This is a genomic window from Jezberella sp. (assembly GCF_964834465.1).
On sequence record NZ_CBAZRM010000011.1, the window covers coordinates 1 to 114,083 of the forward strand.

The window sequence follows — 114,083 nt, forward strand, 5'->3', positions numbered from 1 at the left end:
TGACGCTCTGACCGGCATTGTCAATGTGCTGGCGTCTGAATAGCGCGGCTTTTGCACGACCTGCCCACTGAGTTTGTCTCAGAAAACAGCGGCAGGCAATGGCCGCATAGCTCTACCTCTGGCCTCAGTTAAAAAGGGGAGGATTACCCGCGGCAGGCGACTTTCCCGATTGAAAAAACTGAAGCAGCCGAATTTCGCCTTTACCTATTCAGGCAAGTGGTTCAACTCATAGCTGGTGCTACGGCCGCCAGCACTGGCTTTGCGTAAGACGCCGCGTGCAAGCAGATCTGTAATGTCGCGCAATGCGGTGTCGGGTGAGCATTTAGCAATGGCCGCCCACTTGCTACTGGTGAGCTTGCCTTCGAAGTCATCAAGCAATCGGTTGAGCAACTTCACTTGTCGCTCATTTAGTGGCGATGTGGCCCAGCGTTGCCAGAAGCGCGTCTTTGCCAGCACTGCATCCACCGTGAGGTGCGCCTGGCTGACCGCACGATGCAGTGTATCGAGGAACCACGCCAGCCACTGCGTCACGTCGAGGGAGTCCTTTTGAGTACGCTCAAGGATGTCGTAGTAAGCCTTGCGTTCGCGCTGAATCTGTGCCGACAGGCTGTAAAAGCGTTGGGACCTGCCATCGGCGCGAGCGAGGAATAAATCACTCAAGGCTCTCGCGATACGGCCATTGCCATCATCAAATGGATGTAAGGTCACAAACCAAAGGTGCGCCAGTCCGGCTTTGATCAACGGTGGCTCGCCAGATGGACCGTTGGCCCATTTCAGAAAACCTTCGGTTTCTGCTTCAAGTTTATCGGCTGGTGGCGCCTCAAAGTGAACCCACTGGCGGCCGATGGGACCCGAGACCACTTGCATGGGGCCGGTCGCATCATCGCGCCATGCGCCAACGTTAATTGTGGTTATGCCGGCGTAGCCGGTCGGGAAGAGTGCTGCATGCCACCCAAATAAACGTTCCCGAGTGACGGGGTACTGGCAGTTGGCTGTTGCATCGAGCACCATTTCAACGACGCCCTCAACATTGCGATCGACTGGAGCCAGTGCGCCGATGTCGACGCCGAGGCGACGGGCAATGGATGATCGAACGGACTCCACGTTCAGGTGCTCGCCCTCGATCTCACTGGTCTTCATGACGTCCTCGGTCAAGGCCGAAAGATTAGCCTGATCACGCAAGGCCATGCCAACGTCAGCCAACCGTCCCATGAGCAAGCCTTGGGCACGACTGACGTCAGCCAGAGGCTGTGCCAAGGTCGCCAGGTTGTAGCGCCAGTTCGGCCAGTCAGGGGCTTGCCAGATGTAGAGGTAATCTCCGCTTTTCATGCGGGGATTATGAGACTTATTCGCCGCAAACGCAAGTCAATCGCCGCAATATGTGCGGCGTTTAAGGCAACTAATCTCCGCACACCAAGCTTGCGGAAGCGGGTTTGAGTTCGCCAACGGGAATTGAATCATGCGCTGTTTGATAACCATATTTGTGCGCGCCGGTTGAATGCGGACCAGGTGGTTAATATTCAACCGGCGCGAACAGGCTTAGGCTTTATTGGTGCCAAATTCGTTGATTTTCGACACTATCATCTTGTTTCCCTTCTGCACTTGCAACTGCGCCAAGACCAACGCTTTTAATTGCTCTGCCGCCGGGGTCAAGCTGCGACCGCGGTAGGTCACGAGATGCAGATGCCGCCACATGCTTGCTTTCAATGGAATATGAACGATGTCATTGTCCGCAATTGCCTGTAAAGCCAGTTCTGGCAGCAGCGCTACACCAACGTCCGCGGTGAGTAAAGGTTTAATGAGATGGACGACAGAGACTTCGTAGGATGGTCTGCGGCAAATTTCGGGCAACCGTTGATCGCGTTCGATGACCTGTCTTAGCCCATTATTCTTGGTCAGCCCGATAAATACATGTTTTTCTAACTTCTTAAGAGAAATAGGCTCAAGCGACAAGGCTAGGGGATGACGCCGGTTGCAGGCGATACTCACTCTGTCAGAAAGAATTCGGGTGGAATCCAGCTTGGGATGTTGAACAGGAAGCGTTGTTACCCCAAAGTCAGCGTCGCCATTCAGCACATCTTCAATGACAGTAGTTGTCCCTGCCTCAGCTAGCCTCACCCTTATTGCAGGATGGGTTGCCGACAGTTGGGTAACGACGGGGATGAGCACGTATGACAAAAAGGAGGCAGCACCTGATACAGCCACTGAGCCCGCCTGAAGATTGACTTGCTCATCAATGGCCGCAATTGCACGTTCAAGATCCTCAATTAGCCGCTCAGCCACCGACAAAAAATGTGAACTTTGAGCCGTAAGTTTGACTGCCCGCGTCGTTCTGTCAAAGAGTCGCAGCTCTAGCGTTTCTTCAAGACTTTTAATCGCCGCGGTTAGCGTCGGTGGTGTGATGTGCAATCTCTCAGCTGCTTTGCTGAAATTTAGCTCTTCGGCTAGTACGACAAATGCACGAAGTTGTTTGAAAGTGACGTCCATTATTATTCGTTTATATCTAATAATAATTTAAAATATTTGAATGGTATTAACTATATACCTATGGTTAACTTGCTTCAAATATAAACGCGATCAAGCGCTAAGAACCAAATAGGGGGAGCAAACCATGCAGGTTCGAGAACGTGACTTAGAAACTATTCTTAATAAAATCGCCGGCCCTGCCGCTTGGACAAAAAATCAATTGGTCTCAGATAGTTCTTGGTCGCTTGATTGGTCCGCAGAGCAGGTCGATGAATTGGTTGCGGCGGGCAGACATTATTTATCACTGAGTCTGCCGCTAGAGAACATCTCGAAGGCGCAGTTTCCTCTCGATAAGTGTAAGCCGATCATTGACAAGGTTCTGACAGACCTATTGCACGGCAGAGGCTTCATTTTGTTGCGAGGGCTACCTGTGCTTGAATTGGGCCTGTTGCTTTCCTCCGTGATTTATCTCGGGCTTGGCGTGCATCTAGGCAGTATTCGAAGCAACAATGGCAAAGGTCATCTACTTGGTCATGTCAAGGATCAAGGCGTTGATGTCAACGATAAAAACGTACGCTTTTATCAAACCAAAAGGCGTCTTGATTTTCATACCGACTCTGCCGATTTTGTTGCGCTACTTTGCCTGCAAAAATCAAAGACCGGCGGTGAGTCTTATATTGCTAGCTCGATGAGTCTTTTTCTTGAAATAGCGAAACGACGACCAGACTTGGTTCCGTTCTTGTTTGAACCCTATCCGACCGACAGACGAGGCGAGGTTCCTGCTGGTTATCATGACTGGTTCAACATGCCCATCTTTACCTGGCACGACGGTCAGTTGACTTGCGTGTTCATCCGTCAATATATCGAATCTGCCCAGGCGAGCTTTCCAGATGCGCCTCGACTAAAACCCGAACAGATCGAGGTCATGGATCTTATCGATGAAATTATTCGTGACTCGGATCTGGTTTTACCGATGAGTTTCGAGCCGGGCGACATCCAAATCCTGCATAACCATCAGATCCTACACTCTCGGAATGACTTTGAAAACTGGCCAGAACCTGAACGTCAAAGACATTTGTTGCGACTGTGGGTGTCGCCACAAAATGGGCGCACGCTCCCCGACTACTTTGTGCCTAGGTGGGGATCGGTGACACCAGGCGATCGAGGGGGCATTATTGTTCCTGGGGCAAAACGCACCGTGTCACTCGCATTTTAAGGACTGAGGCCACCCAATGAAAATTAAAATGATGTTCGGGTTTGCGTTCGTGCTGTTGACCGCTGTCCTGTCAGCCACTGTACAAGCATCCTACCCAGAAAGTATTGTTAAGGTGTTGGTTGGATATCCCGCTGGGCAAACAACTGACACCATTGCTCGTACGATCTCTGAGCGACTTTCTCAAAAATGGAATGCTACGGTTATTGTCGAAAACATACCTGGGGCGGGCAGTACGATGGCCGCCGCTGCTGCTGCCAGAGCAAAAAAAGATGGCCAAACTCTCTTGTTTACGGCCAATGCCGCGATGGTCATCAGCCCGTACATCTATGAACATTTGAGTTACGAACCACTCAAAGAATTTGAATTTGTCAATTTGTCTATCTGGGTTCCCTATATCTGCGCGGTGACACCCTCTTTGCCCGTGACAGATATGCGATCACTTGCTGAGTACATTAAGGCACATCCGGATACCGTGTCGTACGGATCACCTGGTGTCGGCACCATATCGCATCTCACCATGGAAATGCTCAAAGCTGATTACCACTTCAACGTGCTTCACGTGCCGTATAAAGGGTCTGCTGCAGTGCTAACCGATCTGGCGGCAGGAAACGTGCAGTTTGCATGCGAGCCGACCAGCGTTGTCGGGCCACTCGCGAAAGCTGGCCGGATCAAAATGATTGCAGTGACGTCTGAAAAAAGACTGTCGCAGTTTCCGGATGTGCCGACGATTGGTGAGACCTATCCCGGCTTTACCAGCGGCGCGTGGGTCGGGGTTGCGGTACCTAAAGGGGTACCCAAACACATTATCAAGAAGCTGGATGAGGATATTTCAGCAGTACTCAAAGAACCTGCCGTTATTAAAACATTTGAAGATATCGGCTTAGTCGTTGTGTCTGATGGGCCTGAGAAATTTACAAGGCTTGTTAAATCGGATGATGAAAGATTCAAAAAGCTTATCAACACCCTTCATTTGAAGCCCTAAGCAAGCAGGCTTTCATCACAGGAGATCATCATGCAGTTACAGTTCAGAAAGCTGACGGAAAAAATCGGTTCAGAGGTCATTGGTGTCAATCTCGCTGAACCACTCAGTAGCGAAGACATGGACAAGATTGAAAATGAATTCAACCATCGCGCCATCCTGCTTTTTAGAGATCAGGACATTTCTGAAGCGCAGCACATCAACTTCAGCAGACATTTCGGCGATCTCGAAATCCATGTTCTAAAACAATACTTGCTTACTGACCATCCTGAGATTCTCCTAATTTCAAATATCCAAGAAAACAATACTAATATCGGTATTAGTGATGCTGGGCAATACTGGCACACAGACCTGTCTTACACGAAAAGCCCGAGTCGTTGCTCGATTCTTAAAGCAAAAGCAATCCCTGCCCGAGAGGGTGACACGAGCTATGGGGATACTTGTTTTATCAACACCGCAGCTGCCTATGAGGCGCTGGATGAGAACACGAAAGAGCGCCTCAGTAAACTGCACGCTGTGCATTCTTACGCTGATCGATACGAGAGAATGCGTCTAGCTGCAAATAGTCAACGTCAGCCATTAACCGAAGAGCAGCGCAAAAAAGTACCTGAGGTCGTCCACCCGGTCATTAGAACGCATCCAATCACTGGCAAAAAATCCATCTATGTCAACGAAGGATTTACCACCAAGATTGTCGATATTGCAGCTGAAGAAAGCAATGCCTTACTCGAGCAACTTTACTCACACTGCACGGCTGAAGATTTCAAGTATCGCCATCAATGGAAAGTCGGTGACATCATGATGTGGGACAACTGCACGACACAACATTTGGCGATATCTGACTATGGGCCAGACCAGCATCGGTTAATGCATCGCACCACAGTGATGGGCTCAGCAGTTTTCTGAGCCAACCGATGAGGCATCCTACTGAGGCTAGGATTTTTTGTACTTAGCGTAATACTCAGTGGCTAATTTGCGAACGGATTTGCCGTTGTTGGCGTAATCGTATTCCTACAAGGGGGGTGCTACTAAAAATTTGGACTGATTTATGCCGTAAGTCCAAGCATTCGCTTCAGTCGTCAGCCCCGGGAAGTGTTTAAACAAAACGGGTAGATACTTGCTCTTCAATAGGTGGATTGCTTGCACGGTTAGCTTCGCAACTTCGATCAGCGCTACCTCTGCATTTTCGTAAACAATCGCTAAAAGCAGTGCATAACCAATTGCTGTCACACCGAGCGATGAACTATTTAATGAGTCAGTCATGACTTTTAGCGCCATTTTCAAGGTCTTCGTGCCAAGCGACAAAACTGACGCAAACCAATCGCGGTCAAATCCTTCCAGCAATAGTGCCTCAGCCGATAGGGGACCATGACAACAATCACTTATTGAGAGGTGCTGATATATTCGGGTTCGCGCAAACGAAGACACGTCAGCAGAAGCTACTGGTTTTGTGCTGCCTAAAAAACCATTCAGAATTTCTAGGTATCTCAGAACGAATGGGTTTTGGATCGCTCGGACCCACTGGTTCTCCGCGATCTGGGAATCGAGTAAATCACACTCATGTGGTTGCAATGAGAACGGCTCGGGGCAAATTACGGCTGACAGACCAGTTTTATGTTCAGGACACCACAGAAGTCCCGGCAATTGATGAATTCGTCGCCACCATGAAAATCCGTACGTATTCAAATCTTCGCCGGCACAGACTGCGCAAGAATATTGAAAATCTCTCGTCTGCGCAAACGCGCGCCTTAACAATGTTCGCTTGCGACTACTGCCATGCGGAATATCAACGTCAGTAATTGCTACCGATCTATTGAGGGGCAGCATGGTATGAGTGCGGACAAATTGCGTGAATGGAACGTTGGCGGCAATCGCCAAGGCTTCAACTCGAGTTATTTCTGCTGATACGCTTTGATTTATTTGCGCCCATTGCCGAAGGCGTCGGGTTGCCAGGGCAGAATAATTCCACGCGTTCACTCTTGCGAGCCGCCCACTGTAGCCAAGGGCAAGCTCGTCCTCCATTATTGGCAATTGAATCACAACCTTTGTCTCATTCGTCTTTTTATTATTGGTCACAGAAGCAGGTTCCGATCTCTGGTCTAAACATAGAGACCTCGGCGATCATGGACGGGAAACTTCATGGACAAAAACCGACACACTTTATTAATAATCGACACACTTTATTAATAAAAACAGAATTATTACCCCCTAACGAAATTACTCCACCGTCACACTCTTGGCCAGATTCCTCGGTTTATCAACATCCGTCCCACGGGCACATGCGGTGTGATAAGCCAACAACTGTAAAGGAACGGTGTGAAGGATAGGGGACAACACCCCATAAAACTCTGGCATGCGGATCACATGCACCCCTTCGCTGCTTGGGATTTTCGAGTCTGCATCAGCAAAAACATAGAGTTCACCGCCGCGCGCCCTCACCTCTTGCAGGTTGGATTTCAGCTTCTCGAGCAAGGCATCGTTTGGCGCAATCGTGACCACGGGCATCGATTCGGTCACCAAGGCCAGCGGCCCATGCTTTAACTCACCTGCAGGATACGCTTCGGCATGGATGTAACTGATCTCTTTTAACTTAAGCGCCCCCTCAAGGGCGATGGGATAATGCATGCCACGTCCCAAGAACAACGCATTTTCTTTGCTCGCAAAGCGGTCTGCCCAAGCAATAATCTGAGGTTCAATCGCGAGCACTGCGCTCAAGGCCGCAGGCAAATGACGCAGAGCTTTCACATGCCCAGCCTCTTGCGCAGCGTCGACCCGACCCTTGACTTTACCGAGTGTCAGCGCCAACAGAAACAACGCCGTTAGTTGCGTCGTGAAGGCCTTGGTTGACGCGACCCCAATCTCGACGCCAGCTCTCGTCAAGAACGATAATTTACATTCTCTGACCATGGCACTAGTGCTCACGTTGCAGATCGTCAACGTGTGATCCATCCCCAAGGCACGGGCGTGTTTCAAGGCAGCGAGCGTATCCGCCGTCTCACCAGATTGCGAAATCGTGATCACCAGTGTATCTGGGTGAGGCACACTGTCGCGATAGCGATATTCACTAGCGATTTCAACGGAGACAGTGATTTTGGCAACCGCTTCGATCCAGTACTTCGCCGTCAACCCTGCGTAATAACTTGTCCCACAGGCCAAAATCAGCACTCGGTCGATCTGATCAAAAACAGCAGCCGCCTGCTCACCGAATAGCCCCGGTTCAATCGCTTCGATGCCCGAGATGGTATCGCCCATCGCCCGAGGTTGTTCGAAAATTTCCTTTTGCATATAGTGGCGATAGGGGCCCAACTCTGCGGCCCCCGTGTGCACCAGTACCGTGTTGACCTTTCGGTCTGCCTTCACCCCGTTGACATCGTATATCTCGACATGATCCAGATGCAGGTCGACGATATCGCCCTCTTCGAGATAAATAATTTGATCGGTCGTCCCAGCGAGCGCCAGCGCGTCTGAGGCGAGAAAATTCTCACCTTGACCGATCCCGACCACCAACGGGGATCCCTGACGGGCACCAACGACACGATGAGGTTCGCTACTACAAAACGCCGCAATACCGTAAGCGCCATGTAAACGGGCAACCGTCTGCTGCAACGCAGTTCGCAAGTCACCTTGGTATAAATGATTCAGCAAGTGAGCAATGACTTCAGTATCCGTCTGGCTCACAAAAACATAGCCGGCCTGCTGCAATTCCGCGCGCAATTCTTCGTGGTTCTCAATAATGCCGTTGTGAACCAACGCAATCCGAGGCTCAGCCCCCCCAAAAGAAGAAAAATGAGGATGCGCGTTACTGGTCGTTGGCGCACCATGCGTTGCCCAGCGGGTGTGGGCAATCCCGGTAAATCCGCTGATCTTGTCTTCAGCAATGTGTTGCTCAAGTTCTGCCACGCGATCAACACTGCGGGCTCTGCGCAAACCACCGGCCTGAAACACAGCCACCCCGCAAGAGTCATACCCGCGATACTCAAGGCGCTTTAGGCCTTCTACCAAAATTGGGGTAATGTCACGGGTCGAAACGGCGCCAACAATGCCACACATAAATAAATCTCCTGTCTATTGCGTGATTGTCACCGCTTTGCGGCAAGGGTGCAAACTAAGTGCGAGACAGGCGTCGATAAACCTCAAGATAGCGATCAACCATGGCATTGACACTGTAGTACAACTGCACATCGTCGTAAGCATTTTGAACCATCGAAGTCACCAGACCGGGGCGCTCTAACACCATCAGAATTTGTGTGGCCATCGCATGAGCGTCGCCGACCGCAACCAGCAAGCCCCGTCCATTAGCCAAGGTTTCTTTTAAACCACCGGCATCGGTCGACACGACGGGTACTTTCTGTTGCAGCGCATCCAAGACACTACTGCCCAGCGCTTCAAACTTAGAAGCCATGACGAAACAGGACAAGGCGGGATAAAGCTGTTCGACTGCTTGCTCAAAGCCCAAGAGCAGGTATCTGTCTTGCAACCCCAATTGCGTGATGCGCTCACGAGCTAGCGCGGCGGCTTTTTCATCAGCCCCCCAATGCACAAAGACCACATCGTCGAGCCGTTGACACACCTGCGCCGCAGCTTCAATCAGCGTTAGCGGGTCTTTTTCAAAAGAGAGTGCAGATGCCGTGCCGACCAGGCGGCGCCCCTGAAAGCTGTGTTGAGCAATAAACGCAGCAACCCGCTCGGGATGAGGCTTAATCGCTGGGACCGCGCTGGCAATCACCGTGACGCTGAGTCCTAATTCACGTGGCCCAACTGCAGCGGCTTCACTGATCGCAATCAGCGCATCGACTTGTCGCCACTTTAAGCGCGTCTTCCAACGACCACGCTTGAGCGGGAAGCTGGTGCGCTTGGTAAAGACCAATGGTTTTTGCACGAAGCGTTTCATCAATGCACACCAAGTTGCCGCTTTGGCCGTCTGCGCATGCATGACCTCGAACTGCCCCGCAATCGATAAAAGCCTCAACGCGAAACCAAGCCCAGACTTAGCCTCAAAGACCTGAAACCCCGCCGCTTTGGCACTTGCCCCAAGCGCACTCTGTTCAACACACAGCAAAGCCACCTGATGGCCTGCCTCTCTCAACCCCTGCATCGTCAATAGGGTTTGCCGCTCTCCCCCGCGCCAGGCCTTTTCAGTATTAATTTGCAAAATCCGCATGAGGCTCAACCGTCTGACCGTGAGGCGCCACCCTGGCGATTTCGAATCACGTTAACGATAACAGCGAGCGATGAAAAACCCGCCCCGATGGTCAAACCGATCGTTGGGCCCCATTGCTCGGTGAGTGCGAACGCAGACGCCACCGTTGCAGCGCCAAAAGACTGGCCAAAGACGCGAGTGGTTGCTTGCAACCCACCCAAAGCCCCCGCTCGGTTTCGGGGGGCAGATCGAATTAACACCCGATTATTGGGTGTCTGAAAAAAACCAAAACCAACCCCCGCCACAAACATCGAGACAATCAGCCAGATATCAGGCGTACTGGCTGGCAACACAATGATGAAGCCGATGCCGCATGCCATCGCGGCAGCCCCTGCTCCGCTCAATAACGCAACTGGGTAGCGGTCAGAGAGCCGGCCAGCGACAAGCGCCGTCAAGGCAGCACCCGCCGGCCACCCCCCCATCAGCAAACCCACTGATATTTGTGGGCGATGCATGACCTGCTGAAAGTAAAACGGCAACGAAACAAACGTCGCCATCTGCGCCATGAAGGTGCTGGCCGAGGCGGCGATCGCAAACCGCATGGCGGGGATTCTGAATAAATCGACTGGCACGAGCGGTGCTGATTGGCCTAAAGATCTGCGAACCAGCAAGATGCCAACGGCAATGCTGACGGCAATCACGCAAGATGCGATCGCAGGATAGGTTGAAAAGTAATCCACCCCGATAATCAATGAGCCCAACGTCACCATACTTTTGATGGCACTGACAAAATCAAACGGGGATTTAATCGGTGCCACATCAGGCAAGGATTTCACCCCGAACATGGCAAGCAAACCAAAAGGGACATTAAACGCAAATAACCAATGCCAATTGGCAATATGCAGGATGAACGAGCCAATCGCGGGCCCCAACACAGACATGACACCTACGGTCATCGCATTGATGCCAATCCCCTGCCCCATTTTGTCGGGCGGATAAATATAACGAACCAGCGCACCAAACAGACACATGATGGCTGATCCACCGAGCCCTTGACAAACCCGGCAAAACAACAAGATCTCCAGATTAGGGGCAAGTGCACTGGCACACGACGAAAGGGTGAACATCAACAAACCGTAGCGGAACAGTTTTTTAAACCCAATTCTTTCCCCAAACGCTGCCAAAGGTAACAGGGTCATTGCCACCGTCACCCCATAGGCGTTAACAACCCACACAACCATGGAAGAGGTTTGGTGCAGGTCGCGAGCAATGGCGGGCAGGGCCATATTGGTCATCGATGAATCGAGTACCGAGATGCTGAGCCCCATCAAAAACGTCAAGGTCGCCCAGTGTCGCCTGGGCACCGGCAAGCCGTCGGGGACGCCTTGAGTCGCCTGAGACACAGTCGAAGGTGCTGGGCTTAAGATTTTTTTACTGGCCGCGTCCATGTCGGTATTGTTATTTGCTTGGCACGTGAGATGGTCAGTTGATGCTCTGGCGCATCACTTGTCAAGGTCGTACCAGCCCCCAGCGTTGCCCCTCGACCCACGGTGACGGGCGCAACCAGTTGTGTGTCTGAACCGATGAAAGCATCATCACCGATCACGGTTCGGTGTTTATTGACGCCGTCGTAATTACACGTAATCGTGCCCGCACCAATATTGACTCGCGCACCGATGTCGGCGTCGCCGAGATAGGCCAAATGCCCTGCTTTTGCGTCTTCACCTAATTGGGCGTTTTTAATTTCGACGAAATTGCCAACATGTACCCGATCGCCAAGTCTTGCGCCAGGTCGTAACCGAGCATAAGGCCCTATCTGCGCCTGAACCCCGATCACTGCTTGTCGCAAATGACTAAATGCTTCGATGCGGGTCGAATCCCCGACCGTAACATCCCGCAAGACGCAGTGAGGGCCCACGTACACCCCATTGCCGAGCGTGACAGTTCCCTCGAAAACACAACCCACGTCGATAAACACGTCTCGGCCACAGGTCAGCGAACCCCGTTGATCAAACCGGCTAGGGTCTGCTAAGGTCACGCCCAGCTCAAGCTGCCGGCGGGCAAGCTCTTGCTGCCAGATGCGCTCGAGCGCCGCTTGTTGTGCGCGGCTGTTTACCCCGGCCGTTTCGTAGGGCGCGTCAGGGTGTGCAACATTGATCGTGACCCCCTCCTCGACAGCCATCCCAATGATGTCGGTCAAATAATACTCACCTTGAGCATTGTTGTTGGTCAGCTTGGCTAACCAGCGCTTAAGTAGCGCGGTCGGCGCTGCCACGATGCCGGTATTGACCTCCGTAATCCGTTGCTGCGCCTCGCTCGCATCTTTGTGCTCAACAATGGCAATGACCTGTTTGTTCGAGTCTCGAACGATGCGGCCATAGCCAGCCGGATCCGACATGATTTCGGTCAAAATCGCAACGCCATCGCCCCGCGCCTCTAATAGACGCTTGAGTGTGTCGATCTGCACCAAGGGCACATCGCCATACAGGACAAGCGTCACGTCGGCTTGTTGGTTTTCACCAAGCAGTGGCGTCGCTTGCAGAACCGCATGTCCTGTCCCGTGCTGCGGCTGTTGCAGGACGAACTGCAAGTCTGGGTCAGTCAGGTAAGCCGCGCGTACTTGGTCGGCCCCGTGGCCGATGACCGCGATCACGTTGTCTGCGCCCAAAGCACGCGCTGAATCCAGCACATGACTCAGCATAGATTTGCCAGAGATGGGGTGTAGGACCTTGGGCAACTCAGATTGCATCCGCTTGCCTTGGCCTGCGGCGAGAATAACGATGTTCAACATGTGAGAAGGAGGATGTTAATCAAAAGGTTTGAATGACCGATCGTTCAAGACGATCAGATAGCTGCTTTTCTTGGTGCACGCGCGGTTGCCTTTTTGGCTGGACTCGCTTTTTTTGTCGCGGCTGTTTTCGTTACTGTCTTGGTGCTGCGACTGTTGGTCGCTTTGGTCGCTTTGGTCGCTGGCTGGACGGCGGCGGTGGACGCGGCCATCGTTGCCGCTGTCGCTTGAGCCACTTGACCAAACTGCCGTTGCAACATATCCCACCAAGCTTGCGCGGCCTCTGTCACCTTGCTTGCGCCCTCGGAGGTAGAGGAACTATCGTCCGCTTTGCTCGATGCAGCACTGGGCCTCACCTCTTCTTTGGCCGATGCTGCAGTGGCAGTGGTCTCTGGCCAGATCGACTTTGGTGCGTTTGAAGCACTCGCAGCGTTTGTCGTGCCGGTCTCACCGGTCATGCCTGGCATGTAGGACTTTAAGGTAACAATGGTCGCCAATTGAACCTCCATCCCTTGTATCGTGCTACTGAGCATGGATAAGTTGAGCTTCAACCAGTTTTCGACGGCACGTAAATCAGCAATTTTTTTCTCGAGCTCGTCTGGGTCCATGGCGCGCGTCATTTGCAAACCCGCATTAAGGCCCCCAGGCCCTGTAAGGCTCGTGAATGCCTTTCGCATCATCTCCATGCTGGCTAACAGGGGGTTGCTAGCTGCGTCGCCCGATTGGCCCATCCCGGGCAACACGAAGGGATTCGAAGAGAATGCGTTCATATGACTATCCTTTTGTCTCGGGTTCAGTAAGATATTAAGATATTCTGGGACAATAGCGCCATGCAAACGACGATAACCTTGACTGAACTTGAAGCTGCAATTAATTTCTGGCGCCAGCGTAGCCCGTCTATCGGCGAAGAACTCCGCTTATGCAAAGAGGCGTCTGCGTTGGCAACCCCTTATGCCACGCTGATTTACTTGCACCGCCAAACCATCTCTCTTAGCGAAATGTCTGCCATGGCTCAGCAAGCTTGGTTAGACTGGAAATCCGCTACGAACAGCACCGGCTGACTGATCCCGAGCACTGCTCAAGGATAACCAGCGCTTTATTCTGCAAGCAAAATGGTCAGGTCCTTGGCAATCGCAGCTGCACCCGAATTGTTGGGTACAAGCACTCTCGACTCGCCCTTTTTATCGATCAGATAAAAAGAGGCACTGTGATCCATGGTGTATTGGCCAGCCGCTTGCGGGACTTTCGCATAATAGGCCTTATACAGACTGGCTGCTTGTTTGATCTCAGCCAGTGAGCCCGTGAGCCCCAAGATTCGATCGTCGAACGCCTTAATATATTCGGTCAAGATCGCTGGGGTATCACGTTCGGGATCGACGGTGATCATCAGTATTTGCACGTTACTCGCTTGATCACCGAGCATTTTCAGCACTTCTGCCAGTTCGGCGAGTGTCGTCGGGCAGACATCAGGGCACTGCGTGAAGCCAAAAAATATCAGCGTTACCTTACCTTTGAAACGCTCATCCGTAAAAGGTTTACCGTCCATCCCCATCAGACTAAGCCCACGCCCGAGATGCGTACCTGAAATATCGCTACCCACGAACACGGGTTTTTGATCAGAACACCCCGCCAAGAGCAATATTGCCAGCGCCAACGTCAGGGGCGCAACACAGGTTCTCAGCAAACCCTTGGGGGAAGACACCATGATGATTAAAGTACCAACCAATGATCAATTAATAAGGATGCAAATAACAGCGAGAGATAAATGATTGAGTCTCTGAACAGGTTGCGGGCGAGCTCATCGCTGTAGGCACGATAAAGTCGCAAAGCGCTCAACACAAACCAACCACCCAGCACTGTCGCAAAAGCGAGATAAAGTGACCCACTCATGCCAATAACATAGGGCAGCATCGTCGTGGCCCACAGCGCAATGCTGTAGAGCAGGATGTGCAAGCGAGTGAATTTTTCGCCATGCGTCACCGGCAGCATCGGTAAGCCTGCACTGGCGTAATCTTTGGTTCGGTATAGTGCGAGGGCCCAAAAGTGGGGCGGGGTCCAGATAAAAATAATCAAGACCAATAACCACGCTTCTGGCGGGACCGCATCCGCAATGGCGGCCCATCCCAGAGCGGGCGGCATGGCCCCAGACAGACCACCAATGACAATGTTTTGCGGTGTACGAGGCTTAAGAATGACGGTATAGATCACCGCGTAACCAACAAAGGTCGCGAACGTTAGCCACATCGTCAACGGGTTCACCCATCGATAGAGCATGAACATGCCGACGCCCCCGAGCAATCCCGACATCATCAGCACTTGCAACGAGGGGATAGTCCCGGCAGCCGTACCGCGTCTTGCAGTACGAGTCATTTTGGCATCTATCTGTTGCTCTATCAGGCAATTGATGGCAAAAGCTGCTGCTGCCAACAACCAGATACCAACCGTTGCGAACGCCACCTTTGTCAGATCAGGTAGACCAGGCGTGGCCAGAAACATACCAATGACGGCACAGAACACCGCCAATTGCGTCACGCGCGGCTTAGTAAGCACCCAATATTGGCGCAATAAGCTCGGTTTGCTGTTTTTGACGACGGTCGATGTCATGAATAAACTGAGGTGGGTAGGGTCTCTATTGTACCGAGCCTCACCAGGATGGTCACCATCGCTATCATCAGGCCAGCTGCACCCGCACTGTGCAGTACTGCGATCAGAATTGGCCATTGAAATAGGATGGTTGTGAGGCCGGTCAATAGTTGGGCGCAGAGCAGCGCCACCAAGCTAAGCGCAGGGCCTCGCAACCCCGTGTAGCGCTTTAATTTCACGGCAAGTATCGCCAAGTAAACAAACACAATCAAGGCTGCGTTTCTATGCACCCAATGGATAGCGGTGAGCGCATGCTGCGAAATCATGACACCTGCAGGGGTCTCGCCTAGGGCGCGCACGAGCGAATAGCCATCATTAAAATCCATGTCTGGTAGCCACAGGCCCTGACAGGTCGGGAAATCCATACACGCTAAGGCCGCATAATTTGTGCTTACCCAACCGCCCAAGCCGATTTGCATGAACAAAATCAGCAGACCAGCGGCTGCCCAAGGCATATAGGGCTTTGCGGATAGTGGGATGGCCGGGTAGCCCTTTTCACGAGCGGCCAGCCAGGTCATCAGCGCAAGCAAAGACATGCCAAACAGCAAATGCCCTGTCACCACCACCGGCATGAGTCGGTGCGTCACCGTCCAGGCGCCAAATGCGCCTTGCAAACATACAGCAAATAAAGTGACCGTTGCTAACCGTGGCGTTTGACCAATGGCTTTTCTTTGCCGCCACGCCATGACAGTGATGGCGATGATTAACAGCCCAAGCAGCGCACCGGCATAACGATGGATCATCTCTACCCATGCCTTATAGGCCGTCACTGGGCCGTCAGGCATCGACAAGGTCGCTGCTTCTATTGAGGATGAGGCACCGACGGGGGTCACATTGCCGTAGCAGCCAGGCCAGTCTGGACAGCCAAGACCAGCATCAGAGAGCCTGACAAAAGCACCGAAGACGATTAAGTCGAACGTTAGAAACCACGTCAGGAAAACAATTCGACGATATCGTCCAATAGGTTTCACACTCATGGCTGCTTATCCAATTCGAGAGTTTTTAAGCAATTTGCCGAGTTCGTCTCGTATCTTGCTGGGATCACTCTCTTCTGAGTAACGCATGATGAGGTGACCCAGTGGGTCGATGATCCACAAGAAATTTTCTAAGCCTTTGCCGGCCGGGTTCGCTGCGGCGTCCGGATACAGAAAGGCAGTGAGCTGCGCCGGATTGACGCGAACAATAATAGTGCCCTTGTACGCCTCGAGCACTCGTTCTGGTACCGCTGCCTCGTCGGTAATAAACCAGATCCGTTTCAACCGCTCTACCTCTTTACCTTGGCTCGCGTGGGCATTGCGCCAGATAAACAATTTCTTGGCACACGCGTCTGCACAATCGCCACCGTCTACCGCGACAAGAACCCATTTGCCCTTGAGTGAGGCCAGATCGAACGGCTGCCCGTCGAGGGTCACCACAGGTAAGTCATTCGAGGCAGGTACTGAACGCTGTGGATCAATAATCGTGCCGTAGGCGAGGCTACTGTCTGGGCGCAGGCTGGGATTGAAATACACCAAGACTGCTGCCAACACCGGTGCCAGCGTCAAGAGAAAAATAATGACCAAAGGGGCTCGTGATCGCTGCGGGGCTTGCTCACCGCGAGGCGACTGACCTAGATTCGTCTGACTCATTGCACATCCAAAATAAAACACAACAAACGCTCGAACTGCGTCTTAGCTATTATCGCCGATCTGGGCCTGGGCCTTGCGTCGCCTGAACGCTTTATAGGCAATAACCACCCATGCTATCAGGGCAATGGTCGCAAAACCAAACCACTGCAGGGCATAGCCATTGTTCTTGTCAGCGTCGAGCGAGGGTCGAGGCCACGACCGACTCAAGCCGTCATTCTTTTTATCTGTTTGCATCAGCACGGTTGGCAACAGCGTCAAGCCGGTTAGGCGCTGATAATCCAAGAGCTCAAGATTTTGCAATTTCGGCAGAGACTCAAGGGTTAAGTCCTTTTTGTCTGTGTCGGGCCGGTTCGCCCATCCCTGCGGCACCGCCGCGTCATTTGCTGCACCACTGAACTGCCAGAGTTCAAATAGCCGCGGGACATGAACCGAGAGTTCACCGGTGATCACTTGCTCTGAGCCGTCATTGATTGACTGTTCGAGCTGACGGGCAATTGCCTCGGCGGTTGAAGAGGCAGGCGGCGCGAGCCCACCTTGCATCACTCTTTCGAACCAACCTCGCAACACGAGCACCGCATGGCCATCACTCAAGACCAATGGTGTCGCCAACCAGAGACCCGGCCGACCTTCTTGATTTCGGTTATCGATCAGCACACTGAGCTGCGGCAACCAACGACCTTGAGCGATTGCGGGTCGCCAGGGCTGTAATTCCTCTGTCGGTGTTGCTGCTGACAGAAACAGCGCGGGCGCATTTCTTTGTGCTTCGATTTGAGCCGCGATAGCAGTTCGCTCGTCGGCCCGCCGAAGTTGCCATCGACCTAGCGAAACAAACACGACGCTCAGTACCCCTAGCAACAACAGGGCAATTAAGCTCATTGCTTGGTCACGACGACGTTTCATTTGAGCGATAATTCTCTGATAACGGGAGTATTTCTAATGCGAATTGTTGTTGCGGTCATCTTTGTCGTCATCTTGGCAAGCTTGGGCTCTGCGCTGTTCTATCTCATGCGGGATAAAGGCAAGAGCAGCAAAACCGTCTATGCGCTGACTGTCCGCATCGGCTTGTCGGTCGTGCTGTTCCTTTTACTACTGGTAGCCAACTGGATGGGATGGATTCAACCCACCGGCGTACTTCGGTAAAACCAGTTTTTAGCCCATAAAAAAAGGCCGACGGTGCCGGCCCTTTTTTTTTGCGAGTTCCGCTTACATCCAGTACACGAAGATGTACAGCCCAAGCCAAACAACGTCCACAAAGTGCCAATACCAGGCAGCACCTTCAAACCCGAAATGGTGATCAGGTTTGAAATGACCCTTCATCATACGAAACATGATGACAGTCAGCATGGTCGCCCCCAGCAACACGTGAAAACCGTGAAAGCCGGTTAACAAGAAGAATAGCGAACCATATGCACCAGACGAGAATTTCAAATTCAATTCTGTATAGGCGTGAATATATTCTTCAGCTTGGCAGCCAACGAAAATAAAACCAAGCAAAATCGTCGCCGCCATCCAGAAGATAGCGCTCTTGCGATGATTGGCGATCAAGGCGTGATGCGAAATGGTCAATGTGACGCCAGACGACAACAACAACGCTGTATTGATGGTGGGCAGCCAGAACGGCGTGACGGTACCAAACGCTTCGACCGTGCCGGCAGGGCCGGCGTTGGGCCAAACCGCATTGAACGCGGGCCACAACATTTGCCGGTGATCCAAATCACCCAGCCAAGGCACGGTAACGTTACGCGTATACCAAAGCGCGCCGAAAAAGGCCGAGAAGAACATGATCTCAGAGAAGATGAACCAACTCATACTCCAGCGATACGAGTTGTCGATACGCTTACTATTGAGGCCTGTTTCAGACTCGTGGATCGCGTCGCCAAACCAATAATATAAGACAACGAACAAACCCAACACGCCTGCCAACACACCCCATTTTGCCGCGTCAACCGCATTGACCCACGCAGCCGCGCTAAGCATCACGAGCAGCATGCACAGGCTCGCCCCAGCCGGATGTGGTGAGCTGTGTGGCACGTAATAATACGGTGCCTCTTTGCCTTGAATCGAGTGTCCTGCACTCATATTGTTCTCCCAGCGACAGATGTATGGTTACAAATGATTAGCAAAATATTTTGCGAAAATGTTTGGTTACTTGCCTGCAATTATGTCTTGAGTAACGAGATGGCCCACGTGGCAACGTAAACCAATCCCACCACAAAAATTAAACCACCGAGCAACCCCGCAATAACGAGGTGGACAGGATTCAGCTTTGCCATGTCGTCGTGATAACCAGCGTTTTTGCGCACACCGAACATCGCCCAAGCAACAGCTTTTAGCGTTTGAAAGAAATTTAGCTTTCTTTTGCTCAACTCTTTCAAATCTTCGGTCATGTCAACAGCGGCCTTGGTCATCAAAAAAACTAGCGATTTACAAATTCCGGATGATGGTCCAAGCAAACAACGCAACAACGATGACAAGAAAAACGAACCCGACACGGTTGTTTTTACTGCGTTGCTCTGGCGTCATCATCAATCCTTACTTAACCTCTGGAGGCTCGACGAAGGTATGGAAAGGCGCGGGCGATGGCACCGTCCATTCGAGACCTTCAGCGCCATCCCAAGGTTTCGCTGGGGCAGGCGTGCCTTTACCGGCGTAGGCTTTGAGCACGATGTACAAGAACAACAGTTGCGAGAGGCCGAACCAGAAAGCACCAATCGTAGCGATCTGATGGAAATCAGTGAATTGGGCAGGATAGTCTGCGTAACGACGTGGCATACCAGCCAGGCCCAAGAAATGCATGGGGAAGAACGTCACGTTAAACGAAATCATGCTCGACCAGAAATGCACTTTGCCAAGCGTCTCGTCGTACATGTAACCGCACCACTTTGGCAGCCAGTAGTAGGTGCCCGCAAACAAGCCAAACAGCGATCCTGCCACCAACACGTAATGGAAGTGGGCAACCACATAGTAAGTATCGTGCACTTGGATATCGATTGGCGCGACTGACAGAATCAGCCCCGTAAATCCACCGATGGTAAACACAAAAATGAAGCCGATCGCGAAGAGCATCGGGGTTTCAAAGGTCATTGAACCCTTCCACATGGTCGCGACCCAATTAAAGACTTTCACGCCTGTCGGGATAGAAATAAGCATGGTTGCGTACATGAAGTACAACTGGGCAGTGACAGGCATCCCCGTCGCAAACATATGGTGTGCCCAAACGATGAAGGACAGAATCGCAATGGACGCTGTTGCATACACCATCGATGCATAGCCGAACAGCTTTTTGCGTGAAAAGGCTGGCACGATCGCAGAGATGATCCCGAACGCGGGCAGAATCATGATGTAAACCTCGGGATGCCCGAAGAACCAGAAAATATGCTGATAAAGCACTGGATCGCCGCCCGCTGCTGCGTTAAAGAAGCCTGTGCCAAAGTGGCGGTCGGTCAGCACCATCGTGATCGCAGCAGCCAACACAGGCATCACAGCGATCAGCAGATAAGCAGTAATGAGCCATGTCCAGCAGAACAGTGGCATTTTCATCAAGGTCATGCCGGGTGCGCGCATGTTCAAAATCGTCACAACGATATTGATTGCACCCATGATGGACGAGGCACCCATGATGTGCACTGCAAAAATCGTCAAATCCATGCCGGGGCCCATCTGCGCTGTCAACGGGGCGTACAAGGTCCAGCCTGCAGCGGTAGCGCCACCTGGGACGAAAAACGAGGTGGTTAGTAAAACGGCAGCGACTGGTAACAACCAGAAGCTAAAGTTGTTCATCCGGGCAAACGCCATATCTGACGCACCGATTTGCAAGGGGACCATCCAGTTTGCAAAGCCAACAAATGCCGGCATGATGGCGCCGAACACCATGATCAGGCCATGCATGGTGGTGAACTGGTTGAACAACTCTGGCTGAAAAAACTGTAAACCAGGCTGAAACAATTCGGTGCGCAACAAGAGCGCAAGCGTGCCGCCTTCGAGCAGCATCGTAAACGAGAAGATGAGATACATCGTCCCGATATCTTTGTGATTGGTTGCATACAACCAACGACGCCAGCCGTGAAGCATGCCGTGATCGTGATCGTCCGTGTGTCCTGAAACGTGGTCTGCTGTAACGCTGCTCATATTGGACTCCCTAGCTACCTTTACCTATACCGCGCGACAGTGGCGCGGTATTTCGTTTAATTTGATCGTGAAGATGGTTAAACACCAGCTTTAGCGCGCTGCCTTAATATCGGCGGGGGTGACCATTGGATCTTGCCCTTTACCGGCATTCGCCCAGCTGTTGCGGGTGTAGGTAATCACAGCGGCAATTTCTACATCGCTCAACTGGTTGGCAAAGGCTTGCATCGCCGTACCTTTACGCCCATTCAACAACACCGAAATCTGTTCAGCTTTTGGCCCCATCACAACTTTGCTTCCTTCGAGCGCGGGAAAAGCCCCTTGAACGCCCTTGCCACTACCTTGATGGCAGGCAGCACAGGTTTGATAGACCTTTTCACCGCGAGCGATCAGCTCAGCTTGTGTCCATGTTTTGTTCGGATCATCAGCAGACGCAAGCAGCAGCTTTTGCTGCTCTTCGGCCCACTTCGCAAAATCAGCCTCTGATCTCACATCAACAACGATAGGCATGAACGCGTGTTCTTTACCGCATAATTCTGAACACTGCCCACGATAGACGCCCACTTTGTCAGCGCGAAACCACGTATTGCGGATGAAACCGGGGATAGCATCCTGCTTCATGCTGAAGTCAGGAACCGCCCACGAGTGAATCACATCACCACCCGTCGTGGCGATACGGATTTTCTTACCCACAGGGACGACCAGTGGGTTGTCAACTTCCATCAGGTAATAAGGGCCTTTGGGTTCTTTATTGTCAATCTGAGCGCGAGGCGTCGAAAGATTCGACAAAAACTTAACGCCTTTGGCGGGACCATCGATGTACTCGTAACCCCATTTCCACTGATAACCCGTGGTTTTAATGGTCATATCCGAACCGCTCGTGTCCTTCATGGCAACGACGGTGCGAGTCGCAGGCAAGGCCATCGCGATCACAATCATGAAAGGAATCACCGTCCAAGCAACTTCTACGCCGACGTGTTCATGGAAAGTAGCTGGCTTCGCGCCCCGTGATTTGCGGTGAGCCCAAATCGAATAAAACATCACGCCGAAGACAGCCAGAAAAATCACCAGGCAAATCCACAGCATCAGATAGTGCAGATCGTTCACAGCGTGGGTAATCGCAGTGACGCCCTCGGGCATATTGATTTGGTTGACGCTTGGCCCGCCAGGCATGTCTTTGACCTGCGCAGCTACTAGCCCGCTGATTAGCATGGCACAGACGCCTAGAAATCTACTGCACTTCTTCATGCTGACCTCGAAAAATTCATCTCAAAACGGGAGAAGTATAAACGAGTGCGGAACCTACTGGTTTACGATATACCAAATAATATGGGTATTCGGAATTATTCTTATTTAGGATGCTATGACCTCGTCCCACCGACGCCATGCGTTGAAGCCGTTACACGCCAAACTTGAGTCGCTGTTGAATGGCTTCTTAGGCCAAGCCAACCAAACCCCTCAGCAAGCCTCACTACCCTTATTTATCGCACAGCAACGCTGTGGCCTGCTCTTTCACAGCACTTTCGATGCATTGCGCGAATTGCCTTTCGTGCGCATTGACTCACACGTTGCCTCGATTGGGCTGGGCGGCGAAACCAGTGGCGAGCTTAACCACATGCTGGCGCTGGTGGCTCAACGACTGAAAGCGGCCGGGCATGCTCCCGGTTGGCGCGGTGAATTGTTGGATGTATGGTCAGAGCAAGGTGACTCGATAGCGGGCGTCGAACGTGGCGTCGTCAGACCACTTGGTTTAGTCACAAAAGCTGTCCACTTGAACGGTTTCTCACTTGATGGCGGCGTTTGGGTCGCACGACGTTCGCTGAATAAGGCGACCGACCCCGGTATGTGGGACACCCTCGTAGGCGGCTTGGTTAGCTACCAAGAAGATCCAGAGGTCGCCCTCGTACGAGAAACGGACGAAGAGGCTGGGCTCGAGGCTGACCAGATTGCCCACCGGACCCCTCTCAGAACCATCACCCGCATGCGAAGGCAGGTCAACGAAGGTTTTCAGTTTGAAGATGTGCTGACCTGCGAATGCGTGCTGAGCGAGGGTGTCATCCCTCAGAACAGGGATGGTGAAGTGATGCAGATTACCTGCCTCGCGGTAGACGAACTGCTTGAGATGCTAGAACAAGCGGCCTTTACGATTGAAGCATCGATCGTACTCGCCGAGGCATTACTTCGTCGCTGCGGGGGATGAGGTATCGACGCTGGCCTGAGGAGACGTCGCCTGCTGGGCCTGCCATACCTCGATGGCTCTTAAACGTTGTTTTGCGACCGATTCAATGTGCACGCGCAAGTCGTTATCTTGAAGGAGAAGCGCGTTGAACCCTTTCGCGGGTAGGCACAGCAATTTGCTGTAACCCATTGAACGCACCTCAAATCCCTCGACTGGCTGGCCGAGCAAGCTCAGCTCACCAAAAAACTCACCCGTGCCAAGCTCGACATGCGTATTATCCGGCAACAGCACACGAACGGCACCCGACGCTACAAAATAGAGCTCTGGTGCTGGCCTGCCCTTGGCGAGAATGATCTGGTCAGGCAAGTACAGCCGAGGCCATAATAATTTGGTCACCTCGATTTGCTTTTGTGCTGACAAGCCCTGAAGCATCGGCACACGGGTCACCAGATCCCGGGCACCCATCTCAATATCAAGTCTTGGATTTCGCTCTAGAAACCGCCAGCGCCCTTGCACCTGACTCAGTAAATCTTTATATATTGCCCCGCTGATGAGTGAGTGACTGAACATTTGGTCATAGCGCTCGCGCTCCAGCTTACGGGCAATCCTACCCAAATACCGCTCTTGCAGCCACAACGCGTACGTTGGGTACTGCAGGTTTAGCGCATGCAGACCTTCATTAATCAGGACTAGCCGCTCTTGATGTATAGCTAAGATCTCTTGGCTAACCTCTTCGCCGAGCAGGGGCCGAACCTCTGTCTGTGCGAATTGGATGACCAGATTAGCGGCTGATCGCATGACGAGCAAAAGCGCAAACCGCTGCGCCAGCTCAGCAGCCAGCCAACGCTGCACGCCCAAGGCTTTGTGTAATTGCAACGCCTGTCTGAAACGGCGGGGGTAACGCATGGCGCGCATGGCCGCACGCCGAAAGCCTTGGCTGCCGTGCGTGCGAATCGCATCTTCGGTGCGCTCGGCCCTGCTAAGCAATAAGGTGGCGATCTTCTCGTCGATGAGCTGTTCTTTGAAAATGTCGAAAAACATTTCATGCTCATGCCGCGCGAGTATGGCGAGCCCGAGTTCAACGCGATCATGGGCAGAAAATTTTTCGAGCAGTCCCTCTGTGACTTCAGCGGTATTGATCGCAAGCGCTTCACGCACTTTGTCACGCGCCTGATCGGACAGCCCCTCCAATCGTGCCAGCGTCTCGGCTTCTGCTTGAATACTGCTCATCGCCTCGACTAACGCCGTGTTGCGCAGTGCCTGGTCTTTGCGGCTCAGACGGTTCAAGCCAAGCAGGGTGATCAATGGCCTGAGCGTTAACCCTTTGATGACAAGCGTCGCCAAAACAAACCCAGTCGCGGATACGCCAACAAAATGACGAATATCCTCGGGGATATTTTGATGCTCAATCACCGCCAAGGCCAGTGCCACCGAAACCGCACCTCTCAAGCCTCCCCAACACAACGCTATTTTGTACCGCCCCCCGACTCGGGTGCTGAGGTTTGCGACACTGAGCAAGGGCAATAAGCCAAAAACAACGATGGCTCGCGCCAATAGTGCGGCGATGAAGACAATCCCGATTTGCACAAGATCTTGCCAGGTCAGGTTGGGCATCAGCCTTGGGATAAGCATGGCTGCTAACAGGAAGATCAGTGAGTTTGCCCAGAAGCCGAATTGATGCCAGGCCTGAGCCAGTATCTCGAATGTCGTCGGCGCCATTTTCGTGCGTCCGGTTGACCCCACGACTAAACCGGCAACGACGGTCGCCACCACACCTGACACACCAAAATAGCGCTCTGAAACGAGGTAGGACAAATAAGCCAGGGATAGCGTCAAAGATATTTCGGCCGCTGGCCATCCCCTGAGCAATTGGAACAACTCACAGGTGATCCGCCCCATCACATAGCCGGTCAGCGCCCCGCCAAGAAACAAAAAGGCAGTATCGGTCATTACCCGACCGACTTGCCAGGTATCCGCATGGGTGACAACGCCGAGCAACACGGTATAAACCGCGATGGCACCGGCATCGTTCAATAGGCTCTCGCCTTCCACCAAGGTCATGAGTCGGGTGGGGGCACCCACTTCTTTAAACATGCCAATGACCGCAGCCGGATCGGTGGTAGCGACAATCGCACCCAGCAAAAGACAAGCCGCCAGACTGTAGTTGGTGAACTGGCTGACCAACAGGCCAACCGACAAGGTGCTCACGAAGACGGCGACAATGGCCATCATCAAGATAGGGCCTAGGTCGTCCATCAGACGGCGCACATTCATGGCCAGGGCGGTTTCAAAAAGCAGCACCGGCAAAAACACCACCAGAAACGTCTGATGCGACAGGTCGAAAGTGTGGATAATGCCCAGAAAATCGCCCAGAATGGGCGGTAACCACGCGCTCGCATGGGCGGTGATGGCGAGTAAAAACCCGCAGATGGCCAGCATTAATGAGTGAGGCAATCTCAATGTTGCTGCGAGTGGTGGCAGAAAGCACACCACCATGAGCAGGCCTGCAAGGCCGAATACCAACTCGCCGATGTCCATATCGCCCAACCCTTCACATGTGGATAACCACAGGGCCATTCTGGGCGAATGAGGCCCCGCACGCAAGACTTAAGCGGTGAGCGCTACTCTCATTTTTTTCATGGCAGCAACTTCAATCTGGCGGATCCGTTCTGCAGAGACGCCAAATTCATCGGCGAGGTCGTGCAGCGTAGCACCACCATCGTCCTGCAACCAACGCGCTTGAACGATGCGCCGTGAACGCTCATCCAAATTGGCCAAGGCGGTCTCTAAACCAAGCCCCTGCATGTTGTCGATCGCGCGGCGCTCAAGTACCTCGGAAGGCTCATCTTGCCCGTCGTCCGACAAGTAGGCGATCGGGGCGAACGAATCATCGTCGTCATCTGGATTTTCAAGCGCCATCTCGCGCCCAGACATCCGGACTTCCATTTCGCGCACTTCTTCCGGTTTGACGTTGAGCGTTTGCGCAATATGCGACACCTGCTCGGGATCGAGCGTGTGCCCGTCAGGCCGCATGCTTCGCAGGTTAAAAAACAGCTTGCGTTGCGCCTTCGTGGTGGCAACTTTCACCATGCGCCAGTTTTTGACGATGTATTCGTGAATTTCGGCTTTGATCCAATGAACCGCAAAAGAGACCAACCGAACGCCGCGCTCGGGGTCATAACGTTTCACTGCCTTCATCAGGCCGACGTTACCTTCTTGAATCAAATCGGCGTGTGGTAATCCGTAACCCAAGTATTGGCGAGCAATCGACACCACGAGTCTCAGATGAGATAGAACCAGTTCGCGAGCGGCGTCAATATCTTGCTGATCCCGCAGTGAACGAGCAAGTGCTACTTCGTGCTCAGCCGATAACACCGGCAGATGATTCACTGCCGTGATGTACGCATCGATTGAACCCAGTGCGCCGGGGTTGGCGATCGCCATCGCCAGTTTATTTTGAGCCAGAGTTACTGTTGTCATATTGATTCGTTACCGCCCCCATAAGGGATGACTATCCGTGCAGTCACATGATGTTATCTTAGCACTCTCACACATCGAGTGCCAATAGGATTCTCCATTTTTAGAAAAGTTCCGTATTCTTATCGAGGGTGTTAACCTTGAGTTGGACTGGGGCACAATGTGGCTCAGTCTGTCTTATTTATGCCGCGGACTTAGTATGGCCGATTTATTCAAATTTCTTTCTAAAATCCTGCTTGCCTGCTTTCTTGTCATCCTGGTTGGGTGGGCGAGCTACATCGGCGTGCGGTATTACCATGCTGAACAAGTCGCCTATCGCTGGATTTCAGGCCTCAAGGCGAAACAGGCTGCCTGGGAAAACAAGATCTCTGCTGCGGGTGGGAATACGCTCATTGGATACGCTGGGCCAGAGGCTGCCCACAAAGTCGAGGGGTTGTCGGGTAACTTATCCGGGCTTGCCTATGACTCGCTGCAACAGCGGCTTTGGGCAGTGGTGGATAAGCCTGCTGCGCTCGTGGCGATGTCTCTTGACGGCGTCGTGATTGCGACCTACCCCTTGAAGGGCATTTCTGAGGCAAACGGGGTTGCTTGGCTCGGCGCCAACAAGATCGCGCTGGTCAATAGCCGGCGCAATCGGGTCGCCATCGCAGAAATTCCTCCCACGCCGCAGACCATTGATGTCACTCGCGCTTTCTCGCTGGTGCTCAGATTCGGTGAGGACGAGGACAGCAACTATGGCTTTCAGGGCTTGGGCTACGACCTCAAGCGCGATCGGCTGTATATCGCAAAAGAGCATAGTCCCAAGGGTCTCTATCGAATCAGTGGTCTAAGTAATTTGCAGTCTCCCGAGTCTCGCGGCCTCAGAATTGAAAATTTTAGTTATTGGTTGGATGAAATTCCCTTTGCAACAGATCTTTCCTCGGTTGAGATTGACCCGAGCAACGGACGCGTTTTGCTGCTCAGCGAAGAGTCTCAGCTACTCATACAGGTTGATGGCGATACCGGCTCTGGCCGAGGCATGCTAGAAATGTCGGCCAAAGGCGAAGGACGTATCCCGAAACCGGAGGGTGTCGCCATGGATGACCAGGGCAACATTTATATCGTCAGCGCCCCCAACTTGTTTTACAAGTTTCGCAAACCCTAATTCGGCAAACCGGGGACAGACAAGACGTGGCCCGCTTGGCTCGACTCTACGCCCCGGGGGTAACACAATTGGTGGTTGCCTCGTTTTCCGTGGGGGCAGCGCAAAGTCAATCACTCACCCCAGCACTCTTTGGTCAAATGCACGCTTGGCTGGCAACAGCCAGTCATCTTCACAACGTGCCTGTTCATGGGTGGTGCTTTGACGCGTCTGGTGTCGCCCTGCTGGCGACGCCCAAAGACAGCCATGGGATGGGCCGTCTGGTACAGATGCTTGGCCGGAACATTGCCTCTCGCTTGGTTCAGGGTGCGGTATTTACAGGCCGTTATCGATCGTGCTTGCTACAAAACGGTAGGTGGGTATTGCCAGCACTTATTTGGTTGGAAACCAAGCCGAGTGGGCCTGCCACCACGACAGCCGCCGAGTCCTGGCCCTGGTCGTCCGCCGCAACCCATATTGGTGTGCGGCCATCCGTTTGGCTAACACCCCACGCAGACTATTGGGCTTGTGGCAACACGCCCTTTGACAGACAGGCGGTCTATCGCCAAAAGCTGACCGAAGGCAACTCGTTCGGGCACACACAAGCAATCGTTGCCGCACTCCACGGTCAGTGGGCGTTGGGTGATGCAGATTTTCTGGCCACCATTCAGACTGAGGCCAACCGACGGGCGAGCCCATTACCAAGAGGACGACCTCGAGGCCGCCCTCCAAACACCCCCGAAGCTGCCTGAAAATCGATTGGTTGATGGCTAGCAATCAAAGCGTATGGCCCTTGTTCCGTCCCCATTTAATATCTCGAGTGGTGTAGAACTTTATAATTAAGGGACGCACCATTAGCTTTCACTTGCTCATACGGGTTTTCCAAGGTATTGTCTGTTTTCGCACTGCACCATCTTCGTCGCAATGCCATCGGAGCACGTCATGAGCACCTACCCAATACATTTTCATCCGGCCAAATCGGTGCGGACATCAACCACTGCCCCCGTCGGTTTGCCGAAGGCTCAAGGCCTCTATTCGCCAGCCAACGAACACGATGCGTGTGGCGTGGGTTTTGTGGCGCACATCAAAGGTCACAAAAATCACGAGATCATCGAGCAAGGCTTGAAGATCCTCGAGAATCTTGACCACCGTGGGGCGGTAGGTGCTGATAAGCTCATGGGCGATGGCGCCGGGATTCTGATTCAGATCCCCGATGTGTTCTACCGTGAAGAGCTTGCCAAACAAGGGGTCAAACTACCCGCCCCCGGCGAGTACGGTGTCGCGATGGTGTTTTTACCGAAAGAGATTGCCTCTAGGCTTGCCTGTGAGCAAGAGCTTGAGCGTGCGGTCAAAGCAGAGGGTCAAGTCGTGCTGGGCTGGCGTGATGTACCGGTTGATACCGATATGCCAATGTCCCCAGCCGTGCGTGCCTGTGAACCCTTCATCCGTCAACTATTTATTGGTCGCGGTGCAAACGTCATGGTGCCGGATGCTCTTGAGCGCAAACTCTACGTCATCCGCAAAACCGCCAGCCATGCCATTCAATCGATGGGCTTGGCGCACGGCAAAGAGTATTTCGTGCCGTCAGCGTCTGTGCGTACGGTTGTTTATAAGGGCCTGCTCTTAGCCGATCAAGTGGGTCGGTACTACCGAGATCTCGCCGACCCGCGCACGGTGTCAGCAGTCGCTTTGGTGCATCAGCGCTTCTCGACCAACACGTTCCCCGCTTGGCCGCTGGCCCATCCCTACAGGATGATTGCGCATAATGGCGAAATCAACACCGTCAAAGGGAACTTCAACTGGTTGCGCGCGCGCGAGGGCAAAATGCAATCCGCGGTACTGGGCGAAGACCTAGCCAAACTGTACCCTATTGTTTATGAAGGTCAGTCAGACACGGCCACGTTCGATAACTGCCTCGAGTTACTGGTGATGTCTGGTTATTCACTTGCCCATGCGATGATGATCATGATCCCAGAAGCCTGGGAGCAACATACACAGATGGATGCCAGCCGGCGTGCCTTCTACGAATACCACGCTGCCATGATGGAACCCTGGGACGGCCCTGCAGCTGTCGCTTTCACCGATGGCCGTCAAATCGGCGCAACCCTGGATCGAAATGGTCTGCGCCCTGCGCGTTACCTGGTCACCGATGACGACATGGTCGTGATGGCATCAGAAGCTGGCACCTTGCCAATCCCTGAAAGTCGCATTGTCAAAAAATGGCGTCTACAGCCTGGCAAGATGTTCTTGATCGATCTCGAACAGGGTCGAATTATCGATGACGCCGAGATCAAAGCTCAACTGTCGAACTCACGTCCTTATCGACAATGGATCGAAGGCCTGCGAATCAAAATCGACTCATTGGCAGCACCGCTATCTCCTGCCCCAGCTGCAAGCCAAGAAACCTTGCTTGACCGTCAGCAAGCGTTTGGCTGGACGCAAGAGGATTACAAGTACGTGCTCGAGCCGATGGCAGCCTCTGGCGAAGAAGCCACTGGCTCGATGGGTAACGATGCGCCGCTGGCCATCCTGTCGAATCGCGCTAAGCCCTTCTACAATTACTTCCGCCAACTATTCGCGCAAGTGACCAATCCCCCGATTGATCCCATTCGTGAACAAATGGTGATGTCACTGGTATCTTTTATCGGGCCGAAACCCAACCTGTTAGACATCAACAACGTCAACCCGCCGCTAAGACTTGAGGTGATGCAACCAATTCTCGATCACGACGAGATGTTGCGCATTCGCTCAATCGCTGAAGTCACCGGTGACAAATTTAGTAGCCAAGAAATAGACATCACCTATCCGGCTGCCTGGGGTGCCGAAGGGATCGAAGCACGCGTCGCTGCTTTATGTGCCAGCGCCTTGGATGCGGTAAGAAGTGGCTACAACATTCTCATCCTGACTGACCGCCAGGTGGATCGTCATCGTGTTGCTATCCCCGCCTTGCTCGCGACTTCAGCAATTCATCAAACACTGATCCGCGAAGGTCTTAGAACCAACACAGGGCTCGTGGTTGAAACCGGCTCTGCACGCGAGGTTCATCACTTTGCACTGCTGGGTGGCTACGGGGCCGAGGCAATTCATCCTTACTTGGCCCTCGAGTCGCTTGCTGCAGCGGCGACAAGCCCAGAGTACGCTGAAAAAGCGATCAAGAACTTTATCAAGGCGATTGGTAAGGGGCTCAATAAAGTCATGTCCAAAATGGGCATCTCGACCTATATGTCTTATTGCGGTGCGCAGATTTTTGAAGCAGTCGGCTTGCAGTCTGGCCTGATCAATAAATACTTTTCTGGCACACCCAGCAACATCGAAGGGGTCGGTATTTTTGAAATTGCCGAAGAGTCTTTGCGCACCCACCGTGCCGCTTTCGGTAGCGATCCCGTGCTGGCCAACGCCCTTGACGCGGGTGGCGAATACGCGTTCCGAGTGCGTGGTGAAGAACACATGTGGACACCAGACTCCATTGCCAAATTGCAGCACGCTTCGCGCGCTAACAGTTACAACACGTACAAAGAGTACGCGCAGCTGATTAATGACCAGAGCAAGCGCTTGTTGACGCTCAGAGGCCTGTTCGAGTTCAAGGTAGACCCTGCTCGCGCAATCTCTCTGGATGAGGTCGAACCCGCCAAAGAGATCGTAAAACGGTTTGCGACCGGCGCCATGTCGCTTGGCTCAATTTCTACCGAGGCACACTCAGTCTTGGCAGTTGCCATGAACCGAATTGGCGGCAAATCCAACACAGGCGAAGGTGGTGAAGATGAATTGCGCTACCGCAACGAGTTACGCACGGGCGAGAGCGGCATTCAAGCGGGCGCGACGCTCGCTTCAGAACTTGGTGCTGACCGTATTGCCGCTGATGTGCCGTTGCAAGCAGGCGACTCGATGCGATCAAAAATCAAGCAAGTTGCCTCTGGTCGCTTCGGGGTCAGTGCAGAATATCTGGCCAGCGCCGATCAGATCCAGATCAAAATGGCACAAGGCGCCAAGCCTGGTGAAGGCGGACAGCTACCGGGCCACAAAGTCTCTGAGTACATCGCCAAATTGCGCTGTTCTGTGCCTGGCGTCGGCTTGATCTCACCACCTCCGCATCACGACATTTATTCAATCGAGGATTTGGCCCAGCTCATCCATGACTTGAAGAACATCAACGACAAAGCATCCATCTCAGTCAAGCTCGTCTCCGAAGTCGGGGTCGGTACTGTTGCTGCGGGTGTCGCTAAAGCCAAAGCAGATCACGTCACCATCTCTGGCCACGATGGCGGCACGGGTGCCTCACCCGTGTCATCGATCAAACATGCTGGCACCCCCTGGGAGCTCGGCCTTGCCGAAACACAACAGACGCTAATGCTCAATCGCCTGCGCAGCCGTATCCGTGTTCAGGCCGATGGTCAGATGAAAACCGGGCGCGATGTGGTGATCGGTGCACTGCTTGGGGCAGATGAATTCGGCTTCGCAACCGCGCCCCTGGTCGTTGAGGGCTGCATCATGATGCGTAAATGTCACCTCAATACCTGTCCGGTCGGGGTTGCAACGCAAGATCCCGAGTTGCGCAAAAAATTTCAAGGCAAACCAGAATACGTGGTTAACTTCTTCTTCTTCATCGCAGAAGAAGTGCGCGAAATCATGGCACAACTGGGGATTCGTCAGTTCGACGATCTCGTCGGCCGTGTCGATTTGATTGATACCCGAGCAGGCATTGACCACTGGAAAGCAAACGGACTGGATTTCAGCCGTGTGTTTTACCAACCTCAAACCGACAGCTCACCTCGTCAAATCGAGGTGCAGGATCACGGGCTTGAAGCTGCCCTGGATCATGAGCTGATCGAGCGCGCCACCCCCGCGATCGAGCGCGGCGAAAAAGTATCGTTCATCGTGCCTGTACGCAACCGTAACCGTACCATCGGGACCATGCTATCCGGCAGAGTCGCGACCAAATACGGCGACCAAGGCCTGCCGGATGACACCATCCATGTTCAATGCAATGGCACAGCTGGTCAAAGTTTCGGGGCGTTCTTGGTCACTGGGATCACACTTGACTTGGTCGGTGAAGGTAACGACTACGTCGGCAAAGGTTTATCAGGCGGCCGCATCATTGTTCGTTCACCGAACGATTTCAGAGGTTTTGGCCCTGAACACATCATTGTGGGCAACACCGTGTTGTATGGTGCAACGTCTGGTGAAGCCTATTTCAACGGGGTGGCCGGCGAGCGATTCGCGGTACGTAACTCTGGGGCTGCCGCGGTCGTCGAAGGCACAGGCGATCATGGTTGCGAGTACATGACTGGCGGTACCGTGGTCGTGCTGGGTGCGACGGGGCGAAATTTTGCCGCAGGGATGTCTGGCGGTATTGCTTACGTTTGGGATCCTGACGGTACGTTCGCCAGCCGTTGCAACCTGAGCATGGTGGCGATAGAGCCCGTGCTGGCGGCCAAACAGCAAGAGCAAGACCAAGGTATCGCTTTGTTCCACCCCATGACTCGGGGCGCTGAACGTGAGGCCGACGACGTCATTCTGCGTCGTTTAGTCGAAAATCACTTCCGCTACACAGGCAGTTTCTGCGCACGAGATCTGGTCAGCAACTGGGACATCGCACGTGGCAAATTCGTTAAAGTCATGCCTGTCGAATACAAAAGAGCGCTCGCTGAAATGTGGGCTGCCGCCAACCCTAAAGCTATTGCAGCATAAGAGATCATCATGGGCAAAATTACTGGTTTTCTTGAAATAGAACGTCTGCAAGAAGCGTATGAGGCGCCAAAGAGCCGTGTCAAACACTGGCGCGAATTCGTGTTGCACCTCACGGACGAACAAGCGGGTAAGCAAGCGGCACGATGCATGGATTGCGGCGTCCCATTTTGTAACAATGGTTGTCCTGTCAACAACATCATCCCTGACTGGAACGACCTGGTCTATCGTCAAAACTGGCGCGGTGCGATCGATGTGTTGCACTCAACCAATAACTTCCCCGAATTTACCGGTCGGATTTGCCCTGCCCCTTGCGAAGCTGCGTGCACACTGAACGTCAATAATGACGCGGTTGGCATTAAATCCATTGAGCACGCGATCATCGATAAGGCTTGGGAAGAAGGTTGGGTCGTCCCTCAGCCGCCCGAGCAAAAGACGGGCAAGCGGGTCGCAGTGGTTGGCTCTGGCCCTGCCGGGTTAGCCTGTGCGCAGCAACTCGCTCGGGTCGGACATGACGTAACGGTCTATGAAAAGAACGATCGGGTCGGCGGTTTGCTTCGTTACGGCATCCCTGACTTCAAACTTGAAAAGCAATTGATCGATCAGCGCGTTAACCAAATGCAAGCCGAAGGCGTCACCTTCAAAGTCTCCCACTACATCGGCAATGCCGACGATGTGAAGGCGAGCAAGGGTCTCGCTGTCGTTACCCCGGCTGCGCTTAAAGCCGAATACGACGCGATCGTGCTGTCAGGTGGTGCCGAGACGCCCCGTGACTTGCCAGTAGAGGGTCGCGAATTAGATGGCGTCATGTATGCCATGGATTTCCTGCGTCCTCAAAACAAAGTGGTGGCCGGTGATAAAGTCGAGGGTCAAGTCCTCGCCAAAGGCAAGCATGTCGTGGTAATTGGCGGTGGTGACACAGGCTCAGACTGCGTTGGTACTAGCAACCGTCACGGCGCAAAATCAGTGACTCAGATTGAACTGATGCCCAAACCACCTGAAACCGAAAACAAAGCGCTGACGTGGCCCTACTGGCCCGCCAAGCTTCGCACATCCTCCTCTCACGAAGAAGGTGCAGAGCGAGATTGGGCAATCACCACCAAGCATCTAGAGGGCAAAGACGGCAAGGTTGAAAAGCTGGTTGCCTGTCGGGTCGAGTGGGTCAAGGATGAATCCACCGGCCAAATGAAGATGCAAGAAGTCAAAGGTTCAACCTTTGACATCAAGGCCGACCTAGTCCTTTTGGCGATGGGGTTTGTCGCACCCGTCAATCACGTGTTGAAAGCCTTCGGTGTCGACCAAGATGCTCGTGGCAACATCCGAGCCAACACCGACGACTACCGCAGCAGCATCGATAAAGTCTTCGCCGCCGGTGATATGCGCCGCGGCCAATCTTTGGTCGTTTGGGCAATCCGTGAAGGACGTCAATGCGCGCGCTCTGTCGATGAGTTTTTGATGGGCTCAACCGAACTGCCGCGATAGCGCGAATGTCATTTATCCTTGCGCTGGATCGGGTCACACTCGGTTATGGTCAGAGAACAATCCTCAAAGATATTTCTCTGCACGTCGCCAAAGGCGAAGTTGTTGCGTTGATGGGGGGGTCTGGCTCTGGGAAGACCACCCTACTCAGAGCCGCCACTGGTCAACTGCGACCGCTGCAAGGGTCGATCAACCTGTTTGGGCAGGATATGGCGACCTTTGACGAAACGGCACTTCGCCGTGCGAGGCAAAGAATGGGGGTCCTGTTTCAGCAAGGTGCTTTATTCACTGACTTGAACGTGTTCGACAACGTGGCGTTTCCGCTCAGAGAACATGAGTCACTGCCTACCCTGCAATTACAGGAAACGGTGCTTGAAAAACTAGAGGCGGTTGGTTTGCGCGCAGCGGCACACCTGAAAGTGTCTGAAATATCGGGTGGGATGGCCAGGCGCGTGGCCCTCGCTCGTGCCATCGTGATGAAGCCAGAACTGATTTTGTATGACGAGCCTTTCGCAGGTCTGGATCCCATCTCTGTGGGCGTCACCGCTCGCCTCATTCGGCACTTGTCTACCACCTTGAACTGTGGCTCACTGATCATCACGCACGATGTCGCAGAAACCTTCGATATCGCGGATCAAATCTATCTCATTGGACAAGGCGCGACCAAAGCCCAAGGCTCACCGGCAGTGCTGCGGCAATCCGACGATCCCTATGTACAACAGTTTTTGGGAGGCTTGGCCGATGGCCCCGTCGCCTTCGACTACCCTGTCAGTGCAGCGTTCGAAGCGTGGTTAAAAACGCAGTCAGGATATTCATGAAAGCGTTCGAGTTACTTTCATCCGTGGGCCGCTTCACCAGTCAGCAATTGCGTTCATTGGGCGCATTAGCCCACCTATTTTTTTCGATTTTGCAGCGCAGTGATATTGCGATCAGACGACCACGATTAGTCTTTAGTCAAATCCATTTCATCGGCAACTACTCGCTCACCATCATCGCCGTGTCAGGGCTTTTTGTCGGATTTGTGTTGGGACTACAGGGCTACTACACCCTCAACCGCTACGGCTCAGAGGACGCTCTCGGTTTGCTCGTGGCACTTTCGTTAACCCGAGAACTGGGGCCTGTCATCACTGCCCTTTTGTTTGCTGGGCGCGCCGGGACATCACTGACGGCTGAAATTGGTCTCATGAAGGCTGGCGAGCAACTTTCAGCCATGGAAGTCATGGCCGTTGACCCAATCCGCCGGGTGCTGGTGCCTCGGTTCTGGGGCGGCGTCATCGCGATGCCCGTACTTTCTGCCATTTTTTCCGCAGTCGGTATCCTAGGGGGCTGGTTAGTCGCCGTCATGTTGATCGGGATCGATCCTGGTATTTTCTGGTCGCAAATGCAAAGCGGGGTCGATATCTGGAAAGACATCGCCAATGGCCTGATCAAGAGCTGTGTCTTTGGTGTTGCCGTGAGCACAATCGCCCTTTATTCGGGCTGGCGTGCAAAACCAACCCCTGAAGGGGTCGCTCGATCGACGACGCAAACGGTAGTCGCTGGGTCTTTAACCGTCTTGGGATTGGATTTTCTGCTGACTGCGCTGATGTTCAGCAACTAATGCGGACAATCAAGGTCAGCAATTAACAAAGGATAAAATCACCATGTCGAACGAAAAAGCTGATTGGTGGGTAGGACTCTTCGTTCTGCTCGGTTTAATTGCACTGACGTTTCTGGCGCTCAAGGCCGGTAACCTTAGCTCGTTTTCACTCAGCAAAACCTACAGTGTGCAGGCAAAATTCGACAATATTGGCGGGCTGAAAGCTCGGGCGCCCATCAAAAGCGCTGGCGTTGTCGTTGGTCGTGTGTCCAGCATCACGTTGGATCACACAAGTTTTCAGGCGATCGTCACCTTGGACATCCAAGCGGGGATAGATTTCCCAGAGGATTCCTCTGCAAAAATTTTAACCTCTGGTTTGCTGGGCGAACAATACATTGGGTTAGAAGCCGGTGGCGAAGATAAAATTCTAAAAACAGGTGACACAATTCGTTACACGCAGAGTGCTATCGTGCTCGAAAGTCTCATCAGCCAGTTCTTGTACAGTTCTGCTGACAAGCAGGGAGCAGGCACTACTAGCCCAGGTGCAAGCACTGGATCCAAACCCGAGCGATAATGTTACAAATTATCGCTATTATCCTGATACAACATCAGGCAGGATTGATCAAGGCTGAAATCCCTCATGTATGTCCCATTAAGTAAAGCACTCTTCAGTGTTTTAGTATGCGCGTCCCTTCTCGGTTGCGCCACGAGCCCTTCGGGGCCGGCAAACCCAAATGATCCTTTTGAGTCCTCCAATCGCGCCATTTACAACTTTAATGATGGCGTCGATCGCGCCATCTTGAAACCGCTGGCACAAGGCTACCAAGCGGTGACCACCGTCGAAGTGCGCAGCTGCATCAACAATATGTTTCTCAACGTTGGCGAGATCTGGTCAGGGTTCAACAGCACATTGCAAGGCCGGCATGAAGACGCGCTCAACACGATGGGCCGATTCTTGCTCAACACGACGGTCGGGCTAGGTTGCTTTGACTGGGCAGGGGCGAATGGCGCCAAACGGATTTCGAATGACTTCGGGGTGACGCTCGGCGTCTGGGGCGTCAGCACTGGGCCTTATATCGTTTTACCAATCCTCGGGCCCAGCAATACAAGAGACGGCGTCGGCAAGTTAGTGGATGCCTACATCAATCAAGTCGAAGTGGGTCAGACCATCCACAACATTGGCGTGCGCAACAGCCTCTATGCCCTTGAACTACTCGAGCGCAGAGAAGCGCTGCTTGGCATTTCAGACACCGTTGACAAGACAGCGCTTGATTCGTATAGCTTTATTCGAGATGCCTATCTGCAAAGCAGAGCGGCACAGGTTCGCGGCGCTGCGGCTGAAGAAAACCATCTACCGAATTACGACGACAACGACGACACATCAACCACTGACAGTAATAAAAAGTAGACAGACATGACCTTCAAAAAAATAATGGCTCTGGTGTTGTTCTGGGGTGTTTCACAACTCGCCTGCGCCCAATCGTCAGGCACTGCCGCCAACGCGAACACAGCAACAACACCTGTAGAGTTTATTGACCAAGCGGTCAATTCAACGTTGAACAGCATTAAAAATGACCCATCGATCAAGATGGGTGACATGGCTCGTATCTCGCAAGTCGTGGATCAGTTTGTCGGGTCCTACGTCGATTTCAGAAAGACAACACGACTTGCGGCTGGCCGTCACTGGAAAGACGCGACCCCTGAACAGCAAGAAGCTTTGTCGCAAGCATTTAGAGTGACCTTGCTAAGAACCTACGCAGGCGCATTTACCCGCGTTGAGCCAACAACTGCGATGAAGATCATGCCTTTCAGAGGCGATACCGCAGCAGAGGATACGGTGGTCAGAACCCAGCTATTTAGACGGCCAACCAGCGAAGCAACCATCTTGGATTACAGGCTCGAAAAAACGCCAACCGGTTGGAAAATCTACGACGTCAATGTTGAAAATATTTGGTTGATTGAAAACTATCGAAATCAGTTTTCGCAGCAAATTGCCCAAACCGGTATCAGTGGGCTCATTGATGCGCTCAATCAACGCAATCAGAAACAATAAGGCGCCGAGCCACAATGAATGCTGTTTCGTTTGAACATGTCTCGAAAATCTACTCGCCCCGCCGTAGCGGACTGAGCGCTTGGTTTTCAAAGCCTGAAGGCAACGGTTTTCAAGCGCTGGATGATGTGTCGCTCACGATTGAACAGGGTGAGTTTTTTGGTTTGCTTGGTCCTAATGGGGCGGGCAAAACAACGTTGATTTCGGTGCTTGCAGGTCTGTCTCGTGCCAACGCAGGTCGCGCGAGCGTTTGCGGCCACGATGTTGTCACCGATTACAAGCAATCCCGGCGAGCGCTAGGGGTGGTGCCACAAGAGCTCGTTTTCGATCCGTTTTTTACGGTGCGCGAAACGCTGAGAAACCAGTCAGGTTATTTTGGCTTATCCAAAAACGATGACTGGATCGACGAAATTCTGGCAAACCTGGGCTTGACCGAAAAAGCCGACAACAATATGCGCACGCTTTCTGGGGGCATGAAACGACGCGTTCTAGTCGCCCAGGCACTGGTGCATCGCCCGCCCGTGATTGTCTTGGATGAACCGACGGCAGGCGTTGACGTTGATCTGCGACGAAGTCTCTGGGAGTTCATTTCTCGTTTGAATAAAGAGGGACACACGATATTACTGACCACGCACTACCTCGAGGAGGCCGAATCCCTGTGCGGCCGAATTGCCATGCTCAAGCGCGGTCGAATCGTCTCTCTGTCTACCACCAGCGCGCTACTTGAACAGTTTGGCGGTGGAAGTCTCGAGGACGCATTTGTCGAGATCATGAAAGATGACCTGCCGCGAGCGGAGGCTTCTATATGAATCCCAACATGGATGACACCTTGTTCAATAGACCCGTGGGCCTCGGCTTCCCGACGCTATTCAAAAAAGAGTTACTGCGATTCTGGAAAGTCAGTTTTCAAACCGTGGCTGCACCAGTGATGACAGCGTTGCTTTATCTTGTCGTCTTCGCACAAGTCCTGCAAGACAAAGTTCAGGTATATGGTCAGGTGCCCTACACCGCCTTTCTCATCCCCGGTTTGATGATGATGAGCATGTTGCAGAACTCTTTTGCCAACCCGTCATCATCATTGATTCAAAGCCGGGTCACTGGAAATCTGGTTTTTGTGCTCGTCACACCCATGTCTCACTACGAAATCTTCAGTGCGTATGTGCTAGCTGGCATCGTACGTGGCCTGGCGGTCGGGCTTTGTGTCTGGTTGGTCTCATTCTTCTTTGTGGCCCTGCCGCTCACTCAACCCCTGTGGATACTCGCCTTTGCGATATTCGCTTGCGGGATCATGGCGATTCTCGGGTTGATTGCCGGTCTAACTTGCGAGAAATTCGACCAGTTGGCCGCCTTTCAAAACTTTCTAATCATGCCCGCCACGTTCTTATCCGGCGTTTTCTATTCAGTCCACTCGCTGCCTCGCTTTTGGCAACTGGTCACTCACTGGAACCCAATTTTCTATACTATCGACGGATTCCGGCATGGTTTTTTTGGCGTATCGGATGTTTCTCCCTGGCACAGCTTGGCGGTGATTGTTAGTGTCTTTGTCGCTTTTTCAATCTTGGCGCTTCGTTTACTTGCCAACGGTTACAAACTAAGAACTTAAGGTCAACGGATTATTTATGCTCCCTACCCCAGAAAATATTCGGGATTACATCGCTGCCGGTCTCACCTGCGAACATCTGCAAGTAACCGGGGATGGCGCCCATTTTGAAGCCATCATTGTTAGCCCAGCGTTTGCCGGGAAGCGTTTGATCGCCCGTCATCAGCTGGTCTATCAAGCACTTGGTGAGCGCATGAAGGACGAAATACACGCGTTATCAATGCGCACCCTGACACCGGATGAATACAAGGCACTGGGTTAATGGATAAGTTACGAATCACAGGCGGCGCACCCCTGCGTGGCGAAATCTGTGTATCAGGCGCAAAAAACGCTGCATTGCCGATTCTGTTTGCTTCTCTGTTAACGAGCGAGCCGCTCGTGCTCAATAACGTACCGCACCTGAACGACACGAACACCGCGTTAAAGCTGCTTGGTCGCTTGGGTGTGAAGAACGAGCAGCACGGCACTTATGGCGTCACGGTGTGCGCAGATCAAGTCAACGCATTCGAAGCACCCTATGATTTAGTCAAGACCATGCGCGCCTCGATTCTGACGCTGGGCCCCCTCGTTGCCCGATTCGGCGAGGCCCGTGTGAGCCTGCCAGGCGGTTGCGCCATCGGACAACGTCCTGTCGATCAACATATCAAGGGGTTGACGGCATTGGGGGCTGAAATTGTCGTCGAACATGGCTATATCGTTGCACGCGCCCAGCGGCTCAAAGGGGCTGTCATCCGAACAGATATGGTGACAGTGACGGGCACTGAAAACTTGCTGATGGCCGCCGCACTTGCTGAGGGCGAGACCATCCTAGAAAATGCGGCACGTGAGCCTGAAGTGGTGGATCTCGCTGAGTTGCTCATCAAAATGGGCGCCAAGATCAAAGGTCACGGAAGCGACAGAATCGTCATTCAGGGCGTCGACCGCTTGAACGGCGCAACACACAGCGTGACACCGGATCGCATCGAGGCTGGCAGTTTTCTTTGTGCTGTTGGGGCGGCTGGTGGCAGTATCGTGTTACGGATGGTGGATCCCAAGACCTTGGGCGCAACTATCTCAAAGTTGCAGGAGGCCGGTCTTGAGCTCACCCTAGGCGACGACTGGATCAAAGCAAGCATGTCAAAGCGTCCGAAAGCCGTTGACTTGCGCACGCATGAATACCCGGGTTTCGCGACCGATATGCAAGCGCAACTGATGGCACTTAACACGATCGCGGACGGTACCTCTGTCATTATTGAGACGATTTTTGATAATCGCTTCATGCACGTTCAAGAAATGATCCGCCTCGGTGCGAATATCGATATCGATGGCCATACCGCCATCGTGCGAGGGGTTGAAAAGCTCTCAGGGGCAACGGTCATGGCAACCGACTTGCGCGCCTCGGCTGGCCTTGTCATTGCCGCGCTCGCCGCAGAAGGTGAAACCATGGTCGAACGCATCTATCATCTTGATCGAGGTTACGAACGGATGGAAGAAAAACTGCGCACGCTGGGCGCTAACATTGAGCGGATTTCGAGTAAGGCAAACCAATGAACACGCAAGCGAATACGAATGCGCTGACGCTTCCCATTACGCTTGCCCTGTCAAAAGGGCGGATTTTCGACGAAACCCTCCCCCTTCTGGCAGCGGCAGGGATTCAAGTCTCAGAAAACCCCGAGACCTCGCGAAAACTGATCATTCAGACCAGTAATCCGATGGTCAGGTTGATCATTGTGCGTGCGTCTGATGTGCCGACCTACGTAGAATACGGGGCTGCCGACCTCGGCATCGCGGGTAAGGATATATTGCTCGAACATGCCAACGATCACCCTGGCGGCCTCTACCAGCCGATTGATCTCAATATCGCCAGATGCCGGCTGTGCGTTGCTGTACGAAAGGGTTTTGACTACCCCTCAGCCGTCAAACAAGGGGCGCGGCTTCGCGTCGCCACAAAATACGTGAATGCAGCGCGAGAACACTTTGCCGCCAAAGGGGTTTACGTCGATCTGATCAAACTTTATGGCTCAATGGAGCTAGCCCCACTGGTGGGGCTCGCGGATGCGATTGTTGACGTCGTATCGACCGGTAACACGCTAAAAGCCAACGATCTGGTCCCGGTGGAAGATATTGTCGATATTTCGTCACGCTTGATCGTTAATCGCGCCTCATTAAAAACGAGGCACGCAGAGTTACAGCCCCTGCTAGAAGCTTTCGAGAAAGCTAGCCGGCAGGATGTGGCATCATAGAGATTGATTTTGATAAGTGCGTTGTAATTCATGGCAAATATCTCTCGTCTTGACTCTCGTGATTCGGGGTTTCAGGCCAAGCTTTCCCAGTTGTTAAAAGTCGACGCTGAACAGGATGATGCGATTGAGGCCGCCTGCGCGCGGATTCTCAAAGAAATCCAGACTGAGGGTGACACCGCCCTGCTTCGCCTGACGAATCAGTTCGATCGCATGTCGATCACCGAGGCCGGCGCGCTTGAAATCGATCGGCATGAATGGTTGGCTGCGCTAGACGGATTGCCCCGTCTGCAACGGGTTGCGCTCGAAGCGGCCGCAGACCGCGTGCGGTCATATCACCAGCATCAGCGTCAAAACAGCTGGTCGTACACCGAAGCAGACGGGACTCGCTTGGGGCAGCAAATCACCCCGCTTGATCGAGTAGGCCTTTATGTCCCTGGTGGTAAAGCAGCCTACCCTTCTTCCGTCTTAATGAATGCTATCCCTGCGAAAGTGGCAGGTGTGAATGAAATCATCATGGTCACGCCGACCCCTGACGGGATTCGCAACCCGATCGTGCTTGCGGCCGCCGCGATAGCCGGTGTTGACCGCGCGTTTGCCATTGGCGGTGCGCAGGCCATTGGCGCGCTGGCTTACGGCACCAAAACAATCTCTGCTGTCGATAAAATCGTCGGCCCTGGTAATGCCTACGTGGCTGCGGCCAAGCGCCGCGTGTTTGGCACTGTCGGCATCGACATGATTGCAGGTCCCAGTGAAATCCTCATTATCTGCGACGGTAAAACCTCACCAGACTGGATTGCGATGGATTTGTTCTCGCAGGCTGAGCACGATGAATTGGCTCAATCCATTCTGTTGTGTGATGACGAGGATTATTTAAAGGCGGTCGATGCAGCCATTGATCGCTTACTGCCCACCATGCCGCGGGCCGAGATCATTCGAACCAGTCTCGCAAATCGTGGGGCCCTGGTGTTGGTCAAAGACTTGAAAGAAGCCTGCGAACTCTCTAACTTCATCGCTCCAGAGCACCTTGAGATCTCGGTCGCCGAGCCAGACGATCTATTGCCCTTCATTCGGCACGCTGGGGCTATTTTCATGGGCGCTTTCAGCTCTGAAGCGTTGGGAGACTATTGCGCCGGTCCGAACCATGTGCTGCCAACCTCGCGGACAGCCAGATTCTCTTCGCCCTTAGGCGTTTACGACTTTCAGAAAAGATCGAGTCTCATTCAGATTTCGAGCCAAGGCGCAAAAACGCTGGGTGCTATCGCTGGAACCTTAGCTGACGGCGAAGGTCTTCCCGCCCATGCTGCCAGTGCTCGGTTCAGATTGATGAAGTAAGTGAATAGCGACAACCTCATAACTAGCCCTACAATAGCTAGTCAGATGCCGGATTGGCCGATCAATATTTCGAGTGCATGAAATGCGTACCGCCGAGATTACCCGCAATACCAATGAAACTCGCATCCGCGTTGTATTGAATTTGGATGGCACAGGCCGTCAAAATCTAAACACCGGTGTGCCGTTTCTCGATCACATGCTCGACCAGATCGCGCGGCATGGGCTTATTGACCTGGAGGTGCACGCCGAGGGCGATCTTCATATCGATGCGCATCACACAGTTGAGGATGTTGGCATCACGATTGGCCAAGCAATCGCGCAGGCGGTTGGTGACAAATCTGGCATTCGTCGCTACGGGCATGCCTATGTCCCCCTGGATGAGGCGCTCTCGCGCGTGGTCGTCGATTTTTCTGGCCGCCCAGGGTTGCAGTTTCACGTCCCATTCACACGAGCAAGAGTGGGCGACTTCGATGTCGATCTGACCATTGAGTTTTTTCAAGGCTTAGTCAATCATGCGTTACTGACCATGCACATTGATAACCTGCGCGGTGTGAATGCCCACCACCAGTGCGAAACGATCTTCAAAGCAACAGGCCGCGCCCTGCGCATGGCGCTCGAACGCGACCCGCGCAGCGAAGGTGTTGTCCCCTCAACGAAAGGCGTACTTTGATCTATGCGAAAGATCGCCATCGTTGACTATGGGATGGGCAACTACCACTCTGTTGCGCGTGCTCTGCAGCACGCAGCACCTGAGGCAAGTGTGAAACTCTGTCAAACAGCCGCCGACATTGATGATGCAGATCGAGTGGTGTTTCCCGGTCAAGGGGCGATGGCGGATTGTGTCAGAACGCTTGATGAAGCGGGTCTTCGTGAAGCCGTTTTGCGAGCGCTCGCAACAAAGCCGCTGCTTGGTATCTGCGTCGGTGAGCAAATGCTGTTCGAACGCAGTGAAGAAGGTAATACAGAAAGTCTCGGCGTCTTTAAAGGGATGGTTCGTAAATTCAGCGGGCCTGCTTTTGGCGTGAATGAGGCGAATTCACCCGATCGGCTTAAGATCCCTCACATGGGTTGGAACCCTGTCCAGCAAGTGCAACCACATGCGCTCTGGGCTGGCATCCCTGATTTGACCCCTTTTTATTTCGTTCACAGCTACTATGCTGTGCCCGAAGATCCGCGCCTCACCGTGGGATCCAGCTTGTATGGATCGTCGTTCACCTGCGCGATTGCACAAGACAATATTTTTGCAGTGCAGTTTCACCCTGAGAAAAGCGCAGATGCCGGTTTGCGACTTTGCCGAAATTTTGTAGACTGGAATCCTTAAATCTAATAATGTCAGACTCTCAATCCCTAGAAACGACATTTACTTCTCGATCAAAAACGATATGCTGCTGATCCCCGCGATTGACTTAAAAGATGGACACTGCGTGCGTCTTCGCCAAGGCGACTTGGACGACGCCACGGTTTTCTCCGAAGACCCTGTTGCCATGGCTAAACTCTGGCTCGACAAAGGGGCACGACGTCTGCACCTGGTTGACTTGAATGGTGCCGTTGCCGGCAAGCCGAAAAACGAATCAGTCATCAAATCGATTGTTCAATCCGTCAGTTCGACAATTCCTGTCCAAATCGGCGGCGGCATCCGTGATCTGGACACGATAGAAAGATATCTGGATTTTGGCATTTCGTATGTCATCATCGGTACCGCTGCAGTCAAAAACCCCGGGTTCCTGCACGACGCCTGCGGCGCGTTCCCCGGCAGTATCATCGTTGGCCTCGACGCCAAAGACGGCAAAGTGGCGACCGATGGCTGGAGCAAACTGACCAAGCATGATGTCTCGGATTTGGCTAAAAAATTCGAAGACTATGGTTGCGAAGCGATTATTTACACCGACATTGGCCGCGATGGCATGCTTTCTGGGGTGAATATTGAGGCAACCGTGCGTCTTGCTCAGCACGTTCGAATTCCGGTCATTGCCTCAGGGGGCGTGACAGATATCAGAGACATCGATGCGTTGTGTGCCGTTGAAGATGAAGGCGTCGAGGGATGTATTCTTGGCCGCAGCATCTATGAGGGGACACTGGATTTCGAAGCCGCGCAGCTGCGGGCTGACGAACTAGCCCCATGACTGGCAACGCCTCCATTGGCATTCAAACCAACCTGACACGGCGCATTATCCCGTGTCTTGATGTCACGGCAGGCCGTGTCGTCAAAGGGGTCAACTTTGTCTCGCTGGTGGATGCGGGCGACCCGGTCGAAATCGCCAGCCGCTACAACGATCAAGGCGCCGATGAACTGACTTTTTTAGACATCACTGCCACGAGTGACGACAGAGATCTGATTCTGCCCATTATTGAGCAAGTCGCGTCGCAAGTATTTATACCGTTGACGGTGGGCGGCGGGGTCAGGCAAGTCAGTGATGTCCAACGGCTCCTGAATGCGGGGGCAGACAAAGTCTCTATTAACAGCGCAGCCGTTGCGAACCCAGACTTGGTGCGAGACGCGTCGAATTATCACGGATCTCAGTGCATCGTTGTTGCCATTGATGCGCGCAAGACAAGTACAGCGGGTGAGCCCCCCCGTTGGGAAATCTTCACCCATGGTGGTCGCAAAGCAACAGGTATCGACGCCATCGAGTGGGCAAAGAAAATGGCCGATTTTGGCGCCGGTGAGCTGCTCTTGACCAGCATGGATAGAGATGGCACCAAAGCTGGTTTTGATCTTGATCTCACTCGACGCATCAGCGACGCTGTGGCGATCCCCGTCATTGCGTCGGGTGGGGTTGGTCATTTGCAGCACCTCGCAGATGGTGTCACCTTAGGGGGTGCGAGCGCAGTGCTAGCGGCAAGCATTTTTCACTATGGCGAATATACCGTGCGTGAAGCGAAAGCCTTCATGGCGCAACGGGGCATTCCCGTGAGGATTTGTTGATGGCAAACGCATCTATCCCGGCATGGTTAAACGAAGTCAAATTTGACGACAAAGGCTTAGTGCCGGCCATCGCACAAGATGCCTTGTCGGGCGAGGTGCTGATGGTGGCGTGGATGAACGCCGAGTCCTTGCTAGAAACAGCTCAAACCAATCGCGCTGTTTATTGGTCACGCTCGCGTGAGCGTCTCTGGCGTAAAGGCGAAGAGTCTGGCAACGTACAGGACGTCGTCGAGTTGCGATTAGATTGCGATGCAGATGTCGTCTTATTAAAAGTCAAACAACAAGGCGGAATTGCTTGCCACACGGGTAGAGGTCATTGTTTTTTCCGTCGATTGAACACAGAGAACGCGCAAGCTAATTGGGACATCGTCGATCCCGTGCTCAAAGATCCGGAGCTCATGTACAAATGACGAGCCAACCCTTATCGAACGGCGACACAGTGCTCGCGCGGATTGCTGACGTACTTGAGACGCGCTTACCCGCTAAGGGAGGCGATGCGTCGGCTTCTTACGTCGCCAAACTATTTGCAAAGGGCCCAGACGCTGCGTTAAAAAAAATCGGTGAAGAAGCCACCGAACTGGTCATGGCGGTGAAAGATGGCCAGAAAGAGCGAATTATTTCTGAAACTGCAGATCTCTGGTTTCACTGCCTGGTGACGCTGGTTGAACACGGGATCCGCCCCGAGGACGTGCTGGCAGAACTTGCCAGACGTGAGGGCGTCTCTGGTCTTACTGAAAAAGCGAGTCGGCCACTATGAGCGAGCATTGCCTGTTTTGTAAAATTGTTGCCGGCACGATTCCGGCAAAAATCGTCTACCAGGACGATGATTGTGTGGTGTTTCACGATATTGCACCCGCTGCGCCTGTCCATCTATTGGTCGTGCCCCGCCATCATATCCTTTCGTTACAAGAGGTAAAACCCACGGACGCTGATTGGTTGGGTAGAATGATGACATTGCTGCCCACGATTGCACTCGAGAACGGTTGCAATCCTGGACATGAGGGTGGTTTTCGACTCTTGGTCAACTCGGGGGTTGAGGGCGGCCAAGAAGTTAATCACCTGCATTTTCATATTCTTGGTGGAAAGCGTCCTTGGCACAGACGCACCACAGCTAACGAGTAAACGGAGATCCACTATGGGTAGCTTTAGTATTTGGCATTGGTTGGTGTTACTTGCGATCGTTGCGCTAGTTTTTGGCACCAAGAAAATTCGTAATATTGGCGCTGACCTCGGCAGCGCTGTTAAAGGTTTTAAAGAAGGGATGAAAGACCCTCACGCCAAAGAAGCAGAAGCCACCGAAACGGCGCGCGTTGCCGTTGGCGAAACCATCGATGTGCCGGCCAAAGAGAAGTCAGGCAGCACACACTAAATCTCAGGTTCGACGTCAGTTGAACCTGTTCTCTCTGGCATCTGAAAATGTTTGACTTCAGTTTCTCTGAATTAATGGTTGTGGGTGTCGTTGCACTGGTCGTCATCGGGCCCGAGCGCTTGCCGAAAGTGGCAAAAACGCTAGGGCATCTGGTTGGGCGTGCGCAGCGCTATGTCAATGATGTGAAAGCTGACATTCAGCGCGAAATTGAACTCGACGATCTTCGAAAATTTAAAGAACAGGTACAAGAGGCGGCGCAGTCGGTGAAAACCTCGATCAGTGACGCCCAGACGGCGATCTCTGAACCGTTGAATGCTTTCGAAAAAAGTACCATGGACACGCTGCACGATGTTGGCCACGATGCGGCTTCCACAACGAACGAGACAGCGACGCTAGCGACAGGCGAAGAAACGAGCGCCACAGTGCATGTGACAGACTCGGCTTCAGCGCTGGCGCAAGTACAAGCGGCGGCCCCAGAAACGACGTCCGTCGTCGAAGCAAACATCCCTCAGCAACTTGAAATCGATGCGGTGCAAGGCGAGTTACCATCGATCGCCCCCGCAGTTTCACCCAACAAGCAGGGAGTCAGTTCGTGAGTTCAAGCGATAACACAGCGCCAGAAGAAAAGCCTGGCGATACTTTTATGTCGCACTTAATCGAACTGAGGCAGCGGTTGCTTTACGCTGTGGCAGCTGTCATGGCCGTATTTCTCGGGTTGTTTTTCTACCCTGGCGCCTCTTACATCTATGATTTGCTGGCGCAACCGATGTTGTCTTCGTTGCCTGAGGGCACTCGCATGATCGCCACGGGGGTGATCACCCCTTTCATGGTGCCTGTTAAGGTGACCTTGATGGCGGCTTTCGTCATCGCGCTCCCGGTCGTACTTTATCAAGCGTGGGCTTTTGTGGCGCCGGGACTCTATCAGCACGAACAGAAGTTAGCACTACCTCTGATCGTGTCGAGCTGCGTGCTGTTCGTGGGAGGCATGGCCTTTTGTTATTTTGTGGTGTTCCGCACCGTCTTCACCTTCATTGCCAAGTTTGCACCCCAATCGATTACCCCCGCGCCAGATATCGAAGCGTATGTCAGCTTTGTCATGAGCATGTTTCTCGCCTTCGGTGTCACGTTTGAAGTACCCGTTGTGGTTGTGATTCTGGTAAGAATGGGTATCGTCAGTGTCGAGAAGCTGAGATCCTTCAGAGGCTATTTTGTGGTTGCCGCGTTTTTTATCGCTGCCATTGTGACGCCCCCTGATGTGGTGAGTCAGTTTATGCTGGCAGTACCGTTATGTGTTTTATATGAAGTCGGGCTCTTGTTTGCCCGTGGCGTTAAATCAAGAGCGAAAGAAGACGACAACACTTAACCGAGCGTGGTCATTTGTTGTGAAAACCAGACTAAATTGTTCTTTTTTTCGCCTAAAATACGCCAATTGGTCTACAATTGGTTCTTTAGATGCTCAAAACAACTTGATGCTGCCTACCGCAGGGTTTACCCTTTAACTTAGGATTTTCTAGAGCAAGGCTTATTGTTGGTCTTGCGATCCAGTTCAGTTTAAAGGGGGCTTTGTCCCATGCTAGCTCATCGTCTCAAACAAGCTCGTTTAAAGTCGAGCCTATCTCAAGAGAAACTCGGCAAACTTGCCGGTATCGATCCTATGTCAGCGAGCGCTCGTATGAATCAGTACGAGCGAGGTAAGCATGCGCCTGATTATCAATTGATGTGCAAAGTGGCCGAAATTCTCAACATGCCAGTCAGCTGGTTTTACACAGAGGACGAAGAGCTGGCCAAATTGCAAGAAGTCTTCTTCAATTCGTCAGTCGAAGTTAAAAAAGCCATCCTCACGGAAAGCGAGGCTTTACTGGCGAAGTGCAGTATGCAAGCGGCTGCGTAATCGAAAACGACCACTGGTCACTTATTTGTTGAACGGTGGTTTTGTACCAAGCACAACATCCACGGCTTGATGCTGGGCGCGTCGCACAACATCGAGTCTGGCTGTCTTGCCTGGGGGCAATGCTGCAATACGCCCCAACAATCTATTGGCATCCTCAACCTTTCTTCCCTCCAAGCTTTGGATGATATCGCCCACGTGCAATCCGGCCAGCATGCCAGGGCCGTCCCTAACCATACCCGTGACAATTGCCCCAGTGGCTTGGTCAACGCCCAGCGCCCGTGCTAAATCAGCGGTCATGTCCTGAAGCTCAATACCTAACCAGCCCCGTTTGACGCTTCCGTTTTTAATAATTTGATCCATCACCCGTTCGGCGGCGGACACTGGGATAGCAAACCCTATCCCAAGTGAGCCGCCAGACTGCGAGTAGATCGCCGTGTTAATCCCGACCAATCGGCCTTGTGTGTCAATCAGCGCACCGCCCGAATTGCCAGGATTGATGGCTGCATCGGTTTGGATAAAGTTCTCATAGACATTCGTGCCGAGACCATCACGCCCCAGTGCTGACACGATACCCATCGTCGTCGTCTGACCAACCCCAAAGGGATTGCCAATCGCGAGCACAACGTCACCCACCCGCAGTACCTCTTGCGTCGCAAACGGCAGCACACGCAGATTCGGTAAATCAATTTTCAACACGCCCAAATCTGTCTCAGGATCAACGCCGATCACTCGAGCGTTCGCCTGTCGTCCATCACTCAAGGCAACAAGGATTTCTTCTGCACCGTCAATCACGTGGAAATTCGTCAGGATATGACCCGCCTTGGTAACTACGACGCCCGAGCCCAAACTATTACTCTGGCGTCGTTCACTGAAGCCTGGCATCTGTTCAAAAAACTTTCTAATGAAAGGGTCTGCCGGCAATGGCAGTCGACTGACCGCAACGTGTTTGGTCGTAAAAATGTTGACCACACCTGGGGTTGCTGCTGCAACACCGACGGCAAACGAAGTAGGTGCCGTTGTCGAATGCGATTGACGATCCGATTCTTTGGACACAGTCAGTCGGTCTACGTTAGTATTGACCTCAGGCGTGGGCGGAACTGCCCGCCCGATCGACGCTCGACCGAGCCACTCGGGACGCAACGTCACCACGACGAACAACACACCCAAACAAACCGTTACGGTCTGCGCAAACAATAACCAAATTCGACGCATCATGTCTTCACTAAAAAATAAAATCGTTACGACCAACGAATTGTGTGCATGGCTGGACAAAACGCTCACCCCCTCAGCGTTCAATGACTATTGCCCAAACGGTTTACAAGTGCAGGGCAATAGCACCATCGCTCGTATTATCGCCGGAGTCACAGCCAGCGAAGCGCTGATCGACATCGCCATTGAAACCAAAGCCGATGCATTGCTGGTGCATCACGGTTGGTTCTGGAAGGGCGAAGATCCTCGCGTGATCGGCACAAAACACAAGCGGCTCGCCAAATTATTGGCGCACGACATCAACTTGATTGCGTACCATCTTCCGCTAGATGCCCATCCCATCCTCGGCAATAATGCGCGCCTTGGCAGCCTGTTAAACCTGACGCGCGACGGTACCGCTGGCCGTGACCAACTCATTTGCCTGGGTAAAGCTAACTCTGTGCTGACGCTAGACCAGTTGAGCGCCCGCATCGCAAAAAAACTTCAAAGAACACCATTGGTGATCGGCGACGGGCATCGAAAAGTGCAGAAGATTGCCTGGTGTACTGGCGCGGCACAAAGCATGTTTCAACAAGCCATCGACGCTGGTGCGGATGTTTTCATTACTGGCGAGATTTCTGAGCCCAGCGTGCACCTTGCTCGAGAGTCAGGTGTCGCGTTTATCAGCGCCGGGCATCACGCGACCGAGCGTTATGGGGTTCACGCGCTCGGGCAAGCAATCGCCAAGCACTTCCCCATTGAGGTCAGCTTCGTTGACGTAGACAACCCCGTTTAGGGGAGGTGGTCAGCAACCATACTTCATCGGCCTGCCTTCGCTAACTCTCAGCAGTAAGCCCTGACGCAAGTGCAGCAGTGGGCTACTCTTTCGCTTCATCCGTCAGCGCTTCGGGCTGCTGCGCTTTAAGCAAATCCCGAATTTCCATCAGCAACAAAACTTCTGGCTTTGGCGGTGGCGCAGCTGCCTCGAGGGCTTGTCGAGCCCGCGTACTGTTAATCCCCTTGACCATAAAGAAAATAACAAACGCCAGCAACACAAAGTTGATCACGATGGTGACGAAGCTGCCCCAGGCAAAAATCGTCGCACCTGCTTTAGTCAGCTCTGCGTATGTCAGAAGCCCGCTGTAGCCTTCTGGTGTATGCAACACGATGAATTTATTACTAAAATCTACAGTCCCACCCACCAAAAAGTTGATGAGCGGCATGATGATGTCTTTGACGAGCGATTCAACAATTTTGCCAAAAGCGGCACCAACAATGACACCGACCGCCAGATCGACCATGTTGCCACGCACCGCGAAATCTCGAAATTCTTTTAAAAGACTTGTCGCTTTACTCATTTCTACTCATCCATCCTTTTTTTGATTTGCCGCTACGGCTATAATAAGTGGTTAAGGATATAGTATTAACCGTAACCTTCTCGCTGCACCAGCCGTTTCAAAAAACCCGTGACCTAGTTTACTCAGGTTTTTTGAGTCTGCTAAACCCCGCAGCTGCAACAAGGATTGTAGAGAATGAGTCAGGATTCAGCTATGCAAGACGACGAGGGCTCGGTGCCCCCGAATCTCCCGTCAGACCCTTCACGTCGTTTCTGGATTGGCGCTACCTGTGCTGCGGGCGGTGTCGCAGGCGCAGGGTTTGCAGTGCCGCTCGTCAGCACCTTCCAGCCTTCCGAACGCGCGCGCGCGGCGGGTGCCCCTGTTGAGGTTGACATTGCGACAATGCAGCCTGGTGAAATGCGCACTGTCGAATGGCGCGGCAAACCTGTCTGGTTGATTCGCCGCACCAAAGAGCAGCTCGATTCTCTGAAAGTCACGAGCAGCGAAGTCGCTGATCCAGCGTCAAAGCGCCCCGGGTATACGCCTAAATACGCTCAAAATCAGTGGCGCTCGCGTAAAGAAGAGCTCTTCGTCGCGGTTGGTATTTGTACCCACTTGGGATGCTCGCCTTCGCCTTATTTCAAGCCAGGTGCACAGCCTAGCTTGCCAGATAACTGGGAAGGCGGTTTTCTCTGCCCTTGCCATGGTTCGACGTTTGATTTGGCAGGTCGCGTGTTTAAAAACAAGCCCGCACCCGATAATCTCGAAGTGCCTCCTTACCAGTACTTAAGTGACACCAAAATCATTATTGGTGTTGACGAAGATAACAAAGCTTAATCGTCATACCGACGATACCGTAACAACGCGACACTGAAACATACCAAGGAGCCATCGCATGGCTGGCGATAAAACCGTCGAAACGACAGGACTGATTGGGTGGATAGACCGTCGATTCCCCCTGACGTCAACGTATAAAGCTCATCTGTCAGAGTATTACGCACCCAAGAACTTCAACTTCTGGTACTTCTTTGGCTCGTTGGCCTTGATTGTGCTGGTACTGCAGATCGTCACGGGTATTTTCCTGGTGATGCACTACAAGCCTGATTCTCAAACCGCTTTCCAATCGGTTGAATACATCATGCGTGAGGTACCGGGCGGTTGGTTCGTCCGTTATATGCACTCGACGGGCGCCTCGATGTTTTTTGTCGTCGTTTACCTGCATATGGTTCGCGCACTGATTTACGGCTCGTACCGCAAACCACGTGAGTTGATCTGGATCTTCGGCGTCGGCATCTTTCTCTGTTTAATGGCTGAGGCGTTTTTTGGTTACCTCTTACCTTGGGGTCAGATGTCTTTTTGGGGTGCGCAGGTCATTGTGAATCTGTTCTCGGCGATCCCTTTCATCGGGCCCGAGTTGTCGATTTGGATTCGCGGTGACTATGTGGTTTCAGATGCGACCTTGAACCGGTTCTTCTCGTTCCATGTGATCGCGATCCCGCTGGTCTTACTTGGCCTGGTTGCCGCGCACATTGTCGCGTTGCATGAAGTCGGCTCAAACAATCCCGACGGTGTCGATATCAAGGCGCATAAAGATAAGTATGGTCGCCCGCTTGACGGGATTCCCTTCCATCCTTATTACACCGTTCATGACATCATGGGCTTGGCAGGTTTCCTGATCATTTTCATGGCCATTGTGTTTTTCGGCCCTGAAATGGGTGGTTACTTTCTCGAGTTCAATAACTTCATCCCTGCAGATCCGCTGAAGACACCGCCGCATATCGCGCCTGTCTGGTACTTCACGCCGTTCTACTCCATGCTTCGCGCAACGACCAGCGAGTTCACCACCGTACTGACCGTACTCGTGGGCTTGGGTGCCATCTTGATGTTCATCCGTCAGAAAGGCCTGATGAAGATCATTTCTGCTGGCGCACTGGTGGTTGTCGCAGTCTTGCTGCAAGTGATCGATGCCAAGTTCTGGGGTGTCGTCGCCATGGGTGGCGCAGTCGTGCTGCTGTTTTTCCTGCCCTGGCTGGATTACAGCCCCGTGAAATCCATTCGCTATCGTCCTGGTTGGCACAAAGTGTTGTACGGCATTTTCTTTGTGAACTTCCTCGTCTTAGGTTATCTGGGCACGCAACCACCCAGCGCACTGTTCAATTTGATGTCGCAGATTGGTACATTGATTTATTTGGGCTTTTTCTTTCTGATGCCCATCTGGAGCACGCTTGGGAAGTTCAAGCCCGTGCCCGATCGTGTCACCTTCCACGCCCATTGAGCCCAACTTTAATTACGGAATGACCATGATCAAGAAGCTGATTTGCGCTCTTGCCCTAGTGATCCTAGCCACGGGGGCTAGCGCCAATACAGGCGGCTATGCACTAGAAGCCGCACCTAACCGTATTACCGACCTGACGGCGTTGCAACATGGCGCCAAACTGTTCGTCAATTACTGTTTGAACTGCCACAGCGCCGCGTCTATGCGTTACAGCAAGCTCAAAGAGATTGGCTTGACAGATGAACTCATCAAAGCAAACCTGCTGTTTACTGGCAGTAAAGTGGGCGACATGATGATGGGTTCTGTCTCAGCAAAAGACGGCAAAGCCTGGTTCGGTGCAGCACCACCCGATCTGTCGGTTATTGCACGTGCTAAGTCAGCAACAGCGGGCCCGACCGGCTCTGACTACATCTATACCTACCTGCGCACGTTTTACCGCGACACCAGTCGCCCAACGGGCTGGAACAACCTCGCCTATCCCAACGTCGCGATGCCACACGTCCTCTGGGATCGGCAAGGCGACAGAGAAATGACGATCGTTGCGATGCACGAGCACGAGGCAGAAAAAGGCCACGAGGGCGGGCACGAGGCCTGGCAACGCATCACCACCACTTACGATGCGATGGGTTACGCGACGGTCACCACAGAACCGGTCGCGCATTACCATGGTGGTGCAACGTCAACGGTCACGTTCAAAAATGCTGACCCTGCTCGTGCAACGGCTTATGACAACGACGCCGCCGACGTTACTGCGTTCTTGACCTGGATGTCAGAGCCAGTGCAACAAACACGCAAGCGTATCGGTGTTTGGGTGCTGCTGTTTCTAGGTATCTTCTTTGTCATTGCTTGGCGACTCAACGCTTCTTTCTGGAAGCACGTTAAGTAGTGTCTTTTCCGAGGCCAGCGTCTAACTGAATAGGCGCTGGCCTTTCGCTTTTCTTATTAGGACGGAACCCATCATGATGGTCCTCTATTCCGGCACGACCTGCCCTTTTTCTCACCGTTGCCGTTTCGTGTTGTTCGAGAAAGCTATGGATTTTGAAATCCGCGACATCGATCTGTACAACAAACCAGAAGACATCGCGGTCATGAATCCGTCTGGTCAGGTGCCCATCATGGTTGAGCGTGACTTGATTCTTTATGAGTCAAACATCATCAATGAATACATTGACGAGCGCTTCCCTCATCCGCAATTGATGCCCGCAGATCCGTTGATGCGTGCCCGTACGCGTCTCTTTCTTTATAACTTCGAGAAAGAGCTATTCATCCATGTTGCTGCGCTCGAAGACCGCTCTGCCCGTGGCGACACAAAACGTCTTGACGCTGCACGCGTTGCGATCCGCGACAGCCTGTCACAACTTGCCCCTCAGTTGATGAAGAACAAGTACATGTTGGGCGAAGAGTTCTCCATGCTTGACGTTGCGATGGCACCTTTATTGTGGCGCCTGGATCACTATGGCATCGAGTTACCCAAGACAGCCGCACCGATTCAGAAATATGGTGAACGCCTGTTTTCACGCCCAGCGTATATCGAAGCGCTGACGCCTTCAGAAAAGGTCATGCGTCGTTAATCGAGGCACTTGAACGATGGCTGAAACCTCAACCAAGCCCTATATGATTCGTGCGCTACATGAGTGGTGCACGGATAATGGCTACACCCCGCATTTGACCATCCGGGTTGACTCAAACACGATGGTGCCTCGGGCGCATATCCATGATGGCCAAATCACGTTGAATATTGATTCACTCGCCACCAACCGACTGGTCATCGGTAACGATGCCATCGAGTTTCAGGCTCGATTCAACGGCAAGACTGAAGATATCTACGTGCCGGTCGCTGCGGTGACTGCTATCTACGCGCGTGAAACCGGGGCGGGCATGGCCTTTGAAGCCACCGAATCATCTGTGCCAGCACCAAGCATTGAGAAATCGCCGAGTGCTCCCATGCGGTCAGTGCCCAGCGCCACTAATACGGACGATCCTAAAGACCCGCCACCCACCCGGCCGAAACTTAGCATCGTTAAATAACACCGAGCGAAAATAACCTATAATGCTGTTCCCTGATAAACAAATCAGGTGAAAAGTTAAAAAAATGCCGGAGTAGCTCAGTTGGTAGAGCAGCTCACTTGTAATGAGAAGGTCGAGGGTTCGATTCCTTTCTCCGGCACCAGTAAAAGCGAAGGTCTCTAAGCGTAAGTGCTCTGAGGCCTTTTTTCTTTTGCCGGTCTTGGCGAGACAGTCAGTGTTAATCCTCGTGTCTGTCGCGCCTGAGCCGCTACGCTGACTCATTGCGCTCGCGTGCGGTCTGTCAGCGCTCTGATCAAAATATAGACCGTTACCAACCGCCTCCGAATCGGGGTTTGTGAGGGTCTCCCGCACGTCTGCTGGGCGCAATTGCACAAACATTTATCCCAACCTTAAACCTATCCTTAATTTAGTCTTGAGCTAGCCTTAAGGTATTATTTCTGTATCTCGGTCGCCAACCAGACTATTTCGTCGTAAAAAAAAGATGAAAAAACTCATACTTACCCTGCTTGTGCTCGTCTCAAGTAAGGTTACGGGGACCCCTTCGGATGACTTCCTCACGTCAGTTCGTCAGGGCGACTACGCGACGGCATTGACCATTGCGAAATCCGAGGCGGATAAAGGCGAATCATGGGCGCAGTACAAACTGGGCGTGATGTATTACGACGGGCAAGGGGTCACGCAAAACTACGCTCAAGCGGTGAAGTGGTACACGCTCGCTGCTGAGCAAGGCCATGCGTATGCGCAGTTAAACCTTGGCTTTATGTATGGTAACGGGCAAGGGGTCACCCGAAACTACGCTCAAGCGGTGAAATGGTATAAGCTCGCTGCCGAGCAAGGGCTCGCAAAGGCGCAGTTTATGGCCTCTGTGCCTTCGCGGTCGCTTTTCTCATTTTGCTGCTGTCTGGTTCTGATTACGACTACATGATCGGTGAGCTTGACGGCAATACAACGCTGACGCTTTGCGATATTCCCAAAGAAGTTGATGATGCGAGTGACGTTTACGCCCCGTTCACTGGGTTGCTAGTCCTCATCCTTGTACTCACTGGCATCTCGCATTCACGACGACATCGGCGAGTTTCAGCATCGTTGATATTCAGCTTTTTGCTGCTGCTATTTTGGATCTATCGATACTTTGGCAGAACGGTAGGCTGTTAAGCAACAGCACCGTGCGAAGCACAGTTCGCCCCCTGGGACAATCATCGATGACGATCCCAAGGGGCAGTGACTACGTCATCATGGGTGTAATGAAACTACTCGAATAGCTTACGCACCAGCGTGGGCACGCAGCCATTCTGCTTGATCAACCATGCCGTCCTTGTTAGTGTCCATTTTGCCGAAAGCTTCTGCCGTCATGCCACCTTTCATTGCTTCGTCTTTTGATACTTTACCGTCACTGTTTGCATCCATCTTGTGCATTGCATCCATGGTTGATTTCGTTTTTGCATCCATCGGTGCATCTGCAGCAGACGAAAGGCTGGGTAAGACACTGAGAGAAACCAAAAGGGCGAGTAGGTATTTCATATGAACTCCTAGTATTAATCGATGAAAGTTGATTTAGGTCAAAAACGTTGCGACCTAACTGCTATTCGTACCTCAGACGATTTGGGTTACACAAAATACACATCTATTTTTTTTGCCACAACACTGATCACGTATCGCGAGATGTAACCAGAATTATTAATGTTGTGTCGGCTCATGCTTTGGTCTGAAGTACAAATAGCAAGTCCATCAAACAACGGCGGTTTGTTGACGGTCGGTCAATCAGGTTTCTGCACATCAAACTTGAAGTCGCTGACCAGTGCCCCCTCTAGGTAAACTTTGATGTTGTAGTGCCCTGGGGGGTCGCCTTCTGCAACCGACCAGAGTTTATACACCACGTTATTGTTCACTTGAGCAGTCCAATCGACGGTAGACGTTCTGCCATCCGCTGAGATGGTTCTAGCCCCATTTTTTTCAGGTGGCCCCCAGGTCGCAGGCTTGGTGGGAAGCGTAAATTGTTCACGTAACTGAAGAACAGCCAAGGGCTCTTCTAAATGGATGACCCAGCCATATTTCTGACCAGCAACTAAAGGGACGACTTTCGTAGGCGTAAACCGCAGGTTACCTCCACCGCCCTCATCAAAAACCCCGAACTCATAACTGGTCACCGTTGGTTCAGGTAAGTTTTCTAGTTTTGGTAAAGCGCTGGCGGCAACGAACGAGCTGGCAAATGCCAGCAGCACAACAACTGCACGAATAAGATTTCTCATCACCTATTACCTGTTTTTATTCAAGCCCATCTTTCGCGCCCGTGACCGATGTCGCTCATCAACTCGCAAACACCAGACGTGACGCTGTCGTTGACCTCCCCTCTGAGCGATGAGGATTTCCGCACTTTACATGAAAGGCCTCAGGGGGTGGTACGCGTCGTCGAGGCAAGCTTGGTCCAGGGCAAATCGGCTGGGTCGGCAGCCATTGGTCCTGCAGCCTTGGCAACCAAGACATGCGAAGCAATGGGGGTGAAATCTGCTCTGAAGTGATTTGAGCTTTTCACCACCAATATCTTCATCGTCTCTGGATGAACCCCTAACATTCTAAATAGCTCTCTGTCGAGCAGCTGCTTCTTGCCACTCACCACGGCAACCAGAACCCCATCGATTTCCAGCATGGCACATTGCCCGAGCTTGATCGACAGGCCCGTCATCATAGGCCCTTTAAGGGTTGCCTTACCGTCTGACAGTGCCTTGACCTTGAAGGTGCCCTGAACCGGGTCGTCGCTCAAATGGCCAGTGAAAGTGGGTACAGCAGCGCCTACCGTTGTCGTGATCGTGGCGCCAATCCCCGCTGCGTGCGCCATGGCTGCCGCCGCCGCGTCAAAGATCAGCCCGATGGCGACTTTACCGGGCAGACGTTTTCCAGCGCTTTTCTCTAGCAAGGCTCTCAGCAGACCTGTTGTGTTGCTGTCCCCCCCTGCACCGGGATTGTCTTGCGTGTCAGCAATGACGATGGGCTTGTCATTTGATTCGGCCAGCACGCAGGCCTGCTCGACAGCGTCGCGTGCAGAAAAAACGGTGAGCTGCCATTGTGCAGGTTCGCTCACTTGGCGATACAGTGTGTCGACTGCCGTGTCTGCCTGAGCGCCGTAACCCCAGACCATCGGTGCACATTCAGCGATATCCGCTGCGGGGAAGGCCATACAAAAACTCAAACACGCGTTGAATTTTTTATCGAGTTCCATCATGTCTTCATAGCGAGACTTCGCGGGCTCTAACCACGTGCTCTGTGCATTCAGGGGGATTAGAAATGGCAGACGTCGATACGCCATGGGTTCTTTGCGACCAAATTGCAACCGGCGTTTCAGCAAGGTGGCTGCGAGCTCTCCAGTCGCCGCCATATCCACATGGGGATAGGTCCGGTAAGAGGCGAGTGCATCCGCTTCTGCGAGCATTTTCAAGGTGACGTTGGCGTGCAGATCAAGGCTTGCGACAATCGGCATCTTGGGGCCAACGAGTGCTCGGATCCGTCCGATCAGTTCACCCTCGCAATCATCCACGTGCTCAGCCACCGCCGCGCCGTGAAGATCCAAGTAAACGGCGTCGAACCCTCCGTGCCGGATGTCCTGAAGCATGGAATCGCTGATGCGTTCAAAGGCATCGCGAGTCACATAGGATGAGGGGATAGCACCGCACCAAGAGCCGGGCACGAGCTGCCAACCTTCGGTGCGGGCCGCATCCATAAATCCGCCGATGGGGATATTGACGCCGCGAAGGCTATCGAGCATCGCCTGGCCTTTAATAAACGCTGGGAAAGAGTCGCCTCGATTAAAGGCGGCCCAGTCAGCCAGCGAAGGGGCAAATGTGTTGGTTTCGTGCTGAAACCCCGCGACATAAATTTTCAAGATGCAGCCTCTCAATTCAGACGTTTCAATCGACGGATCCTTTGACAAAAAAGCCGCCTCACCACGGTAGGCGGCTTTCCTGGTTAACCGGGCAATGCTGTCTGCCTCAATTAACTCCACATCTTGACGACCAACGGCACAATCAGCAACGCCACAATGTTGATGATCTTGATCAACGGGTTGACCGCTGGGCCAGCAGTATCCTTGTAGGGATCGCCGACGGTGTCGCCCGTCACCGCAGCCTTATGCGCATCCGACCCTTTGCCGCCATAGTGCCCTTCCTCGATATATTTCTTGGCATTGTCCCAGGCACCGCCGCCGGTACACATTGAGATGGCGACAAATAAGCCGGTCACGATCGTGCCCATCAGCAACCCGCCCAGCGCCGCAGGGCCAAGTGCCAAACCGACCACCACTGGCACCACGACGGGCAACAGAGACGGGACGATCATTTCTTTGATGGCAGCAGACGTCAGCATGCCCACGGCCACACCGTACTCAGGCTTACCGGTGCCATCCATAATGCCGGGGATATCACGGAACTGTCTTCTGACCTCTTCGACAACCGCCCCAGCACAACGCCCGACTGCTTCCATGGCCATGGCACCGAACAGATAGGGAATCAACCCCCCGATGAACAGGCCAATGATCACCATATGATTCGACAGGTCGAAAGTCACTTTTTGACCAGCAGACTCAAGTGCGTGGGTATAGTCCGCAAACAACACCAAGGCGGCCAAGCCAGCCGACCCAATCGCATAGCCTTTGGTCACTGCCTTGGTGGTGTTACCAACCGCATCGAGCGGATCAGTAATGTCACGCACTGACTGAGGCAATCCAGCCATCTCTGCAATGCCACCGGCATTGTCCGTAATCGGCCCATACGCATCGAGGGCGACGACGATGCCGGCCATCGACAACATGGCGGTCGCCGCGATCGCAATCCCGTAAATACCGGCAAGGGCATAAGCAGCATAGATTGCCGCACACACACACAACACCGGTCCTGCTGTGGACTTCATCGAGACCCCTAGCCCGGCGATGATGTTGGTGCCATGGCCTTGCGTCGACGCTTGGGCAATGTGTTTGACAGGCGGATAGTCAGTGCCTGTGTAGTACTCGGTAATCCATACCAATAACGCCGTCAGTACAAGACCAACGACCGTGCAGCCAAACAGTTTTAGGCGACTCCCGGCGTGACCAAGCACATCGTCGGGCAACGCCCAGTTGGTGGCAAAATAAAAGGCAACCAGTGAGATCACGCCAGCAATGATGAGGCCTTTATACAATGCCGGCATCACGTTTTTCATGCCGGGCGTTGCTTTGACAAACGAGCAACCGATGATCGACGCGATGATTGAAATCCCGCCGAGCACGAGTGGGTAGACTACCGCTGCAGCCAACGCGCCTTTAATCATCAGTGCCCCCAACACCATGGTGGCGATCAAGGTCACGGCATACGTTTCAAACAAGTCTGCCGCCATCCCTGCGCAGTCGCCCACGTTGTCGCCAACGTTGTCCGCAATCACGGCAGGATTACGAGGGTCGTCCTCGGGGATGCCCGCTTCGACCTTACCGACCAAGTCAGCGCCCACATCAGCACCTTTGGTGAAGATACCGCCACCCAAGCGAGCAAAGATCGAAATTAAAGATGAGCCAAAGGCCAAACCAATCAAGGGATGCAGGATGGCTGACATATCCGCACCCTTGCCGGTTGCGCTGAGGTACATGTAGAAAAGACCTACCCCTAATAGTCCGAGTCCCACCACCAGCATACCGGTGATCGCACCGCCTTTAAAGGCAACATTTAGCGCTTCGTTCATGCCTTTGGTGGCTGCCTGTGCGGTTCTAACATTAGCTCGCACCGAAACATTCATACCAATAAAGCCGCAGGCGCCTGAGAGCACTGCGCCGATGACAAAACCGAGTGCCGTCGAGAAGGGTGCAGAGCCGTGATCGATGAAGACTGCAATCAACACCGTCAGGACGATGCCGACGATCCCGATCGTTCGATACTGCTTGGATAGATATGCCGCAGCGCCTTGCTGAATGGCGTCGGCGATCTCCACCATTTTCTCGTTACCCGTACTTTGCTTGAGAATCCAGGATCTGACGGCGAAGCCGTAAATGACCGCAATTAGCCCGCAGGCCAACGCAAAATAAAGACCTTGTGTTTCGATAGGCATGCTTAAAAACTCCCTGAAGTGTTGTCTCTTAAATATTTTTGATTCACTTAGCAGAACTTTTGGTGCACCTTCTAGAACATTTGCTGCGCCTTCAGTATGTAACAGATTGTTCATAGTGCAAAGAGGGGTGAGCACAGATTCTTTGCTAACATTAGGGTATTCACTGATTAATCAACGTTTTACGGAGTTTGCATGAGTTTAGATATGGTCACCGCAGGCGATAAAGTTCCTGATTCTTTTAATGTCATCATCGAAATTTCGATGAATTCCGACCCTATCAAATACGAGGTCGATAAAGACTCAGGGGCGCTTTTTGTGGATCGGTTCATGGGCACCTCTATGCACTATCCCTGCAACTATGGCTATATCCCTAAAACGATCGCTGGTGATGGTGACCCCGTGGATGTCTTGGTGATCACGCCTTTTCCGGTGATTCCGGGTGTCGTCGTCAGATGCCGCGCCTTAGGTGTTCTGCAAATGGAAGACGAAGGCGGTCAGGATGCGAAATTATTGGCCGTCCCCATCGATAAGGTGCTGCCGATTTATAGCCACTGGAAACAAGCCACGGATATTCACCCCATGCGCCTGAACGCCATTCAGCATTTCTTCGAGCATTACAAAGATCTCGAAGCGGGCAAGTGGGTCAAGGTCAAGGGCTGGGGTGGCATTGAAGAGGCTCATCAAGAAATTCTCTCAGGTATTGAGAACTACAACGGCAGTAAGTGAAGCAGAAGCGTCAGCCCTTTGAAACGGGGCTGACGCAGCTCGAAGCTGTCCTGCTTTGCGGGCTGCGGTAGCATTGAGGTAGACACCTCATTGCAAATCGCAGTACCAATCGCGGTATATACCGCCCTTCAAACAGGAGACCACTGTGTTGTACACCCCACCATCCCTTAAAAAAATAATAGCCACCTTCAGCCTGGCCGCGTTGATGATCACGAGTCATCACGTCTCAGCGCAAGAACAAAAATCAAGTCTGTCATTTAAGCTGGCTGGTTTAAGTCAGCAAGCACTCACCTCGCCATTGAGCATTGCCAAACAAGGCAGCTTTTTTGTCGGCGGTCGAGATATTCAATCTGACACGCTATCAACGCTGCCAGCCTACGCAGCCTCCGGTACGATTACCGTCGACCAGATGTACACCCGCTATCAAGTACCCGTCAAAGCTAAAGAGGTGTCACTCGTGCTGATTCATGGCTGTTGCCTGACTGGCATGTCGTGGGAGACCACCCCGGACGGTCGTATGGGTTGGGACGAGTATTTTGTGCGTCGTGGTTATCCTACCTATGTCATTGATCAGTCTGGTCGGGGTCGCTCTGCGGTCAATGCCACGGTATCGAATGCGGTCAAAATGGGTAAAGAACAGAACGATAAATTGCCGACGGTTTTTGCCGCCAGCCACGAATCTGCCTGGACTATTTTCCGGTTTGGTCCCGAGTTTCCCAAGGTTTATGACGGAATGAAATTTCCCGTTGGTGCGCAAAATGGTTTGTGGCAGCAAATGGTGCCGGATTGGCTCAATACCCTACCAACGCCAAATCCCACCGTACCCGCACTCTCGACCTTAGCGAAACAGCTGAAAAAAACGATCTTGATGAGTCATTCTCAATCAGGTATCTATCCATTTCAAACGGCAGCGATGGATACTGCTGGGATTGCTGGCATTGTGGCAGTTGAGCCAGCGGCATGCCCCGATCCAAAAGGCGACATGGCACCCTATACAAAAATGCCCATCATGGTGCTGTTCGGTGACAACGTTGAGGTATCACCACGCTGGGCTCCGCGCTTGAAGCTCTGCCGTGAATTTGTACAAACCGCGAATCAGGCGGGTGGCAAAGCCGAATTGATAGTCTTACCGAGTATCGGCATCACGGGTAATTCGCACATGATCATGCAAGACAGTAACAACATCCAAATTGCCGATTTGCTGGGCTCCTGGATGGATCAGCGCATCGGCAAATAAGGGCGGTCTTACATGGACTCGCGCAGAATGTTAACGTAGTCCTGTTCAGTGGCGATGCGAGGATTGGTGAAATGACAATGATCCTGCATCGCCATTTTTATGGCCTCGGGATACATCGCCTCGGTCACGCCGAGCGCCCCCAGGCCTGATGGCAAACCGAGACGCTGATTCATTTCCTTGACAGCCGGTGACACATCCGTCCCGGATGAGAGGCCAGTCGCTTGTGCCAAGCGAGCAAGCTTATTCGCTTGCTTCATGGATTCGACGCTTGCATTGAAGTTAATCACCGCAGGCAAAAGCATTGCGTTCAGTGTGCCGTGGTGAAGCTTAGGGTTCAACGCGCCTAGTGAATGGCTCAAGCTGTGCACTGCACCCAAGCCTTTTTGAAACGTCATGGCCCCTTGTGTGGACGCACTCATCATGTGAAAGCGCGCTTCTTTATCATCGGGATTTTTCGTGGCCCGTTCGATGTGCGCCCAACCACGCCACAAACCATCTAGCGCGATCCCTTCTGCCGGGAAATTCAGTGCCGCGGACATGAAGGTCTCCATGCAATGGGTAATGGCATCCATGCCGGTCGCTGCGGTGAGCATGGGCGGTAACCCTAGCGTCAACTCAGGATCGCAAATGGCTACTTTCGGGATGATGTAAGGAGACACGAGAGCAACCTTGCGGCCGTCATCAAGAATCATCATTGACCCACGACCGACCTCACTGCCTGTGCCAGCGGTCGTCGGGATGGCAATCACTGGCGCGGTTGCCGCGGTAATGCGAGCAACCCCACCCTCGACAGCGGCAAAGCTTTTAAGCGGGCCTTCGTGTGCTGAACAAATGGCGACTGCTTTGGCGAGATCCATGGCAGAGCCGCCACCCAGGGCAATCAGACCATCAAATTTACCGGCACGATATTGATCAAGTGCCACCCGCATCGCTGCCTCGGTTGGGTTAGGCGGGGTTTGATCAAAGATGCCAACTGCCGAGGCATGCTTGAGTTGAGCCAACACCTTATCGACTAGCCCTGCTGCGCGCACCCCTGCATCGGTCACGATCATCGGGCGCAAAACGCCTAAACGATCACATTCGGTTTGTAATAATTTGATTGCCCCGTATTCGAACTGAACCTGGGTGATGTAATTGATCAGTGCCATTGAAGCGTCTCCGTTTGATTTATTGTTTGAACTTTTTAAACCTGATTTTTACCGAAATCCAACCGTTATTATGCTGTGGTTTTTTGGCTGCTGTCAGGCCTCGCAAAAAACCTTGCTTAGGTCTCCCATCCGAGGATTTCTGCAAGCCGAGCAATCACCCATCGCACCTCTGGTTCGGTGAGACCGATGTCGGCACCCGTGATCCCATTTTCGATTCGAACCAACACGTCCGCCTCAGTGATGCCAAGTTCCCATCGCTTATTGTTCGCTTGTTCAGTCAACAAATTAGCCATATCCTCACACAAGTCATAACGCTCATGAATGTGTTCTCTTGAGGCACTTGGTTTGCTCTTGCCTGGCTCTATGAAGAGGGCAATGAACGACGGCGGGATAATAATTTGGTTGTCATCCGACATCTTGTGTTCGCTTTTTTCCTTTTGCACTGGCGACGAATGACACTCGTCACTAGGGTGGGCACCGTAGACTCAGCTTAACCCATGATTTGCCGAGGGGTCGAACCGAGTTGTCATCCGCCCGACGATCTCTGATAATCAGTCGTGAAGCGTGTCACACAAAATCAAAAGGATAAGCACCGTGCTGGATAATTTCTCAAGCGTACAAAGCATCCGCAAAGCAGTTGTTGCAACGAAAGGGGGGGTGGTCTCTGCTCAGCATCGCCGAGCAGCAGCAGTGGGCGCCTCAATTCTGCAAGCGGGAGGCGATGCCGTCGATGCAGCCATCGGCACCTCCTTTGCGATCGGTGTCGTAGAGCCGTGGATGAGCGGACCAGCCGCAGGCGGAACCATGGTGATCTGGCGAGCGAAAGAACAGAAAGCGCAGGTCATCAATTTTGGTTGCCGCTCGCCCCGCGAACTGAACCCAGCCGACTATCCTTTGTCAGGTAGTGGCAAATCGGCTGACCTCTTCCCATGGCCGGAAGTGGTTGGTGACCGCAACGTCCAAGGGGCGACAGCAGTGGCCGTGCCGGGCGTTGTGGCGGGCATGGGCCTCGCACATCAGCACTTCGGCAAAATGCCTTGGCGAGATCTGGTCACCCCTGCCGCCAAGCTCGCCGATGAGGGTTTGCTGGTTGATTGGTACACGTCGTTGGTCACGGGCACAAATGCGAGAGTGCTCTCTAAAGATCCTGACACCGCCGCCCTGTTTCTCGATGAAGGGCGTTATCCGATTTCTGGCTCCTGGACTTCCAATATCGAGCAACATCTCAACCAAAAAGCCTTCGCCAGAACCCTTGAACAAATCGCTGACCTTGGCCCACGCGCGTTCTATCATGGGGATATTGCTCAAGCCTTGGTTAAAGACGTACGCGATAAAGGCGGCTGTCTAAGCCTTGAGGACTTGACCAACTACGAAGCTGAAATGGTCGACCCGCTTACCATTCGCTACCGTGGGGGCCATATTTTTGCAGCACCGGGGCTCACAGGCGGGCCAACATATGGCAAGGCTATTGAGATACTTGCCGATGAGTTAACACCCACGCGTGGCATGCCTGGCAGTGATGCCTATGCTGCCTTCGCTCGCGCGCTGAGCCTCGCCTTCAAACTTCGTTTTGAAAACATGGGGGATCATGAATCGCCTGCGGCTCCGGGCTGCACGACCCATTTCAGCGTTGTCGATCAGCATGGCAACATGGTGGCGGTGACGCAAACACTGTTGTCGATTTTTGGTTCTCGCGTCGTGTCCCCCTCTACTGGCTTATTGTTGAACAATGGCATCATGTGGTTCGATCCCGAGCCAGGCAAAGCAAACTCACTCGCCCCCAACAAACGCTGCCTGGCCAATTATTGTCCCATCATCGGGCAGGATGCTAACGGCAGGACCTTTGCCTTAGGTGCGTCGGGTGGTAGAAAAATCTTGGGCTCGGTGATGCAACTCACTTCCTTCATCATGGATCACGGGTTGGACATCGAAGCCGCCTTTCATCAACCGCGCATTGACGTCAGTGGCGGTGAGACCATCCTTGCCGACCAAGACCTACCAGTAGAGGTGATGACCGCCTTGAATCAAGTCATGCCAACTACGCCGACGCGCCGCAGCGTTTATCCCTACTCGTTCGCTTGCCCGGCGGGTGTCATGCGCGATGGAGATCTCAATACAGGGTGTACCGAGATCATGTCACCCTATGGCGATTCAGTCGCGCAACAGATCTGATAACGTCATCAACAGGCGCACGAATATGGCTGACAACCGCGGTCGGTTAGGCCGTGGGCCTTTGCACGTGGATGAGTGCATCCATGAAGTGTGCCAGGGGTGGGGTCTCGCAGCCAGGCACTTTCGCAAGATCATCATAGCGACGCAAGCGCACTGCTTCGGCAGCATAGGGCTGCGCCATGAAGGCGATGGCCTGCGCGTCTGAAAAGACCCCGCCTTGCAAGACTAAACTCTGTTTCGAGGCCGGTGACAGCGCATCCCAATAGGTCTGCTCAGTGGCGCACAGGTAGCGTTTAGCATCCACATGAAGTCGAACCGGCTCAAGCACTGCCTCGTCAAACAAAGGCCGCAAAAAGGGTAAAGCGACGTATTGATGCAAATCATCGTTCAACGCCGGCTGCGTTATGTCCACCTCGTGTTGATCGACCAGAAAATGGCCGAGATCGTGCAGCAAGGCCGCAACGATGGTTTCACGGGTTTCAGCAGCCTGTTCTGCAAGGTAGGCGCATTGCAAGGCGTGATCCAATTGACTGACCGCCTCACGTCCGTACTGTTTTGAACCGTGGGTCAGAAAGAGTACTTGAATCTGTTCAATCGTCAGGGCCATGATGGGTGGTGCCTCAGGTGGTGCTTCGTTAAATGAGCAGCTTACGAATGTTGGCCGATAGCAGATCCAACAGAATGACCGTCAGGATAATGATGATCATCACTGCACAAGTTTCACCGTATTGAAAGCTACGCATGATGTCCCACAGGATAGCGCCTATACCCCCTGCCCCCACCATACCCACCACAGAGGCCGACCGCACGTTCGACTCAAATCGATATAAAGTGAATGACACCCACAGCGGCATCACCTGTGGCAAAACACCGTAAATGATTTCATGCAGACCGCTTGCGCCAGTCGCACGAATGCCTTCAACGGGTTGCGGATCAATTGCTTCAACCGCCTCAGAAAATAGCTTTGCCAAAATGCCCGTCGTGTGTACCCACAGGGCTAACACACCTGCAAAGGGGCCGAGCCCCACGGCGACCACGAACAACATGGCAAACACCATTTCATTGATCGCGCGGCAAGAATCCATCAGACGCCTAATGGGTTGATGAACCCACCAAGGTGCAATATTGGCAGAGGCCAGCAACGCCATCGGGACGGCACTCACGACGGCCAGGAAGGTGCCCCAGAGAGCAATTTCCAACGTCACTAGCATTTCGTCGAGATAGACCCGCCAGTCGGCAAATTTTGGCGGAAAAAAATCCACCAAAAATTTTGTCATGTTGCCAGAGTCCCGCCACAGTTCCGCGGGACGAATGTCCGCCCCGTTCCACGACGCGACTAACAAGACCAACACAATCCCCCATCCTAACTGTATCAACAGGTTTCGGCGGGACATGATGTCACTGCTAGACAGCATCGCAGTTGAGGGCGTCGTCATTCTTTACTTCTTCAGCGCAGCTAATTTGCTGTCGATATCAGCGATGGCTTTCTTCTTGTCAGCATCGGCCATTGTCGTATCGGTTTCAAGCTTCAATCGTTTCGAGAACAAGTCGAGTTCACGAATCGGGATCAGTTGATCGTTCGTCGAAGGTTTGAAGCCAGACAACTTAGCGACATCATCAAGGATTTTCTTTTCACGCTCATCGGTCTTGCCGTAGTTCACAAAAAACTTGGCGATTTTCTCTTTAGTCGCAGCAGGCACATCTTTGCGAATAACTAAAGGATCTGAAGGGATCAAGGGCGATGTCCAGATAACCTTGAGCTCTTTGACCTTATCGGGTGCATTGGCTTTCATGATGTCCATCTGTTCGCTATTGAACGTCGCGACGTCAACTTGTTTAGCAGCCACGGCTAAGCCATTGCTTTCATGGTTGCCGGTACGAAATATTTTGAAGGCTGTTTTGGCATCAACATGGTTTTTTGCAAACACATAATAGCCAGGGACCAGATTGCCCGATGTCGAGTTTGGATCGCCGTTACTAAAGCTTAGGGTCTTAGCTGCTTTCAGCATCTCATCAATATTATTGATGGGACTATCTTTATTGACGATCATGTACGAGTAATACCCCAGCGTACCGTCCGCACGAACCATCTGGGCAAAGATCTCACCATCAGAGCGGTCAACCGCTTCCATCGCTGATTTGTTACCAAACCAACCCACTTGAACCTTATTAAAACGCATCCCTTCAATGACACCAGCATAATCAGGCGCGAAAAACGGTTTAATCGTTAAACCGGTCTGCTTGGCCATATCATCAATCAGCGGCTGCCAACGAGCCTTGAGCGCCTGCGTGGAATCTGTCGAAATAATGCCGAAGTTGATTTCTTGAGCGTGAGTCAAACTCACTGCGCCACTCAGGGCAAATGCGGCCGCGGTGGTAGCCAATAGCTTTTTAAACATGAGGGTTTCCTATCATTAGATCGGTGGGTAAATCAGAACAAAATCGAGTCAAACCATGAAAGAACAAATGAACTAGGTAAAGAGAAGCATGAAAAAATGCGAACTACAGCTACGTCTGCGATTCAGACCTTACGCGGCTTGCGCAATGAGCGACACATTGACACCGTGGTTTGTCGATCCTCGCTTGTCAGAGGGCGCCACGGCGAACAGCTCGTCGACTTGAACCCCGTACAACTCTTTCAACAATGCCGGCGTCAGCGAAGCAGAAAGACCGTCGAACACGACCCGGCCTTGATGTAAGGCAATCACTCTCGGGCAATACTTGATAGCCATCTCAACTTGATGCAATGACACAATCACAGTCGATGCGTCTTCGCGATTGATCAGGCTCAATATTTCCATGACATTGCGGGACGACTCAGGGTCAAGCGAGGCAATCGGCTCATCGGCAAGCACGACTTTTGCACCTTGCACCAAGGTCCGTGCGATCGCCGCGCGTTGCTGTTGGCCACCTGATAGCGTCGACGCTCTCTGCGCGTGGCACTGAGCAATGCCAACCCTGGCCAGTGCTTGCAAGCCTAATTGTTTTTGCGCCGGCGTAAAAATGCCGAAAACGCCACGCCACCACGAGATGCGATGCAACAGGCCAACGAGCACGTTGGTGATAACCGGTAACCGATCGACCAGATTGAATTGCTGAAAAACAAAACCAATGTTTGCGCGCGTACGGCGAATGTTGCGATCAATTTTTCCATGCTGTTGCACCACGCATCCAGCGACCTCGATGATCGAATCCTGTGAGGCATCACTCGCAACCAGCCCTGCAATGTGTCTGAGCAGCGTTGACTTACCAGAGCCTGATGCACCGATCAGCGCCACCATTTCACCAGGCTCAACAGTGAGGTTGATGTCAATCAACGCATGCTTGTCACTTGAGAAATGTTTGTTAAGTTGTGAAACGCGAAGGGCTGGACCGTTCATGTTGGTATCCGCAGGGTTTTCAACTAAGACTGCTAGTGTGCAACACCTGCATGACAGATTTTTGACACGCAACGAACTGTGTAGATTGGCCTCAAATCACTTGCTGGCCCTCGCGCCATACTGAGCGCACCACCGCATGCCTGCTGCCGTCCCCTAGCTCGACGAATCTGATTCGCGCGAGATCTGCCCTTAAGCCTTCTTTAATTTCACCGCGATCCGATAATCCCAGCGCGGTTGCTGGCCCTTTCGTCACCGTATTCACGGCCGCAGACAGAGACAGAATATCGTCGTTGACCAGTCGCATCACGGCACCAATCAAGCTACCGGGGACATAATCTGAGGACAAGATATCCAGCAGACCCAACTTGGCTAACTGCGAGGCCGCGACGTTGCCTGAATGTGAACCACCTCGTACCACGTTTGGCCCGCCCATGACCGTTAACAGACCTAAGGCGTGAGCGGCTTGCGCCGACGTCAGGGTAGTCGGAAACTCGGACATCACCGCCCCCTCTTCATGCGCTTGCTCGACATGCTCAAGGGTGGTGTCATCATGGCTAGCTAGTCTGATGTGATGGGCTTTGCAATAATCCACGAAGTATTTTCTGTGCGGCGCTGCATATTCGGCTTGCAGCTGTTCGGCATGTAACACCTTGTCATTGAACTTCTCCTGACTCCATCCTTTTTTGCCAACGAAGTAGATCCGCGCTTGCTCGATGTCCTCCCACTGTCGTTGACCGGGCGTGTGATCCATCAATGATATCAACGAGAGTCTTGGATGTTGATGAAAGGGCTCGAATAACTCAATGGTATTGGGGGCAGGCAACTCGCAACGAACATGAAGGTAATGATCGGCACGCAGTAACTCTTGCTCGTCGCAGCGGCGGATCGCATCCAGCACGGATCCCCAAGCACTGCCGCGAAGACTGTCTTTGTCGGATTCACCAACGCCCAGTGCGTCAAGGACAGTCGTGATGCCAGCCGCCGCGATCTCAGCGTCATGCGCGAGTAAGGCGGGTAACTCAGCCCAATGCACTTTTGGTCTCGGCATGAGGTGTCGTTCGAAGTTATCCGTGTGCACTTCGATCATGCCAGGCATCAGATGCTCACCACCGAAGTCAATGGCCTCGGGCGCTGACGACTGACCATGATCGATGGCGTGGATTTTGCCGTCTGACACATGAACCGAACCATGAATCACTTCATCGGACAGGATAATCTTTGCGTTGGTGATGATCATCGTTTTGCTCATTAAACCCCCCTGAATTCGCCTACGTTAACTCGACGTGTGGCAACTTCATCACCAACACGTGTGTCATGAAAAATACCGATAATGGCCGAGCCAGCAACCCTCGCCTCATGGATGAGTTCAACGACAGTGCGGCTGTTCTCTTGATCCAGCGATGCGGTGGGCTCATCGAGCAACATCAAAGGTCGTCTTTTGATGAGCCCACGGGCAATATTGATGCGCTGCTGTTCGCCGCCAGAAAACGTGGCGGGCGGCAAATGCCACAAACGCTCGGGGATCCGTAAACGCGTCAGCAAGGTGCGCGCCTGCTCTCTCGCTTGTTCGATTTTGACAAGGTCACTGGCTGCGGCATCAATCAGGGGCTCTGCCACCACATCCAGCGCGCTCACCCGTGGGATCACACGAAGAAACTGACTCACATAACCAATCGTGTCGCGCCGTAAGCGCAACAACTCTCTCGAGGTCGCTTGCGTCAGGTCGATCGGTTCAGCGTGTTCATTCGTCACCCAAATCTGACCCGTCGTCACTTTATAGTTGGCGTATACAAGCTTGAGTAGCGTGCTTTTGCCCATGCCAGAGGGGCCATCGAGCACGACACTCTCTTGTGCCACAACCTGCAAATTAACATTCGTCAACACTCGCAGCGTTGCGGCTGCCTGATTGTGCATCACGAAAGTTTTTGAGACGGCTTCTAGTTTTAAAATAGGATGGCTCATGGCTGAAGCACCGAAGATACCAATAACTGGGTGTAAGGATGGTGAGGGTCGTCAAGTACCTGATCCGTCAACCCGGCCTCAACCACCTGACCGCGCTGCATCACGATCATTCGGTGTGCCAACAAACGAGCCACCGCCAGATCGTGTGTGACGATCACCGCGGCCAACTGCATCTCTCGCGTCAACTGTCTGAGCAAGTCAAGCAGCCGAGCTTGCACGGACACATCAAGACCAGACGTTGGTTCGTCCATGAAAACAAGACGCGGTTTAGTCACCAGGTTACGAGCAATTTGCAGCCGCTGCCGCATCCCCCCCGAAAACGTGCGAGGCACATCATCCACCCGGCTTGCATCAATCTCGACGCGTTCAAGCCATTCGATCGCTGTTGCTCTCAATTTGCCATAATGCCTGTCGCCCATGCCCATCAATCGTTCGCTGACGTTAGCACCTGCAGATACATCCATGCGCAAACCATCAGCAGCGTGCTGATGCACAAACCCCCACTCCGTTCTAGACAACAAACGCTGTTGCGCTTGGCTCATCTGATAGACATCATACAAATGTCCATCCGTCATTCGGTAGTGCACTGAGCCGCTATCGGGGGCAATACGAGCCGCCAGCGCGTTCAATAAGGTGGTTTTACCAGACCCAGATTCACCAACGATGGCCAGCACTTCGCCAGGCCAGAGGTCAAAGCTTGCATCAGACAGGGCAACATAGTCGCCATAACGCTTCACCAGCGACTGCGCGCGAAGAATAGGCAGTTCGGTCAAAGGCATCACAGCGCCTCTTCGAAAGGGGACAGACCTGCATCTGGGGCGAGGCGACTTTGTCGGTCAGCGCAATAATCCGAGTCTGAACAGACATGCATTCGGGTGCCCTGATCGTCAGTAATCACCTCATCCAGAAAGCTGTCCGTCGCCCCGCATAAAGCGCACACGGTATCCCATTTCTGTATCTCGAACGGATGGTCTTCAAAACCAAGACTCTCAACACTGGTGTAGGGCGGAACCGCATAAATGCGTTTCTCGCGACCCGCGCCGAAAAGTTGTAGGGCCGGATTCAAATGCATTTTCGGATTATCAAACTTCGGGATAGGAGATGGCGCCATCACGTAGCGACGATTCACCAACACGGGGTAATCATAGGTCGTCGCGATGTGACCATATCTCGCGATATCCTCATATAACTCGACGTGCATCAGACCGTACTCAGCTAGTCCGTGTAGCAGCCGTGTTTCGGTCTCTCTGGGTTCGAGTCTCTGCATTGGCTCGGGTTGCGGCACTTGGTATACGATAATCTGGTCATCTGTCAGAGGGGTTTCAGGGATCCGATGGCGCGTCTGGATGATGGTCGCTTGGGTCGTGCGAGTCGTGATCTCGACGCCCGTTGTCCGTTGAAAGAAGCGACGGATATTCACGGCGTTCACGGTGTCGTCAGACCCTTGGTCAATCACTTTTAAAACGTCTTGCGGGCCGATCACGGCAGCGGTCACTTGGATGCCCCCTGTCCCCCAGCCATAAGGCAACGGCATTTCGCGCGAGCCAAAGGGCACTTGATAGCCGGGTATGGCGACTGCTTTGAGAATGGCCCGACGAATCATACGTTTGGTGCGCTCATCCAAGTACGCAAAGTTGATATCGCCGTCGGTGTGGACTGTGGTCATGATTGTTTATCCCCTACCGATGCGTCTAACCCAGCCCGCATCTTTCTGACCAGTTCGAGCTCGGATTGAAAGTCCACGTAGTGGGGAAGCTTTAAATGTTGCACAAACCCTGATGCCTCTAGACTGTCGCTATGGGACAGCACGAACTCTTGCATTTGTGCGGGTGCTGAGACGGTTTCACCGAGCTCGTGCGCTCTCAGCGCACGGTCGACCAGACTCATGGCCATGGCTTTGCGTTCACTGTGACCAAAAGCAAGGCCATAACCGCGGGTAAATTTTGGTGGCTCCGTTTGACTGCCGGCAAACTGATTAATCATTTCGCATTCGGTCACTTCGATATCACCGATTGAAATCGGGAAGTCAAGCTCTTCAACCGTCACTTCGATTTCAATCGCACCAAAGCGGATCTCACCGACAAAGGGATGCGAATTGGCATACCCTCGTTGTGTTGAATACGCCATCGCTAACATGAAACCCTCGTCGCCACGGGCCAGGTTCTGCAAGCGCGTGGCCCGATCCGCAGGAAATCTGAGGGGCTGACGGGTCAAGTCCTTGGGCGCCGGGTCGCCAGGGGGTACCGACGTCATCTCTATCAAACCTTCGTGGTTTAAGAGATCAACGACTCTGGGCGTCGAGCTTTGCACAGGCTCGGCTGATGGCGCAACTTCTGCCCTTTGCTCGGGGAGGTTGTTGCCCGCTTTTACCTCGCGCTGCTGCTTCTCATCGTAATCCTGAACCAGCAAGCTAAAGTCGAGTAAACGCTGCGTATAGTCATAGGTCGGGCCAAGTACTTGGCCACCCGGCAGATCCTTGAACGTCGCTGAAATGCGCCGATCGAGTTGCATGCGACTGGTATCCAGAGGGTGGGTGGTTCCAAGCCGTGGCAAGGTTGCACGGTACGCGCGCAACAAGAATATTGCCTCGACCAGATCACCTGAAGCCTGCTTGATCGCAAGCGCGGCCAGCTCTGGATCGAATAATGACCCTTCTGTCATCACCCGATCAACCGCCAGCTTCAGTTGCTGTTGTATTTGCTGAATACTGAGTTCACGTTCGTCTGTGTTACCGCGTCGTTGACGGGCCAGTAGCTCATAGCTATTCAGGATGGCAGTTTCACCGCCTTTGACTGCGACATACATGGCTTACGCCTCCCGCTTCATGGTAACCAGCGTGCTGCGGGCAAGGCCGGTAATCTGCGTTGGCCCAGCGAGCAACACATCGACACCACGCGGAAACCGCGTTGCATTGCCGCTCAACCCCTCCAACAGTACCTCAAACGAAGCGCTGCTAAGACCGGGCACGGCGAGTGACACCGACGTTTCTATCCCGGGCCCGGACAATGAAAGCGCTGGACAGTCGTCAGGTTGGGCTGAGGCCGTCGCAATATCAACAATCACCGTCGCCGATTGATCTGGATAGCTATCCGTGCCATTTGCCAATTCACTGAAGTTCAACAACGGATCATCTTGGTGAAACCATAAAAAGTGCGCAACAGAAGCATCTGTCACCACCTCGCAGCCTGTATGGAATCTCAACCAAACCGGCACATCGGTCGACCGCAGCGAAGCGGAAAACCAGACACGGCAATCCGGATCGAGCAGCGCGAGCAAGACGCCCGCAGAGCTGGCGTGACCTTGGCTACCAACCTGGGCGTCATGGATTAGCTCGACCGCCTCGCCCGGGCGCGAGAGCGCCCTTAACACGGCACGAAAAACTTGCTGACTACCCATCGCCTCGTCGGAAAATCCAGCGCCAATATTTTCTAGCGCGATCGCGTTCATTGGTCGTCCTCTTCCGTGTCAGCAAAGCCTGATTCTCTCGCAACCGTAAAAAACTCGACCTTGGTACTGTTTGCTCTGACACGACGTGCTTGCCTGGACGTCTCAAGCGCGAGATGAGTGGGGGTCAAAACTGTGTCACAAACTGCTTGGCGGCTTGCCTCGTCTTGTAGTAAGGCATCAGCAATGGCGGCCAACTCGGCATGGCGATGTGAGCGACCCAAGATGTATGACACCCCGACGAGGGTTTTGGCCTCAGCCACGACGAGTTTGAGCGTGCAACGCGTCACCGTGACCTCGCCAAGATTAAACTTTTCGCCCTTGCCCCCTACTCGGCCTTGAACCATCATCAGTCCAATCTCGGGTTTTCGTAGCCATTGCACGCTTGCACCATGTTGCAAGACAGGCACTCTTTCGAGGATGTCCATGGGCGCTCTCGACAGTAGCTTGATCCACGCCTGACGATCAATCGTATCGATAAAACCGGCACTGTCAACAGAATGAAACATGGAAAGATTACCGTAATATTTGTATAGACAACTTTTTTAATATGCAAGTAGCATAACCCTTTTTCATTTCCCTTTTATGACATCTGAGCAGCGTGTAGACAGGTCAGGCGCCTCTGCGGCACCGCGCAGTAGCGCTTGGTTGCGGATCGCCGATTTGCTGGCACAATCCATTGCCAACGGGGATTATCAGCCGGGCCAACGACTACCGGCAGAACATGCGCTTGCGCTTGAATTTGGCGTCAACCGTCACACGATCCGCCGCTCTCTCGACCACCTGAACCGGCAGGGCTTGGTGAAAATCCTGCGCGGCAGCGGCACGTATGTCGAAGACTTTGCCGTTGATCTGATGATCAAAAAACGGCCGAGTCATCAAAGCAGCCTAGCGCTCGCTGGGTTACGAGGAAGCCTCGTTGTGCTCGCCAGCAAAACAATTCGTGCCAATGCAGAACAGGCGCAGCTGTTACAGATCCCATTACGCAGTGCAGTGCTGGCGCTCACGGTGGTGGGCGAAGTGCAAGGCCGGCCATTACATGTCGGCGACCGATTGTTCCCGCTGCCACGCTTCGTCTCGATGGAAAAAATTGTGTCAGACACCGGATCAATATCGGCCGGGTTTCGCCATTGCGGCGTTAGAGAATACAGTCGCCATGAAAGTAAAGTGGCGGCACGGATGCCGCGGCGCGACATTGCCGATCATCTGCGACAACCTCAGAGTCGACCAGTCTTGTGGGTAGAAAGTGTGAACATCGACGAAAACGGCATCCCCATCGAATTTGCGACCACCTGGTTTGCTGGGGATAGAGTAAAACTAACCATCAACCACCTTGATGAATAATCGACCAAGTGACCTCATGCGTGTCAGCGAGAAGGCTTACCGATATGCGATTTATTTTTGCCCACCACCAGAGAGTGCTTGGTGGCAGGCAGGGTCGTCTTGGCTTGGTCGCTCTGCCTGGACAGGGCAAGCGCTTGAGCAACCTCGCATCCCAGGGTTGTCAGAGACCGAGTTTGCCGCGTTAACGGCGGACCCACGGCGCTATGGCTGGCATGCCACCCTAAAAGCGCCATTTCGACTCAAAGCGGCACTCACCCCGCAAGACCTGCAAACTGCCGTCGCTTTACTTGCTAAACAAGTGCGTGCGCTACCAGCACTAAAACTTCACCCCGTGACCATGGGTCAATTCATTGCGCTGGTACCGGCGTTACCGTCACAGGCAGATGAAATTCGCCGTATCGCGCAACAAACCGTTGAGTGGTTGAATCCCCTTGCCGAGCCACTCTCTGCGCCAGAGATTGCGCGCAGACGCCAGAGCGGGTTGACGCCTGAGCAAGATGCGCTGATGCTGAAGTGGGGCTATCCCTACGTCATGGATCACTTCAAATTTCATCTGTCGCTCACACAACGTTTAGATCAAGTATCACCAGCAACTATCGCGCAATTGCTGGCGAGCGTCGAATCACACTTCAAAGATCTGCCAGATTTAAACCTTGACGGGCTAGCCATTTTTGCTGAACCTGCCAAAGGCGAAGACTTTCGACTCGTCGACATCGTGAAAATCGGGTAATGTCTGCCGTATCGCTCAACATACTTTGCTAAAGAGTTTGCCATGTACCTACCAGCTCATTTTGATCAACAAGACCCTGAAGAATTGGCCACGTTGGTGCGCACCTACCCCCTGTCGACGATGGTGACACAGGATGGCGAAGATTTAGTTGCCAACCATATCCCGTTTTTGCTGGATGGGCCTCTCGTCATTGGGGCAACACTTAAAGGCCACGTCGCCAAAAACAACGATGTCTGGCAAACCGCTGATCCGACCAAGGATATGTTGCTGGTGTTTCAAGGATCAAGCGCCTACATCACCCCGAATTGGTATCCCTCAAAACAAGAGCATCATCAAGTCGTACCCACCTACAACTATGTCGTGGTTCATGTCTACGGCAAGCTCTCTGTTCACCATGATCGAGCAAGCAAACTCGCCATCGTTGATCATCTCACGCAAACCATGGAAAAAACCCGCTCTAGCAGTTGGAAGGTGAGTGATGCGCCGCCAGACTATATCGACAACATGCTTGACGCCATCGTGGGGGTCGATGTGACGGTGACTCGCATTCAGGCAAAATGGAAAATCAATCAAAACCGCTCCGGCAGGGACAGAGAAGGCGTCGCCGATGGGTTAGAGCAATCAGCGCTGTCAGACAATGACAGACAGATGAGCGATCTGGTTCGCTGGGGTCAGCACTAACCGCTCGGTTGATGACTCAGCTCAGACGGGCAATATTGACAAGCGCCTCGCCACGATGCCAGCGTTGCAAGTTGTCGATGAACACCTGTGCCACCCGCTCGACAATGCTATCTGAAAACCCTGCCGTGTGAGGGCTGCAAATCACATGCGGCATATCCCATAACGGCGACGCTGAAGGCAAGGGTTCTTGGGCGAACACGTCAAGAAAAGCCCCAGCTAAACGACCAGTGCTCAGCGCTTGAATCATTGCCGGCTCATCGACCACAGCGCCGCGCGAAACATTAATAATGTGGGCGGTCGGTTTCATGCTGGACAGGGCCTCTGCACTCAAGAGATTAGTTGTCTGCGCCGTGAGCGGGCAGGCAAGAATCATCCAGTCCGTGCGTGGCAAGATGTCTGCAAACCGATCAAAGGGTACAAATTCGATACCGTTGACACTGGGGGTAACGTTCTGTCGGATAGCAATAATATTCAGTCCGATGGCCTGCAACCAGGCGGCCAGTTTTTGACCGATCGGGCCCCATCCTACAATGGTCGCCGTTTGCCCTTCGAGTTCTGGTGGCATTGAGGTTTTGATAAAGGGCATCCATTCGTGGGCACGTTGCGCCTGCGCTAATTGCGGAAATCGCCGCGCCAAGCTCAACAAACCCGTCAACGCAGTTTGTGCCACCATCCCCGCACTCGCCCCCGATGCCGTCGTCACCGTCACGCCTTTGGCAAGTAGATCCAAAAAAATTTGCCGATCAGCACCCGCAGAATGAATTTGCAGCCACTTCAACGCGGACGAGTGCATCAATGCATCGTAAAAAAACTGCGTGTCCGGCAAGATACGCTGCTTGGTGGAATGACCAGTGATGTCTCGCGAGATGAAAGCAATATCTGGCATGGCCGTGCCTGCATGAACTTCGGCCGCGCTGACGTGCACCCAGGCATCAGCGCCCAGAATGTTCGTGATCTTGGGTTCAAGAACGCGCGCACTTTGGTCCGACAACAAGATGCGCAGCTTGCTCACTGTGCACTCGCCCCAGCGTTTTCGACAACCGTCTTCCATTTCAGATATTCACTCTGAATGAAGGCTTTGAAAAATGCCGGTGTTTTACCGACCGGATCTGCCCCCTCAGCGATAAACCGATCCTCTAACCCGGCCATCGCCTCATTGACGCTTTTATTCAGAATATCAATGATCTCTGCCGGTGTGCCGCTGGGTGCCAGCATCCCAAACCACGACCCCGCCGAAAACCCCTGATACCCGCTTTCTGCAACGGTCGGTACCTCGGGTATCGAGCGCGATCGATTCAAACTACTCACTGCAAGCGGTTTTAACTTACCTGCTTTGATTTGCCCAATCACAGACGGAATCGTGGCAAACATGAAGTCGATCCGTCCCGCAATCAAATCGTTGAGAGCCTCTGCCCCTTTGTAGGGGATATGTTGCGCCTCGACACCTAGCAAGTCCATCAGCATGAAACTACTCAAATGCGAAGAGGTGCCTACCCCGGTAGATGAGTAATTGATTTTGCCATTTGCTGCTTTAGCGTAAGCAATAAACTCTTTGAAGCTATTCACCGGTAGTTTCGGGCTGACCAACAGAACATTGGGCACATCCGCAATCAAAATCACCGGGGTCAATTCTGTCAGCGGGTTATAGCGCAGGTTTTTGAACAGCGTTGGGTTAACGGCGATTGGCCCCACTGATGCAATCGTGAGTGTGTAGCCGTCAGCGGGCGAATGAGCCACATATTCGTTACCGATATTACCGCCAGAACCTGGCTTGTTTTCAATAATGAAGGGCTGCTTGAATTTTTCTGACAAGGCTTGACCCACGCTACGCGCAATCACGTCTGTGGTTCCCCCTGCCGTGAAAGAAACCACGATTTTGACCGGTTTGTTTGGGTAGTCCACGGGGGCGCTTTGCGCGCCCACTGTGCCCACCAGTAGGGACAAGGTGAATGCCACGACCAGCGCTGTCGTCCTGCCAAATGGGCGAGGATGTTTTATCAGTGTGCGCATCATCTTGTCGCCTTAGTTTCGATAGGACGGATCAACACGATCGAGCTTGCGAAGCAAGGCTGGCCACTCCATGACGCCATAGGGTCTGCGCGTACCGGGCTGGTAGTTGTTCCACGTTTCTTCTAGGATGGGTTGCGATACGTTCATCAACGGGGTGTTGCATGACATTGACCCAATCTGTGCCCTGCAGGCAAGCTCGAGTCTGTGCATCCAATTAAAGGCCTCTCCGATCGTGCGTCCCACGGTCAGTGCACCGTGATTTCGCAGAATCATTGCCTCACCCGTGCCTAGATCCTTCACCAAGGACGCTTGCTCTGCCTCATCAAGCACCACGCCTTCATAATCGTGATAGCTGATTTTTAAAAAACGCATCGCCGTTTGCGTCAACGGCAACAGGCCGCATTCGAGCGAAGAAATCGCCATCGATGCCCAGCTATGGGTATGGATAACACAGCCGACTTCGGGACGGGCGTGGTGAACCGCGCTATGGATTACAGCGCCGGCTTTGTTGACGCCATAATCCAAGTCACCGAAATCAGGTTTGGTGAGAATGTTGCCGTGGTGATCGACTTTCAGCAGGCTCGATGCGGTGATCTCTTCATACATCATGCCGTAGGCATTGATGAGATACGTGCCATCCTCGCCAGGTACTCGCGCCGAAATATGGTTGGCCATCATGTCTGCCATCCCGTAGATTTCTACCAAGCGGTAACAGGCTGCAAGATCTACTCGCGTCTGCCACTCAGCGTCAGACACTTTGCCTTTTAGCGACGCTATTTCTAAAACCCCTGGTCTACCCATGATTTTGTTCCCCCCTTGCCAGCACACGACTTGTGCCGATTGGTTATGATAAATAACATCGTCAACATGAATTGACGGGCTTTTAACTGCAGTGTCCGTAAGCGAGCGTAAATTGACAACCAGAGCATCGTGCTTCTTATTTGTGACAGTAGTCTTGACCTTGTCTGGCTGCTCGTCAAGTCATCTCTTTCAGCAGTCTCCCGCTTTTTACCACCACGACCCTAAACGCCATGTCGCTGTGATCGATCATGAGGAAATTAGTGTGCTGCCGCTTGGCGATGATCAATGGGAAGCCTATGGTGGAAGCCCAGGCAGGGAAACAAAGCCAACCGGCAACGTCCAGCAACGTCAGGTCAGAGCCATTGAGGTCGTTTCGCTTTGTAAAGTCGTCTCGTCAGCATACAGCGCCGATCATGAAAAAGATCAGATGCTGCTGACCGCCAAGGTTGAGTGCTCGGCGAAATAAAAGAAGCGAGGGCCGTTAACTTAAACGTCAATCTCTTCACAAGTGACGGCGATTTTCAAACGGTGATCGCCCCCGCCTCTGATCACCCCTCGAAGCGGTGAGACATCACCAAAATCTCTCCCCACCGCTAACCTGACGTGCTGACAACCCGGGATCACATTGTTCGTTGGATCTAACTCAAGCCAGTTACCTGGGACACCCGGGCAGTAAACCGCGACCCACGCGTGCGAGGCGTCTGACCCTCTTAACTTGACCTGGCCCGGTGCCGGACGTGTGACGAGATAGCCGCTGATGTACTGCGCGCCCAAGCCCAGCGATCGCAAGCAACCAATCAAAATGTGTGAAAAATCTTGGCAAACACCCGCTCGCTTCTTGAAGGCCTCAGCAATGGGTGTGTCAACGTTGGTGGCCGTCGTCGAGTAAGTAAAGTCTCGAAAGATCCGCTCATTGAGATCGAGACAGGCCAGTGCGATGGGGCGGCCAGGGGTGAATGAAACTCGCGCGTATTGTTTGAGTGCCTCGATCCGCGGCACGTGAGGGCTCGAGAAGGCAAACTCTGCTGCAGGCAGGTAGGGGCGATCCAACACATAACTTAACGACTCAGCAACCTCTTCCCAACTGGGCGTCTGTTCAAGATCCAACTCAACATAGCGATCCTCGATCTCCACCACCGATGTTGCACGGACTTCAAGCGATGCATGAGGTACTGCCAGGGTAAAAAACGTTCGCGTATTACCGAAAACGTCATGGCCTTCGGATCGCGTACTTGGCTCGGGTTGGACAGTCAGGGATGTGCTCATCACCTTTTGCCATCTTGAGGTGAGCGGATGCAAATACGCCAGGTGGTGCGCAAGCTCGACATCGCTCTGATAGCTGTAGATGGTGTCGTGTTCGATCTGAATCCGTGTCATGATACAAAGTGCCTGTCGACTGCGTGAGCGAAGAATCTGTGACTGATGTTATCTGACAAATTCGATGCGAAATGACTGAGCCCTTCGACACTTTGCACAATCTTTAGAACATCTTCTTCGGTGACGTCGATCGTCGGAATCGTTGACAACAAACTCTCGGCATTCGGCAAGTGAGCAATCTCTGTCACGAGCCCCTCAAGAATACAAACGAGTGCGCGCGGGTTGGTCTTATCCTGAACAATTAAATCGATCAGGGCCAGGGTGTCTTGCTGTCGCTGATAGCGACCACGGTAGGTGATCGAACTGTCGAACAGCGTGAGCAACCCGTCAAACCCGCGTGGCGTATAAACTGCCGCGTGTTGAAAAAATGCCTTAATCGTCCCGGTCAAGGTAATCATTCGCTCGACCAGTCTGCCGGCTGTCAGCATGTGCCAGCCCAAATCCCGAGTCATCCGATCAGACTGGAAACCCACCAATGCCGCTAATTGAACGCCAACTGCGTCAAGTATTTCAATCGTGTCGATGGCGGGACGATTCGCTAAATTAGCCGCTCGCCGCGCTTGTGCTCGCGCATGATTGCGCAAATGACCACCGCCTCTCGCCGCCATGAGATCTACACCAAGTATTTTTTTCATCGCATGGGCAATTTCAGCATGCTCTGCAGGCAAACGATCGCGGGCGGCTTTCAGTGTCGACTCGAGTAAATCGATGTGATCTGTCAGACCTTGATTACCGCGCAGGGTCAGGCCTCGAATAAGTGTTCTCGCGAGCACGGCTGCGGATCGATCTGTCTCTGGCGAGCTAGCCGGAATCATGCCGTGCTGCTCAAGCAAATCGCTCACGGTGTCGTTAAGCACGGGTAAGCTGTTTTGCTGATCCGTACTGACCAGGATAAGCGCCTCTTTGGCAAGCCTAACCATGGCTTCACATCGTTCGGTGTAACGACCTAGCCAGAAAAGGTTCTCTGCAGAACGGCTCGAAACAAGCTGATTTGACACCGTCCAGCGAGGCAGTTTGACTCGGTTTGGCAGCATCGAAAATTCATCGACGGGCTGATCCGTCAAGACCCACGTATCAAGCGTACTGCCGCCGCGCTGAATCGACACGACGTGGGGATCTACCGCAGCGATCCTGGTCATGCCGCCAGGCATTGCCTCCCAGCCCCCGTTGCCGTCAGACATCAAATACACCCTTAACATCGCTGTTCTTGGCGTAATTCCCTGCCCGGACCACGTTGGTGCTTGCGAAAAAGGCAAATAGCTTTGCGTGGTGTATTTGTCAGGATCCAGATCGATGCGATCCCGCAGAGCTTGCACGCCTTGCGTGTCCAACAGGCTTACGATAACGGGCGGAAAGCTCTCACGCCCCGTCGTACCAAAAGTCGGTTTAACGACCTGCGTATGCAAATCTTGCGAAATATCCTTCCAGGCAGCGCGTTCCCCACACCACCACGTGTGCAAAGATGGCATCTTGAGTGGTTCGCCCAACAGGTATTCGGAAATTGCTGGCAAAAATCCCGAAAGTGCAGAAGACTCGATGAATCGAGTACCTAAGGCATTAGCAAGGGCAACATTCCCCGCACGCACTGCCTGCAACAACCCTGGAACACCGAAATGAGAATCTGCTTTCAACTCAAGCGGATCGCAATACTCATCATCGACTCTGCGCAATAAGCCATGTATGCGCTGCAAACCATGCATGGTTTTAAGATACAGTTTGTCATCACGCACCGTCAGATCCGCCCCTTCGACCAGCGCCAACCCAAGATAGCGCGCGAGGTAAGCATGTTCAAAGTAGGTATCGCTAGAAGGCCCTGACGTCAACAAGGCCAGTCTGACACTTTCGCCCGCAATGGCCGTCGCGGCTGAACGAAGAGAATGCAACAAACGCTTGTAACTTGAGGCCACGTGCTGCACACGCATCTCACGATAAGCCTCGGGAAACAAACCCGAAGTGATCAAGCGATTTTCGAGTGTATAGCCAAGACCCGAAGGTGACTGCGTGCGTTGACGAATGACCCACCAACGGCCGTCAGGGCCTCTCGCAATGTCAAACGCCACCACATGCAGGTAAATGTCACCTAACGGTTTGACATCTTTCAGGCTACGCTGATAGCCGGGATGACCAAGCACCAAAGCAGCAGGCACATACCCCGCTTTGATGAGGGTTTGCGGGCCGTAGAGGTCATGAAGCATCAGATCAAGTAACTTGGCACGCTGCGCTAGCGCACTTGAAATGGATTTCCATTCGGTCGGGTTAATCAGCAGCGGCAGCGGATTCAACGACCACGGGCGCGCCTGCTCTTCGTCATCCGCAAAAACGTTATAGGTAACGCCATTCTGAGCAATCAGCCGTGCGATGGTCTCGGCACTTTCGGGTAGTTGATCAAGCCCGTTTTGCCCAAGGTGCTCGAAAAAAGCTTTCCAATGCGGCCGTAACTGCTCTTGCGAATTGCGGAACTCATCAAAATGCCCAGTTTTAACTGAGGCAGTGAGTGCCAAAACTCTTTTAATCAGGTCATCCTGACCCGTTGGGTCAAGATTCTCTGAGTCAACTCTGGGGGTCGATTCAAACGACATGTCGGTACAACTATGGGATTAGTTTCGTCTGAGGTCGAGTGTAAATGGAAATTCGATTCCCGTCCCTTGATGCTTCAATTGTTGGACGCCCGGGGTGTGCTGCAACGGCGAGAAACGCGACAACCGGCGACTCTCTGCCTCAAAGGCGTTAATCGGTAACGTGTCGTAATTGCGACCACCAGGATGCGTCACGTGATAGCGGCAACCGCCCAAAGACCGCGACAGCCAGTTATCAACCAAATCAAAAGACAAGGGCACGTGCGAACCAATGGAAGGATGCAATGCTGACGGTGGTGCCCAGGCTTTGTAACGCACCCCAATGACGTACTCACCTTCGATCCCTGTCGGCTGCAGCGTCGGCACCACCCCATTGACGGCAATCGCAAACCGGTTGTCTGTATAACCAGATACTTTCAACTCGATGCGCTCAAGTGACGAGTCAACATAGCGAACCGTGCCGCCAGCCGAGCCCTCCTCGCCCATCACATGCCAAGGCTCAAGCGCCGTGCGCAATGACAAACGCATGCCTCTGACATCAACATGGCCAATAGCAGGGAAACGAAACTCCATGTGAGGTTCGAACCAGGATCGATCAAATTTATACCCAGCACGATTCAGTTCAGCCAACACATCTTCAAAATCCATCATGACGAAGGTTGGTAGCAAAAAGCGGTCGTGCAGTTGGGTGCCCCAGCGTGTCAATCTGGTTTTTGACTCAGGTCGATAAGGGGTCTTCCAGAACCACGCGACCAGCGCGCGAATTAACAGTTGCTGGACTAAGCTCATGCGAGCATGCGGTGGCATTTCAAAACCGCGCAGTTCAAGCAACCCGAGCCGACCGGTGGGACCATCGGGCGAATACAGCTTGTCAATACTGAATTCAGCGCGATGCGTATTGCCCGTGACATCCGTCAAAATGTTGCGCAATGCACGATCGACCATCCAAGGCGGACATTGGCCATTGAGCTCAAGTTGTCGATCGATTTCATTGAGCGCGATTTCGAGCTCATAAACTTGATCGTTGCGGGCTTCGTCAACCCGTGGGGATTGGCTCGTTGGCCCAATGAACAATCCGGAAAACAAGTAAGACATGGATGGATGGTTATGCCAGAACGCCAGCAAACTACCCAGCACATCAGGTCGTCTCAGAAAAGGACTATCGGCGGTGGTCGCGCCGCCCATCACAAAATGGTTGCCTCCGCCCGTGCCAGTGTGGCGACCGTCGTTCATGAATTTTTCTGTACTCAACTTCGTCTGGTGCGCTGCCTCATACAGAAACTCTGTATTAGCGACCAACTCATTCCAACTTTTCGCAGGATGGATATTGACCTCTATCACCCCTGGGTCAGGCGTGACTTGCAACACGGTCAAGCGGGGATCTCGTGGTGGTGGATAGCCTTCAATAACAATCTTGAACTTCAAGCTTGCGGCAGTTTCTTCAACAGCGTGTAGCAACGCCAGATAATCTTCAAGCGATGTCAGCGGCGGCATAAACACATACAACACTGAACTTGCACTGCCTTCAAACTCTATCGTTGGCCCATTTGCGCGCTTTGGATTACGGACTTCAACGACCAACGCTGTGCGGATCAGACCGGGCACAGACGCGTTTTTCGCCGGTACCTCTGCCCTTGCGGTCATGGTCGATGCATTGGCTGCCATCCCTGTAGGTTTCGCTTGACCATCGACGGGGCTGCTCACTTGCCCGTTTGACTGACCAACACCCGCCTGCCTTGGCGCCTGACGACCCGGATACTGCTGTTTCAGTTCAGCCAAGGTTGGCAAAGCCGAACGTGGCGCATAAGGATCTTGATCGTATAAGCGAGGCTGATCTTCGGCACTGGCCCAAGGCAACGAATCGAGCGGCAAGCGATACCCCATCGCCGAATCGCCTGGGATCAGATACATCCGGTCGTCGCGGAAAAACCAAGGCCCTGTTCGCCAACGAGAGGCGCTGCCCCCAGCGGAGTTCTCTGCTACCTGTAGGGGTAACGCAAACCCTACCGCGGTATCCAGTTTTTGTTCGAAAACCCGACGTAGTCGGGCTCTTTCCATCTCATCGTCAAGTTTGGATTCAAATGGATCGACGTTGACAGACAGCTTTCGTTCGCGCCAGAGGTAGTAGAAGACATCTTCAAAACCAGGTTTGATGAAAGCATCTGAGATCCCAAGCTTGTCAGTCACGACACGGATAAAACGCTCAGCGTCTGCTTTGGTGTAACGGTGGTGATCTCTCTCATCGGCAAACAACGCCGGATCACCCCAGCAAGGTAAGCCATCACCGCGCCAGTAGGCCGACAGGGACCAGCGCGGCAACTGTTCGCCGGGGTACCATTTGCCCTGACCAAAATGCAGAAACCCGCCTGCTGCATACCGTGCTTGCAATTTTTTAAGCAACTCTGTGCCAAGCCCACGTTTGGTGGGGCCAAGCGCTTCGGTGTTCCATTCAGCGCCATCGCGATCATAGGCGCAGACAAACGTCGGCTCGCCGCCCATGGTGAGACGCACGTCCATCTTTGACAGCGTGCTATCCACTGTCTGGCCCAACGCGACAATGTTTTGCCAATCGGTCTCTTCGTAAGGCTTGGTCACCCGCGCCGTTTCGTGCACCCGTTGCACCGACATGTGATGATCGAACTCAACTTCGCAATCATCGAGTGAACCGGACACCGGCGCAGCCGATGAAGGCTCTGGGGTGCAAGCAATGGGGATATGGCCTTCGCCAGCCAACAGACCTGAGGTTGGATCAAGTCCAATCCAACCCGCGCCAGGCAGGTAGACCTCACACCACGCATGTAAGTCGGTAAAGTCCGTTTCAGCGCCACTCGGACCATCGACCGCTTTAACATCGGCCTTGAGCTGAATCAAATAGCCCGACACAAATCGAGCCGCCAGGCCGAAATGCCTGAAAATCTGAACCAGTAACCACGCCGAATCTCTGCAAGAGCCAGACGCCAACTCGAGCGTTTCTTCGGGCGCTTGAACGCCAGGCTCCATGCGGACGGTGTAATCCACCTGTTCACGCAACCGTGTGTTCAAGTCCACAATAAAATCAATGGTTCGAAGCTTGTCGTATTTAACCTTCTTGAGAAACTTGGCCAGTAATGGCCCAGGTTCAGCCGCGCGCAAATAAGGCGCCAAGTCATCTTCGAGCTCTTTGGAATAGGCAAACGGAAACTGCTCTGCGTCTGCTTCCAAAAAGAAATCGAACGGGTTGTAGACCGACATTTCGGTGACTAAGTCAACGGTGATCTTGAACTCGCGCGTTCGGTTCGGAAACATCAACCGAGCCTGATAATTCGAAAACGGATCTTGCTGCCAATTGATGAAGTGGTCAGCCGGTTCAACCCGCATCGAGTAAGACAAGATTTTGGTGCGGCAATGCGGCGCGGGTCGCAGCCGCACGATATGCGGCCCTAAATTCACAAGCCGATCGTATTGATAGGTTGTAACGTGATGCAGTGCGACGTGGATGGCCATAGTCTCAATAGTGCACTTTTTAGGTGCGAAAAAGGTTAACTTCACTCCTGATTCGTATACTAACTTCATTACATAAAGAAGATATCGTCAAATTGCGATATATTTTTGAAAAGCGAGCTTCTGTCGTTTTAATTAAGGGTATCTGCATGCAACAAAAAGTCGCCGCTTTTGATGAAATGATGACGATCGCCGGTCAAGTGCCTTCGGGCACCGCCGAGGCATTAGTCGGGCCACGACCACACTATCAAGCATTTGCTCAGTGGTTAGCTGCGCAACCAGACCATGTTCTGAAGGCTCGTCGCGAAGAGGCCGAACTGATCTTTCGTCGGGTCGGCATCACCTTTGCCGTCTATGGCGACGACCATGGGACTGAACGCACCATCCCTTTTGACATCGTGCCGCGGGTGTTCCCGGCGGGTGAATGGGGTTTGCTCGAAAAGGGATTGATCCAGCGCGTGCGTGCACTGAACATGTTTCTGCATGACGTGTACCACGATCAGCATATTCTGAAAGCGGGTGTGCTGCCGGCCGAGCAAGTTCTGAACAATGCCCAGTACCGACCTGAGATGAAAGATATTCAGGTCCCGTTAAACATATACGCTCACATCGCTGGCATTGACCTGGTACGTGCCAACTATGGCAATGAAACCGGGCAATTTTTTGTTCTTGAAGATAATCTGCGCGTCCCGTCCGGGGTGTCCTACATGCTTGAAAACCGCAAGATGATGATGCGGTTGTTTCCTGAGTTGTTTTCAAAATACCGCGTCGCCCCCGTGGCGCACTATCCGGATCTGCTGCTTGAGGCGCTTCGTCATGCCACGCCAGCACATACCAACATGCCTAATGTCGTTGTGTTGACGCCTGGCATGTACAACTCAGCCTATTTTGAACATGCCTTCTTGGCCCAGCAAATGGGCGTCGAGCTGGTCGAAGGTAACGATCTTTTCGTCGATGACGATGTTCTCTACATGCGCACCACCCAAGGGCCTCGCCGGGTCGATGTTATTTACCGGCGCGTCGATGATGATTTTCTGGATCCCAACGCTTTTCGAGCCGACTCGACACTGGGCGCGGCAGGTCTGTTAAGTGCCTATCGTGCGGGTAACGTGGCGATCTGCAATGCGATCGGCACGGGCGTCGCTGACGACAAGTCGATCTATCCTTATGTCCCCGACATGATCAAGTTCTATCTCAGCGAAGAACCCTTGCTCGCAAACGTGCCAACCTATATGTGCCGCAAAGAAAACGAGTTGGACTACGTGATCAACAACATGGCGCAGCTGGTGGTCAAAGAAGTTCACGGGGCCGGTGGTTACGGGATGTTGGTGGGCCCCGCGTCAACCAAAGCCGAGATCGAGGACTTTAAGTTACGGGTGAAAGCCAATCCTAGCAATTACATTGCACAACCTACCCTTGCGCTGTCGACATGCCCAACTTTCGTGGATGCCGGGATTGCGCCACGACATGTTGACTTGCGACCCTTCGTGTTGTCGGGCAACCATGTCAAGATGGTGCCAGGCGGCCTGACTCGTGTTGCGCTCAAAGAAGGCTCTCTCGTCGTGAACTCATCACAAGGTGGTGGGACCAAAGACACTTGGATTCTTGAAGAATAGGACTCAACAAAATGCTATCAAGAACCGCTGATCACGTGTATTGGATGTCCCGCTACACAGAGCGTGCTGAAAATACTGCACGTATGCTCGACGTCAATTACCAAATGTCACTGCTGCCGCAATCGGAAGAGACGACCGAGATTGCCTGGCGCGCCATGCTTGAAATTTCTGAGTTGAATGCGCAGTATGCCGCCAAGCACGGCAAATTTTTACCCACACCTGTCATTGCCTTCATGGTGAGCGACATGGACAACCCTTCTTCAATCATGCGCTGCCTTCAGGCAGCGCGTGAAAACGCTCGTGCTGTAAGAGGCTCAATTACGACAGAGGTGTGGGAAACCATCAACACCACTTGGCTTGAGGCTCAGCGAATGATTCGGGATAACGCTCTCACCCGAGCCCCTTCTGATTTTTTAGACTGGGTGAAGTTTCGATCGCACCTGACTCGTGGGGTTCACAACGGCACGATGATGCGAAACGAAGTGTATGACTTCAGCCAACTGGGGACTTTCCTTGAACGTGCAGACAATACTGCGCGTCTGCTGGACGTCAAGTTTTTAGCCGCAACCAAGTATCGCCACGACGAGCCAAATCCTGTCGATGACTTTTACTACTGGACAGCGATTCTTCGCTCTGTTTCGGCTTTTGAGAACTACCGTAGCTACTACCACGATGTCATCACGCCAGAGCGAATTGCTCAACTGCTGATTCTTAACCCGAAAATGCCAAGATCCTTATCGGCTTGTGTGCAAGAGGTCTGCGACACGTTGGTCCGAATTCGCAATCGGCAGTCGGGTGGCACACAACTTTCAGCCTTTGGTTTATTGTCAGAACTGCAGGATTCGACCATTGAAGAAATTCTTAAAAAGGGGCTGCATCTCTACCTGACGGAGTTTCTCGATCGGATCAACCGGATTGGTAGTGGGATCAGTGGGGATTTCTTGATGCCTTTGATCCCAGAGGCCAGTGCGACTCAGTCGCAACAGTCCAGTAGCACAGTCTAAACAGCATTAGCGTATAATTCGAGCTCGACACAACGTTCCAGTCCTCGTGTCTTGCTCAGCCCCAATTCTTGTGGGCGCTCGCCTCAACGGCGTTTTACTCCCTGTTCGTCTACCCCGATTGGAGCCCACGGTAACCCCGCAGGCCGGTATGACGATGGAGCTCTCTTCTTGTCTACTTCTACTACTTTCGCTGACCTCGGGTTAGCTGATCCACTGATGCGTGCGATTGCCGATGTTGGCTACACCACGCCCACCCCAATTCAAGCGCAAGCCATCCCCCGTGTGCTGGAAGGCCGCGACCTGCTGGCCGCTGCACAAACGGGCACTGGCAAAACCGCTGGTTTCACCCTGCCTATCCTGCATCTGTTGCTCTCTAAATCCGCTGAATTGCGCAAACCCGGGCGCCCACGTTGTCTGATTTTGACACCGACCCGCGAGCTCACCGCTCAGGTTGAAGAATCTGTCAAAACCTATGGCATCCACACCAACATTTCGTCCATGGTGATGTTTGGCGGCGTCAACATCAACCCTCAGATCAATGCCTTGCGCAAACCGCTCGACATTCTCGTGGCAACACCCGGTCGATTGCTAGATCACTGCGGACAACGCACGGTTGACCTCTCGGGGGTTGAAATTCTCGTGCTGGACGAAGCAGATCGTATGCTTGACATGGGCTTTATCCGCGACATCCGAAAAATTCTCGCGTTGTTACCCCGTCAGCGCCAAAACCTGCTGTTCTCTGCGACCTTCTCGGACGAGATCCGTGAACTATCCAAGGGCGTGCTTCGTGACGCGATCGAGGTGTCTGTTGCCGCTCGCAATACAACCGTTGAACGCATCGACCAAAGCGCCCACATGGTGCCGCAGGCCCACAAGCGCGACGTGTTAAGCCACATTATCCGTGAAAGCGGCTGGCATCAAGTGCTCGTGTTTACTCGCACCAAGCACGGTGCCAATCGCCTCGCTGAAAAGCTCGTCAAGGATGGCTTGAAATCCGCAGCGATTCACGGCAACAAGAGCCAAGCGGCTCGTACCCGTGCACTCGACGACTTCAAAACCGGCAAGGTCTCGGTGCTAGTCGCCACCGATATCGCGGCACGTGGTATTGACATTGACCAACTGCCTCAAGTGGTCAACTTCGAGTTGCCGAATGTGCCAGAAGATTACGTTCACCGCATTGGCCGCACGGCTCGCGCGGGTGCAAATGGTTCGGCATTGTCGTTGATTGATAACGATGAGCTGAAATACCTACGTGACATTGAGCGTTTGATCAAACGCAAGATCACGGTTTTGCCAGCCCCAACCGGCTGGACCGCGTCTGCCCCTTCGGCACACGGCGCTGACGACGACGAGCGCGCCGCAGGTCGTCGTGATGCGCCGCGCCGTCCAAGACCAAACGGTAATGCATCGCCCAACGGCAATCGCTCGACGGCAGCGCCCAGTCGTTCAGGCCCGCCCAGAGCACGTACCGGATCAGCGTCTGGTCGTCCTCACGCGAGCGCATCAACCGGCGCAGCGGGTCAAGCCAACAGAGCTCGTCGCCCCGCCCCCTTGAGCAAATAACCCGACTAAAATCTCGCGCCATGAGTATCCAAACAGAAGTCGCTAGGCGTCGCACATTCGCCATCATCTCGCACCCTGATGCGGGCAAGACAACCCTCACCGAAAAGCTGTTGCTTTTCGCAGGGGCCATTCAAATTGCTGGTAGCGTCAAGGCACGAAAGGCGTCACGGCACGCCTCTTCTGATTGGATGGAAATCGAGAAGCAACGCGGTATTTCAGTCGCGTCCTCCGTGATGCAAATGGAATACCGAGATTGCGTGATCAACCTGCTTGATACCCCTGGCCATCAAGACTTCTCTGAAGATACTTATCGTGTACTCACAGCGGTGGACGCGGCGCTGATGGTGATCGATGCGGCAAACGGGGTCGAACCACAAACCATCCGGCTCCTGCAGGTTTGCCGGGCACGCAATACCCCGATCATTACCTTCATCAACAAAATGGACCGAGAGGTCAAAGAACCCCTTGAGCTGTTAGCTGAAATCGAAGAACATATCGGCATGGATGCGGTTCCCATGTCGTGGCCCGTTGGCATGGGCAAGGCATTTGGTGGCGTGTTTGATATTGCACGCGACCAGATGCGACTGTTTCGACCAGGCCAAGAACGCCGCGACGACAGCAAAGACGACGTCATTGATGGTCTCGATAATCCTGAGATCGCCAAGCGCTTTGGCGATGCATTCACCAGCGCAAAAAACGACATCGAACTGATTCAGGCGGCGGCCCCTGCGTTTGATCGTGCTGCCTTCCTGGCGGGCAAACAAACCCCTGTATTTTTCGGCTCTGCCATCAACAACTTTGGCGTACAAGAGGTGCTGGATGCGCTCGTCGATCAGGCCCCACCACCTGGTTCCCGAAGCGCTACTGAACGGCAGGTCAATCCTGAAGAGCCAAAATTCACTGGCGTTGTGTTCAAAGTACAGGCCAATATGGATCCGGCACATCGCGATCGCGTCGCCTTTGTCAGGGTCAGTTCGGGGAAATTCAATCGCGGGATGCGGCTAAAAGTATCCCGTAATGGTAAGGAAATCAGACCCAATAACGTCGTGTCCTTTTTGTCACAACGCCGTGAATTGGTTGATGAGGCTTACGCGGGTGATGTGATTGGTATTCCCAATCACGGGATCTTGCATCTTGGCGATGTTCTCACCGAGGGAGAATCCCTGCACTTTACCGGTTTACCGTTTTTTGCACCTGAACTGTTTCAAGCAGTTGAAGTCAAAGATCCTTTACGTATCAAACAGTTACGCACAGGCCTAGCTCAGCTTGGTGAAGAAGGTGCCATTCAAGTATTTCGACCCATTGCCGCAGGCGGGGCTTTACTGCTCGGGGCGGTCGGCCAACTACAGTTTGAAGTCGTCGCGCACAGGCTCGCTGCCGAATATGGCTGTGAAGCACGCATGATGCCCTCGCGCTACAGCATGGCCAGATGGATTACTGCTGAAGACCCTAAGGAATTACGCAAATTTATCGACGCGAATGCCTCACATATCGCCTATGATGTTGTCGAAGCGCCAGCCTTTTTGGTAACGTCTGGCGCTCAACTTCGCGTCGCAGAAGAGCGCTATCCCTCGATACGTTTTCATGCCATGCGCGAACACGGCGCAGCCCCTTCGGCTGCTCACTAACTGAGACGAAAGACCATGTCATGGCGCGTGTTAATCGGATTTCTGTTGATTGTTGCAGTTGCCTGTTGGCAAGGTGGGATCAAACTCGGGGAGTGGTTGGTCAATAAGGCACCCGCAAGTATTGCTTCAGCCAACGATGCCAAAATCCAGAGCGCACTTGACGACAAAAGCAAGCAAACCCTCGCCGAACCACCACAACCACGGACAGACGGGACGCTTGGACAGCCAAAAAGCATTGCACCGGTTGAATGGTCGATCGTGCGTACCCACGTCGATGGCGTTGTGCGTGATTCTGAGGACATGATCCGTATTGACGTACCAAAAGCCGAGGCTGATATGCCTGATCGTGCGTTGTCTGCGGGCGGTACGCAATGGCCGCAAGGGCCGTCTGATATTGTCACCATCGACGCACCCAACACGCCTTTGGCGCCACGCTCGCCCGACGTGCCAAACCGCCCTGCCGAGCCGTTAAAACCAGCAACTCCCAACAGACTGGTGATCTCTTGGCAACAGGCGTTAAAAAATGATCTGGATCAATGCAGCAAACTGAAATTCTTTGATCGCCCACGCTGTGTTGAGCAAGCGCAACGCAGATATTGCGAACCCAACCACGCGTGGGGGCAAGCAAGTAATTGCCCTAATCCCAACGCGTCATTAAGCCACCCCGGAGGCGGTTAAGATCGTCAGTTCGCCTGTGCTTGTGATTTTCTAAGCGGCGCGGTGGGTATACGCAGTACTTCACGATATTTCGCCACGGTTCGCCTCGCAACGCTAATACCGTCCTTCTCAAGCAAGCTAACCAGTTGACTGTCAGACAGCGGTTTATGCCGGTCCTCAGCGTCAATCAAGGCCTTGATGCGCGTCTGGATCGCGGTAGCAGAGGTCGCTTCGCCCCCCCCTGATGAGGCTAAGCCTGTACTAAAGAACCGCTTTAGCTCAACCGTTCCGAAAGGGGTGAGTATGAATTTTTGCGTTGTCGCCCGCGAAATGGTCGACTCGTGCATCCCAAGTTCGCCAGCCACATCTTTCAACGTTAAGGGTCTTATTGCCTGCCAGCCTTGCAAGAAAAAATCTTGCTGATAATGAACGATGACTTCAGCCACTCTGCGGATGGTGTCAAAGCGCTGGGCCACATTACGGATGAGCCACCGCGCCTCTTGCAACTTACCATGCAAGTCGGCATTTGCGCCTGACCGTGCCGTACCAAGGGCTTTCGCATACATTTCGTTCACGCGCAGTTTGGGCATGACCGCATCATTCAGAAATACCCGCCAATCGGCATCGACTTTGCGAACGATGACGTCGGGGACGGCAAATTCAGCGGCGGGACGCGTCCAGTTAGAAGCGGGTCTCGGGTTCAGTTTCAAAATGAGTCCGTGAGCCAGCTTCAGCTGGCTTACATCACAACCCAGCATATCGCGGAGTTTGCCCATGTTACCGGTCGCCAATATAGGCAAACCGATCCTGCAAATTTCACGAGCCAGCGCCAATATGTTGCGGTCTCCTGCCTCAGGATATTGACTCAAATCCGCATACTGCAACTGTAGGTCAAGGCACTCAGACAGATCGCGAGCACCAATCCCCGGTGGGTCAAACGAATGCAACAAGTTCACCGCAACCGCAAAATCGTCGATTGTTAAGCCAAGCGCAGGATCCATCCACGTCACAATCTCTTCCAGCGGTGACGCCAGCAATCCATCGTCGTCCAGTTCCTCGATCAAAATCTCGACCAGCGCCGCATCTCGCACCGAAAAACGGGTGGTCTTCAATTGATCCAGCAAATAATCACGCAAACTGCTCTGCACCGCAGACTCGGGCCGAACATCCTGGTCATCATCGCGTGAATCGCGAGACGACTTGAAATCGGCGGATAACGTGGTTGAATCGAACTCGGCATCTGAATTCGTTGACGCTTTCGCGTCTGCCCCAGCATCGTGGCTGTCGACATTTGCAACAGGGGTCGCCATCGCGTCGTAATTCATGGGCACTTGCCCAGCCGCGTCCGCCGAGACTTTTTCGTCCCGTTCGCTGTCCTGTCCTTGTGACTCAAGCAGTGGGTTTTCGGCCAGCGCCCGGGACACCTCTGATTCGAGGTCAAGCGTCGACAGCTGCAAAATCCGTAAGGATTGCTGCAGGGCTGGGGTCAACGTCAACTGTTGACTGGTTCTCAGTTCGAGTAATTGTCTGCTCATGGGTACAATATTGTGCATGATGATCTCACTCAATACACAAAATCGCCACCAAGATCGGCGTTTATTACAAAAAATGTGCATCCAGCTCGCTTGGTTGCCCGTGTTAATCCGTTTGCTGGTCGTGGGCGTGGTTGGTCTGGCCTGGTTCTCAATCTGCGTCACGGTCTTACAAAGAACAGCTGGGCTGCGCTATGACAGCATTAGCTTCCTGAATATTCTCGGGCCTCAAGTGCTCGATTTCCTCAACCGTATCAATTGGTATATCTGGGCTGGTTTGCTGCTGATTGTGACATTGTTCATTCTCGGTGCGATCAGAAGCTATCTCATCAAAAGTATCTTAGCCGGCCGAAATGCACTGGTGCCACTCGACTTGATTGAAACACTCGCTACACAGCTGTCACCCGAGGCGCTGGATGTTCTTAAATGGGTCTGGAAGGACAAAGAAGTACCCATCAACTACGGCCATATTCGGACAACCTTAAAACAATTGAGAAGTGGGCGCGTCCGAAAACTCGCCCTGGCTCGTGCCCAAAAAGCCGCCATTGATGCAGCGCTGGCAGCGAGTGGCATCGGCCCGTCGGCGAGTGTTGAAAAATCCCCAAGCGCCTCACGCGGTCAGTCAACCGGTTGAGCGCAAGTTGCTTTTATTATCGATTTATGTTCGACTAGCGACATGGATGCAATTTTTATGACGCACTCCGGTGACGTCTCAACTTCGAAAATCGATCTCGGCCTTGCTGTCGAGGGCGTTCGTTCGTCTGTTGCATCTCGCGATCTATCGCACACCCCTCTATCGCTACTACTAGCGATCGGTTGCCGGGCCTAGCGTCCCGTGGCAGTCCGGCAGCCATCCGCCACCCATTCATACTAAAACCTGGCAAGATCCTGTCAGGTCTACATGCTAAAAAGTAAAAATCTCTTGGGCTTAGTACGTTAAGAGATATTTGTCATGATCCGAGGTCACTATGCTTTCCAACCCTGCAAGTAAATACATTCCCTTCAAGCCCTTCGAGCACGACTTTGTCGAACGAACCTGGCCAACTAAGCGCATCACTCATCCGCCTGTCTGGATGAGCACCGATCTGCGCGACGGCAATCAATCCTTGATTGAGCCGATGAGCGTCGAGCGCAAGTTACGTTTTTTTGACATGCTCATCAAGATTGGTTTCAAAGAAATCGAAGTTGGCTTCCCGTCCGCGTCACAAACAGACTTCGACTTCGTACGCAAACTCATTGATGACAAACTGATACCCGATGACGTTACGATCATTGCGTTGACGCAAGCTCGTCCAGAACTCATTGCGCGCACCGTCGAGTCAGCCGCGGGCGCTAAGCAAGCGATGATTCATTTGTACAACGCCTGTGCCCCTGGCTTTCGCCGCATCGTATTCAACATGAGCCGCGATGAGGTTAAACAAGTCGCGATTGATGGCACACGCTGTGTCATGGCCGAGATGGCGAAGTATCCGCAAACGGATTGGTTTTACGAATACAGCCCCGAGGTCTTCAGCACCACTGAGCCTGACTTCGCGCTCGAAGTTTGTAACGCGGTCACCGAGGTCTGGCAGCCGACACCTCAGAAAAAAATTGTCTACAACTTACCCGCGACCATTGAGGCCACAACGCCCAACATGTATGCCGATCAAATCGAATACATGCACAAGCACTTGAAGCACCGCGATTGCATTGTGGTTAGCCTCCATCCTCATAATGACCGTGGCACAGCCGTTGCTGCAGCAGAGTTGGGTTTGATGGCAGGTGCCGACCGCGTCGAAGGGTGTTTATTTGGCAGCGGTGAGCGCACGGGTAACGTTGATCTCGTGACACTCGCGTTGAACCTCTATACCCAGGGCATTCACCCCGGTCTGGATTTCTCGGATATCGACGAAGTTCGCCGCTGCGTTGAATATTGCAACCAGTTGCCCGTCCACCCGCGACACCCTTATGTCGGCGATTTAGTGTTCACCGCCTTCTCTGGCTCACACCAGGATGCCATCAAAAAGGGATTCGCTGTTCAAGACCCCAATGGGGTCTGGGAAGTCCCCTACTTACCCATCGACCCAGCAGATCTGGGCCGCAACTACGATGCGGTGATTCGCGTCAACAGTCAATCAGGTAAGGGTGGGGTGTCCTACCTGCTCGAACAAGAGCATGGTTTGGTGTTGCCACGTCGCCTGCAAATCGAATTCAGTCGCGCGATTCAACGGGTCACGGATGAGACAGGTCGCGAAGTCACTGCAGATGATGTTCATACCGTTTTTCAATCTGAGTATCTGACGTTGACTAAGCCCTGGCGTTTGATTAAACACAGCATCACTGGCAATCCCTCGGCCGCGGCGGGTCAGAGCTTTACGATTGAAGCCGAGTTCGAAGTAGATGGTGAACGTCGTGTGCTTCGCGGTGGTGGCGATGGTGCCATCTCGGCCTTTGTAGATTGTTTGGGGTTTCCTGTTCGCATCGTTGACTATCACGAGCATGCCATCGGTACTGGCACGGATACGCGTGCGGCTTGCTATGTTGAGGCTCGAATTGCTGACGGCAATACGGGTTTCGGCGTAGGCATTGACCGTGATATCGTGACCGCATCGTTTAACGCGGTCTTAAGTGCAGTCAACCGCCACCAAGCCACAATGTGACAAGGTGAGTTGTCAGTGCGTTAGGTTAACGGCCTGACGCGATTGACTCCAACGCCAGCAACTCGGCCTCTTCAAACCCTGCCGCCCGTCGGGCGTCAAGATTGAAGGGGCCTTTTAACGTCGGTGCTCGGTACATTTGTGCTAGGTCGGCATAGGTCGTCAAGGGATCCAGTCCACGCTGTTCGCAGACATAGCGATACCATTTGTTACCGGTGGCGACATGAGCAATTTCGTCTCGCAAAATGATATCGACAATGCCAGCGGCCGCCTTATCGCCCCCGCTGGCTAACTTGTGCCGCACCAGCGGTGACGCATCCAACCCTCTCGCTTCAAGGGTCCTCGGGACAAGCGCTAATCTCGCCAATAGATCTGCTTGCGTGCGTTCTGCCATCTCCCACAACCCATCATGGCAGGCAAAATCGCCATAGGTGTAGCCCATCCCCTTCAAGTGATCGCTAAGCAACTTGAAATGAAATGACTCTTCTTGCGCCACCGTTAACCAATCTCGATAGAAATCTTCTGGCATCTCGGCAAAGCGCCAAATGACATCCAATGCAAGATTGATGGCGTTGAACTCAATATGAGCCAGCGAATGGATGAGCCCTGCCCTGCCCTCAAGCGTATTGACGCTTCGATGCGGCAATTGTGCTGGCGGCACCAGCGTCAGCGAGGGTCGCCCGGGGATACCCTCTGGCGTCGGTATACTTGTCTTAAAATCAATGGGGATTGAAGCATGCATCAGCCACAGAATGCGGGCTTTGCCAAGCGCATCAGGCTGTCTCAACGCCTCGAGCGCCAGGTTTCTCAGTTCTGTCTTCATTCGGTTATCTTACTCATGTTTTTTGCGAAAAACCTATGACACCCAGTGAACGGTTGACCAGCCAACGTCGTATTCCGCTTGCCGCTCTGATTCCTGGTTTGCTGGGGCTCGTTCCTTTCTGGTTTCTCGCCATCGCCTCTGGGCATGATATAGGGCTTGACCCGATCAGCGCATTACTCGGGTTGCTGTCTTACGGCGCCCTCATTTTGAGCTTTGTGGGCGCGCTCTGGTGGGGCATCGCTGCGCACGCCGAGGCGGATGCACAGCGCAACGCGATGTTTCTCTGGAGTGTCATCCCAGCCCTCATTGGCTGGTTCGCCTTGATGGTCACCCCCGATGTTGGTTTAATCCTGCTTGCATCAGGCTTACTACTTCAGTGGGCACTGGATTTAATGCTTTACAAAAAACAACCAAGACTCATCAGCGTGTGGATGCTGCGGCTACGCACGATCTTGACCATCGGTGCATGCACTGCGCTCGTTTTTGGATGGTACGAATTGCACCATGCCATAGGCTCAGTTGCTCACCACTAAGGCAAAGGCACAGACAACCTCGCTTTTAACCATCGCGCGCATCATGCCGCATCAACGTCGTTTTCCCGAATAGGCTTTCAATCAAGTCCACGGCCAATTCAGCTGTCTTGTTGCGCACGTCCATCGCGGGATTTAACTCAACAATATCCAATGATCGCAACCGACCGGTGTCGGCAATCATTTCCATACACAATTGTGCCTCGCGATAGGTTGGGCCACCTCTGACCGTTGTGCCAACGCCTGGCGCAATTTCTGGATCTAAAAAATCAACATCCAGACTGACATGCAGATGAGTGCCTTCATCTAACTCGGCGAGCGCGTGGCTCATGGTTTCGCGCATGCCCATCTCATCGATGTAGCGCATATCAAACACTTCAATACCGATGTCATGCACAAGACGCTTCTCGCCTTGATCGACACTGCGAATACCAATCTGGCGAATCTGGGTGGGGTGTAGCGCTGGGATATGCCCACCGATCTCAATCAGTGCTTGCGGTCCCATGCCGCACAGACACGCGACCGGCATCCCGTGGATATTGCCGCTCGGCGTCAGCGCGGCGGTATTGAAATCAGCATGCGCATCAAACCACAAGATCAACAATTTTTTGCCTTGCTCTCGGCAATGACGCGCCACTGCACTGATCGATCCGATCGCCAGACAATGGTCGCCCCCCAGCATCATGGGGATTTGACCCGCCTGCAACTCGTCGTAAACCGCGTCGTGTACCAGCTGATTCCAGCGGGTGACTTCGGCAAGGTGGCGAAAACCATTGACCGGTGCTTGCCAAGGATTGTTCGGGCCGACAAGGTTGCCGCGATCGTTCACGACCAGACCGAATTGGCTGATCGCTTGCACAATCCCAGCAACACGTAATGCTTCAGGCCCCATACGACCACCCACGGTGCTTGCGCCAATATCGGTTGGCGCACCAATCAGACTCACTCCCGCCCGTTGCTGGGCAACCTGCTTGGTCATGCCTCGCTCGTTACTTTCTTACGGGCTTTTTTCTTGGACACCGCAAGCATGGTGCCGCGACAATCCGCCGCGCCACAGCGGCAAGCGTATTGCGCTTTCAGTGTTTTGGTCAGCTTTTCATCGATCACCAAACCATAGTCATAGTTCAGCTCCGCCCCACGGGCGATCTCTTGTTTGGCTTCAATATAGACACGCTTGCCACCCTTGCCTTCACTGCTTTCGCAATTTGGCTGACACGAATGATTGATCCAGCGTGCATCGTTGCCATTGTCATTGCCGTCGATCACTTTGCCCGAACTCAAGGAAAAGAAGAAAGTGTGAAAAGGATCGTCAGGGTTGGTGGGATGTCTGCGATCGGCTTCAGCAGCGCTGATGGTTTTCCCGCAATATTCGATGATACGAGTGCCGGCAGGTATCTTACGGGCTGCAAATACACCACGTCCGTGAACCTTCGATTGACGAACAATGTGCCAGGGCTTATCGATTTTAGTCATGAGACAACTTGCTTGATTCAACGGTAAAGAGAACGACAGCTTAGTCCTTTTTGACTGCAAAACAGTGTTGCAGCTCAGGAAATTTCGACGATCGTACCTCATCGGCGTAGCGTTCGACAGCAACGCGCATTTCATTTTCAAGATTCGCGTAGCGCTTCACAAACTTAGGCACGCGTGCGCCACTGAGACCTAGCATGTCTTCGGTGACCAAAATTTGTCCATCGCAGGCGACAGAAGCACCGATACCGATCGTTAAGGTTGGCACTTCGGCCGTGATTTTTGCCGCCACTGGTTCAGCGAGCCCCTCAAGCACAATGCCGAAGGCCCCCGCTTCATGCAGGGTCACGGCGTCATCCATGATTCTCTGAGCAGACTCAGTCGTCTTACCTTGGGCGAGATAGCCGCCCATGGTGTTGACGTACTGAGGCATTAGACCAATATGCGCCAACACCGGAATCCCTCGGGCGACCAGGTACTCAACGGTGGTGGCCATGACAGAACCGCCTTCGAGCTTCACCGCATCAGCGCCCTGTTCGAGCAGAGCAGCTGCGTTTCGGAAAGCCTGTGCGTGCGATTCTTGATAACTGCCAAAGGGCATATCAGCAATGACACACGCTCTATGCGTCGAGCGGACAACTGCCGCGGTATGCTGGGCAATCTGGTCAAGCGTGATCGACAGGGTATTAGGTAGCCCGTAGGCGACCATCGCCGTTGAATCACCAATCAAGATAAAGTCAACGTAATCGTCAATGATTCTGGCCGTCGATGCGTTGTGCGCAGTCAAGGCGACGACTTTGCGATGACCTTTGCATGCCACCAACTGGGGCACGGTCAGGCGTTTAACTTCTGCGTGCACGCTCACGGATTATCCCTTATTCGTCACCGGCGACTTCGGCCACCACCTTGGTTGCTTTCTTGGCAACTGTTTTGGTGGCTTTTTTCGTTGCTGTTTTGCTTGCCTTCTTCACGGCGGTCTTCTTTGCGGCTGCCTTTTTGGGTGCAGCCTTCTTAGCAGCAGTTTTAGTCGCTGATTTGGTTGCCGTTTTTATCGTTGTTTTTGCTGCTGTTTTTCGGGCGGGTCGATCTGGGCGAGCCTCGAACTCGAAACTCACTTTACCGTCTGCCCCGCGCGCAAGATACGCTTTGAACTTGCGGTTCGTGCGGCTAGACACAAACCCTTCTAGTAGGTCTGTCTTGCCTGTCGCGAGCAATTTGCTCATCTGCTCGGCACTGACCTCTTGCTGCAGAATGACCTTGCCGGATTTGAAATCACAGCTGCGCTCAGGCCCGACCGATTTCTCACACAAATAACTCATGCCATGTTCGAACACTCGAGCACTACATTTGGGACACGCGCCAAGCGGCGTGTGGCCAGAAAAGTCTACCGGTTCAGCGTTATCGTCATCGTTTTGACCGAAGTCAAAGGCGAGTTTGCATTCGCTATCCAAGGTCAGAATCGCGGCAAAGGGTCGCCCCATCTTACTGATGAACCCCTGCATCGGCCCTATTTGCTTATCGCGCAACAGCGTTTCGACTTCAGCAGGCTCAAAGGTTCGGCCACCTGGGTGTTTACTGATCGAAAAATCGCACTGCGTGCATGCGTAGCGACGATAGTTCTCTTTCACTACCGCTGAACACTTGGGGCAAGGGGTCGTCAGCGTAATGTAGTCACCGGGCACCGTGTCACGATCATATTCTTTCGCACGCTTTACAATGACTTGTGTCATCTGTGCAATTTCACGCATGAAAACATCGCGCGCTAATTGGCCCTGCTCCATTTGCTTGAGCTTATGCTCCCATTCGCCTGTAAGTTCTGGCGACGTGAGCTCGTGCACATCCAAGCCTTTGAGTAAGGTCATCAGCTGACGAGTCTTGGCCGTGGGCACTAGGTCGCGTCCTTCTCGGCGCAAATACGTTTCGTTGATCAAACCTTCAATCACCGACGCGCGGGTAGCCGGTGTGCCCAACCCACGTTCAGACATGGCTTCACGAAGATCTTCGTCCTCGATATCCTTGCCAGCCTTTTCCATGGCCGATAGCAAGGTGGCTTCGTTGTACCGAGCAGGCGGCTTGGTCACTAATGCAACTGTGTCGATTGCGTCGGTACGAACGGTTTCACGATCAGCGACGGCCACGAGGTTGGCATCCTCTTCTTGGGCCTCTTTGCCGTAAACCTCTAACCAACCAGGTGAGGTCAACACTTTACCTTTGGTTTGAAAATGGTGACCGGAGACGACCGTAATCCTCGTCGTTTCACTGTATTGCGCGGGTGGGAAAAACACCGCCAAAAAGCGCTTCACGACGAGATCGTAGAGCTTGGCTTCCGCCTCGCTTAACTCTTTAGGGATCTGTAAGGTGGGGATGATCGCAAAGTGATCTGACACTTTGGTATTGTCGAAAATCCGTTTGTTCGGTTTGATCCAACCGTTCTTGGCAATTTTGGCGGCATGGGGTGCCAACCCACGGGCAACACCCTCACCTTGTGACAACGCACCTACCGTTTCAATCACGGTGGGGATGTAATCCTCAGGCAGGTGCTTAGAATCCGTTCTCGGATACGTCAGCGCTTTATGGCGCTCGTACAAAGACTGAGCAAGCGCCAACGTCGTTTTAGCAGAGAATCCAAACCGACCGTTGGCAGCACGCTGCAACGAGGTCAAATCAAACAGCGCGTCGGCGCCTCGACTGGTGGGCTTAGCCTCTTCTGTCACGACCCCATTCTGGCCACGACACGCGACCACGACGGTTTTTGCTGCCGCTTCTGTCCAGAGACGCGATTCGACTTGTTCTTTGTCATCCGGATCCGACTTCGCAAACTTCGGATCGAACCAACGGCCTTCGTAAAAGCCTGCGGCTGCCACGAAACTTGCACGAACTTCCCAATAATCGCGAGAGACGAAATGACGGATCTGCTCTTCTCGCCTGGCCACAATCGCCAGTGTCGGTGTCTGCACTCGCCCGACAGGGGTTTTGAAAAACCCACCGTCCTTGCTGTTGAACGCCGTCATTGCTCTGGTGCCATTGATACCAACGAGCCAATCAGCCTCGGCTCGTGACCGCGCCGCAGCCTCTAACGGTTTAAGCGACTCGTCAGTACGCAACTCGGTAAACGCTTTGCGAATCGCGTCTTGCGTCATCGACTGCAACCACAGCCGCTGCACGGGTTTGTTCTGCCCTGAATATTGCTGGATGTAACGGAAGATCAGCTCCCCCTCGCGCCCCGCGTCACAAGCATTAATCAGTGCGACAACATCTTTTCGTTTGATCAAACGCACCAGCATCTTTAGCCGCTCGGTGGTCTTTTTATCAGAGGGATTCAATTCAAACTGCGGGGGAATCACGGGCAAATGGGCGAAGCTCCATTTACCTTTGACGGGATCATTCGGGGCAATCAAACTCAATAGGTGGCCGACACTCGACGAAAGCACATATTTTTCGCTCTCGAAGTAATCGCCTTCACGCGTAAAGCCGCCCAGCGCCCTTGAGATGTCTAGAGCGACTGAGGGTTTTTCAGCAATGATTAATGTTTTTGTCATGTCTATCCAAGTACACCGATGAGCTTGGCGCACATTAAGGCATGCTTAACCCAAATAGGTCAAGGCATACCGGGCGCATCATAAATGCGTTATCAATTTCCGTGCAAGTTAGCACGTTGTGACGCTTGACCCCAAATTCGGATAGCTTCAGGCCAAAAAAGTTCAAGCGTTTTAGCGTGAATAGGCTCAAATCCTAAGAGTTTCCACGTTTTTTGTAAGGTTTCTATTGGATTCTCCGTGTCGAATGGCTGAGCGCCATTCTGTTTGGATAATTTCTGGCCTGTCGCATCCAATATCAAAGGAACATGCAAAACCGTCGGTTGCGAATAACCGAGAGCATCATTTAGCAGGCGCTGCCTTGCCGTGCTACTGAGCAAATCCTCGCCTCGCACAATCGCCGTCACCCCCTGGGCGGCATCATCCACGACCACGGCCAATTGATAGGCCCAAATTCCGTCGGCGCGTTTCAAGACAAAATCACCCACGGCCTGCGCAACATCCTGCTCCATCCTGCCTAGTCGCCGATCGTCAAACGTCGTCACACCGCTAGCTACCTTGAATCGCCATGAGAGCGCCGGACGGCCCGGCAGCAACCCGTGGCGACAGGTGCCCGGATAAGGACGCTCACCCTCCGGAAACTGTCCTTGCAAGCGCAGCACAGAATCGGCGATTTCGCGCCGAGTACACCCGCAGGGGTAGACGAGCTGTCGTGCCGACAAGTGGTCAAACGCAGCCTGATAGTGGTGCAACCTTGCAGATTGGCGCAGAATTTCGCCGTCCCAGCGCATGCCCAAGCGGGTCAACTGCGCAAGGATGGCGTGATCAGCGCCAGGGGCATTACGCGGGGTATCGAGATCTTCGAGCCGAAGTAGCCACAAGCCATCGCTCGCGCGGGCATCTAGATAACTTGCCAGCGCGGTCACAGCAGACCCCTGATGCAGAGGCCCACTGGGGCTCGGCGCAAAACGTCCGACGTACGGCAAGCCCGTCAATGCAGCAAATCAATGCAACAGTCGGTCTTCATCATCACGCAGCAATTCTTCGAGGATCAAGTGATCGACTTCCGCTTCTTGGCTCCAGAGAACCATGAGGGCGATGATCTTGATCTTCTCAAGCGAGACAGGAGACTCAGCCGTTGCCATCGCTCGATCAATCACGATCTCTCTCAACGCGGGCGATAAAGCCTCGGTTGCTTCAAGAAACGTGATGAATCCGATCGAGTCTGAGCCGAGATGGCTGTGCTCGGTGTCTGCATAGACCCGCGTGCCGCTGCCTGGGGATTGCGCCAATCCGACACACTGTTCTGTCGTCTCGGCTAATCCCATCAACCAGCCCAAGGCATCGTCGATGTCTTCATGCTCAAACCCCGCCGCCGCTAGGCGCTTAGCGAGTACATCAGCTGATGGACAAGCCTCTGGGGTGTAATAGTTTTCGAACAGGTACACCAGAATGTCAAACATGAGGTCGCCTATTTAAAAACCGGGAGCCGGATTGGACTCCCGCTGTTGTAATTTCACTTTACGCTCAAATTCTTGTGCAGACAACGTCTACTGAAAATATATTTTACTCGTGGTTAAGATGCGACATTTGATCCTGCCGATGGCTGCATGCTTAACAACGCCACCCCTTCTGCGACCTGATCACCGACAGCAAAATAGACCTCGCCCACCACGCCATCTGCCGCTGCCGAAATGGTGTGCTCCATTTTCATGGCCTCCATCACCAGCAAAGCATCGCCCGGTTTAACCGCACTACCCGTGTGGACATGAACGGCAATAATTTTCCCAGGCATTGGGGCGGTCAACCCTCCCGCAGCGCTATCCAAACTTCGATTTGCCTGCGCCAACGAGTCTGCCGACACGAATGTCATTTGTCGCAACGAATCAAAAACATGCACGACCTCTGCCTCTTGAATCACCGTTGCACGATATTGCCCATCGCCCACGACAAGCCTGAACGCCTGAGCGGGTGCTTGCAAATCAGGCGACGAACTCCAGCTAAAGTTGATGGTTCTGTCATCTACCGTTGCCGTCAATGTCTCGCCGATGCCTGTCAGGCTAACAACTCGTTTAATGTCTCCATCCATCAACACCAGCTGTCTTGGGGCCAAGCCCGACACGCGCCACGATCCGTCGTCGCACCAGGGATCTTGCCATGCTTGAGGCACTGATCCCTGCTTTTCTTTTAAGGCGAGTGCCGCAACAATCAAGGCCTGATCCGAAGCAAGCGAACGGGTTGGCAACAAGGTTTCGCGCTCTTGCTCGATCAAACCCGTGTGCAGTAGCGCGTTTGCAAATGCGGGGTTAGCCATCAATCGGCGCAGAAATTCAACGTTAGTATGCACACCCACAATCCGAGTGCGCTCGAGCGCTTGCAGCATTCGAGCCCTTGCCTGCTCTCGATCGTCCCCATGAACAATCAGCTTGGCAATCATGGGATCGTAAAACGTCGAAATCGTGTCACCGGTTCTGACCCCTCCATCCACACGCACATGCCCGTGGGTAAATGCGACGCAATCAGGTAATCCCAAATAATGAAGCTTGCCAATCGATGGCAAAAATCCGTTGTCAGGATTTTCTGCATAGATTCTCACTTCAATCGCATGTCCTCGCAGTTGCAGCTGAGCCTGCGTCAACGGCAGAGGTTCACCCGCCGCGACCCTGAGCTGCCATTCAACCAAATCAAGGCCAGTAATCATTTCAGTGACAGGGTGTTCGACTTGCAGACGAGTATTCATCTCCATAAAGTAGAAACGACCGTCGGGCTCGACAATAAACTCCACCGTGCCCGCCCCCACATAATTGACCGCTTTGGCAGCGGCAACGGCAGCTTCGCCCATCGCTTGGCGACGTTCGGCCGTCATCCCGGGCGCTGGCGCTTCTTCAATCACCTTTTGATGGCGCCGCTGCACCGAACAATCACGCTCGAAGAGATAAATACAGTTGCCGTGCTGATCCGCAAATACCTGAATTTCAATGTGCCGAGGCTTTTGAAGATAGCGTTCGATTAGTACCTTATCGTCACCAAAGCTCGAGAGCGCTTCGCGCTGACAAGAGACCAAGGCATCCTGAAAGCCTTCGCGACTATTGACGACCCGCATCCCTTTACCACCGCCCCCGGCGCTTGCCTTAATCAGCACAGGATAGCCAATCATCTGGGCTTGTTGCGCGAGAAACAATCCCTCTTGCTCATCGCCGTGATAGCCCGGCACAAGTGGTACACCCGCCTTCTGCATCAAGGTTTTGGCCGCTGACTTGCTACCCATTGCCGCAATCGCCGTTGCTGGCGGTCCAACAAAGGTCACGCCAGCTTCGGCGCACGCTTTTGCAAAAGCCTCGTTCTCAGATAAAAACCCATATCCAGGATGTATTGCCTGCGCGCCAGTCTGAAGCGCCGCATCAAGAATGACCTGCCCTAACAAGTAACTCTCTCTGGCCGCTGCAGCGCCGACGCGAATAGCAACATCACAGCTCGCCACGTGCTTGGCGTGCGCATCTGCATCTGAATACACAGCAACCGTTTTAATGCCCAACCGTCGCGCGGTCGCCGCGACTCGGCAGGCGATTTCACCGCGGTTTGCAATCAATAGCGTATGAAACATTTTTCGAGTCCTTGATTTGCCGATCACATCCTGAACACGCCAAAGTGCGTGTCACCAATCGGCGCATTCAAGGCAGCCGACAAACCTAAGCCCAACACACGACGGGTGTCTGCGGGCAAAATAACACCGTCATCCCAGAGTCTTGCCGTTGCATGATAAGGATGACCCTCGCGCTCGTACTGTTCACGAACCGGTGCTTTAAACGCCTCTTCTTCTTCCGACGTCCATGTACCGCCCTTTTGCTCGATACCATCCCTCTTGACGGTGGCCAACACGCTGGCTGCTTGTTCGCCTCCCATCACCGAGATTCTTGCATTTGGCCACATGAACAATAGTCTCGGGCCAAAAGCACGCCCACACATGCCATAGTTACCCGCCCCAAACGAGCCGCCAATCAAGACCGTAAATTTCGGCACAGCCGCCGTGGCAACTGCGGTGACCATCTTTGCCCCGTGCCGCGCGATCCCTTCATTTTCATATTTGCGGCCCACCATGAAGCCAGTGATGTTTTGCAAGAAAACCAATGGGATTTTGCGCTGCGCACACAGCTCAATAAAGTGAGCACCCTTCTGCGCCGACTCCGAAAACAGGATCCCGTTGTTGGCCACAATGCCGACAGGCATGCCATGAATGTGAGCAAACCCGGTCACCAAAGTCGCGCCGAAGCGTGCCTTGAATTCATCAAACTCAGACGCATCAACGATACGCGCGATGATCTCTCTGACGTCGTAAGGTTTACGCGTATCCGAGGGGATGATGCCGTTGATTTCTTGTGGATCGTATTTGGGTGGCACGACCTCACGCAGTACCTGTTGGGCCGGCTTTTGCTTGTTCAAGCGGGCCACCGCGTTGCGCGCCAATAGCAGTGCGTGCTGATCGTTGGCTGCCAAGTGGTCGACAACGCCCGATAAACGGGTGTGAACGTCGCCGCCCCCGAGATCCTCTGCGGTGACGACTTCGCCAGTCGCCGCACGCACGAGCGGTGGGCCACCTAAAAAAATTGTGCCTTGATTTTGCACAATGATGGATTCATCGCTCATCGCTGGTACATAGGCCCCCCCTGCGGTGCAAGAGCCCATCACAACTGCGATCTGCGCGATGCCCTTGGCCGATAAATTGGCTTGGTTGTAAAAAATCCGCCCAAAATGCTCTCGGTCTGGAAAGACGTCTTCTTGCTGGGGCAGATTTGCCCCCCCTGAATCCACCAGATAGATACACGGCAAATGATTCTGCTCAGCAATCTCTTGCGCGCGCAAATGCTTTTTTACCGTCAACGGGTAGTAGGTACCGCCCTTAACCGTGGCATCGTTACAAACAATCACACACTGAGTGCCAGACACCTGCCCGATGCCGGTAATAATCCCAGCCCCAGGCGATTCGCCGTTATACATACCGTGCGCTGCCAACGGCGACAGCTCGAGAAACGGCGATCCGGGATCAACCAATTGATGCACACGATCCCTCGGTAGCAGCTTGCCGCGCCCCACATGTTTGGCGCGAGCCTCACTCGATCCGCCTTTGGCAGTCTCTTGAAGTTTCTGCTTCAAGTCATCGATCTGCCGCTGAACACTTTGGGCGTTCTGAATGAACTCGGCCGAACGAGGATTAATTTTGGACTCTATGGGGGGCATGTTGATCAGCCTTTGATTTAAAACAAATTCATGAAGTCATGCAGCACTGCGTTGTCCATTGCGTTGCTATTTTTTGCGCACCGCCGCCTGATGAGCTGATGAATGGTTACATCGTCTCGTTAAAAAGCTCACGACCAATCAACATACGACGGATCTCGCTCGTCCCAGCGCCGATTTCATAAAGCTTTGCATCACGCCAAAAGCGGCCCAGCGGATAATCGTTGATATAGCCGTTTCCACCAAAGATTTGAATGCCCTCGCCCGCCAGCCAAGTCGCCTTTTCAGCGCAATAAAGAATGACGGCCGCACAGTCTTTGCGAATCTGTCTGACATGTTGAGCGCCAAGCTGATCGAGGTTCTTACCCACCGTATAACAGAAGGCACGGCATGCCTGCAGGGTGGTGTACATGTCTGCAACCTTGCCCTGTATCAATTGAAATTCGCCAATCGATTGCCCAAACTGCTTTCGATCGTGAATATAAGGAATGACCTGATCCATGACCGCCTGCATGATACCCAACGGCCCGCCGGTCAAGACCGCACGTTCGTAGTCGAGGCCACTCATCAACACTTTGACCCCGCCATTGACCTCGCCGAGCACTTGATCACCAGAGATCAGGCAGTTCTCGAAGACGAGCTCACCCGTGTGACTACCCCGCATCCCAAGCTTGTCGAGCTTTTGAGCGATAGTGAATCCAGGCATCCCCTTTTCCACGAGAAAGGCAGTAACCCCCCGCGCGTTAGCCTCGGGATTGGTCTTTGCGTAAACGACCAACGTGTCTGCGTCTGGGCCGTTCGTAATCCACATTTTGGTGCCGTTCAGCACATAATCTGAACCCTTGGGATCAGCACGTAACTTCATGCTGACCACGTCTGACCCAGCACCTGGCTCGCTCATGGCGAGGGCGCCAATATGCTCGCCGGAGATCAGCTGAGGCAAGTATTGACGCTTTTGTTTTTCTGTCCCGTTGCGGTGAATCTGGTTAACACACAAATTAGAATGGGCACCGTACGACAAGCCGATTGAACCACTGGCCCGAGAAATCTCCTCCATGGCAATCATATGTGCGAGATATCCCATGTTCGCCCCACCATATTCCTCACCCACGGTCAGCCCGAGCACCCCCATTTCACCCATTTTGCGCCACAACGGCATGGGGAACTGATCATCTTTATCGGCGGTTGCGGCCAGGGGGGCGATTTCTCTTTCTGAAAAGTCTCGAACCGCTTCGCGCAACATGTCGATATCTTGTCCGAGTTCAAAATTCAGGCCGGGCAATTGCATAGCAGTCTCCTCGCATTTTCAATGGGGCAAGCATTGGTATAGTAGGGTTTCGAAATAATATTCGCATGGTCAAACCAACTGAGCCAGCAAAGAGACAAAGCACCTCATGAATCTACTCGAAAGCAGATTGCACTATCCCTTTGGCGACACACTACCAGAGCCCGCTCACGCCGTTGAGGTAGCACCAGGGGTTCGCTGGATCAGAATGCCCTTGCCATTTGTCCTCGATCATATCAACTTGTGGCTGTTGCGGGACAACATTGACGGGATAGATGGCTGGACCATCGTGGATTGCGGCATTGGTCGCGACGAAGTCAAAGCGCTCTGGCAACAGCTATTCGAAACCCAACTCGATGGCCTGCCCGTCTTGCGCGTTATCTGTACCCACATGCATCCTGATCATGTGGGCTTGGCTGACTGGATTTGTAAACACTGGGGCGTGCCTCTGTTCATGAGCATGAGCGACTATATGACCGCTAAACTCTGGAGCACGGTCACCAATGGCGCAGGCACGGGCGGTAACAGTGCCGTAGCGCATTTTTCAAGCCACGGGCTGAGAGATCCTGACGCGCTCAAACAATTGGGCGGCCGATCGACGTATTACAGTGGGTTAGTACCAAGCGTGCCCGATGCTTATATCCGCATGCTTGACGGCGACACCATCGATATCGGGGGCCACACTTGGCAAACCATCGTTGGCTACGGGCACGCGCCT

111 protein-coding genes and 1 tRNA gene (1 of these 112 running past the window's edge) are annotated in these 114,083 nt (G+C 53.2%); 57 read left to right on the forward strand and 55 right to left on the reverse strand.

The window, feature by feature from the left end; translation table 11 throughout:
* Positions 1–204 precede the first annotated feature (204 nt).
* On the reverse strand, positions 205–1,329 hold the full coding sequence (locus AC1W8Y_RS09740) for a Fic family protein (RefSeq protein WP_482014286.1): 1,125 nt from the start codon (positions 1,327–1,329) through the stop codon (positions 205–207).
* Between the two features lie 210 nt (positions 1,330–1,539).
* Complete coding sequence (locus AC1W8Y_RS09745; RefSeq protein WP_482014287.1) at positions 1,540–2,487, reverse strand: LysR family transcriptional regulator; 948 nt, start codon at positions 2,485–2,487, stop codon at positions 1,540–1,542.
* Positions 2,488–2,611: 124 nt separating this feature from the next.
* On the opposite strand from AC1W8Y_RS09745, the gene AC1W8Y_RS09750 reads away from it, so the two are divergent.
* Genes AC1W8Y_RS09750 through AC1W8Y_RS09760 form a run of 3 tightly spaced genes read left to right on the forward strand, consistent with a single transcriptional unit; the run spans position 2,612 to position 5,567 of the window.
* Positions 2,612–3,682: a TauD/TfdA family dioxygenase gene (locus AC1W8Y_RS09750; protein WP_482014288.1), complete on the forward strand. Its 1,071-nt coding sequence runs from the start codon at positions 2,612–2,614 to the stop codon at positions 3,680–3,682.
* Positions 3,683–3,698: 16 nt separating this feature from the next.
* Positions 3,699–4,664 (forward strand): Bug family tripartite tricarboxylate transporter substrate binding protein, encoded by a 966-nt coding sequence (locus AC1W8Y_RS09755; protein ID WP_482014289.1) that lies wholly within the window; start codon positions 3,699–3,701, stop codon positions 4,662–4,664.
* A gap of 30 nt (positions 4,665–4,694) precedes the next feature.
* Complete coding sequence (locus AC1W8Y_RS09760) at positions 4,695–5,567, forward strand: TauD/TfdA dioxygenase family protein (protein WP_482014290.1); 873 nt, start codon at positions 4,695–4,697, stop codon at positions 5,565–5,567.
* Between the two features lie 105 nt (positions 5,568–5,672).
* Here the strand turns inward: AC1W8Y_RS09760 and AC1W8Y_RS09765 are convergent, their stop codons facing one another.
* The 6 genes from AC1W8Y_RS09765 to AC1W8Y_RS09790 all read right to left on the reverse strand — a co-directional run bounded on the left by AC1W8Y_RS09765 (position 5,673) and on the right by AC1W8Y_RS09790 (position 13,359).
* Positions 5,673–6,737 (reverse strand): TniQ family protein, encoded by a 1,065-nt coding sequence (locus tag AC1W8Y_RS09765; protein WP_482014291.1) that lies wholly within the window; start codon positions 6,735–6,737, stop codon positions 5,673–5,675.
* A gap of 141 nt (positions 6,738–6,878) precedes the next feature.
* A complete protein-coding gene (glmS, locus tag AC1W8Y_RS09770; RefSeq protein ID WP_482014292.1) occupies positions 6,879–8,711 on the reverse strand; it encodes a glutamine--fructose-6-phosphate transaminase (isomerizing) in 1,833 nt (610 codons plus the stop codon).
* A gap of 55 nt (positions 8,712–8,766) precedes the next feature.
* Positions 8,767–9,822, reverse strand: a complete 1,056-nt coding sequence (locus AC1W8Y_RS09775) for a glycosyltransferase family 4 protein (RefSeq protein WP_482014293.1) — start codon at positions 9,820–9,822, stop codon at positions 8,767–8,769.
* A 5-nt stretch (positions 9,823–9,827) separates the two neighbouring features.
* Positions 9,828–11,249, reverse strand: coding sequence for an MFS transporter (locus tag AC1W8Y_RS09780; protein ID WP_482014294.1), 1,422 nt, complete (start codon positions 11,247–11,249; stop codon positions 9,828–9,830).
* Entirely contained in the window at positions 11,222–12,592 is a 1,371-nt protein-coding gene (glmU, locus tag AC1W8Y_RS09785) for a bifunctional UDP-N-acetylglucosamine diphosphorylase/glucosamine-1-phosphate N-acetyltransferase GlmU (protein WP_482014295.1), read from the reverse strand. The genes AC1W8Y_RS09780 and glmU overlap by 28 nt, the downstream gene beginning before the upstream one ends.
* Before the next feature lie 53 nt (positions 12,593–12,645).
* Positions 12,646–13,359: a PhaM family polyhydroxyalkanoate granule multifunctional regulatory protein gene (locus AC1W8Y_RS09790; protein WP_482014296.1), complete on the reverse strand. Its 714-nt coding sequence runs from the start codon at positions 13,357–13,359 to the stop codon at positions 12,646–12,648.
* Positions 13,360–13,419: 60 nt separating this feature from the next.
* Between AC1W8Y_RS09790 and AC1W8Y_RS09795 the strand changes: the two genes are divergently transcribed.
* Positions 13,420–13,650 (forward strand): DUF3717 domain-containing protein, encoded by a 231-nt coding sequence (locus AC1W8Y_RS09795; protein WP_482014297.1) that lies wholly within the window; start codon positions 13,420–13,422, stop codon positions 13,648–13,650.
* A gap of 35 nt (positions 13,651–13,685) precedes the next feature.
* Here the strand turns inward: AC1W8Y_RS09795 and AC1W8Y_RS09800 are convergent, their stop codons facing one another.
* The 5 genes from AC1W8Y_RS09800 to AC1W8Y_RS09820 are packed head-to-tail and all read right to left on the reverse strand — an operon-like array spanning position 13,686 to position 17,760.
* Positions 13,686–14,294, reverse strand: coding sequence for an SCO family protein (locus AC1W8Y_RS09800; RefSeq protein ID WP_482014298.1), 609 nt, complete (start codon positions 14,292–14,294; stop codon positions 13,686–13,688).
* 5 nt (positions 14,295–14,299) lie between these two features.
* Positions 14,300–15,193 (reverse strand): heme o synthase, encoded by an 894-nt coding sequence (cyoE, locus tag AC1W8Y_RS09805; protein WP_482014299.1) that lies wholly within the window; start codon positions 15,191–15,193, stop codon positions 14,300–14,302.
* On the reverse strand, positions 15,190–16,209 hold the full coding sequence (locus tag AC1W8Y_RS09810) for a COX15/CtaA family protein (protein ID WP_482014300.1): 1,020 nt from the start codon (positions 16,207–16,209) through the stop codon (positions 15,190–15,192). The genes cyoE and AC1W8Y_RS09810 overlap by 4 nt, the downstream gene beginning before the upstream one ends.
* 6 nt (positions 16,210–16,215) lie before the next feature.
* On the reverse strand, positions 16,216–16,860 hold the full coding sequence (locus AC1W8Y_RS09815; protein WP_482014301.1) for an SCO family protein: 645 nt from the start codon (positions 16,858–16,860) through the stop codon (positions 16,216–16,218).
* Positions 16,861–16,902: 42 nt separating this feature from the next.
* Positions 16,903–17,760 carry an SURF1 family protein gene (locus AC1W8Y_RS09820; protein WP_482014302.1) on the reverse strand — a complete coding sequence of 286 codons (858 nt, stop codon included), beginning with the start codon at positions 17,758–17,760 and terminating at the stop codon, positions 16,903–16,905.
* A 36-nt stretch (positions 17,761–17,796) separates the two neighbouring features.
* On the opposite strand from AC1W8Y_RS09820, the gene AC1W8Y_RS09825 reads away from it, so the two are divergent.
* The gene (locus AC1W8Y_RS09825; RefSeq protein WP_482014303.1) at positions 17,797–18,000 is read left to right on the forward strand and encodes a twin transmembrane helix small protein; all 204 of its coding nucleotides are present in this window, start codon (positions 17,797–17,799) and stop codon (positions 17,998–18,000) included.
* A gap of 63 nt (positions 18,001–18,063) precedes the next feature.
* Here the strand turns inward: AC1W8Y_RS09825 and AC1W8Y_RS09830 are convergent, their stop codons facing one another.
* The 4 genes from AC1W8Y_RS09830 to coxB all read right to left on the reverse strand — a co-directional run bounded on the left by AC1W8Y_RS09830 (position 18,064) and on the right by coxB (position 22,233).
* Positions 18,064–18,939, reverse strand: a complete 876-nt coding sequence (locus tag AC1W8Y_RS09830) for a cytochrome c oxidase subunit 3 (protein ID WP_482014304.1) — start codon at positions 18,937–18,939, stop codon at positions 18,064–18,066.
* A gap of 80 nt (positions 18,940–19,019) precedes the next feature.
* Complete coding sequence (locus AC1W8Y_RS09835; protein ID WP_482014411.1) at positions 19,020–19,247, reverse strand: DUF2970 domain-containing protein; 228 nt, start codon at positions 19,245–19,247, stop codon at positions 19,020–19,022.
* Between the two features lie 145 nt (positions 19,248–19,392).
* A complete protein-coding gene (gene ctaD, locus AC1W8Y_RS09840) occupies positions 19,393–20,988 on the reverse strand; it encodes a cytochrome c oxidase subunit I (protein WP_482014305.1) in 1,596 nt (531 codons plus the stop codon).
* Between the two features lie 90 nt (positions 20,989–21,078).
* Complete coding sequence (gene coxB / locus AC1W8Y_RS09845) at positions 21,079–22,233, reverse strand: cytochrome c oxidase subunit II (RefSeq protein ID WP_482014306.1); 1,155 nt, start codon at positions 22,231–22,233, stop codon at positions 21,079–21,081.
* A gap of 115 nt (positions 22,234–22,348) precedes the next feature.
* Here coxB and AC1W8Y_RS09850 point away from each other — a divergent pair, with 115 nt between their 5' ends.
* The gene (locus AC1W8Y_RS09850; RefSeq protein ID WP_482014307.1) at positions 22,349–23,185 is read left to right on the forward strand and encodes an NUDIX hydrolase; all 837 of its coding nucleotides are present in this window, start codon (positions 22,349–22,351) and stop codon (positions 23,183–23,185) included.
* Here AC1W8Y_RS09850 and AC1W8Y_RS09855 read toward each other — a convergent pair.
* Positions 23,162–25,702, reverse strand: coding sequence for a cation:proton antiporter (locus AC1W8Y_RS09855; protein WP_482014308.1), 2,541 nt, complete (start codon positions 25,700–25,702; stop codon positions 23,162–23,164). The two genes, AC1W8Y_RS09850 and AC1W8Y_RS09855, sit on opposite strands and share 24 nt — an antisense overlap.
* A gap of 69 nt (positions 25,703–25,771) precedes the next feature.
* The gene (gene rpoH / locus AC1W8Y_RS09860; protein WP_482014309.1) at positions 25,772–26,644 is read right to left on the reverse strand and encodes an RNA polymerase sigma factor RpoH; all 873 of its coding nucleotides are present in this window, start codon (positions 26,642–26,644) and stop codon (positions 25,772–25,774) included.
* Positions 26,645–26,840: 196 nt separating this feature from the next.
* Here rpoH and AC1W8Y_RS09865 point away from each other — a divergent pair, with 196 nt between their 5' ends.
* From AC1W8Y_RS09865 to AC1W8Y_RS09990, 26 genes are all read left to right on the forward strand, one after another.
* Positions 26,841–27,785 carry an SdiA-regulated domain-containing protein gene (locus AC1W8Y_RS09865; protein WP_482014310.1) on the forward strand — a complete coding sequence of 315 codons (945 nt, stop codon included), beginning with the start codon at positions 26,841–26,843 and terminating at the stop codon, positions 27,783–27,785.
* A gap of 26 nt (positions 27,786–27,811) precedes the next feature.
* Positions 27,812–28,513, forward strand: coding sequence for a hypothetical protein (locus AC1W8Y_RS09870; RefSeq protein ID WP_482014311.1), 702 nt, complete (start codon positions 27,812–27,814; stop codon positions 28,511–28,513).
* Between the two features lie 190 nt (positions 28,514–28,703).
* Positions 28,704–33,449 (forward strand): glutamate synthase-related protein, encoded by a 4,746-nt coding sequence (locus tag AC1W8Y_RS09875; RefSeq protein ID WP_482014312.1) that lies wholly within the window; start codon positions 28,704–28,706, stop codon positions 33,447–33,449.
* Between the two features lie 9 nt (positions 33,450–33,458).
* On the forward strand, positions 33,459–34,928 hold the full coding sequence (locus AC1W8Y_RS09880) for a glutamate synthase subunit beta (RefSeq protein WP_482014313.1): 1,470 nt from the start codon (positions 33,459–33,461) through the stop codon (positions 34,926–34,928).
* Between the two features lie 5 nt (positions 34,929–34,933).
* Positions 34,934–35,743: an ABC transporter ATP-binding protein gene (locus AC1W8Y_RS09885; protein ID WP_482014314.1), complete on the forward strand. Its 810-nt coding sequence runs from the start codon at positions 34,934–34,936 to the stop codon at positions 35,741–35,743.
* On the forward strand, positions 35,740–36,525 hold the full coding sequence (gene mlaE, locus AC1W8Y_RS09890; protein WP_482014315.1) for a lipid asymmetry maintenance ABC transporter permease subunit MlaE: 786 nt from the start codon (positions 35,740–35,742) through the stop codon (positions 36,523–36,525). The genes AC1W8Y_RS09885 and mlaE overlap by 4 nt, the downstream gene beginning before the upstream one ends.
* A gap of 43 nt (positions 36,526–36,568) precedes the next feature.
* Positions 36,569–37,078 carry an outer membrane lipid asymmetry maintenance protein MlaD gene (mlaD, locus tag AC1W8Y_RS09895; protein ID WP_482014316.1) on the forward strand — a complete coding sequence of 170 codons (510 nt, stop codon included), beginning with the start codon at positions 36,569–36,571 and terminating at the stop codon, positions 37,076–37,078.
* A 66-nt stretch (positions 37,079–37,144) separates the two neighbouring features.
* Complete coding sequence (locus AC1W8Y_RS09900; RefSeq protein ID WP_482014317.1) at positions 37,145–37,912, forward strand: MlaA family lipoprotein; 768 nt, start codon at positions 37,145–37,147, stop codon at positions 37,910–37,912.
* A gap of 6 nt (positions 37,913–37,918) precedes the next feature.
* Positions 37,919–38,557, forward strand: coding sequence for an MlaC/ttg2D family ABC transporter substrate-binding protein (locus AC1W8Y_RS09905; RefSeq protein WP_482014318.1), 639 nt, complete (start codon positions 37,919–37,921; stop codon positions 38,555–38,557).
* Positions 38,558–38,571: 14 nt separating this feature from the next.
* On the forward strand, positions 38,572–39,363 hold the full coding sequence (locus AC1W8Y_RS09910; protein ID WP_482014319.1) for an ABC transporter ATP-binding protein: 792 nt from the start codon (positions 38,572–38,574) through the stop codon (positions 39,361–39,363).
* Positions 39,360–40,157 carry an ABC transporter permease gene (locus AC1W8Y_RS09915; protein ID WP_482014320.1) on the forward strand — a complete coding sequence of 266 codons (798 nt, stop codon included), beginning with the start codon at positions 39,360–39,362 and terminating at the stop codon, positions 40,155–40,157. Before AC1W8Y_RS09910 ends, AC1W8Y_RS09915 begins: the two co-directional genes overlap by 4 nt.
* A 16-nt stretch (positions 40,158–40,173) precedes the next feature.
* Positions 40,174–40,416: a BolA family protein gene (locus AC1W8Y_RS09920; RefSeq protein WP_482014321.1), complete on the forward strand. Its 243-nt coding sequence runs from the start codon at positions 40,174–40,176 to the stop codon at positions 40,414–40,416.
* Complete coding sequence (gene murA / locus AC1W8Y_RS09925; RefSeq protein WP_482014322.1) at positions 40,416–41,684, forward strand: UDP-N-acetylglucosamine 1-carboxyvinyltransferase; 1,269 nt, start codon at positions 40,416–40,418, stop codon at positions 41,682–41,684. Before AC1W8Y_RS09920 ends, murA begins: the two co-directional genes overlap by 1 nt.
* The gene (gene hisG, locus AC1W8Y_RS09930) at positions 41,681–42,376 is read left to right on the forward strand and encodes an ATP phosphoribosyltransferase (RefSeq protein ID WP_482014323.1); all 696 of its coding nucleotides are present in this window, start codon (positions 41,681–41,683) and stop codon (positions 42,374–42,376) included. The genes murA and hisG overlap by 4 nt, the downstream gene beginning before the upstream one ends.
* Before the next feature lie 30 nt (positions 42,377–42,406).
* Positions 42,407–43,708 (forward strand): histidinol dehydrogenase, encoded by a 1,302-nt coding sequence (hisD, locus tag AC1W8Y_RS09935; protein WP_482014324.1) that lies wholly within the window; start codon positions 42,407–42,409, stop codon positions 43,706–43,708.
* Between the two features lie 82 nt (positions 43,709–43,790).
* Entirely contained in the window at positions 43,791–44,378 is a 588-nt protein-coding gene (gene hisB / locus AC1W8Y_RS09940) for an imidazoleglycerol-phosphate dehydratase HisB (RefSeq protein ID WP_482014325.1), read from the forward strand.
* 3 nt (positions 44,379–44,381) lie between these two features.
* A complete protein-coding gene (gene hisH, locus AC1W8Y_RS09945; RefSeq protein ID WP_482014326.1) occupies positions 44,382–45,029 on the forward strand; it encodes an imidazole glycerol phosphate synthase subunit HisH in 648 nt (215 codons plus the stop codon).
* A gap of 61 nt (positions 45,030–45,090) precedes the next feature.
* On the forward strand, positions 45,091–45,831 hold the full coding sequence (hisA, locus tag AC1W8Y_RS09950; protein ID WP_482014327.1) for a 1-(5-phosphoribosyl)-5-[(5-phosphoribosylamino)methylideneamino]imidazole-4-carboxamide isomerase: 741 nt from the start codon (positions 45,091–45,093) through the stop codon (positions 45,829–45,831).
* Complete coding sequence (hisF, locus tag AC1W8Y_RS09955) at positions 45,828–46,634, forward strand: imidazole glycerol phosphate synthase subunit HisF (protein ID WP_482014328.1); 807 nt, start codon at positions 45,828–45,830, stop codon at positions 46,632–46,634. The genes hisA and hisF overlap by 4 nt, the downstream gene beginning before the upstream one ends.
* Positions 46,634–47,044, forward strand: coding sequence for a phosphoribosyl-AMP cyclohydrolase (hisI, locus tag AC1W8Y_RS09960; protein ID WP_482014329.1), 411 nt, complete (start codon positions 46,634–46,636; stop codon positions 47,042–47,044). The genes hisF and hisI overlap by 1 nt, the downstream gene beginning before the upstream one ends.
* Positions 47,041–47,391, forward strand: a complete 351-nt coding sequence (locus AC1W8Y_RS09965; protein WP_482014330.1) for a phosphoribosyl-ATP diphosphatase — start codon at positions 47,041–47,043, stop codon at positions 47,389–47,391. Before hisI ends, AC1W8Y_RS09965 begins: the two co-directional genes overlap by 4 nt.
* The gene (locus AC1W8Y_RS09970) at positions 47,388–47,756 is read left to right on the forward strand and encodes a histidine triad nucleotide-binding protein (protein ID WP_482014331.1); all 369 of its coding nucleotides are present in this window, start codon (positions 47,388–47,390) and stop codon (positions 47,754–47,756) included. The genes AC1W8Y_RS09965 and AC1W8Y_RS09970 overlap by 4 nt, the downstream gene beginning before the upstream one ends.
* Before the next feature lie 13 nt (positions 47,757–47,769).
* On the forward strand, positions 47,770–48,003 hold the full coding sequence (gene tatA / locus AC1W8Y_RS09975; protein ID WP_482014332.1) for a Sec-independent protein translocase subunit TatA: 234 nt from the start codon (positions 47,770–47,772) through the stop codon (positions 48,001–48,003).
* Between the two features lie 47 nt (positions 48,004–48,050).
* Entirely contained in the window at positions 48,051–48,599 is a 549-nt protein-coding gene (tatB, locus tag AC1W8Y_RS09980; protein WP_482014333.1) for a Sec-independent protein translocase protein TatB, read from the forward strand.
* A gap of 47 nt (positions 48,600–48,646) precedes the next feature.
* Positions 48,647–49,366 carry a twin-arginine translocase subunit TatC gene (tatC, locus tag AC1W8Y_RS09985; RefSeq protein ID WP_482014412.1) on the forward strand — a complete coding sequence of 240 codons (720 nt, stop codon included), beginning with the start codon at positions 48,647–48,649 and terminating at the stop codon, positions 49,364–49,366.
* 207 nt (positions 49,367–49,573) lie between these two features.
* A complete protein-coding gene (locus AC1W8Y_RS09990; RefSeq protein WP_482014334.1) occupies positions 49,574–49,894 on the forward strand; it encodes a helix-turn-helix domain-containing protein in 321 nt (106 codons plus the stop codon).
* A gap of 21 nt (positions 49,895–49,915) precedes the next feature.
* Here AC1W8Y_RS09990 and AC1W8Y_RS09995 read toward each other — a convergent pair whose 3' ends face one another.
* Complete coding sequence (locus AC1W8Y_RS09995) at positions 49,916–51,106, reverse strand: trypsin-like peptidase domain-containing protein (RefSeq protein WP_482014413.1); 1,191 nt, start codon at positions 51,104–51,106, stop codon at positions 49,916–49,918.
* Position 51,107: 1 nt separating this feature from the next.
* Between AC1W8Y_RS09995 and AC1W8Y_RS10000 the strand changes: the two genes are divergently transcribed.
* Positions 51,108–51,878 (forward strand): Nif3-like dinuclear metal center hexameric protein, encoded by a 771-nt coding sequence (locus AC1W8Y_RS10000; protein WP_482014335.1) that lies wholly within the window; start codon positions 51,108–51,110, stop codon positions 51,876–51,878.
* A gap of 82 nt (positions 51,879–51,960) precedes the next feature.
* Here the strand turns inward: AC1W8Y_RS10000 and mscL are convergent, their stop codons facing one another.
* On the reverse strand, positions 51,961–52,440 hold the full coding sequence (gene mscL / locus AC1W8Y_RS10005) for a large conductance mechanosensitive channel protein MscL (RefSeq protein ID WP_482014336.1): 480 nt from the start codon (positions 52,438–52,440) through the stop codon (positions 51,961–51,963).
* A gap of 174 nt (positions 52,441–52,614) precedes the next feature.
* Here mscL and petA point away from each other — a divergent pair, with 174 nt between their 5' ends.
* The 8 genes from petA to AC1W8Y_RS10045 all read left to right on the forward strand — a co-directional run bounded on the left by petA (position 52,615) and on the right by AC1W8Y_RS10045 (position 57,877).
* Positions 52,615–53,256 carry a ubiquinol-cytochrome c reductase iron-sulfur subunit gene (petA, locus tag AC1W8Y_RS10010; protein WP_482014337.1) on the forward strand — a complete coding sequence of 214 codons (642 nt, stop codon included), beginning with the start codon at positions 52,615–52,617 and terminating at the stop codon, positions 53,254–53,256.
* A gap of 58 nt (positions 53,257–53,314) precedes the next feature.
* A complete protein-coding gene (locus AC1W8Y_RS10015; RefSeq protein WP_482014338.1) occupies positions 53,315–54,694 on the forward strand; it encodes a cytochrome b in 1,380 nt (459 codons plus the stop codon).
* A 19-nt stretch (positions 54,695–54,713) separates the two neighbouring features.
* Positions 54,714–55,580, forward strand: coding sequence for a cytochrome c1 (locus AC1W8Y_RS10020; RefSeq protein ID WP_482014414.1), 867 nt, complete (start codon positions 54,714–54,716; stop codon positions 55,578–55,580).
* A 73-nt stretch (positions 55,581–55,653) separates the two neighbouring features.
* The gene (locus AC1W8Y_RS10025) at positions 55,654–56,265 is read left to right on the forward strand and encodes a glutathione S-transferase N-terminal domain-containing protein (protein ID WP_482014339.1); all 612 of its coding nucleotides are present in this window, start codon (positions 55,654–55,656) and stop codon (positions 56,263–56,265) included.
* A 16-nt stretch (positions 56,266–56,281) separates the two neighbouring features.
* Positions 56,282–56,722 carry a ClpXP protease specificity-enhancing factor gene (locus AC1W8Y_RS10030; protein WP_482014340.1) on the forward strand — a complete coding sequence of 147 codons (441 nt, stop codon included), beginning with the start codon at positions 56,282–56,284 and terminating at the stop codon, positions 56,720–56,722.
* A gap of 66 nt (positions 56,723–56,788) precedes the next feature.
* Positions 56,789–56,864 (forward strand) — tRNA-Thr (locus AC1W8Y_RS10035).
* Positions 56,865–57,203: 339 nt separating this feature from the next.
* Positions 57,204–57,647 carry a tetratricopeptide repeat protein gene (locus AC1W8Y_RS10040; RefSeq protein ID WP_482014341.1) on the forward strand — a complete coding sequence of 148 codons (444 nt, stop codon included), beginning with the start codon at positions 57,204–57,206 and terminating at the stop codon, positions 57,645–57,647.
* Complete coding sequence (locus tag AC1W8Y_RS10045; RefSeq protein WP_482014342.1) at positions 57,644–57,877, forward strand: DUF2645 family protein; 234 nt, start codon at positions 57,644–57,646, stop codon at positions 57,875–57,877. The genes AC1W8Y_RS10040 and AC1W8Y_RS10045 overlap by 4 nt, the downstream gene beginning before the upstream one ends.
* A 108-nt stretch (positions 57,878–57,985) precedes the next feature.
* On the opposite strand, the gene AC1W8Y_RS10050 is transcribed toward AC1W8Y_RS10045, so the two are convergent.
* The 4 genes from AC1W8Y_RS10050 to AC1W8Y_RS10065 form a co-directional block, all read right to left on the reverse strand.
* A complete protein-coding gene (locus AC1W8Y_RS10050) occupies positions 57,986–58,243 on the reverse strand; it encodes an EF-hand domain-containing protein (RefSeq protein WP_482014343.1) in 258 nt (85 codons plus the stop codon).
* Positions 58,244–58,479: 236 nt separating this feature from the next.
* A complete protein-coding gene (locus AC1W8Y_RS10055) occupies positions 58,480–58,971 on the reverse strand; it encodes a hypothetical protein (RefSeq protein WP_482014344.1) in 492 nt (163 codons plus the stop codon).
* A 140-nt stretch (positions 58,972–59,111) separates the two neighbouring features.
* Positions 59,112–60,602: a M81 family metallopeptidase gene (locus AC1W8Y_RS10060; RefSeq protein WP_482014415.1), complete on the reverse strand. Its 1,491-nt coding sequence runs from the start codon at positions 60,600–60,602 to the stop codon at positions 59,112–59,114.
* 107 nt (positions 60,603–60,709) lie between these two features.
* Entirely contained in the window at positions 60,710–62,785 is a 2,076-nt protein-coding gene (locus tag AC1W8Y_RS10065; protein ID WP_482014345.1) for a sodium-translocating pyrophosphatase, read from the reverse strand.
* 192 nt (positions 62,786–62,977) lie between these two features.
* On the opposite strand from AC1W8Y_RS10065, the gene ppa reads away from it, so the two are divergent.
* Positions 62,978–63,511, forward strand: coding sequence for an inorganic diphosphatase (gene ppa, locus AC1W8Y_RS10070; RefSeq protein WP_482014346.1), 534 nt, complete (start codon positions 62,978–62,980; stop codon positions 63,509–63,511).
* 145 nt (positions 63,512–63,656) lie between these two features.
* Entirely contained in the window at positions 63,657–64,748 is a 1,092-nt protein-coding gene (locus AC1W8Y_RS10075) for an esterase (RefSeq protein WP_482014347.1), read from the forward strand.
* Between the two features lie 8 nt (positions 64,749–64,756).
* On the opposite strand, the gene AC1W8Y_RS10080 is transcribed toward AC1W8Y_RS10075, so the two are convergent.
* Both AC1W8Y_RS10080 and AC1W8Y_RS10085 read right to left on the reverse strand, forming a co-directional pair.
* Positions 64,757–65,896: an iron-containing alcohol dehydrogenase gene (locus tag AC1W8Y_RS10080; protein WP_482014348.1), complete on the reverse strand. Its 1,140-nt coding sequence runs from the start codon at positions 65,894–65,896 to the stop codon at positions 64,757–64,759.
* 116 nt (positions 65,897–66,012) lie between these two features.
* A complete protein-coding gene (locus AC1W8Y_RS10085) occupies positions 66,013–66,312 on the reverse strand; it encodes an ATPase with chaperone activity (protein WP_482014349.1) in 300 nt (99 codons plus the stop codon).
* 178 nt (positions 66,313–66,490) lie between these two features.
* On the opposite strand from AC1W8Y_RS10085, the gene AC1W8Y_RS10090 reads away from it, so the two are divergent.
* Positions 66,491–68,068, forward strand: a complete 1,578-nt coding sequence (locus AC1W8Y_RS10090; protein ID WP_482014350.1) for a gamma-glutamyltransferase family protein — start codon at positions 66,491–66,493, stop codon at positions 68,066–68,068.
* Positions 68,069–68,114: 46 nt separating this feature from the next.
* Here AC1W8Y_RS10090 and AC1W8Y_RS10095 read toward each other — a convergent pair whose 3' ends face one another.
* From AC1W8Y_RS10095 to phnG, 11 genes are all read right to left on the reverse strand, one after another.
* Positions 68,115–68,675 (reverse strand): phosphonate degradation HD-domain oxygenase, encoded by a 561-nt coding sequence (locus AC1W8Y_RS10095; protein ID WP_482014351.1) that lies wholly within the window; start codon positions 68,673–68,675, stop codon positions 68,115–68,117.
* A 28-nt stretch (positions 68,676–68,703) separates the two neighbouring features.
* Positions 68,704–69,462 (reverse strand): phosphonate ABC transporter, permease protein PhnE, encoded by a 759-nt coding sequence (gene phnE, locus AC1W8Y_RS10100; RefSeq protein WP_482014416.1) that lies wholly within the window; start codon positions 69,460–69,462, stop codon positions 68,704–68,706.
* Positions 69,463–69,507: 45 nt separating this feature from the next.
* Positions 69,508–70,467, reverse strand: coding sequence for a phosphonate ABC transporter substrate-binding protein (gene phnD, locus AC1W8Y_RS10105; RefSeq protein WP_482014352.1), 960 nt, complete (start codon positions 70,465–70,467; stop codon positions 69,508–69,510).
* 129 nt (positions 70,468–70,596) lie between these two features.
* A complete protein-coding gene (phnC, locus tag AC1W8Y_RS10110) occupies positions 70,597–71,448 on the reverse strand; it encodes a phosphonate ABC transporter ATP-binding protein (protein ID WP_482014353.1) in 852 nt (283 codons plus the stop codon).
* A 91-nt stretch (positions 71,449–71,539) separates the two neighbouring features.
* A complete protein-coding gene (locus AC1W8Y_RS10115) occupies positions 71,540–72,697 on the reverse strand; it encodes an alpha-D-ribose 1-methylphosphonate 5-triphosphate diphosphatase (RefSeq protein WP_482014354.1) in 1,158 nt (385 codons plus the stop codon).
* Positions 72,697–73,410: a phosphonate C-P lyase system protein PhnL gene (phnL, locus tag AC1W8Y_RS10120; protein WP_482014355.1), complete on the reverse strand. Its 714-nt coding sequence runs from the start codon at positions 73,408–73,410 to the stop codon at positions 72,697–72,699. The genes AC1W8Y_RS10115 and phnL overlap by 1 nt, the downstream gene beginning before the upstream one ends.
* A complete protein-coding gene (phnK, locus tag AC1W8Y_RS10125; protein ID WP_482014356.1) occupies positions 73,407–74,189 on the reverse strand; it encodes a phosphonate C-P lyase system protein PhnK in 783 nt (260 codons plus the stop codon). Before phnK ends, phnL begins: the two co-directional genes overlap by 4 nt.
* On the reverse strand, positions 74,189–75,076 hold the full coding sequence (locus AC1W8Y_RS10130; protein WP_482014357.1) for an alpha-D-ribose 1-methylphosphonate 5-phosphate C-P-lyase PhnJ: 888 nt from the start codon (positions 75,074–75,076) through the stop codon (positions 74,189–74,191). Before AC1W8Y_RS10130 ends, phnK begins: the two co-directional genes overlap by 1 nt.
* Positions 75,073–76,215, reverse strand: coding sequence for a carbon-phosphorus lyase complex subunit (locus tag AC1W8Y_RS10135; RefSeq protein ID WP_482014358.1), 1,143 nt, complete (start codon positions 76,213–76,215; stop codon positions 75,073–75,075). Before AC1W8Y_RS10135 ends, AC1W8Y_RS10130 begins: the two co-directional genes overlap by 4 nt.
* A gap of 3 nt (positions 76,216–76,218) precedes the next feature.
* On the reverse strand, positions 76,219–76,857 hold the full coding sequence (gene phnH / locus AC1W8Y_RS10140; RefSeq protein WP_482014359.1) for a phosphonate C-P lyase system protein PhnH: 639 nt from the start codon (positions 76,855–76,857) through the stop codon (positions 76,219–76,221).
* Complete coding sequence (gene phnG, locus AC1W8Y_RS10145) at positions 76,854–77,363, reverse strand: phosphonate C-P lyase system protein PhnG (RefSeq protein ID WP_482014360.1); 510 nt, start codon at positions 77,361–77,363, stop codon at positions 76,854–76,856. Before phnG ends, phnH begins: the two co-directional genes overlap by 4 nt.
* A gap of 76 nt (positions 77,364–77,439) precedes the next feature.
* Here phnG and phnF point away from each other — a divergent pair, with 76 nt between their 5' ends.
* The 3 genes from phnF to AC1W8Y_RS10160 are packed head-to-tail and all read left to right on the forward strand — an operon-like array spanning position 77,440 to position 79,609.
* A complete protein-coding gene (gene phnF, locus AC1W8Y_RS10150) occupies positions 77,440–78,198 on the forward strand; it encodes a phosphonate metabolism transcriptional regulator PhnF (RefSeq protein WP_482014361.1) in 759 nt (252 codons plus the stop codon).
* Positions 78,199–78,214: 16 nt separating this feature from the next.
* On the forward strand, positions 78,215–78,928 hold the full coding sequence (locus tag AC1W8Y_RS10155; RefSeq protein WP_482014362.1) for a DUF1045 domain-containing protein: 714 nt from the start codon (positions 78,215–78,217) through the stop codon (positions 78,926–78,928).
* A 42-nt stretch (positions 78,929–78,970) separates the two neighbouring features.
* Complete coding sequence (locus AC1W8Y_RS10160) at positions 78,971–79,609, forward strand: FMN-binding negative transcriptional regulator (RefSeq protein ID WP_482014363.1); 639 nt, start codon at positions 78,971–78,973, stop codon at positions 79,607–79,609.
* A gap of 16 nt (positions 79,610–79,625) precedes the next feature.
* Here the strand turns inward: AC1W8Y_RS10160 and AC1W8Y_RS10165 are convergent, their stop codons facing one another.
* The 3 genes from AC1W8Y_RS10165 to AC1W8Y_RS10175 are packed head-to-tail and all read right to left on the reverse strand — an operon-like array spanning position 79,626 to position 82,420.
* Positions 79,626–80,621, reverse strand: a complete 996-nt coding sequence (locus tag AC1W8Y_RS10165) for a D-2-hydroxyacid dehydrogenase (protein ID WP_482014364.1) — start codon at positions 80,619–80,621, stop codon at positions 79,626–79,628.
* Complete coding sequence (locus tag AC1W8Y_RS10170; RefSeq protein WP_482014365.1) at positions 80,618–81,619, reverse strand: Bug family tripartite tricarboxylate transporter substrate binding protein; 1,002 nt, start codon at positions 81,617–81,619, stop codon at positions 80,618–80,620. The genes AC1W8Y_RS10165 and AC1W8Y_RS10170 overlap by 4 nt, the downstream gene beginning before the upstream one ends.
* Positions 81,620–81,631: 12 nt before the next feature.
* A complete protein-coding gene (locus tag AC1W8Y_RS10175; RefSeq protein WP_482014366.1) occupies positions 81,632–82,420 on the reverse strand; it encodes a class II aldolase/adducin family protein in 789 nt (262 codons plus the stop codon).
* A 112-nt stretch (positions 82,421–82,532) separates the two neighbouring features.
* On the opposite strand from AC1W8Y_RS10175, the gene AC1W8Y_RS10180 reads away from it, so the two are divergent.
* Entirely contained in the window at positions 82,533–82,886 is a 354-nt protein-coding gene (locus AC1W8Y_RS10180; RefSeq protein WP_482014367.1) for a hypothetical protein, read from the forward strand.
* A gap of 20 nt (positions 82,887–82,906) precedes the next feature.
* On the opposite strand, the gene AC1W8Y_RS10185 is transcribed toward AC1W8Y_RS10180, so the two are convergent.
* The 3 genes from AC1W8Y_RS10185 to AC1W8Y_RS10195 are packed head-to-tail and all read right to left on the reverse strand — an operon-like array spanning position 82,907 to position 89,856.
* Entirely contained in the window at positions 82,907–83,797 is an 891-nt protein-coding gene (locus tag AC1W8Y_RS10185) for a transglutaminase family protein (protein WP_482014368.1), read from the reverse strand.
* Positions 83,794–86,376 (reverse strand): circularly permuted type 2 ATP-grasp protein, encoded by a 2,583-nt coding sequence (locus AC1W8Y_RS10190; protein WP_482014369.1) that lies wholly within the window; start codon positions 86,374–86,376, stop codon positions 83,794–83,796. Before AC1W8Y_RS10190 ends, AC1W8Y_RS10185 begins: the two co-directional genes overlap by 4 nt.
* 18 nt (positions 86,377–86,394) lie before the next feature.
* Positions 86,395–89,856 (reverse strand): transglutaminase family protein, encoded by a 3,462-nt coding sequence (locus AC1W8Y_RS10195; RefSeq protein WP_482014370.1) that lies wholly within the window; start codon positions 89,854–89,856, stop codon positions 86,395–86,397.
* A gap of 179 nt (positions 89,857–90,035) precedes the next feature.
* On the opposite strand from AC1W8Y_RS10195, the gene AC1W8Y_RS10200 reads away from it, so the two are divergent.
* From AC1W8Y_RS10200 to AC1W8Y_RS10220, 5 genes are all read left to right on the forward strand, one after another.
* Positions 90,036–91,469: a circularly permuted type 2 ATP-grasp protein gene (locus AC1W8Y_RS10200; protein ID WP_482014417.1), complete on the forward strand. Its 1,434-nt coding sequence runs from the start codon at positions 90,036–90,038 to the stop codon at positions 91,467–91,469.
* An 11-nt stretch (positions 91,470–91,480) separates the two neighbouring features.
* Entirely contained in the window at positions 91,481–92,473 is a 993-nt protein-coding gene (locus tag AC1W8Y_RS10205) for an alpha-E domain-containing protein (protein WP_482014371.1), read from the forward strand.
* Positions 92,474–92,689: 216 nt separating this feature from the next.
* Entirely contained in the window at positions 92,690–94,036 is a 1,347-nt protein-coding gene (locus AC1W8Y_RS10210) for a DEAD/DEAH box helicase (RefSeq protein ID WP_482014418.1), read from the forward strand.
* Between the two features lie 20 nt (positions 94,037–94,056).
* The gene (locus AC1W8Y_RS10215) at positions 94,057–95,664 is read left to right on the forward strand and encodes a peptide chain release factor 3 (protein ID WP_482014372.1); all 1,608 of its coding nucleotides are present in this window, start codon (positions 94,057–94,059) and stop codon (positions 95,662–95,664) included.
* 15 nt (positions 95,665–95,679) lie between these two features.
* Positions 95,680–96,342 (forward strand): hypothetical protein, encoded by a 663-nt coding sequence (locus AC1W8Y_RS10220; RefSeq protein ID WP_482014373.1) that lies wholly within the window; start codon positions 95,680–95,682, stop codon positions 96,340–96,342.
* A 5-nt stretch (positions 96,343–96,347) separates the two neighbouring features.
* Here the strand turns inward: AC1W8Y_RS10220 and rpoN are convergent, their stop codons facing one another.
* Positions 96,348–97,856, reverse strand: coding sequence for an RNA polymerase factor sigma-54 (rpoN, locus tag AC1W8Y_RS10225; RefSeq protein ID WP_482014419.1), 1,509 nt, complete (start codon positions 97,854–97,856; stop codon positions 96,348–96,350).
* A gap of 73 nt (positions 97,857–97,929) precedes the next feature.
* Here rpoN and AC1W8Y_RS10230 point away from each other — a divergent pair, with 73 nt between their 5' ends.
* Together AC1W8Y_RS10230 and leuA are read left to right on the forward strand one after the other, a co-directional pair.
* A complete protein-coding gene (locus AC1W8Y_RS10230; RefSeq protein WP_482014374.1) occupies positions 97,930–98,487 on the forward strand; it encodes a hypothetical protein in 558 nt (185 codons plus the stop codon).
* A gap of 334 nt (positions 98,488–98,821) precedes the next feature.
* Entirely contained in the window at positions 98,822–100,492 is a 1,671-nt protein-coding gene (gene leuA, locus AC1W8Y_RS10235; protein ID WP_482014375.1) for a 2-isopropylmalate synthase, read from the forward strand.
* Positions 100,493–100,517: 25 nt separating this feature from the next.
* Here the strand turns inward: leuA and AC1W8Y_RS10240 are convergent, their stop codons facing one another.
* Positions 100,518–101,312, reverse strand: coding sequence for a ferritin-like domain-containing protein (locus AC1W8Y_RS10240; protein ID WP_482014376.1), 795 nt, complete (start codon positions 101,310–101,312; stop codon positions 100,518–100,520).
* Between the two features lie 35 nt (positions 101,313–101,347).
* On the opposite strand from AC1W8Y_RS10240, the gene AC1W8Y_RS10245 reads away from it, so the two are divergent.
* Positions 101,348–101,845, forward strand: coding sequence for a DUF3429 domain-containing protein (locus AC1W8Y_RS10245; protein WP_482014377.1), 498 nt, complete (start codon positions 101,348–101,350; stop codon positions 101,843–101,845).
* Positions 101,846–101,870: 25 nt separating this feature from the next.
* On the opposite strand, the gene rocF is transcribed toward AC1W8Y_RS10245, so the two are convergent.
* From rocF to AC1W8Y_RS10290, 9 genes are all read right to left on the reverse strand, one after another.
* Positions 101,871–102,821, reverse strand: coding sequence for an arginase (rocF, locus tag AC1W8Y_RS10250; RefSeq protein WP_482014378.1), 951 nt, complete (start codon positions 102,819–102,821; stop codon positions 101,871–101,873).
* Positions 102,818–103,315 carry an SET domain-containing protein gene (locus AC1W8Y_RS10255; protein ID WP_482014379.1) on the reverse strand — a complete coding sequence of 166 codons (498 nt, stop codon included), beginning with the start codon at positions 103,313–103,315 and terminating at the stop codon, positions 102,818–102,820. Before AC1W8Y_RS10255 ends, rocF begins: the two co-directional genes overlap by 4 nt.
* 40 nt (positions 103,316–103,355) lie before the next feature.
* On the reverse strand, positions 103,356–104,177 hold the full coding sequence (gene panB, locus AC1W8Y_RS10260) for a 3-methyl-2-oxobutanoate hydroxymethyltransferase (RefSeq protein ID WP_482014380.1): 822 nt from the start codon (positions 104,175–104,177) through the stop codon (positions 103,356–103,358).
* Positions 104,178–104,187: 10 nt separating this feature from the next.
* Positions 104,188–106,851 carry a DNA topoisomerase III gene (locus AC1W8Y_RS10265; RefSeq protein ID WP_482014381.1) on the reverse strand — a complete coding sequence of 888 codons (2,664 nt, stop codon included), beginning with the start codon at positions 106,849–106,851 and terminating at the stop codon, positions 104,188–104,190.
* A 92-nt stretch (positions 106,852–106,943) separates the two neighbouring features.
* The gene (gluQRS, locus tag AC1W8Y_RS10270) at positions 106,944–107,834 is read right to left on the reverse strand and encodes a tRNA glutamyl-Q(34) synthetase GluQRS (RefSeq protein ID WP_482014420.1); all 891 of its coding nucleotides are present in this window, start codon (positions 107,832–107,834) and stop codon (positions 106,944–106,946) included.
* Positions 107,835–107,852: 18 nt separating this feature from the next.
* Positions 107,853–108,311, reverse strand: a complete 459-nt coding sequence (locus AC1W8Y_RS10275; RefSeq protein ID WP_482014382.1) for a Smg family protein — start codon at positions 108,309–108,311, stop codon at positions 107,853–107,855.
* A gap of 113 nt (positions 108,312–108,424) precedes the next feature.
* Positions 108,425–110,452, reverse strand: coding sequence for an acetyl/propionyl/methylcrotonyl-CoA carboxylase subunit alpha (locus tag AC1W8Y_RS10280; protein WP_482014383.1), 2,028 nt, complete (start codon positions 110,450–110,452; stop codon positions 108,425–108,427).
* 23 nt (positions 110,453–110,475) lie between these two features.
* Positions 110,476–112,083 (reverse strand): carboxyl transferase domain-containing protein, encoded by a 1,608-nt coding sequence (locus AC1W8Y_RS10285; RefSeq protein WP_482014384.1) that lies wholly within the window; start codon positions 112,081–112,083, stop codon positions 110,476–110,478.
* Positions 112,084–112,189: 106 nt separating this feature from the next.
* A complete protein-coding gene (locus AC1W8Y_RS10290) occupies positions 112,190–113,368 on the reverse strand; it encodes an isovaleryl-CoA dehydrogenase (protein ID WP_482014385.1) in 1,179 nt (392 codons plus the stop codon).
* Positions 113,369–113,474: 106 nt separating this feature from the next.
* Between AC1W8Y_RS10290 and AC1W8Y_RS10295 the strand changes: the two genes are divergently transcribed.
* Positions 113,475–114,083, forward strand: the 5' portion of a protein-coding gene (locus tag AC1W8Y_RS10295; protein WP_482014386.1) for an MBL fold metallo-hydrolase. It continues 450 nt past the right edge of the window; 609 of the gene's 1,059 nt are visible here — the first part of the coding sequence; its start codon is at positions 113,475–113,477; its stop codon lies beyond the right edge, outside the window.

Bases quoted from the DNA above. Each gene is read 5' to 3' on its own strand.
- AC1W8Y_RS09740 (WP_482014286.1), bottom strand. From the start codon at position 1,329: ATGAAAAGCGGAGATTACCTCTACATCTGGCAAGCCCCTGACTGGCCG.
- AC1W8Y_RS09745 (WP_482014287.1), bottom strand. From the start codon at position 2,487: ATGGACGTCACTTTCAAACAACTTCGTGCATTTGTCGTACTAGCCGAA.
- AC1W8Y_RS09750 (WP_482014288.1), top strand. From the start codon at position 2,612: ATGCAGGTTCGAGAACGTGACTTAGAAACTATTCTTAATAAAATCGCC.
- AC1W8Y_RS09755 (WP_482014289.1), top strand. From the start codon at position 3,699: ATGAAAATTAAAATGATGTTCGGGTTTGCGTTCGTGCTGTTGACCGCT.
- AC1W8Y_RS09760 (WP_482014290.1), top strand. From the start codon at position 4,695: ATGCAGTTACAGTTCAGAAAGCTGACGGAAAAAATCGGTTCAGAGGTC.
- glmS (WP_482014292.1), bottom strand. From the start codon at position 8,711: ATGTGTGGCATTGTTGGCGCCGTTTCGACCCGTGACATTACCCCAATT.
- AC1W8Y_RS09775 (WP_482014293.1), bottom strand. From the start codon at position 9,822: ATGCGGATTTTGCAAATTAATACTGAAAAGGCCTGGCGCGGGGGAGAG.
- AC1W8Y_RS09780 (WP_482014294.1), bottom strand. From the start codon at position 11,249: ATGGACGCGGCCAGTAAAAAAATCTTAAGCCCAGCACCTTCGACTGTG.
- glmU (WP_482014295.1), bottom strand. From the start codon at position 12,592: ATGTTGAACATCGTTATTCTCGCCGCAGGCCAAGGCAAGCGGATGCAA.
- AC1W8Y_RS09790 (WP_482014296.1), bottom strand. From the start codon at position 13,359: ATGAACGCATTCTCTTCGAATCCCTTCGTGTTGCCCGGGATGGGCCAA.
- AC1W8Y_RS09795 (WP_482014297.1), top strand. From the start codon at position 13,420: ATGCAAACGACGATAACCTTGACTGAACTTGAAGCTGCAATTAATTTC.
- AC1W8Y_RS09800 (WP_482014298.1), bottom strand. From the start codon at position 14,294: ATGGTGTCTTCCCCCAAGGGTTTGCTGAGAACCTGTGTTGCGCCCCTG.
- cyoE (WP_482014299.1), bottom strand. From the start codon at position 15,193: ATGACATCGACCGTCGTCAAAAACAGCAAACCGAGCTTATTGCGCCAA.
- AC1W8Y_RS09810 (WP_482014300.1), bottom strand. From the start codon at position 16,209: ATGAGTGTGAAACCTATTGGACGATATCGTCGAATTGTTTTCCTGACG.
- AC1W8Y_RS09815 (WP_482014301.1), bottom strand. From the start codon at position 16,860: ATGAGTCAGACGAATCTAGGTCAGTCGCCTCGCGGTGAGCAAGCCCCG.
- AC1W8Y_RS09820 (WP_482014302.1), bottom strand. From the start codon at position 17,760: ATGAAACGTCGTCGTGACCAAGCAATGAGCTTAATTGCCCTGTTGTTG.
- AC1W8Y_RS09825 (WP_482014303.1), top strand. From the start codon at position 17,797: ATGCGAATTGTTGTTGCGGTCATCTTTGTCGTCATCTTGGCAAGCTTG.
- AC1W8Y_RS09830 (WP_482014304.1), bottom strand. From the start codon at position 18,939: ATGAGTGCAGGACACTCGATTCAAGGCAAAGAGGCACCGTATTATTAC.
- AC1W8Y_RS09835 (WP_482014411.1), bottom strand. From the start codon at position 19,247: ATGACCGAAGATTTGAAAGAGTTGAGCAAAAGAAAGCTAAATTTCTTT.
- ctaD (WP_482014305.1), bottom strand. From the start codon at position 20,988: ATGAGCAGCGTTACAGCAGACCACGTTTCAGGACACACGGACGATCAC.
- coxB (WP_482014306.1), bottom strand. From the start codon at position 22,233: ATGAAGAAGTGCAGTAGATTTCTAGGCGTCTGTGCCATGCTAATCAGC.
- AC1W8Y_RS09850 (WP_482014307.1), top strand. From the start codon at position 22,349: ATGACCTCGTCCCACCGACGCCATGCGTTGAAGCCGTTACACGCCAAA.
- AC1W8Y_RS09855 (WP_482014308.1), bottom strand. From the start codon at position 25,702: ATGGACATCGGCGAGTTGGTATTCGGCCTTGCAGGCCTGCTCATGGTG.
- rpoH (WP_482014309.1), bottom strand. From the start codon at position 26,644: ATGACAACAGTAACTCTGGCTCAAAATAAACTGGCGATGGCGATCGCC.
- AC1W8Y_RS09865 (WP_482014310.1), top strand. From the start codon at position 26,841: ATGGCCGATTTATTCAAATTTCTTTCTAAAATCCTGCTTGCCTGCTTT.
- AC1W8Y_RS09875 (WP_482014312.1), top strand. From the start codon at position 28,704: ATGAGCACCTACCCAATACATTTTCATCCGGCCAAATCGGTGCGGACA.
- AC1W8Y_RS09880 (WP_482014313.1), top strand. From the start codon at position 33,459: ATGGGCAAAATTACTGGTTTTCTTGAAATAGAACGTCTGCAAGAAGCG.
- AC1W8Y_RS09885 (WP_482014314.1), top strand. From the start codon at position 34,934: ATGTCATTTATCCTTGCGCTGGATCGGGTCACACTCGGTTATGGTCAG.
- mlaE (WP_482014315.1), top strand. From the start codon at position 35,740: ATGAAAGCGTTCGAGTTACTTTCATCCGTGGGCCGCTTCACCAGTCAG.
- mlaD (WP_482014316.1), top strand. From the start codon at position 36,569: ATGTCGAACGAAAAAGCTGATTGGTGGGTAGGACTCTTCGTTCTGCTC.
- AC1W8Y_RS09900 (WP_482014317.1), top strand. From the start codon at position 37,145: ATGTATGTCCCATTAAGTAAAGCACTCTTCAGTGTTTTAGTATGCGCG.
- AC1W8Y_RS09905 (WP_482014318.1), top strand. From the start codon at position 37,919: ATGACCTTCAAAAAAATAATGGCTCTGGTGTTGTTCTGGGGTGTTTCA.
- AC1W8Y_RS09910 (WP_482014319.1), top strand. From the start codon at position 38,572: ATGAATGCTGTTTCGTTTGAACATGTCTCGAAAATCTACTCGCCCCGC.
- AC1W8Y_RS09915 (WP_482014320.1), top strand. From the start codon at position 39,360: ATGAATCCCAACATGGATGACACCTTGTTCAATAGACCCGTGGGCCTC.
- AC1W8Y_RS09920 (WP_482014321.1), top strand. From the start codon at position 40,174: ATGCTCCCTACCCCAGAAAATATTCGGGATTACATCGCTGCCGGTCTC.
- murA (WP_482014322.1), top strand. From the start codon at position 40,416: ATGGATAAGTTACGAATCACAGGCGGCGCACCCCTGCGTGGCGAAATC.
- hisG (WP_482014323.1), top strand. From the start codon at position 41,681: ATGAACACGCAAGCGAATACGAATGCGCTGACGCTTCCCATTACGCTT.
- hisD (WP_482014324.1), top strand. From the start codon at position 42,407: ATGGCAAATATCTCTCGTCTTGACTCTCGTGATTCGGGGTTTCAGGCC.
- hisB (WP_482014325.1), top strand. From the start codon at position 43,791: ATGCGTACCGCCGAGATTACCCGCAATACCAATGAAACTCGCATCCGC.
- hisH (WP_482014326.1), top strand. From the start codon at position 44,382: ATGCGAAAGATCGCCATCGTTGACTATGGGATGGGCAACTACCACTCT.
- hisA (WP_482014327.1), top strand. From the start codon at position 45,091: ATGCTGCTGATCCCCGCGATTGACTTAAAAGATGGACACTGCGTGCGT.
- hisF (WP_482014328.1), top strand. From the start codon at position 45,828: ATGACTGGCAACGCCTCCATTGGCATTCAAACCAACCTGACACGGCGC.
- hisI (WP_482014329.1), top strand. From the start codon at position 46,634: ATGGCAAACGCATCTATCCCGGCATGGTTAAACGAAGTCAAATTTGAC.
- AC1W8Y_RS09965 (WP_482014330.1), top strand. From the start codon at position 47,041: ATGACGAGCCAACCCTTATCGAACGGCGACACAGTGCTCGCGCGGATT.
- AC1W8Y_RS09970 (WP_482014331.1), top strand. From the start codon at position 47,388: ATGAGCGAGCATTGCCTGTTTTGTAAAATTGTTGCCGGCACGATTCCG.
- tatA (WP_482014332.1), top strand. From the start codon at position 47,770: ATGGGTAGCTTTAGTATTTGGCATTGGTTGGTGTTACTTGCGATCGTT.
- tatB (WP_482014333.1), top strand. From the start codon at position 48,051: ATGTTTGACTTCAGTTTCTCTGAATTAATGGTTGTGGGTGTCGTTGCA.
- tatC (WP_482014412.1), top strand. From the start codon at position 48,647: ATGTCGCACTTAATCGAACTGAGGCAGCGGTTGCTTTACGCTGTGGCA.
- AC1W8Y_RS09990 (WP_482014334.1), top strand. From the start codon at position 49,574: ATGCTAGCTCATCGTCTCAAACAAGCTCGTTTAAAGTCGAGCCTATCT.
- AC1W8Y_RS09995 (WP_482014413.1), bottom strand. From the start codon at position 51,106: ATGCGTCGAATTTGGTTATTGTTTGCGCAGACCGTAACGGTTTGTTTG.
- AC1W8Y_RS10000 (WP_482014335.1), top strand. From the start codon at position 51,108: ATGTCTTCACTAAAAAATAAAATCGTTACGACCAACGAATTGTGTGCA.
- mscL (WP_482014336.1), bottom strand. From the start codon at position 52,440: ATGAGTAAAGCGACAAGTCTTTTAAAAGAATTTCGAGATTTCGCGGTG.
- petA (WP_482014337.1), top strand. From the start codon at position 52,615: ATGAGTCAGGATTCAGCTATGCAAGACGACGAGGGCTCGGTGCCCCCG.
- AC1W8Y_RS10015 (WP_482014338.1), top strand. From the start codon at position 53,315: ATGGCTGGCGATAAAACCGTCGAAACGACAGGACTGATTGGGTGGATA.
- AC1W8Y_RS10020 (WP_482014414.1), top strand. From the start codon at position 54,714: ATGACCATGATCAAGAAGCTGATTTGCGCTCTTGCCCTAGTGATCCTA.
- AC1W8Y_RS10025 (WP_482014339.1), top strand. From the start codon at position 55,654: ATGATGGTCCTCTATTCCGGCACGACCTGCCCTTTTTCTCACCGTTGC.
- AC1W8Y_RS10030 (WP_482014340.1), top strand. From the start codon at position 56,282: ATGGCTGAAACCTCAACCAAGCCCTATATGATTCGTGCGCTACATGAG.
- AC1W8Y_RS10040 (WP_482014341.1), top strand. From the start codon at position 57,204: ATGAAAAAACTCATACTTACCCTGCTTGTGCTCGTCTCAAGTAAGGTT.
- AC1W8Y_RS10045 (WP_482014342.1), top strand. From the start codon at position 57,644: ATGATCGGTGAGCTTGACGGCAATACAACGCTGACGCTTTGCGATATT.
- AC1W8Y_RS10050 (WP_482014343.1), bottom strand. From the start codon at position 58,243: ATGAAATACCTACTCGCCCTTTTGGTTTCTCTCAGTGTCTTACCCAGC.
- AC1W8Y_RS10055 (WP_482014344.1), bottom strand. From the start codon at position 58,971: ATGAGAAATCTTATTCGTGCAGTTGTTGTGCTGCTGGCATTTGCCAGC.
- AC1W8Y_RS10065 (WP_482014345.1), bottom strand. From the start codon at position 62,785: ATGCCTATCGAAACACAAGGTCTTTATTTTGCGTTGGCCTGCGGGCTA.
- ppa (WP_482014346.1), top strand. From the start codon at position 62,978: ATGAGTTTAGATATGGTCACCGCAGGCGATAAAGTTCCTGATTCTTTT.
- AC1W8Y_RS10080 (WP_482014348.1), bottom strand. From the start codon at position 65,896: ATGGCACTGATCAATTACATCACCCAGGTTCAGTTCGAATACGGGGCA.
- AC1W8Y_RS10085 (WP_482014349.1), bottom strand. From the start codon at position 66,312: ATGTCGGATGACAACCAAATTATTATCCCGCCGTCGTTCATTGCCCTC.
- AC1W8Y_RS10095 (WP_482014351.1), bottom strand. From the start codon at position 68,675: ATGGCCCTGACGATTGAACAGATTCAAGTACTCTTTCTGACCCACGGT.
- phnE (WP_482014416.1), bottom strand. From the start codon at position 69,462: ATGTCCCGCCGAAACCTGTTGATACAGTTAGGATGGGGGATTGTGTTG.
- phnD (WP_482014352.1), bottom strand. From the start codon at position 70,467: ATGTTTAAAAAGCTATTGGCTACCACCGCGGCCGCATTTGCCCTGAGT.
- phnC (WP_482014353.1), bottom strand. From the start codon at position 71,448: ATGAACGGTCCAGCCCTTCGCGTTTCACAACTTAACAAACATTTCTCA.
- AC1W8Y_RS10115 (WP_482014354.1), bottom strand. From the start codon at position 72,697: ATGAGCAAAACGATGATCATCACCAACGCAAAGATTATCCTGTCCGAT.
- phnL (WP_482014355.1), bottom strand. From the start codon at position 73,410: ATGAGCCATCCTATTTTAAAACTAGAAGCCGTCTCAAAAACTTTCGTG.
- phnK (WP_482014356.1), bottom strand. From the start codon at position 74,189: ATGCCTTTGACCGAACTGCCTATTCTTCGCGCGCAGTCGCTGGTGAAG.
- AC1W8Y_RS10130 (WP_482014357.1), bottom strand. From the start codon at position 75,076: ATGACCACAGTCCACACCGACGGCGATATCAACTTTGCGTACTTGGAT.
- AC1W8Y_RS10135 (WP_482014358.1), bottom strand. From the start codon at position 76,215: ATGTATGTCGCAGTCAAAGGCGGTGAAACTGCCATCCTGAATAGCTAT.
- phnH (WP_482014359.1), bottom strand. From the start codon at position 76,857: ATGAACGCGATCGCGCTAGAAAATATTGGCGCTGGATTTTCCGACGAG.
- phnG (WP_482014360.1), bottom strand. From the start codon at position 77,363: ATGTTTCATTCTGTTGACAGTGCCGGTTTTATCGATACGATTGATCGT.
- phnF (WP_482014361.1), top strand. From the start codon at position 77,440: ATGACATCTGAGCAGCGTGTAGACAGGTCAGGCGCCTCTGCGGCACCG.
- AC1W8Y_RS10155 (WP_482014362.1), top strand. From the start codon at position 78,215: ATGCGTGTCAGCGAGAAGGCTTACCGATATGCGATTTATTTTTGCCCA.
- AC1W8Y_RS10160 (WP_482014363.1), top strand. From the start codon at position 78,971: ATGTACCTACCAGCTCATTTTGATCAACAAGACCCTGAAGAATTGGCC.
- AC1W8Y_RS10170 (WP_482014365.1), bottom strand. From the start codon at position 81,619: ATGCGCACACTGATAAAACATCCTCGCCCATTTGGCAGGACGACAGCG.
- AC1W8Y_RS10175 (WP_482014366.1), bottom strand. From the start codon at position 82,420: ATGGGTAGACCAGGGGTTTTAGAAATAGCGTCGCTAAAAGGCAAAGTG.
- AC1W8Y_RS10185 (WP_482014368.1), bottom strand. From the start codon at position 83,797: ATGACACGGATTCAGATCGAACACGACACCATCTACAGCTATCAGAGC.
- AC1W8Y_RS10190 (WP_482014369.1), bottom strand. From the start codon at position 86,376: ATGTCGTTTGAATCGACCCCCAGAGTTGACTCAGAGAATCTTGACCCA.
- AC1W8Y_RS10195 (WP_482014370.1), bottom strand. From the start codon at position 89,856: ATGGCCATCCACGTCGCACTGCATCACGTTACAACCTATCAATACGAT.
- AC1W8Y_RS10200 (WP_482014417.1), top strand. From the start codon at position 90,036: ATGACGATCGCCGGTCAAGTGCCTTCGGGCACCGCCGAGGCATTAGTC.
- AC1W8Y_RS10205 (WP_482014371.1), top strand. From the start codon at position 91,481: ATGCTATCAAGAACCGCTGATCACGTGTATTGGATGTCCCGCTACACA.
- AC1W8Y_RS10210 (WP_482014418.1), top strand. From the start codon at position 92,690: ATGCGTGCGATTGCCGATGTTGGCTACACCACGCCCACCCCAATTCAA.
- AC1W8Y_RS10215 (WP_482014372.1), top strand. From the start codon at position 94,057: ATGAGTATCCAAACAGAAGTCGCTAGGCGTCGCACATTCGCCATCATC.
- AC1W8Y_RS10220 (WP_482014373.1), top strand. From the start codon at position 95,680: ATGTCATGGCGCGTGTTAATCGGATTTCTGTTGATTGTTGCAGTTGCC.
- rpoN (WP_482014419.1), bottom strand. From the start codon at position 97,856: ATGAGCAGACAATTACTCGAACTGAGAACCAGTCAACAGTTGACGTTG.
- AC1W8Y_RS10230 (WP_482014374.1), top strand. From the start codon at position 97,930: ATGTGCATCCAGCTCGCTTGGTTGCCCGTGTTAATCCGTTTGCTGGTC.
- leuA (WP_482014375.1), top strand. From the start codon at position 98,822: ATGCTTTCCAACCCTGCAAGTAAATACATTCCCTTCAAGCCCTTCGAG.
- AC1W8Y_RS10240 (WP_482014376.1), bottom strand. From the start codon at position 101,312: ATGAAGACAGAACTGAGAAACCTGGCGCTCGAGGCGTTGAGACAGCCT.
- AC1W8Y_RS10245 (WP_482014377.1), top strand. From the start codon at position 101,348: ATGACACCCAGTGAACGGTTGACCAGCCAACGTCGTATTCCGCTTGCC.
- rocF (WP_482014378.1), bottom strand. From the start codon at position 102,821: ATGACCAAGCAGGTTGCCCAGCAACGGGCGGGAGTGAGTCTGATTGGT.
- AC1W8Y_RS10255 (WP_482014379.1), bottom strand. From the start codon at position 103,315: ATGACTAAAATCGATAAGCCCTGGCACATTGTTCGTCAATCGAAGGTT.
- AC1W8Y_RS10265 (WP_482014381.1), bottom strand. From the start codon at position 106,851: ATGACAAAAACATTAATCATTGCTGAAAAACCCTCAGTCGCTCTAGAC.
- AC1W8Y_RS10275 (WP_482014382.1), bottom strand. From the start codon at position 108,311: ATGTTTGACATTCTGGTGTACCTGTTCGAAAACTATTACACCCCAGAG.
- AC1W8Y_RS10280 (WP_482014383.1), bottom strand. From the start codon at position 110,452: ATGTTTCATACGCTATTGATTGCAAACCGCGGTGAAATCGCCTGCCGA.
- AC1W8Y_RS10285 (WP_482014384.1), bottom strand. From the start codon at position 112,083: ATGCCCCCCATAGAGTCCAAAATTAATCCTCGTTCGGCCGAGTTCATT.
- AC1W8Y_RS10290 (WP_482014385.1), bottom strand. From the start codon at position 113,368: ATGCAATTGCCCGGCCTGAATTTTGAACTCGGACAAGATATCGACATG.